Source organism: Shivajiella indica, assembly GCF_042683085.1.
Lineage (GTDB): Bacteria > Bacteroidota > Bacteroidia > Cytophagales > Cyclobacteriaceae > Shivajiella > Shivajiella indica.
This window is the reverse complement of sequence record NZ_JBHUIV010000016.1, coordinates 1-115,343: the sequence shown is the minus strand read 5'-3', so window position 1 is coordinate 115,343 and position 115,343 is coordinate 1. Positions and strand designations below refer to the sequence as shown.

Genomic DNA, 115,343 nt, shown 5'->3' with positions numbered 1-115,343 from the left:
TTTGTTTTTCTTTTAGCCTTAGCCTTCACCAGGCCTGAAGGACATGCATTTTTTCAATACGGATTTGAGGTTCTTCAATTTTGGAAAACAGGATTTTGGGAATTGTTGGAGTTTACCATGCAAATGGTCTTGATTTTGGTGTTGGGCCATACTTTGGCACTTTCATATCCAGTGGAAAAGGCCTTGAATTTCATGTCTGGATTGGTCAAAAATAATACCCATGCAGTGCTACTTACCGGTTCCCTGGCCATGTTTGCCGGTTATTTGAATTGGGGGTTTGGCTTGGTGCTTGGTGCTATTATGGCCAGAAAAATAGGTGAGGTTGCCCAAAGGAAATCTTTAAAGATTAATTATCCCTTGGTCGGGGCATCCGGTTATCTGGGCATGATGGTCTGGCATGGTGGTTTATCAGGTTCCGCAACGCTCAAAGTTGCAGAACCTGATCATTTTTTGGCGGATGTAACTGGTGTCATTTCCATCCAGGAAACAGTTTTTTCTGATTTCAACCTTTGGATTAATTTTTTTTTGGTACTAGGCCTGATGCTTACCTTATTTTTTCTATCGAAAAAAAGATTTGATACCGGTCATTTAGAAATATTGGATTTTCCTAAAATGCAGCATAATGAAAGCAGAGACAGGGTAGGTTCGGTACTAGGTAGCCTTATTTTGTTTTTGGTTATGGTTGATTTTTTTACAGCTGGTGGAGATTGGTCTTTTATAGACCTGAATTTTGTTAATTTTGCCTTGATTGGGACAGGATTATTGTTTTTCAGGAGTTTAGGCTCCTATGTAAACGGGCTATCCTCCGCGGTGAAAGGAGCAACGGACATTATTATTCAATTCCCTTTTTATGCCGGTATTTTGGGTATGATGAAGTATTCAGGCCTTTTGGTTCTTTTGGCGGAGGATATGGTTTCCCGGTCTGACCCTGGATTTTTTCCACTACTTTCCTTTTTAAGTGCAGCATTTGTCAATTTTTTTATCCCTTCCGGTGGAGGCCAATGGGCAATTCAGGGCCCAGTCATGATGGAAGCAGCTTTGAAAATGGGATTGGATATCCCCAAGATGATCATGGCATTTGCTTTCGGGGATCAGCTGACCAATATGCTCCAGCCCTTTTGGGCATTACCCCTGCTTTCTATTACAGGGATTCCTGCAAAGGAAATTTTTAAATACACCGTATATTTCTTCCTTATTGGCTTGTTGGTATTCGGATTAGGGGTCTGGATTTTTATTGCTTAGAAAAAATGCTGCAATTCTTATTAATTAACTTCTTATGATGTGATTTTACTTCCAAATTTGCCCCGAATTTTTATCTTTGCGGACGATTAAAAAAATCTATTCAACATCTTTAAATATATTTTGCAATGGCATTTGACATAGAAATGATCAAGTCGGTCTACGAAAAATATCCAAGTAGGATAGCGGCTGCCCGTAAAGCAGTAGGAAGGCCTCTCACCTTGACTGAAAAAATTTTATATGCGCATCTTACGCAAGGAGAACCTACGCAAGCTTTTGAAAGAGGGGTTTCCTATGTTGATTTTAATCCTGATAGGGTTGCCATGCAGGATGCAACAGCACAAATGGCATTATTGCAGTTTATGCAGGCAGGAAGAAGCAAAGTGGCTGTTCCTTCGACAGTTCATTGTGATCACCTGATCCAGGCAGAGGTAGGTGCCACTGCGGATTTGAATAAGGCAAAAGATAAAAACAGAGAGGTATATGATTTCCTTTCTTCTGTTTCCAATAAATATGGAATAGGTTTCTGGAAACCGGGAGCAGGTATAATTCACCAGGTGGTTTTGGAAAACTATGCTTTTCCTGGTGGGATGATGATCGGGACGGATTCCCATACCCCTAATGCAGGAGGCCTGGGAATGATTGCCATAGGAGTCGGAGGAGCTGATGCCTGTGATGTGATGGCTGGCTTGCCATGGGAATTGAAGTTTCCTAAACTGATAGGGGTGAAATTGACAGGAAAGCTTTCCGGATGGACATCAGCAAAAGATGTGATCCTGAAGGTAGCTGGAATTCTTACCGTTAAAGGAGGAACCGGGGCAGTAGTTGAGTACTTTGGTGAAGGGGCCAGATCTTTATCCGCTACAGGAAAAGGAACCATCTGTAATATGGGTGCCGAGATCGGCGCCACTACTTCCATTTTTGGCTATGACGAAAAATCTGAAGCCTACCTGAGAGGTACAGAAAGAGGGGATATTGCAGATATGGCCAATGGTATCAAAGAGCATTTGACCGGGGATGAAGAAGTCTACAATAATCCTGAAAAATACTTTGATCAAGTAATTGAAATCGATCTGTCCCAACTGGAACCACATATCAATGGTCCATTCACACCTGATTTGGCATGGCCACTTTCTAAATTTGCCGCAGCTGTGAAGGAAAACGGATGGCCTGCAAAATTAGAGGTAGGTCTTATTGGTTCTTGTACCAATTCTTCTTATGAAGATATATCAAGGGCTGCATCATTGGCCAAACAGGCAGTCGATAAAAAACTTATCGCAAAATCTGAATATACCATTACCCCAGGTTCGGAACAGGTAAGGTATACTGTAGATCGTGATGGTTTCCTGGATATCTTTGGTCAGATGGGGGGCGTAGTTCTTGCCAATGCCTGCGGACCTTGCATTGGGCAATGGGCACGCCACGGAGCAGAAAAGCAGGAGAAAAACTCCATCATCACATCTTTCAACAGAAACTTTGCAAAAAGAGCTGACGGAAACCCAAATACCCATGCTTTTGTTGCCTCACCAGAGATTGTGACCGCTTTAGCCATTGCCGGTGACCTTACCTTCAACCCAATCAAGGATACTCTGACCAATGAGGAAGGTCAACAGGTGAAATTAGACGAGCCTGCAGGTCTTGAACTTCCGACCAAAGGTTTTGCAGTAGAAGATGCCGGCTACCAGGCTCCCGCAAAAGACGGCTCAAAGGTAGAAGTGATTGTTGACCCCAAATCTGAGCGATTGCAATTATTAGATCCTTTCAAATCTTGGGAAGGAACGGATTTGAAGGGTTTGAAATTGCTGATCAAGGCCAAAGGCAAATGTACCACCGATCATATTTCAATGGCTGGACCTTGGTTAAGGTTTAGAGGTCACTTGGATAATATTTCCAATAATATGCTGATTGGAGCAGTCAATGCTTATAACGGCGAGACCAACAAAGTTAAAAACCAACTAACCGGTGAATATGGAGAGGTTCCAGCTGTACAACGACAATATAAATTGCAGGGAATAGGTTCCATTGTAGTTGGCGATGAAAATTATGGTGAAGGTTCTTCAAGAGAACATGCTGCCATGGAGCCTAGGTTCTTAGGTGTAAGGGCAATTTTGGTAAAATCTTTCGCCAGAATCCATGAGACCAACCTGAAGAAACAAGGTATGTTGGCTTTGACATTTGCCAATCCTTCAGATTACGATTTAATTCAAGAGGATGATTCCATCGATATTCTAGGCCTGACTTCATTCAAGCCGGGACAGGCACTGACAGTTGTTTTAAACCATAAGGATGGAACCAAGCATGAGATTCAGGTTAACCATACTTACAATGAAGGTCAGATAGAATGGTTTAAAGCTGGATCAGCTTTGAATTTGATAAAGGCCGGAGTTTAAACTTTATTCCTTAAATTTTAAAGCCAGGCGCAACAACGTCTGGCTTTTTAATTTTAACCCGATTTAAAGTGAAAATTTAAGGTCTAATTTTTTAAAGCCAAAAAAATGTAATACGACTCCTTTAATTTCCTTTGTTTTTTAATTATATCAATATTTTGCAAAATAGGTTTATATTTAATCAGAATTGATTGTTAAAATGAGAGTTTTGGATGGATTCAAATTGAGAATTGTTTTATGCAAAATGTCCATAATATTGAGCTTTATGTTTTTGGCTGAAAGTGGCTTGGCTCAAGTTGTAGAATCTGATGAAAGAGCTCAGTTAAATGTAGATGAGGGAATCAGCTTCTCTAAGGATTCTCTGTTTTTGTTAAATTTTAGATTTAGAATGCAAAATCGTGCAGGTTTTAATACGCTTGGTGGCGATGACCTTGAAATCAAGGATTTTGAAATGCGGGTACGAAGGCTCAGGCTGAGGTTTGATGGTTTTGTGGGCCATCCAAAACTACAGTATTATATTCAACTTGCCTTTTCAAAAGCAGATCTTGACCTCGAGGCCACTGCTGTTGCCCAACCCATCAGGGACGCCATTCTATATTATTTTGTCAGTGATAATTTTTATATAGGTTTTGGACAATCTAAATTACCAGGTAACCGCCAAAGGGTAATAAGTTCAGGTAATTTGCAGTTTGCTGACCGATCAATAGCTAATTCCTATTTCACCATTGACAGGGATTTTGGATTGTTTCTATATAATACTATTCCTCTTAACGGACCTTCATTAATTCAATTAAAAGGAGTAGTTTCAACAGGGGATGGAAGAAATGCCTCTGCAATCAATAACGGATTGGCTTATACAGGAAGAGTGGAATATCTTCCTTTTGGGGCATTTTCAAATGTCGGTGATTATTCAGAAGGTGATCTTGAATTTGAATATACTCCCAAATTATCAATAGGGACAACTTTATCAACCAATATTAAAGCCACTAGGACAGGTGGGCAGTTAGGGCCGGAACTTTATGAAAACAGAAATATGACAAGCTTTATTGTTGATGCCATGTTTAAATATGTAGGATGGTCTTTTTTGGGAGAGTATATGCAACGTACTTCACCTAATCCTATCACCACCAATGATGAGGGTGATATTAGGTTTGTACAGGTAGGGAAAGGTATCAATACCCAGTTGGGCAGAATGATTACCAGGAAAATGGAGTTGTCTATGCGCTATTCCAAAATAGTTCCTGACAAAAGTATTGAGGATCTGCAGGATAGGGTGGATGAATTACTCATAGGATATTCTTGGTATATCAATGGACATAGAATTAAACTACAGGCAAATTTTGGGTATAAATGGTTAGAGGGCTTGTACCAAATTGATAATACAGGTAACTCTTTTACCGGTATGTTTCAGGTAGAATTCGGAATTTAGCCTATTAAAAACATTTTATTAGATTTTAAAAGCAAAAAATTTGGTACAAAAAACAAATTAATGTATGTTTACATCGTTAATTGTCTGTAATTACAATTTTCACCCTATTTTGTGCTTTCATGACCATAACATATTGAACTTTCGATGAAAGAAAGAGGTATTAATAATACTTTTAAGAAAATAATTTTTGAATCCAGCGAAATGGTTTTTTTGGCGGATGATTCATACCCCTATAATATTTTTTATAGCAATCAGGCCTTTGAAAATCAGATTGGACAATTCTTGGATGAAAGGAGCTTAGTAGGACTTGGCCTCGATATTAACTCTTATATTTTCAATGAGGAATTGATTTTGCCTTTTATGGGAGTAGAATATACTTTCTTTTTGGAATTGCCTCAGGAAAACGCCTCAAATTATTTCCTCTTTTATAAAGGAAAAGAAATGAGAGGGCAGGGTTTGCCAACCAAAGCTGATTCCCAATACTTTTTCAGAAATACAATTGACCTGGTCGGGATTGGACAAGAATCGTTTTTGACTTGGATTAGTAATTCTGTAAAACAATTATTGGGTTACAATCCGGAAGAAATTGTAAATATTGAACTTTGTAGCTTTTTTCACCCCGATGATTATGAAAAAATAAAATCTTTACTTTTTGATGTCAGGCAGGAGAGGAAAAACAGCAATTTCATTTCCAGAGTAATTTCTAAGAATGGGGATTACAGGTGGTTTGAGTTCAATGTCCATTTTATAGTGGGTAAATTTTATGCGGTTGGTAGGGATATTTCCGAATTCAAAAACCAAATCATAGAATTACAAAATAAAAATGATTTACATGCTTTAGTGGAAAGTGTGTCCCATATTGGATTTTGGGAATTGGATACCGATGAAAACACTATCCGGTTTTCAGAAGAATCATTGTCTATTTTTGGGTTAAAAAAGAACGCTGAGCTTACCCTGGAAGAGGTCATTGATTTATTTTCACCTGCAGACAGGTCCTTGATAAAAACCTCCATATCTTCTCTTTTGACATCCGGGAAAGAGTTTAATCTTTCACTTGAGATTAAACAAGAAGGAAATGGATTGAAATGGGTGAAATTCTCAGGAAAGACAGCTGTACTTGCGAACAAGGAATCCAAAATCTTTGGTACATTCCAGGATATAACCGAAGAACAAATAGATATCAATCAATTGGGGGTATTTAAGGAGATATTCAATTTGTCCCCTGATGCTGTTCTTATTTGTGATATGACCGGTAAAATTTTATTTCATAACCAAATGGCCACTGTTACATACGGTGGATCTCCCGCTCTTGGATTTCCGGAAAGAATAGATGAAATTGAACCTTTGTTTTCTGAAAAAGAAATCTGGGATAATCATGTCGAACAGCTGACATCCAGCAGAAATAAAATTTACCAAAGTAGCATCAAAAATGCTCAAGGAAAAGAAATTAGGGTTGAAATTTCTACCCAATTAGCGCAAATACAGGACGATAACTTTTTGATTTCAAATATCCGTGAGGTTCATGATAGACCTGGGACAGTAAGTGTTTCAAGTGGTTCGACAGATTTCTTACACCATTTGACAGCGCATATCCCCGGTGCGCTCTACCAATTTGTGGTCGACAAAGAAGGAGAGATGAAGTTTACATATTTAAGTCCCGGGATCAAGCAATTGTTGGACCTTAGTGAACAGGAATTGGCAGGCTTTAATGACGTTGGCAAAGCCATCTCAAAAGTACATCCTGAGGATATAGCCCAAGTCTTAACTTCCACCGTTTCTTCTGCCAGAAAACTAAGTTCCTGGAGCTGCAAGTTTAGGATTGTTGAACCCGGAACAAAAAATTATAAATGGGTCATGGGTGCAGCCAAACCTGAGTTGCTGGAAAACGGAGATGTAGTTTGGTACGGTTACCTGACGGACATCACGGACCAGAAAGTCTTTGAAGATAAACTCAGGAATGCCAAGGAAGAGGCATTGAAGGCAAGCCAGATTAAATCAGAATTTTTATCCATTATCAGCCACGAATTAAGGACTCCGTTGAATGCAATCTCCGGTTCGGTCTATTCACTTCTTCAGGATGAACATACCCAAGTCCAGGCCTCTGCTTTCAATACCATCAATTTTGCAGTGGAAAATCTGATCACCATGATCAATGATTTGCTGGATTTCCAAAAAATCGAAGCAGGCAAACTTACCTTGGAAATGGCTCCAATGAATATTGAAGAGGTAGTGAAAAATGTCGTCAGCGGACTGGAATACCATGCTAAAGACAGTGGAAATAAACTGATTTTGAAAATCAAGAATGATTTCAATTTTGAGGTAAAGGGAGATAAGGTAAGGATATCCCAAGTTTTGAATAACCTGGCCACCAATGCACTTAAATTCACCCATAAAGGGGTAGTGGAGGTGATTGTGGAATTAAAAGGAACTACCGAAGATAAGGTAAAAGTGTATTTTGAAGTGAAGGATAACGGTATTGGAATTGCTGAGGAACACAAAAACAGGATTTTCAATGAGTTTGACCAGATCCAGCATTCTTTCAGTAAGAAATACGGAGGAACTGGCCTGGGATTGTCCATTACAAAAAAACTATTAAGATTAATGGGCAGCGATATTGATCTGCGCTCAGAACTTGGATTAGGTTCTTCTTTCTTTTTTGAAATTGAATTTGAAAAAGTTAATCCAAAAGCAGCTATCAGTCCGTCCGTTGAACAGGCAAGCAATTTGAAAGAGGAAGTAGTCCAGCCGCAATCTGGAATCGAAAGTCCTGTAATAATTGAACCTGCAAAAGAAGAACCGGTTTATTCCAAACCTGAGCCGCCTGTAGTTTTTTCCAAGCCTAAATCCTTATCTGAAATTAAGCTATTGATGGCGGAGGATAATGATGTAAATGCATTGGTACTAGGTAAAATCATCAAGAAATGGGGTATCCATTACCATAGGGTAAACAATGGGAAATTGGCGGTGGAAGCTATTGAGGACGGTGATTATGACTGTATCTTAATGGACATTCAGATGCCGGTGATGAACGGCTTTGAAGCAACTGAGAAAATTAAGGAAATCTCCAATGTTCCGATTTTGGCTCTTTCGGCAGCCGATAAGATCGAAGTTATGGACAGAATTGACAAAACCGGTTTCGATGGTTATGTTGCCAAACCGATTGATGCTTCCGAATTATTAAGAAAAATCAAAGAAGTATTGAAAATTGAAAATCAGAGCGTCTGAGCCAAATCCAGGTATTCCTTGACAAGGTCCATATTTGGATCTTTTGCATAAATATCCTGTAAGTAACTTAAGGCCAATTCTTTTTGGCCTTTTTTGGTATAATAAATCCCCTTGTTTCTTAAGGCATACAGATTTTTTGAATCCTGTTTCAGGCTATAATTGATATCTTCGATTCCACCTTCCAGATCATCTAAAAACAACTTGTATAATCCCCGGTTGTTGTAATAAAATGGTTCCCTAGGATTGATTTCAATAGCATTTTCAACCCATCTTAAAGCTTCGGGGTATTTCTTTTCTTCAAAGGCTATCATAGATCTCAAATTGGAGATGTTGGCCTCTTTAGGATTAAGTTTTTCAGCTTTTCCCAGAATGCTCTTGGCTTCTTCAAATTGTTTTAGATAATATAAAATTGTCGCTTTATTGACTAAAAGATCTGTGTTTTCGGGTTGAAGTTGTAAACCCTTATCAAATGAAGTTAAAGCTTTCTCATAGTTTTCCATTTGATTATAAACCAAACCTAAAAGAAAATAGCTTTGCCAGTTGTTTGGTTTTATTTGCACCAATTCACTTGCATCTGCTAATGCTTTATAGTATTCTCCATTATCCATGAATGCCAAGCCTCTTTGAAACAAGGCGTCACTGTTCTGGGGATTGAGGGCCAAAACTTTACCATAGTCAGTTATGGCATCATCAAGCCTAAAAAGCCTTTGATAAACCAAACCCCGATTATACAGGGCGTCGGCAAAATCAGGGTCAATGTTAATGGCTTCTGTATAGAAATCAATCGCTGATTTGGTGTCATTTTCTTTTAATTTTTCATTTCCCTTTAGAAGAAAACGACCCTTTTTGTCTTCCGGACTATCACATCCTAATAAAAATAGAAGCAGAAAAAGGGGAACTAGTAGGTTATTAATTTTCATTATCCTCAATTGCCTGAAGTGGTTTCTCTTCTCCTAACAGCAAAGCAAATGGCTTGGTTTCTTCGCTGAGTTCAAATATTTGTCTTAATACCGCTAAGGCAGGGATTATGATAATCATGCCGGCTATACCCCAAATTGATCCCCCCACCATTAAACCCAAAAAAGTGACAAAAGCATTTAGATTCACATTGTTGCCTACAATTTTGGGGGTTAGGAAATTACTTTCAATAAGTTGGATGATCTGAAAAGCAACTACGACTCCTAAAGGATACCAAAGGCTGTCTTTGGTAAGAAAAGCGAAAATAGTGGGAAGGATGGCGCCCAAGAAAGGCCCTAAAAATGGAATAATATTTAAAATCCCGGCAAATACTCCGAAGAAAATGGCATGTTTGATGCCCAAGCCCAGAAGTACAGCGGAATTGAGAATTGCCAGAATAGCCATTACCTTAAAAACTCCAATGATATATCTTTGAATTACCCTTCTTAAATCCCTGATTTGGTTTTTTACTTTTTCTGATTCGTGGTTATTGAAAAGTTGCGAAATAAAATAGGTTAAATGGTCCCGGTATAAAAGAAAGAAGAAAATGAAAACTATCAATAAGGCAAAGGTGGTAACTGAACCTAGAGTTCCTAAAATGAAATCGGCTATACTCCTGCTGTTGTTTTGCAGAAGGTCAATTAAATAGTCCTGGTTAATGCCTTTTCCGATTCCTGTTTCAATTTGAACCTTATCTGAAAGGAAGATATCAATTTCCAAAAGGTATTTATTCAGTTTTTCCCCTACATTACTCAGGTCCTTGCTGAAACTTGCTACTTGCAAGGCAATGAAGGTCAATAAACCCAAAATGCCCAATAATCCGGAGAGTAGGGCAATCACCGAACTCAATGTCCTTGAAAAATTTTTCTTTTCCAGCCAATTTCCAAAGGGTACAAGAAGTGCTGAAATAAATCCTGCCAAAAAAAGCGGAATTAAGATACTTTTTGCCAGGACCAGAATAAATATGATGACGATTATCAGCAATATTACCGCCAATGCTTTCAGATAAGCTGGTAAAATGATTTTTTTTCCCTCCATAATTAATTAGGTAAAAATGAACCGATATTCGGGAGACTTTTGTTTCAAAGAATCGAAACGAATTGTCAGAAATAAGTTGATTTTTAACGTGCTGTTCAGTTTTACTTAAAATTAGTTCTTATTTTGGCCTTATAAAAATAAATAAGTGGAAAGAGAGAAATGGCTATGGATTAAAATTTCATTTGGAGTGAGTTTTATCTTACTCATTGTTAAATTTTACTCATTTTATATTACACACTCGACCGCAATACTAACTGATGCCCTGGAGAGTATTGTGAATGTGGTAGCCGCGGGATTCGCCACTTACAGCATTTATTTGAGTTCAAGACCAAGAGATGATAACCATCCTTACGGACATGGAAAAATCGAATTTTTCAGTGCAGGAGTAGAGGGGACACTTATTATGCTCGCCGGTCTGTTTATCACCTATCAATCCATTTATAATTTCTTTTTCCCCAACGACCTTGAGAGATTGAAGGAGGGTATTCTTCTGATTTCTTTTACAGGTTTAGTAAATGGAATTTTGGGTTTGACATTACAAAAAAAAGGTAAGAAACTGAATAGCCTTACCTTGGAGGCAAGTGGCAAACATTTGCTTACTGATACCATATCAAGTTTTGTGCTGATAGTGGGTGTATTCATCATTTATTTCACTGGATTGGCTTTTCTGGATTCTGTATTTGCCCTTCTTTTTTCGATATACATCATTTATTCCGGTTATGGACTTGTAAGGAGATCTGTGGCAGGTTTGATGGATGAAGCAGATCCGGTGGCGGTGGAATCAACTGTTAACACCATCAATCAACATAGAAAAACAAATTGGATAGATATCCATAATATGCGTGTTCAGCAATATGGAAGCGATCGGCATATAGACCTTCATTTGACACTACCTTATTACCTGGATTTGGGGCAGGTACACGATGAAGTGGAAGAACTGGAAAATGTACTTGAAAACAATTGGCCCGGAGTAATGGAGGTTTTCGTTCACGCAGACCCTTGTTTGCCTGACAAATGTTGCCATTACTGTCAGATTAAAGATTGTGAGGTTCGGAAATTTCCAATTGATACCAAAATTGAATGGACGGCTTTGAATATGTCCAAAAACCAAAAACACTATCACGAACTCATTTAAATCAGAATAATCAGGGCAGAAATTTATTTAAACAGAATTTTTCAGTATTAATTCTGAAAGTTTATCATTGTTTTTGTAATAAATTTGGCTTTTAAATTATTGGGCCAAATATAAATTGGGATAAAAAAGAATGTCTTGCTTAACATTTTTTTATTTCTTCTAAAAATAATCACTCCTTAAGAAGAAAATTTTTCGTTGATTTGATTTCCTACAGAATTATTTGTATATTTTGCAAAAAAACAGCTATGAACGAGGAAAAACAATTCAGGATACTTTTGGCCATTTCGTCAATCGTATGGCTGGTCCTTGTTGGGTTACTCATTGTGGTCTAACAGGATCCAAAGAGTGCAAAGTATGTTTCAAAACAGCTAATGCTTTTCAAATGGATTAAGGAGTTAAAAAGGGATGTGTGTTACACATCCTTTTTTCTTTTTTAGAATAACGGTTGAACTTGTGGATTATTCTGTTTTGATTTCAAAAACCTTCACTTATTTTTATTACATAAAATCACGCAATCATTTATTAAATCCGAACAATATGAAAAAATCGTTACTCAGTCTATTTGGGCTAATTTGTTGGCTTCCTCTTTTTGCACAGGAGCCATCCCATGAGTCTTTTATTATTAAAAACCTTGATGCCAATACAGAAAGGTTTTCCAAAGCAGCCAGGGAAATTTGGGAAAATCCAGAATTGGGATACCTTGAATATACCAGTTCTAAAGTTCTAATCGAGGAATTAAAAACTGCGGGTTTCAATGTGGAGACGGGATTGGCCGGAATGCCTACTTCATTTATAGCGACCTATGATAAAGGAGGACCGGTCATTGGATTTCTAGCTGAGTATGATGCTCTTCCCGGTTTGTCTCAGGATGCCGTACCTTACAGATCCATTTTGGTGGAAGGTGGAAATGGGCATGGATGCGGGCACAACCTTTTTGGCACTGCGGTCGTGGCCTCAGGGGTTGCTTTAAAAGAATGGATAGATGCCAACAATATACAGGCTACCATCAAAATATTTGGGACCCCAGCCGAAGAGGGGGGAGCCGGTAAAGTGTATATGGTCAGGGAAGGTCTATTTGAAGGGGTAGATGCCGTAATCAATTGGCATCCCAGTGACCGAAATGCTGCCAATGCTTCTACCTGTACGGCTGTGATGCAGGGCTATTTCAAATTTTATGGACAAACATCCCATGCTGCAGGTTCTCCTGAGCGCGGACGGTCTGCCTTGGACGCGGTCGAAGCCATGAATATGATGGTAAACATGATGCGTGAACACGTAGATCAAGGTAGTAGGATTCATTATGTAATAACCAATGGTGGATTGGCTGCCAATGTTGTTCCTGACTATGCCGTAGTAGAATATATGGTCAGACATCCTGATGTAACTGAAGTAAAAGATATGTGGCAAAGGGTGATCAAAGCGGCGGAAGGCGCTGCAATTGGAACAGATACCAAGGTTGAAGTAGAGGTTGTAGCCGGAATTTATGGACTTCTTCCTAATGAAACCCTCGCTAAAACCATGCATAAAAACCTGAGCACTGTAGGCGGTGTGGAGTATGATCAGGAGGAAACAGAATTTGCCAAGCAAATCCAAACAACCTTTAATTCTCCAAGAGTTCCTCCTTTGTCAATGGCCAAAGAGATCCAACCTTATCAATTGAACCACTTTCCGGCATCTACTGATGTAGGGGATGTCAGCTATGTGGTGCCAACCGTTGGTTTGGGTACCGCAACCTGGGTGCCGGGGACTGCTGCACATACATGGCAGGCCGTAGCTGCGGATGGGATGACAATAGGCTATAAGGGAATGATGGTAGCAGCAAAGACCATGGCTCTGACCGGCAAAGATCTGATTTTGAATCCTTTATTGATCAAAGAAGCAAAAAAAGAATTTGATGAAAGATTGGGAGGTTTGAAATATGAGCCTTTGATCGGAGATATGGCTCCACCTTTGCATTTCAGAAAGGATCAGAATAAAGTGAAATAACCAGGGTAAAATCGGTCTTATATTTACAATTGAATTTTCCCACAAAGGGCACCAAGCTACAAAGAGGTTATAGATAACCTGGTTTTTGTAGATATTGGTGTTCTTTGTGGGATTTTTATTTTTTCAGGTTTGTAACCCTGATATTGGATTAAAGTTAATCACTAAAGCAATCCGGCTCTTTTTAATAATGCATCCGGTTTTGGGTCCCTTCCCCTAAATCTTTTGTATAAAATTGAAGGGTCCTCACTTCCACCGGCAGACAAAATATTTTTCTTAAAGGATATTGCAGTTTCATGATCGAATATGCCCTTTTCCAAAAAGAGTTCAAAAGCATCCGCATCCAATACTTCAGCCCATTTATAGCTATAATAACCTGCAGCATATCCACCTTGGAAAATATGGGAAAATGAAGTGCTCATGAGCGTTCCTTCTACTTCAGGGAGTAGATTTGTTACTTTCATGTTTGCTTTTTCAAATTCTGGAATATTGGTAATGGAATTAGGGTCCGAACCATAGTAAGCCATATCCAACAAACCAAAACTGATCTGCCTCACCGTTTGATATCCTTGATGGAAGTTTGCCGCATTTTTGATTTTTTGGATCAAATCCTCAGAAATGGGTTCTCCGGTCTCAAAATGCCTGGCAAAAAGATCCAGACATTCTTTTTCATAACACCAGTTTTCAAAGATCTGGGAAGGTAATTCCACAAAGTCCCAAAAGACACTTGTACCGGATAGGGATTCATAATTTCCCTTTGCCAGCATTCCGTGAAGAGCATGTCCGAATTCATGGAAAAGCGTCGTGACCTCGTTAAAAGTCAATAGTGAAGGTTTGGTTTTAGTGGGTTTTGTAAAATTACACACTATGGAGACATGAGGTCTTTGGTCAACGCCATTCAAAACTTTCTGTCCTCTATAGCTTGTCATCCATGCGCCGTTCCTTTTTCCAGGTCTGGGAAAAAAGTCCGCATAAAACACAGCAACATGTTTGCCTTCCAAATCCTGGACTTCATAGGTGATCACTTCAGGATGGTATTTTGGAATATCAGGGTTTTCAATGAATTTAATATCATATAGTTTTTCAGCGGTGGTGAAAACACCTTGAATAACATTTTCAAGTTTGAAATAAGGACGGAGTAATTCATCGTCCACCTCATATTTCTGTTTTTTCAACTTTTCTGCATAATAAGAAAAATCCCACTTTTCCAATTTGTCCAAGCCATCAAGCTTAAAGGCAAATTCAGTAAGTTCTTCGATTTCCTGTTCTGCTTTAGGTTTGGCTTTCTCCAATAAATTGTGAAGAAAATCCATCACTTTGGGGGCACTTTTGGCCATTCGCTCTTCCAAGACAAAGTCAGCGAAACGGGGATAACCCAATAAATTCGCCCTTTCATTTTTTAACCTCAACATATCTTTGATATGCTGTTGGTTGTCCAAATTGTCCCCTTTACAGGATTTGGTATTGTAGGCAATAAAGAGCTGTTTTCTCAAATCCCGGTTTTTTGCGTAAGTCATAAAGGGGATATAACTAGGAAATGCCAAAGTGAAAACCCATTTGCCGGGTTTATTTTTTTCTTCAGCAGTCTGGGCAGCAGACTCTTTGATTGCATCGGGAAGACCTTCTAAATCTTCTTCATTTTCAACAACCAATTCATATTTGTTGGTCTCCGCAAGTACATTCTCACCAAATTTCAAACCCAATTGGGAAAGTTCCCTGTCAATCTCCCTTAATCTTGCTTTTTGATCATCATCAAGTTTGGCTCCATTTCTAACAAATGCCTTATATGTTTTATCCAATAAAGTCTTTTGTTCTTCAGAAAGGTATAGGTTTCCCTTTTGTTCATATACCTGTTGAATCCTGTTGAACAGGTCTTCATCCAGTAGAATATCATTGCTATGGGCAGTCAATAACGGGGAGATTTCCCTTGCCAAAGCCTGAATGGTATCATTGGTTTCTGCACTGTTGATATTGAAAAATATGGATGAAACAATATTGAGTCTTTCTCCCGCCCGATCCAATGCTTCAACCGTGTTCTCAAAATCAGGAAGTGACTGATTTTTAATGTTTTCTATTTCGCTTTTTGCCAATTGAATGGCTTCCTTTATGGCCGGAAGATAATGCTCATTTTTTATCAGGTGAAAAGGTGCTGTTTCAAATGGTGTATCAAAGTTTTCCAATAATGGATTCATAATTTCTTTTGTTTTTACTTTGTCTATAAACAGCAGCTAAGTTAAAGAAGTTTGTTGGAAAGAAGGAGAAATAGAGACTAGATACAAGATACAAGATGTACTAAGTACTATGTACAATGTGCCAAGAGGAATGAGGTTTAAGGAGGAAATAGAAGTTAAGAAAAGGGGACTTTTTGATCTTTCCCCTTTCCCCTTTACAATTTTGCCTTTTCCCTTTTGCCTTTTCCCTTTCTCCTTTTACCTATTAATTATTTCAATACCTGAACATGAATTGCAGTAGGCATTTCGGCATCATGGTACACGGAATGTGTTGCTTTGATAAAATCGGCATCATCTGCTTTGAAGATGTTTTCTACATATTTCTGAGGATTTCGGTCAATTAATGGGAACCAGGTACTTTGTATCTGTATCTGAATTTTGTGGCCTTTTTTGAAGGTATGCATCACATCTTGCAATTGTAAAGGAACCTCTGTTTTTTGATTGGGAACAAAAGGTTTCGGCTCAGAAAAACTATCCCTATATCTTCCTCTGATAACCTCAGATCTTACCATCATATGGTAATGGCTCATATGGGTACCTTCTTGTACATAATCGTGGTCGGGGGTATCTCCAGGGAATACATCCACTAATTTCACTATCCAATCTGCATCTGTTTCAGAAGTGGAGACCATTAATTTTGCCATGATTTCACCCGCCAAAGTCACATCTTCCTCTAAAACATCAGTTTCAAAAACCAAGACATCTGGCCTTCTTGCTGCAAAACGCTGATCGTCAGCCATGTATTTTCTTGGGGTAAAATTGAATTTGATGTCAGGGCTATGAGGTACAGGTTTAGCAGGATCAGAAATAAATGTTGAAACATTATTTCCTTTTGGTGATTCCATATTCAGATCGCCATTTGCATGGGGATAGAGTATTTTATTCTCCACTTCTTTTGGTGGCCAGGCATCAAATTTCTGCCATTCATTTTTTCCGGTATCAAAAATATAAGCTTCAGGTAGGCCTGTTTTGCCATCTGCAGATCCTTTTAGGAAATGATGGAAAAATTCGGCTTCCACATTGTTCTGATACCAGGTAGAGATGGAATCCCCGAAATAAATATTCGAAACCTTTTGGATTCCCAATTCTCTCGACCAATCTCCATGGGACCAAGGCCCTATCACCAAAGTATTATAGGTATTGGGATTGTTTTTTTCAATGGTCTTATAAATGGTCAAGGGTCCATACAAATCCTCTGCATCAAACCATCCTCCTACGGTCATGACGGCAGGTTTCACATCCTGTAGGTGAGGGATGATGCTTCTCTTTTGCCAAAATTCATTGTAGTCCGGATTTTCTTTCAGTTCGGTCCAGAAGAAATTGTCCTCTCCATAATATTTATCCGCATTTTTGAGTGAACCCATGTCCATATAAAACTGGTAAGCATCTTTGGTACCCGGATTGACCATTGCGTACCAAGGTTTGTCTGTAGGCCCATCATGCTGATAACCAAATACCACTGTAGCAGCCCAATAACTTAGGAAATATGCCCCATTATGATGAAAATCATCAAAATAAAAGTCACCTATAGGCGCTTGTGGTGATACAGCCTTCAATGCCGGATGCGAAAAAGGAAGTGCTGCTGCAGCATAAAAACCGGGGTAAGAGATGCCCCATTGTCCGAATTTACCGTTATGATTGGTGACATTTTTCAATAACCATTCAATCGTATCATAAGTATCGGTACTTTCATCAATTTCTTGGCTACCTTTTTTTCTATGAGGCACTGTTGGCCTCATATTGTCATATTTTCCTTCTGACATCCATCTTCCCCTTACATCCTGATAGACGAAAATATAACCTTCTTTCATCATTTTTGGAGAGGGACCCAACCCTGTTTTCAACTTTCCTTCCCCATAAGGACCGGAACTATAGGGGGTTCTCTGCATCATAAAGGGGTATTTTTGGCTTTTATCCTTTGGGGTATATACTACCGTGTGCAATTTGATGCCATCCCTCATGGGGATTTGATATTCAGCTTTATCATAATTGGCTTCTACATAGGCTGCATCTTGGGCATGAGATTGGTAATGAAGGACCAAGCCCGTAAATAACAAGATAAATAATTTGATATTTTTCATAGGATATACCTTTTTACTTTTCCATAAATATAGGAGCTACTTTGCAAAGAAGCGGTGGATTTTTTTGGAATGGATTTATTTATATACCAGGATGTAAAAAAGTAACCATAATAGGAAAAACAGGACGTAGCTGAATAAAATTACAATAACTGATTCTGATAAACTTCTTTTACTGATGCTGTGGTACCCCAATACCAGCAAAACGATGTAGACTATTTCGAAAAGATTGATCGCCCTTAGAGGATAATGGTATTTTTGGGACACTTGCTCGGCATCAACCAAAGAAAATAATGATAATGGATAAAAATCCCTGATTTCCATAAAAGTGACATCATCAGAAGGTTGGATGAAATAAATCATTTTAATCAATTCCGGAAGGATAAAAACGATTTCTGCAAAAAGGACATATTGCCAAAGTTTCACAAAAGGGGCTTTATAACCAAAAGCAAAGGAACCTGTCCAAATGATAAAAGCAGTGAGCGTAAATTTCCAAAGTAAAGCAAATGGCGTCCATATGTAATTGAGGGTATTGAAAATATGAAAGAGCATAAATGAACCATCATCTTCCAACTTCTCATATCCAGGAATGGACTGAAGGATCAAATCATTGGTGATATATCGGATAATAAGGTAAAATAAGACAACAATTAAAAAAAATAACCTTTTGTCGAAATCTAAAATTGATTCTATACGTTCAGATAATGTGGTTTCTGAATTATCCATGGTTTGAAATAAATATGAACAAATCTAAACGATTGTTTGGAATACCCTGTAATTTTGGGGAAAATTTAGAATAAGAATGCAAGTTAAGCGTAATTTAGTGATATTATTTTGCAACCTCCTCTTAGTGATGCTTTCTGTAGCTTCTTTTGGAATCGCTCAGGGAATGCAGGTGACTCTGGAGGATAACTCCGCTCCACTCGATAAAATAGGTAAAGAGGAGTCTCCGTATTTACTGTTGGACAAAGGGCTGCAGTTTAGGATTACTGAAACAGTCAATGCCCTGTATAATTTTGAATTCGACAAAGCTGAACGAGGTTTTTTGGTGATGCAATACCAATATCCGGAACATCCCCTTCCATATTTTTTGATGGGATTGAGTACATGGTGGAGGATTGCGCCGGACATAGAAAATAAAAAATTTGATGATCTTTTTCTCAAACAAATGGATGTAGTCATAGACAAGGCTGAGAAGATGTTTGACGAGGATCCTGAAAATAAAGAGGCGGCTTTTTTTCTGGCCGGAGCTTATGGCTTTCAGGGAAGATTGCTCAGCGAAAGGAAAAGTTGGACAAAAGCCACTTTTGCCGGGAAAAATGCGCTGAAATATTTAAACCTCAGTAGGGGAGAGGAAGAACTGAACCCTGAATTATTGCTTGGGGATGCTTTATTCAATTACTTTTCTGTTTGGATTCCGGAAAATTACCCAATTTTGAAACCGGTTTTGGCTTTTTTTCCAAAAGGAGATAAGGCGTTGGGTTTAAAACAATTGGAAGATGTGGCTCAAAACTCGTTTTATGCAAGGGTTGAAGCACAGTATTTTCTTTTCAGGTTATATGCCTCTGAAGAAAAACAGCCTTATAAAGCCCTGGCCATTACAGATTATTTACATGCTAAATTTCCCAACAATCCCTATTTCCACCGTTCCTTTGCGCGCCATCTATATACCGTAGGAAGAATGACGGAATCAAAAGAACAGAGTGAACAAATATTAGAGAGAATTGAGGCAAAATGGGAAGGTTATGAGGCTAATTCAGGGAGATATGCCGCTTTTTTCCTGGCTCAATATTACGAGAGAGTGAATGACAGGGCCTTGGCAAAGAAATATTACCTTCAGACCTTGTCCTATGGGGAAGAATCAGAAAGCCAGGAAAGCGGTTATTACCTTTATTCCCTCATTGCATTAGGAAAAATGGCCAATGAGGATAAACAAAAGGCAAAAGCCAAAGAATATTTCAATCAGGTAAAAAAATACGCTAAAAGAAAACATCCTGCCCATAAAGAAGCCAGAGATTATATCAAAAAGAATAAACTTTAATTTTATTTTTACGTTATATAGTCTAAAATTCAAGAGATAATTTGATTAAAATCATAATAATGTAGATAAATCCATCAAATTATTCTGAAAACATTATAATCATATAACAATATTTTGAAAACAACTGCGTTTTTTGTACACATTTGTTTTAAAATATTATCAAAATAGATTAACTTTGCACGACATAAAATTTTGAAAATTCTGCAAATATGGATAACAGCATAAAAGTGAAATTCGACAAAATTGACCGCAAAATCCTAGAGATTCTACAGGCCAATGCCAAAATAACAAATGCCCAGCTTTCTAAAGATATTGGATTGTCTCCAGCACCTACCTTGGAGCGTGTAAAGAAATTAGAGCAATCAGGTATCATTAAAAGTTATCATGCAAAATTGGATCCTGAGAAAATAGGTTTGGGTGTCAGTACTTTTGTGTTGGTCAGTCTGATTGGACACAATAAAGGAAATATTGATGCATTTATGAAGGAAATCAATGGGATTCAGGAGGTGATTGAATGTCATCACATTACGGGGACCGGAGATTTTATCCTAAAAATAATTGCCAAGGATATCACTGCCTACCAGAAATTGATGCTTGAAAAAGTCAGCGAAATCAAAGAAGTAGATTCCATGCAATCCATGGTTATTCTTTCTACCTTTAAGGACAGTAAAGTATTGCCAATCCCGGCTTAACAGATAATTAAGGAATTAATGAAGGGTGGCAGATTGTCACCCTTTTTTTATGTCAACATGGAAAACCCCTGGAAAACAAAATCTAAAAAGAAGGTTTACGAAAATCCCTGGATCAGGCTGGAGGAACATGAAGTGATCAATCCTTCAGGGAATGATGGGATCTATGGTAAGGTCTTTTTCAAGAACAAGGCCTTGGCTATTATTCCATTGGACCAAGAGGGGAATACCTGGTTGGTCGGACAATACCGATATGCACTGGATCAATATTCATGGGAAATTCCAATGGGGGGAGGTCCAATTGATCAGGATATTTTGGAATCTGCAAAAAGGGAATTAAAAGAAGAAACCGGACTTTCCGCTAAAAAATGGGAAAATATCATGAGGATACATACTTCCAATTCAGTTACTGATGAGGAGGGTTTTGTATTTTTGGCAGAAGATTTAACACAAGGGGAGACAGATTTTGAGGAAACAGAAAAAATTCAAATTCTTAAATTACCATTAACGGAAGCTATTCAAAAGGTCATGGACGGAGAAATAACAGATGCAATCAGTATTGCAGGATTATTGAAAGTGGCCAGATTAAAGAATCTCTAATTTTATTGACAGGCTTATAAAATGATAGGCAATTTTAAAGATAATTTTTCAAAGACTTTCTCTTTGGCTTTTCCGGTAATGTTAAGCCAATTGGGACAGGTCCTGGTAGGTGTGGCCGACAGTATGATGGTGGGTAGGTTGGGAGCAGAACCATTGGCGGCAGCCTCCCTGGCGAATAGCATCTTTTTTGTAGTCCTGATGTTTGGAATAGGAGTGTCTATGGCCATCACTCCTTTGGTGGCCATGGCTGATGGGAAGAACAATCCGAAAAGGATATCCAGGTTATTTAACCATGGTTTTATCATCAATATGGCTTCAGGAACCATGCTTTTTCTGCTGATTGTGCTTTCTTCTCCTTTGCTATATCACCTCAATCAACCGGAAGAAGTGGTCGTTCTTTCAATCCCCTATTTGGCTATCATTACGTTCTCTTTATTGCCTTTCATGCTTTTTCAAACTTTCAAGCAATTTGCAGAGGGGCTTTCACAAACCAAGCAGGCCATGTATATCACCTTGGTATGTAATGGCATCAACGTTTTTTTGAACTGGGTGATGATTTATGGTAATTTGGGTTTTCCAGCATTAGGATTAAATGGAGCAGGTTGGGCAACCTTGATTTCCAGGGTTTTGATGGGTGTTTTTATGTTGTATTATATCATCAAATCCAAAAGGTATATTCCTTATAATATCAGTTTTAAGGTCAAAAGTTTGAGTTTTCCTTTGGTGACCAAAATGCTCAAAATCGGAGTACCGACCGGTTTTCAGTTTATTTTTGAAGTGGGGGCCTTTAGTTCAGCAGCTATCATGATGGGTTGGATAGGAGTGACTGCTTTGGCGGCCCATCAGATTGCCATCAATTTGGCTTCAATCAGTTACATGATGGCATCCGGATTATCCACAGCAGCGATGATCCGGGTAGGAAATCAATTGGGGAAAAATGATATCAAAACTTTGCGGGAAGCAGGTTTTACTGCCTTTACCATGGTGGCAATTTTCATGAGTGTGACTGCTTTGATTTTCATAATATTCAGAGAGTTTTTGCCTTCCCTGTACATAGATGACCTGGATGTAATCAAATTGAGTGCTACTCTTTTGGTAATCGCTGGATTATTCCAGTTATCAGATGGAATTCAGGTGGTGGGTCTTGGAGCATTGCGGGGAATGGCAGATGTCAGGATTCCTACAATTGTGACACTGATCGCTTATTGGATTATTGGGCTTCCACTGGGATATGTATTTGGGTTTGTTTTTGGAATGAATGAGGTAGGTATTTGGTATGGTCTTTTAATTGGCCTGACAGTGACCGGGGCTATGCTTTTATTTAGATTCCATACCTTAAGTGCAAAATTATTGAAGCAAAAAGAAACTGCTTTTTCATCTATATAGTTTGCCTTTTTATTTCTGTTTTTCTTTTCTATTTTCCCTACCTAATTTTTATCCAAGTAAAAAAAAGGGTACATATGAAAAAAATAATTGTATTGCTTCTTTCAGCCTTGCTTTCGGTTGAAACCCTCAAGGCACAGGAATTTCATGTTCTGACTCAAAGACAACAGGCTGAAGTAATTGACCAATGGCTTGAAGAAAGAATCCGGACTATACTTCCCGGGCTTATGGATAGGGCAGGAATTGACATGTGGATAATCATTTCAAGGGAATATAATGAAGATCCGGTGATCAGGACTTTCCTTCCAGGAACCTGGCATGCCGCCAGGAGAAGGACTATGCTCCTAATTTATAAATCTCCCAATGCCAAGGAGGTGGAAACTTTGGCAGTGGCCAGGTATGATGTTGGTAAATCCTTCAAAAAAGCATGGGATCCTGATATGGAACCGGATCAATGGAAGCGTTTGACCGAATTGATAGTGGAAAGAAACCCTAAAAAAATCGGATTGAACATAGCCAAAGACTTTGGTCATGCAGACGGGTTAAATGTTACCGAATATAATACCCTTAAAGAATATCTTCCTGCAAATCTTCATGATAAGATTACCTCTGCACAAAATTTAGCAGTTGGATGGCTGGAGACAAGAATTCCGGCTGAAATGGCCGCTTATAGACATATTCAGTCCATTGCCAATAATATCATTTCGGATGGATTGTCTGAAAAAGTAATTACGCCGGGGGTAACTACAACAGAGGATGTACAATGGTGGTATAGGGAAAGGATCAAGGAATTAAAGTTGGATACATGGTTCCATCCTACTGTAGATATTCAAAGAGCAGATCCGGGATCCAAAGAACATGAGCGTTCATTTGCCGTCAAACCTGATTCCGAAGTCATTATGCCGGGAGATATGCTTCATATTGATTTTGGGATTACTTACCTGAGATTAAATACCGATACCCAACAATTGGCTTATGTGCTCAAACCCGGTGAAGATGACGTGCCTCAATATCTAAAGGATGCCATGAAGGTTGGGAATAGACTTCAGGATATCCTGACTTCCAACTTTGTAACAGGCAGAACAGGAAATCAGATTCTGAGAGAAACCCGGAAAACCATGGAACAAGAAGGTATAAGGGGAAGTATCTATTCGCATCCTTTGGGAACTCATGGGCATGCTTCCGGTCCAACCATAGGGATGTGGGATAATCAGGGAGATACCCCTGGAGCAGGAGATTACCCTTTGTATCCCAACACCCTTTATGCTATTGAGTTGAATGCTGTTGTTTTTGTAAAGGAGTGGAATAAGGATGTCAGGGTTATGTTGGAAGAGGGGGCTTTTTATGATGGAGAAAAAGTCACTTACCTTAATGGAAGACAAAGGGAATTTATGGTGATTCCCAGAAGGCAGGGATATCTTAAGAATTGAAATTTCTTTTAGGGATTTTAATAGTAAAAAGGCGCAGGAATCAACCTGCGCCTTTCATAAAAAATAAATTTTTGTTTGCCCCAAAAATCATTTTGCCCCTGTGATGAGTTTTTTGGGCTTATAATTAAAAAATTAATGATTGATGTATTGAAATTAGGAAAGGTTGATTTTTTGACCAAAGGATAAACGGATAAGTGAAAAAAATTATAGAGCTATTAAAGGGTAACCATTTTCTTTATAATTTCAACAAAGTATTCATTTAAAATTTCACAATTCCAAAATTTTCTCTAATGGTTCAAGCCCGCCTGCATCGGCCAGGTCTGTGACCTGCCTGAATGCTTTGGCAGGCAGGCTTGGACCTCCATCAATGCAGTCTCCTGACTGCTGGATTATCTGTTAATTATAAAATTGAAGTTCTAACATTACCCATCTGGACTTTAGAAATTAAAAATATATTATTATAGTCTTATCCTCTTACTTTTTGGCTTGACCCAAAAAGTAACAAAAAAGTCAAGATGGCGGAATCCTATCAGCCCACTAGGCCAGAGCCGGCCCGGTCCGCCATCATTCCTCCCCACCCTTCTTATCTGAATTTGATTCAATTTCCCCACGAAAATATTTTCGATGATTCAAGTCCCCCAATGGTCCAAGCCCGCCTGCATCGGGCAGGACTTTGCCTTGGACCATTTTAATGCAATCCCCTGAATTCCTTCTTTTGAATTTTCGATTCATATCGCCGGCGTACCCAATCATTCTCCGATTTCACTTAAAGCGCCGTCTAAGGGTTTGGGTATTAGTCACGGTCCCCGGGGTTAAAACCCCGTGTTATGAAATCTATTGTCCCTATGGGACTTCTTAAAGTTTACTCACTATTGGTATTCTACTCTGCTGGTTCAAGACTGCCTGCATCGGGCAGGTCTGTGACCTGCCTGAATGCTTTGGCAGGCAGGCTTGGACCAAAACAATGTAGTCTCCTGACTACTGTCTTGCTTCTCCAAAAGGAGGAACCTTAAATATTTCAGATAGCTGCTTCTGGAGAAGTAGCGGAAAACATTTGGAATTTGGGGCTTGGATTTTGGCATTTGGAATTTCACTCGGAATCTTCAGGAACCAGAAAAACCTGCTGTTTTGGAAGAGTGAACAGATAAAAAAATGCAATCATAGAAGTGATGGCCCCAATAGAAAACACCAAGGGGAAATTTTCAACTTTATTTGCAAATACATAACCGGATACCAATGCCCCAATGCCAATCCCAGCCTCCAGCGCAATGTACATGGTTGCCAAAGCCCTGCCTCTGAAGGCGTCCAATGAAAGATCAATTGTCCAGGCAGAGATCGTGGGTGAGTTCATCCCAACAGAACAACCAAAGATTACACCTCCAAAAAGGAGCATAAACTTGGTCTGGGCGAAAGCAATAATGACCATGGAAATGGCCATAAAGAGGGTCGCTACTTTCATTACAGGAATCCTTCCATATTTGTCAGATGTTTTTCCGGCAATGATCCGGATTCCTAAAGAAGACAGGGTAAATACAGCGAAAAACAGACCTTTATTTTTAATCCCCAGATAATCAGAGTAATCTGGAATTATGGTTAACACTGCTCCAAAAGAAAACACTGTTAAAAGAAGGACCAATGATGGTTTTAACACTCTTTTTTCAATGATTTCATAGCGGTGTAACCGTAGATGTTTGCGGTTTAATTTTTCTGCATTTGGTACCGTTTCTTTTAATCTGATGATTACCAAAATGGATAAAATTGATACAAAAGCTGATGCATAAAATAAGGGTTCAATCCCCCAAAACTGGCCAATATAACCTCCTAGTGCCGGCCCCGCTGCCATTCCCAATGAGCCAAATAAGGATTGAAGGCCCATGGCTTCGCCACGTTTGTTGAAAGGCACAATATCCGCCACATAGGCTGAAACCCCGGTAGGGGTAAAGCCGGTTGAAAATCCATGTGCAAATCTTAGGAATAGAAAGCCTGCTACTGAAGTGATGATGGGATAAAGCAAACTGACCACAAAGCAAATGGAAGCCCCAAAGATCATTACAGGAATCCTTCCTATTTTATCGGCCAACTTACCGCTGAACGGCCTGGATAGACCGGCTGTAAGGGTAAAAAGAGAAATAATCAGTCCTTTGTATTCCTCCCCCCCGATAGATGTCAGATAAGCCGGGAGTTCGGGTATAATCATATTGAAGCTGGCAAAAAATAAAAATGAGCTCAAACAGAGCAAAAAGAAATTCAAGGTAAAAAAGGATGGGAGAATTTTCATTATCTGGTCAGGAAAGAAATTGAGTGTCTTGGAAAATGAAAAAACCTTCCGAAGAAAAGCACTCCGGAAGGTTTGAAAAATCAGTCTTGTTTGGCTTCTTCCTCACTTTGTGCAAGAAGATAGGCTTTGATGAATTCATTCAATCCTCCATCAAGTACATGCTGCACATCTGATGTCTCATACCCTGTTCTGGCATCTTTCACCAGTTTGTAAGGGTGGAGAACATAGTTTCTAATTTGGGAACCAAAGTCAATTCTCAGTTTTCCAGATTCGATTTTTGCCCTTTCCGCATTCCTTTTCTCCATTTCCATTTGATAAAGCCTTGATTTCAACATCTGCATAGCTCTTTCACGGTTGGCCAATTGGGACCGCTCTACCTGGCAGACTACCACGATGCCGGTAGGTTTGTGGGTCAATTGCACCTTGGTTTCTACCTTGTTTACATTCTGACCTCCAGCACCTCCTGATCTGGATGTGTGAAAATCAATATCCGATGGATTGATCTCAATTTCAATGGTATCATCTATTACAGGATAGACATACACAGAGGCAAATGAAGTATGCCTTCTTCCATTGGAATCAAATGGTGAAATCCTTACTAAACGGTGTACGCCTGTTTCAGATTTTAAAAAGCCATATGCCAAAGGCCCATCAAACTGTAAGGTAACAGATTTAATACCGGCCACTTCACCTTCCTGCAAATCAACCTCTGTAACCTTATATCCGTTTTTTTCTCCCCACATGATGTACATTCTCATGAGTATGGAGGCCCAATCATTGCTTTCTGTTCCTCCTGCTCCGGGATTGATTTCCAACATGGCCGAAAGTTGGTCTTCCTCTCCACTCAACATTTTTTTGAGCTCAAGTTCCTCCACTTCTTTTAACCCTTTTTGGTATTCCGATTTCATTTCTTCTTCGGAAACTTCATCCAAGGAATAAAAGTCATAAAGCACTTCCAGATCCTGCAAAGTGGTTTCTACTTTTTCAAAAGAAGTAGTCCATGCTTTTCTGGCCTGAATCTGTTTCATGGTTTTCTCGGCTTCCTCCGGGTCATTCCAAAAATCAGGTTGAGAAGAAACTGCTTCAAAATCCTCTATTTCTGCTTTCTTTTTATCGTAGTCAAAGATACCTCCTCAAAGCCGAAACACGGGCTTTCAAGTCTTTCAACTGGTCTGATGTCATAGTATTTATTTATTTTGAGGTGCAAAATTCGTTAAAATTATCCTCTTTACCTATTCCTTTTTATTCACCGTATAAAATAACGAGTTGGATTTTATTCTTTCCCCGGTTTTTAAATTCCTTGTATTGCAATTTTGAAATCAAAAATCCTCCTGCAACCATTCCAATAGGCCATGCAATCGTGTCCCCCACCTGTGATAAATCCCCACTTTGGTACAGGCTGTTGACCGAGGTCGCGATCAGGAAAATAACACCGCCTCCTATTCCCAGATATCCCAGATTTTTAATTGTACTGTTCCTTGGGTCTTTGTTTTTGATATATATAGAGGTGATGTCTGAGGGTACAAGGAGATTTTCTGTTAAAACAATAGCTTCTGGTGTTATATCCACGATTTTGTCCGTAACATAGAAGTCCAACTCTTTTGATTTGTAGGTTAAATCTTCTCCAATTTCAAACTTTAATCGTGACTTCTGATTGGATCCCCTTTGAAGAAGTATAAATTTCTGGGAAAAAGCCTCTTCCATTGAAAATCCAATTAGAATAATGAAGAGGACAGTGATTTTTATTTTTAAATCCAAATGAAGCATGACTATAGATGAGAAATTCAAACATTTTAAAATAGTTCAATAAAAAATAAAACCACCCAATAGGAGTGGTTTTTATTTTCAATTTTTTTTATTTCCCGGAATTTAGGTGATCAGCTGTTTGGGGACTACTGAAGCTGGATAATTTTAATTCTGATAAAGGAAGTCTGCTTCTGGAGAAGCAGACTAACCAAAGTAGCAAATTAACCAGAGATTTTGATTACTTCTAGAGAAGCAGAATAACCTGAGTAATTAGACTCCGCTTTTGGAAAAGCAGGGTATGATTTAAACTTTTACAATCCAACCTCTGTGATCTTCAATCCTTCCGTACTTGATGTCATCCAGCTTTTTCAAAACCTGGTACGAGAAGGCATAATCTGGTTTTTTAGGAAGAATATAGTCATTATCTCTGATATTGATTTTGGCAATATGTGCAATTGTGGCGGCAGTTCCTGTTCCAAATGCCTCCTGAAGTTTTCCGTTTTGCAATGCTTCTTCCAATTCAGAGACCTTCAAGAATCTTTCTTCCACAACATACCCCATTTCTTTTGCCAATTTCAATACCGAATCCCGGGTAATACCTTTTAGGATGGTCCCGGTTTTGGTAGGGGCAGTGATTAAGGTGTCGTTAATGATGAACATGACATTCATCGTGCCGCTTTCCTCTATATTTTCATGGGTTTTGGCATCTGTCCATAATAATTGGTCATAACCCTGTTTTTGAGCTAATTGGGCAGGGTATAAGGAACCGGCGTAATTACCTGCAGCTTTTGCAAAACCTGTTCCCCCTTCTGCCGCTCTTGAATAATGCTGTTCGACTTTTACACTTACCGGTTTGGAATAATAATCCCCCACAGGGCAAGTGAAGATCATAAACTTATAAGTTTCTGATGGCTTTACACCGAGGTAATCGTCAGTAGCAAATATGAAGGGTCTAATATATAGCGAATATCCGGGTTTATCGGGAATCCAATTCCTGTCCAGATCCAACAATGTGGTCAATCCTTCCATAAAAATCTCCTCAGGAAGTTCAGGGATACACATCCTAACAGCTGATTCGTTCAGCCTTTTTTGATTTGCATCTGCTCTAAAAAGAAGAATTTCTCCTGATGGGTTTTTATATGCCTTCATCCCTTCAAAAATGGCTTGGCCATAATGCAAAGTAGAATTGGCAGGATTAAGACTCAATGGAGCATAAGGCTCAATTCTTAGGTCTGTCCATTCCCCATTTTTATAATCAGCAACGAACATGTGGTCACTGATGGATCTACCGAATACCAAATTATTAAAATCAGTCTCAGGAAGCCTGGAATGTTTAGTTTTGGTAACTTTAATCTGTAGCATTGTTTTCATAAGATTATAATCTTGGCCTCCAGGTTACTTCCTCCACGCCCAGTTCCTGGGCAATCAATCTCCCCAGTACAAAAAGATAGTCTGAGAGCCTGTTTAAATATTTTACAATAATTTCATCAACATGTTCTATTTCCATCAAGTCGATTACGCAGCGTTCTGTCCTTCGGCATACTGTACGGGCTATGTGGCAAAAGGAAACAATCTGATGTCCTCCCGGTAGGATAAAGTGTCTCAAAGGAGGAAGTTGCCTCTCCATTTCATCAATTTCTTTTTCCAAAAGCTCAAGGTCTTTTTCATGTAAATCCGGTTTCTTTACATTTTCTTTACCTGGCTCAGTTGCCAAAGTTGCCCCTATGGTAAAAAGACGGTCCTGCACTTCTTTCAGCAATCCTTCTCTTTTTTTGTTTATTTCCTGATCCCTGAGTAACCCGATGTAACTGTTCAGCTCATCCACTGTTCCATAGGCATCAATTCTCAAATGTGCTTTTGAAACTCTTCTTCCACCCAAAAGGGATGTTTGCCCCGAATCTCCTGTTTTGGTATAAATCTTCATATTCTATTTTCTGCAGGAAAAAGTAGCCCACTTTTGCCTCTCACAAAAGTAACAATTGATTTTCAAAAAACTTAAGGAAAATTCTATTCTGAAAGGGCAACTGCTTTTCCCCTTGTAGGATTGGGGTTGATAGTGTCTGATTCTACCAAACCATCCCTTAGCCTGACCACCCGGTGGGCATAATGGGCAATGTCGTCCTCATGCGTTACCATGATAATGGTATTGCCTTTTTGATGTAATTCATGGAATAACTCCATGATATCATAGGAAGTTTTGGAGTCCAGATTACCAGTGGGCTCATCCGCCAAAATGATACTGGGATTATTTACCAAAGCTCTTGCTATGGCCACCCTTTGGCGCTGACCACCGGAAAGTTCATTCGGTTTGTGATGTACCCTGTCCCCTAAGCCCACACTGTTTAATGCCTCAAAAGCTTTTTCTTCCCTTTCTGTTTTTTTTAATCCTGCATAAATCAAAGGCAAAGCCACATTATCCAAACAGGATGCTCTGGGAAGAAGGTTAAAGGTCTGGAACACAAAACCGATTTCCTTATTCCTGATTTCAGCCAGTTCATTTTCTGTCATATCGCTCACATCCTTGTTGTTGAGGATATAAGTTCCGGCAGTTGGGGTATCCAAACAACCGATAATATTCATCAAAGTGGATTTTCCCGAACCTGAAGGACCCATAAAAGCTACATATTCACCTTTGTTGATCGATATAGAAACAGACTTTAATGCCCTTACCTCTTCAGCCCCCATTTTATATGTTTTCTGAATATCTTTGGTTTCGATAATTTTTTTCATCGGTGAATATTTTTGGTCAATTTAAAATAAAATCCACTAAAGGAAAAGTTTATGATTCAATTAACGCCAAATGCTGCTATAAGTTTTCAATTTGCAGTTTTTCAATTTGCTCTATACTTAACCATTCCTGCATTTCAACCAAAGCATTGCTGCCATAACTGTCCAATCCAACTTTTCTACTTTGTTTGACATAAAAAATCCAGAGTTTTGGGTCACGGTTAAATTGTATAGCTTCCTGCAAAATTTCATATTTCACCAATTCGTCCGTTTCCTGCTGCAATTTTTTCCAGATCAAAGGTGCCCAATAGGCATTCCTGGTCATACCCAAATCAGGTTGCAGCATTTGGGCAATTTTTGGGTCCAATTCATTCTGCAGGTTATGGATAAAAGCAAACCAATTGTCCAGTTCCGCTGAAGTCCAATTTTCAGACAGGTTTTCCAAAATTACCCGTTTTACTTTTCCATAATCCTCCTGATTCAAACCATGCATTTTGAACCTCAGCAGCGCCAAAGCCCATTCTGTTTTTAAGTTTGGAGTGGAAGTTTCATCTAAAATTTTCAAAGCCTCCTCAGGAAGCATCTGATGTAACCTTGCCACATTTGACCAAAACAACGTTAAATCAGTTTGTTTGAGTTTTCCGGATTCCTCCCATTCCATCCAATTCGGGAAGGATGCTTCAAAACGCCTGTTTATTCCCACTGCTTCGGCCTGTTTACCACCAAAATAGAGAATAGCCAAATGGTAAGGCTGAAAATTTTCAAATCCCCTTTCGGTAGCAACTAAAATATCCACAGCTGATTTTTGAAGATCTAATTGACCTGCAAGAATCCGTGCCGCAAAAGAATGGTAATATCCGGCTGAATTGGGGTATGCCATGGCCATCCCATTGAGGTATTTTAAAGTTTCATTGATTTGGTTGTCCTGAAGGGTGCGAAGGATCCTGGTTTCCTTGTAATTTCTCTCTTCAAAACTCATTTGCTCCAAGGCAATCAGACTGTCAATTAAAACAAGGTCCTCCTTGAAATTACCTTCCGTTTTATTACTCCATTGGTTGCGTAGTAAAGCCGTTCTCAGATGATAATTTTGAGGTAAGGGATTAGTATTTAGGAAAAATGGGGCATAATTACCTTGCTTATTCGCATAGGCGAGGTAGTTTAACCGATAAGGTAAATCATCCAATAGTTCCGGTTCTGATTTAGGAGGAATATTGTGTTTGACCAATAAACCTAATGAATTGGAAAGCATAACAGCATCCTTTTTGAGCAATTTTTCCAAAGTTGCCAAAGCATCCTGTGGCCTGTTCAGTTTAGAATACAGTAAGGCCAGGTTGTTTAGCAGATAGGGGTTATTAGGGAAGATTTCAAGCCCTTTTTCTAGGTAAAAGAGGGCTTCAAAAATTTTGTCCTGCTGGTGCAATTTGGAACTTAATAGCAGAATATTGGGAACAGTCGGAGCATAATCAAAGCTTTGGACCAAATGTTCCATGGCCGAGGTAGGTTCCCGAAGTTCATAACGCAGGTGGGCCGCAGCATTTTTGGCTTTTTTGTTCCTTCTGTATTGTAACCAGCTGTTTTCATATAAAATGGCAGCTTCCAATGGTTTATTACTTTGGTAATAATAATCTGCTGAAATATTAGTGCTGGCTGTCCCCAATTGATTTCCGATGACCATATCTGCAAATACGGCTACTATTACCAAGGCCATTATTGCACCAATGCGCATATGGAAATAGGCGAAAAACTGAGGTTTAAATATTACCTTTTCAACATCTTTTCCTGAATTGAGGATATCCAAAAAATTGGACATTAAATAAAGGAAAAAAAGTAAGCCAAGAGCAACCTGCCCATAGAGAAAGATATGGTTGAAGAATTCAAACAAGGGTTGATTACCTGAAAAATCAGCCTTTGCCCAGGTAAATACTGCAAAGGCAAAACCTACCCAATAAAAGGATTTACCGACCAAAGGGTCATCATAGGCCTGTTCAGTCTGTTCAATTTTCAACTTCAGAACCTTATAACCCATAGTCCCTGCTACCAACATCAAAAGCATGGGCGGTACGGTAGGGAAGGGGAGATTGATTTCGCCCATGACAGAAAGCAAAGTGAACATCACCAGTAAAAAATAGAGGGTGAAGACTATCAAAAGATGGATGGAAATTCTGATTCCTGTTCCTTTGTTCAATTGAATCAACAATACCGTGACCCATGAAATCACGGCATGCCCTATATGTAAAAAGAAAAGTACGGAAATAATAGCAGCAGGAAACGTGGCATTTTCGGCCATCCAAAGCCAGGGGTTTTGAATGTCTGATAAAGAAACCAATAATATTAATGTGAGGGAGCTGATAAGCGTAATAAGTAGAAAACGGACAGTCAGGTTTAGGTGTGGCACAAAAAAGGCAATCCCTACTACTGGCAATAAAGTACCCATCATCATGCCTATCAATGCATAATTACTCGCAACCCCTCCCAGGTTAAGACCATTGATACCGCTGAATGTCAATAAAAAAATAGTAAGGGCCGCTGCCCCGATAAAGTATAATTTCTTGAGGGAACTGATAAGCGTTAGTCCCAGATTGAACAGCAACCAGATAATTGCTCCATAAATCAGGTTCACCCATGGAAAGGAGGCTGGGGGGAAAGATTCATAATTCTGGAAAATCAGGAAATTATCAATTTCCAATGGAATAAACTCGGTGGCTATTTGGGCAAAATTGACGGTAACAGCAACCGATTCAGAAAATATACCGGGAATAACGGGAAGATATCCTTCACTCCAAAAAAAGAAACAGCTTAACAACAAAAGGCTTCCCAATATGCTCAGCATTAGCGGAAGCCCTTTCAATAGTATCTGTTGGATATAATCCCCCTGTTTGGCAGGCATTATTCAAGAACCTTTGGCACCCTGAAATAATCTGAATCCCTTTGCGGGGCATTCATCAGACCCCTTTCATGGGATAAGTGTTCGCCGACAACATCTTCTCTCAAAACATTCTCTTCTGAGGACATGGTGGTGATTGGCTCAACCCCTTCCGTATCAATCTCATTGAGTTGTTCTTCCCAGTCCAAAATCTGGGTCATATCTCTTTGCATTTTTTCGGCACCTTCTTCATCAAATTCCAATCTTGCCAAATGCGCGATTTTCTTTACAGTATTTAAATCTATTTTCATAGGGTACTAATTTTTTGTTTTTTCATCCCAGGGAAGGTGATTATCCTTCCAAAGTTGGTCTTGAATGATGGTGTAACAGGTTTCCTTTAAGGGGTTTAAATCTTTAGAGGACATACCTTTAGTTTCCAATGGGGGATGGATTACGATTTTCCCTTTTCTGAAATCCAACAGGTATTTACCGTCATCCGGCAAAATTAAATGATTAAACGATAAGGTGACAGGAATTAAGGGGATTTGTTTGTCAATTGCCAGATTAAATGCCCCGTCTTTGAAACGGTTCATATGAGGAGGTTCACCGGTAATGATACCCCCTTCAGGAAAAATAACAATGCTGCTTCCATTGGAAATGGCTTTTTTTGCACGAATCAAGACTTCACCCCGGCTTTTCACGGAGGAGCGGTCCACGGCAATATGTAATTTTTTAAAATAATAGCCGAAAAGGGGGATTTTTCGGATGGAACTTTTTCCTATGAAGACCACATCCCCTGGAATAAAACCCATAAAGGGAATATCCAGATAGGAAAAATGATTGGCAGCGAAAACATAGGGCTGTCCTTTCTTAATATGTTCTTTTCCTTCAATAGCAATAGGTTTGAAAATCAGTATGAAATATGCCTTTGCCCAAAATCTGTTTACCTTCCTGCCATACTTTTCCCAACCTTTAATCCAGGATGAAGCCAGAAAAAGAGGAAATAAAATCAAAAAGGTGATTAAGAAAATCAATAAGGCATAAATGGTGTAAATCCTTCTTAAAATTCGCATCTCATTGATTGATCATATGGTTGGCCACCTTAATGAAATAATTCATTAATGCTTCCCTGATGTCGGTTTCGATTTCAATTTTATCTATGGCCTGAAACATACAGTCCAGCCATAAATTTCTTAAATTTTCATCTATGGCCCATTGAAAGTGCCTCCTTCTGAGCATAGGATGTCCTCTTTTTTCCAAATAAGTATGGGGTCCACCGAAAACATGGATGAGGAACATAAATAATCTTTCCTCAGCAGGTGCCAAATCCTCGTCAGGATAGAGTTTCCTCAAGGCAGGGGTTAGGGCAACGTTCTGGTAAAAATGGTGTACCATAGATTTGATTTTTTCCTCACCTAAAGACTCATAAATGGAGGTGTTATGGGTATTCATGGCGTGAATTTATTTGAAAAAAGGGAAATGCTTGGTAAATGAAGCTTAAATTTCCAATGATCAATGATAAATTACCAAAATCCAAGCTTAGTTCTGCTGCTTCTCCGGAAGCAGCTTTCTAAAATTATTAATTCTTCCAGTTTCTGGAGAAGCAGGACAGCAGGTAGCGGGGTAAGCCCCGTCGGGGCGAAAGGTATCATAACCCGGGGTTTTAACCCCGGTGACGGTGATAAATACCCAAATCCAGAGACGGCGCTTTAAGTGAAATCGGAGAATGATTGGGTACGCCGGCGATATGAATCGAAAATTCAAAAGAAGGCATTCAGGGGACTGCATTAAAATGGTCCAAGGCAAAGTCCTGCCCTATGCAGGCGGGCTTGAACCATTGGGGGACTTGAATCATCGAAAATATTTTCGTGGGGAAATTGAATCAAATTCAGATAATAAGGGTGGGGAGGAATGATGGCGGACCGGGCCGGCTCTGGCCTAGTGGGCTGATAGGATTCCGCCATCTTGACTTTTTTGTTACTTTTTGGGTCAAGCCAAAAAGTAAGAGGATAAGACCATAATAATATATTTTTAATTTCTAAAGTCCAGATGGGTAATGTTAGAACTTCAATTTTATAATTAACAGATAATCCAGCAGTCAGGAGACTTCAATGAGGGAGTCCAAGTCTGGAGACTTGAACCAGTCAGGAGACTGCATTAAAATGGTCCAAGACAAGGTCTTGAACCAAGTAAGCAAGATTTTCAAATTGGAAAAATTTGACATAATCCTTTGTTAAAATTATACAAAAAATAGCTTCCCTATAATAGCTCTATAATTTTTTTCACTTATCCGTTTATCCTTTGGTCAAAAAATCAACCTTTCCTAATTTCAATACATCAATCATTTACTTTTTAACCTCCAGCCCAACAAAACTCATCACAGGGGCAAAATGATTTTTTGGGCGAACAAACTTTGATTTTTTTATGAAAGGCGTGGTTTAATGATCACGCCTTTCCAGTTTTTGAGTATTGGTTCATTAATCCTTTGGTAATTTGAAATTTGAACTTTGTAATTTTTAATTTACCTAGACTTTCCTCACTTTTAAAGAAGTCCCTTCTGTACTGATGACTTTTACAGCTTCACCTTTTTCAATGAATTCTCCTCTGGAATAGGCGTCATAAATTTCATCTTCAATTAAGACCTTACCACTTGGCATCAATCTGGTATGTGTAATTCCTTCTTTTCCCAATAAACTTTCCTGGTAAAAGGAGGATGTATATCCTTCTTCCCTTTTTTGGGTTGTCGCAAGGGCAATCGAACTGAATGCTCCCCATGAATTGATTTTTGGTGCCAAAAAGAAAATCAAGGCCATACCTGTAATTGCCGCCAAAATCACAGTTAGCAAGGCAGCAAATAGTTCCCCGGAAGGAACAAAGGTAAAGTCAAAGGCATCATTGGGAATCATACCCAATGTCAGCCCGGTAAGAATTCCGGCAATTCCAAGAATGCCAAAAATACCGAAGCCAGGAATCAGGAATATTTCAATTAAAAGCAAAATCACACCGGCAATAAATACCGCAATTTCCCAGTTTTGGGCCAACCCTGTCAGGTAATAGGGGATAAAATATAGGATGATGGCAGTAATGGATGCGGCTAAGGGAAATCCCACCCCTGGGGTTTGGATTTCAAAATAAATTCCCGCAAAGATGACCAATATCAAAAATCCACTCACTGCGGGATTTAAGAAAAATAAAATGATATTCTCTACGGTTGAAGTTTCATATCCTAATAGTTCATAATTTGTAATGCCCAGTTTATCTTCGATCACCTCAGTCATGGAAGCAGCCTGTCCTTCGCTAAATCCATTTTCAATGGCTTCAGAGACGGAAAAAGTAATGACCGAACCCTTTTCGGAAATGCCTTCAATTTCCAGGTTTTGGTCAACCATGGCTTCTGCAATTTTTGGATCACGGCCTTTGGCTTCTGCAGTGCTCCGAATCATAGATCGCATATAGGACTGATATTTATCAGGGGCGGCATCACCTCCACCGCCCATCACCACCGTTGCAGCTCCTATACTTGCCCCGGGAGCCATATAAATGCTGTCACAGGCAATTGAGATCAAGGCCCCTGCTGAAGCAGCATCTTTATTGATCCAAACATGAATGGGGGTCTTTGTTTCCAGAATCATGGTTCTGATATCATCCGCATCGTTGACAGCTCCTCCATAGGTATCCATTTCAATGAGGATGACATTGGCCGATTTTGTCTTCGCATCCTCCAAAGCTAACTTTACCTTTCGATTCATTCTGGGATCTATGTTGTCATCAATTTTAAAAGTATAGATCTTCTTTTTTTCATCGATGGCTGTACTATCGTTCTGGGCAAATCCATTCCATGCAAATAGGAAACAAATCAAAACCCAAAGTAATTTTGTGATTTTCATAATTTGGCGGTTTAGTTTTTGAATATACCAATATTCCTGAATATCCGAATTCAATATTCTTACGTTAACAGAGTAATCCTATCAGGTAATCCCTCCATTGCTTGTTTGTTTACTTGCAAATGATAAAATAAATCTGAAATTTGTGCATCGAAATTAGTCTATAGTTTATGAAAAATTTGATAGTATTTTGCCTTGGTCTTTTTACAATCCTGAATGTCAGTGCTGCAGAAATTACACCCATGGATTCGGTAGGAATTGAAAAAGTGGGGGATAAAACTTTTATTATCCACCAGGTAGATCAGGGAGAAACATTGTTTGGGATTTCCAGAAGATACCAAACCGCTATCAATGATATCATACAGAACAATGAAGCGCTTCAGGCAGGACTGAAAATTGGACAGAGAATCAGGATTCCATACATAAGTAAGGCAGCTTTGCCTGAGGGTGCTAAATTACATAAAGTTGCTCCGGGAGAAACTTTGTTTTCCATATCCAAATTGTACGGAGCAACTGTGGACGATGTAAAGGGATGGAATAATTTACAAGGTAATGATTTGAGTGTCGGACAGGCATTGGTAATTCAAAATGCCGTTGTTCAAAATCCTCCAACCCCTACACCAACTGTTAAGGAGTCGGTAGCAGCAACTGTTGAACCTACCCAAGAAAAAACAGTACCTGTCAAACCAGCTGTTCCTGCAACAGCCAAAGAAGAGGTTAAGGCCTCCACCCCAAAGGTAGCTACCCCTGCACCCGTAACATCACCCGCATCTTCAACCTCAACAGGATCAAAGGCGTTGCCCGGGGAATGGATAACACATACAGTAAGCCAGGGAGAAACCTTGTTTTCTGTTGCCCAAAAGTATGAGGCCAAAGTCGAAGACCTGATAGCATGGAATTCACTCTCATCAAATAACCTGTCAATCGGTCAAAAGCTAAAAGTTGGAAGGGAAATAGCAGACCCTGCCAAGGTTCCTGTGGTGACTTCTTCAGTTCCTGTCTTAATCAATAACGATAAAACAGAGGGGCAGTTAACAACTACAAGACCTGAGGTAGGGACAGGTGAGAGCACTGCCTATAAGAATATCAAGGAAACTGGCTTAGCAGAGGTTATTGAAGGAACAGGAAACCATAAGAAATACCTGGTGCTTCACCGGACTGCACCAGTTGGTACCATTATGAGGGTGAGGAATGAAGAAAACGATATTACCATCTTTGCGAGGGTAGTAGGCAAATTGCCAGAAACCGGTGACAATGGCCGTTTGGTGATCAAGGTCTCTAAGGCAGCCTATGATCAGTTGAGGGCAGTGAATGCAAGGTTTAGGGTGGAGATTTCTTATTAAGTTACCAATTACCAATTACCAATTACTAATTACCAATTTTCAAAATCAAACTTCAAATTACAGGGATTTAATTATTACTGTCTTTATTGTACCAAGTACCAAGTACTATGTACCAAGAGACAGCCATGAATAGTTCAAAGTCTCACGATCCTCTATGGCTTGGCGTTGACCCTATTATGGCAGTTTCCCGACTGCTAGTAGTTATTTTTGGCTTGATTTTCGAATTTCCAAAAATATAACTTACTCGGGGCCACTTTAAAGGCTTTCAGTTAAGTGAAAGATATTGCAGTCAGGAGACTGTATTTTAGTGGTCCAAGACAAAGTCTTGAACCATACGCAGTCTTGAACCCTACAAGTCTCACTCATCACTTTTTCTCTTTTTGCGATTAAGCATTTAAGATCGTATCTTTGTAGCAGTACAATGCCTTCATGAGTAAACTCTATCTCATTTTCCATCACATCTTCCGATTTATCTGGAATACGATTTTCATCATTTCTTATCCGGTAATAGCCACTTTCGGATTGCTCTTTATCGGGATTACCTATGTTTTTTCGGGTTTATCCAGGTTGTTGGCAGGGATTAAGAAAGGAAATGAGGGTAAAATCATACAAAAATCGGATTGGGAAGAGTTACCCAATACCAATGGATTATTAGAAGCGAAAGTGCACAAACAGATTATGTTTGGCCCTACCTGTTTTCAATTGAGAAGGAAAGATGGGGTTCCTTCAGTTTTAGAGGATCATTATTTCGGAGGAAAGATAAAGTTTTTGGATGAAGGTCTTTTGTTGGAAAAGTGGAATGCTACAGACTCCAAAGATCTTCCAGATTTTGACATTTGCCTTTATGACCCGGATTTGGACAAGATCACTTCCTTGACCAATATCAAATGTTTTGACTGGCATTTGTCAGAAAAAGAAGATAATAATTTACTTTTCAAGTGGTTTGACGGTATTCAAGGTGGAGAGGTTAAGGTAGCTCTTTAATATGGATTTAAAGGATTTTTTGGATCAAAAGGTTGCTGAATACAACCAACCCGAGTTCATTTCCTACGATCCCATTTCCATCCCCCATCTTTTTTCTAAAAAACAGGATATAGAAATTGCCGGGTTTATTGCTGCCACCTTGGCCTGGGGGCAAAGGAAAACCATCATCAACAAATGCCGGGAGCTTTTCGGGATGATGGATAATGCACCTCATGATTTTATACTGCATCATTCTGAGACAGACCTCAAGCCTTTGCTTAGTTTTAAGCACCGAACTTTTAATGATATCGATACGCTTTATTTTGTGGAATTTTTTAATTGGCTATACAAACGCCATGAAAGCCTCGAATCGGCATTTTCTATTGGTTGGACAGAAGATAGGGACATCATGGGAAGACTTTTGATCAATTTCCATGAATTCTTTTTCCAGCTTCCGGAAGCACCGCAGAGAACAAGAAAGCATATTGCGACTCCTTTAAGAAAAGCTGCCTGTAAGAGAATCAATATGTTTTTGCGGTGGATGGTGAGGTCTGATGATAAAGGAGTTGATTTTGGCATATGGAAGAGGATTAAGCCCTATCAATTGATCTGTCCATGCGACCTGCATGTGGACAGGGTTGGAAGGAGACTAGGCCTGATAGAAAGAAAACAGACCGATTGGCAGACTGCCCTGGAACTTACCCAAAGATTACGTGAATTCGACCCTGAAGATCCCGTAAAGTATGATTTTGCACTTTTTGGATTGGGCGTGGAGGAGAAGTTTTAGAATGGTTTTTCTAATTAAAGAAATAGAAGTAATAGCAGTAATTTTTTAAAAAGTTATCAGCTTAAGATTTATTTTGTTGCCGATCTGGTAAATTTTTTCACTTATCCGATTATTCTTTGGAGATGAGGCCTTTCATTTACTAATTTCATTACATGATTTTTTCACCTATGGTCCAGTTGAATCAATTGAGAGGGGTTTGGTTTGGTTGGATCGAACAGGCTTATTTTTTGAAAAGAAGGTACAGTTTGGGGCTGTACCTTTTTTTGAATAGTCAATTGTTCGAAGATAGAATATTCAATAGTCAGGAAAATACATTTTTTGGACCGTAAACGAATGGTTCAAGTCTTACGACTTGGACCCTAATGATGCAGTCTCCTGACTGTAAATGTTTTTAAAATAAATTTTCAAACTAAAGGATAACAATTAAAACAACTTTTTAAATGAGCAGAAAATTCAAAATCCGGGATCAGGACAAACTGTATTTTGTCACTTTTACAGTTATTGAATGGATAGATCTTTTTACTAGAAAAGAATTTAGGGACATAGTCTTAGAATCGCTCAAATTTTGCACAATAAACAAGGGCCTTGAAGTTTGGGCTTATTGTATCATGTCAAGTCATTTACATTTAATTTTGGGTAGAAATGGAGGTGAACCCTTGGAGGGAATAATCAGAGACTTTAAAAAATTCACTTCCAAAAAGATTTTGGATTCAATCAAAACCGGTGCATTTGAAAGCAGAAAGGAGTTTTTGCTTTGGCATTTTGGAAAAGCTGGAAGGAAGAACCCGAACAATCAAAATTTTCAAATTTGGCAACAACATAGTCATCCGATTGAACTAAACTCTAATACCAAGATTACACGTTGCCTAAATTATATTCATCAAAATCCTGTTAAAGCTGGAATTGTATTGTCTCCTGAAGATTATTTATACAGTAGTGCAAGAAATTACGCAGGATTACTTGATTGTTTGATTGATGTGATTTTACTTGAATAGTTAATTTTTAGAAAAGTAGAAATTTAGCAGTCTGAAGACTGCAGTGTTTGGGTCCAAGACATAGTCTTGAACCAGTCAGAGTCTTGAACCATCCAATGAACAGATAACAACAAAAAAAATCCCAAAAAACACAACAAATTATCATGCCTTTTGGGATTTTTATTAGGGGAAATGGTTGCTTATTTTTCCATCACCTGAAAGATATCAATCTTTGTAGCTCTGGCCTTTTCTTCAAATGGTTTCCAATCATTCTCAAGGAATGCATTGTATACCTTCATGGCCTCTTCTGCACTCTCCTTGGCCTGCTGAATCAACCGTTGTTCTGTGGCACCAGGAGCACCAAAGGATGAACTTGCATAACTTCTTGGTGCAAATATCCTGGTCATGGTGGTCGGATACAAGTTTCTGACAATTCCCTGACCTTCTCTGGTCGGGCCATAGAAGGCTTCTCTGGTGGTGTCGATTTTCTTTTTGGTTTCATTGGCCAATTTCACCAACTCCTTAACCTCTGCATCATCCACATCCTTGGCAAAAGCCAGCAATTTATCGATGGTCTTTTTGGCTTCATCTAATTGTCTGGTAGCCTTCATTACATCCGAACTTAAGGTTTCAACTTCCTTGATAAAGACTTCCCTTGCCTGCAGATTGGCTAATTCTGGATTGATTCTTGGGTCTGAGTGAACCTTGATGCTAGTCTCTGAAGCTTCACTGCCATATTCAAAGACTACTTTATAGGTACCAGGGAGGGCAGGTCCACCGGAGGGTTCAAAGAAACCTCTGGAACGTCCTCCTTCTCCACCACCAGAGCCACCTCGGCCCATGGGTGTGTCTGAAGATGATTTTCGGTCCAGATTCCAAATGGCCTGATTGACGCCATTTTCAGGTAACATTTTGATTGTTCTGATCTGCTCTCCTGAAGCATTGAAAATAGAAATCTTAACAGAATCCATTTTTTCTTTACCTGGATCGTTGATGATGAAATGTAACCTTCCGCCAAATACCCTGTTTTCCGCGGTGTACTTTGCATTTGCAGCAAAGCGCTCCCCATGGGGCTGATGGATCTCAGCCTGGTAAGCATCAGAAGGTTCAATAGCAGTGATTTTTGAAGATGGGGACTTACCCTGATTTTTTGCATAAACCCTCAATGGTCTGATATCGTCCAACACATATATTGAACGTCCAAAAGTTCCGATCACAAGGTCGGCTTCTCTTTCCTGAATAGCCATATCAAAAGTAGAAACTGCGTTTGGATAACCATGTCTCCACTGATTCCAGGTTTTCGCATTATCAAAGCTGACATATAAACCAAACTCAGTACCCAAGAAAACCAAATTCGGCTCCACTGGATCCTGAATGATGGACAAGGTATATCCCCAAACTTTGCTGTCATCTGCTATTCTTTCATAGGTACCCCCGTAATTTTTGGTACGGTACGCATAGGCAGAAAAGTCGTTGTTTCTGTAGTTATTGGCCACAATCCAAGCCTCTCCTGCATCATACTTGGAAGCCTGAATTTGGGGGATCCAACTACCTTTTGGCAAACCTGTCATCTTGCTTGCGGTATTGGTCCAGGTCTTACCGCCATCACGGGTCACCTGAACGTTGCCGTCATCAGTTCCTACCCAAATGACATTCGGATCAACCGGGCTTGGTGCAATGGCTATTATGGTAGTATGGTTTTCTGCTCCAGTGATGTCGTAAGTCAGTCCACCAGTCTCTTGCTGCTTCTGCTTTTCAGGATCATTGGTGGTCAGATCTGGAGAAATGATCTCCCAGGTTTCACCTCTGTCAGTACTCTTATGTAAAAACTGGCTTCCATAGTAAATCGTAGCCGCATCTTGTGGAGATTGTGCAATGGCTGCATTCCAGTTGAATCTAAGAAATACGTCCTTGTCAGGATGTGTGGGTCTGATGGTCCTTTTATGACCGGTTTCTTTGTCATATCGGGCCACATTTCCTCCCTGGGACATGGCATAACCATATCTTGAATTTTCTGGATCAGGAACGACATCAAAACCATCCCCGAACATGATTTCCTGCCAATAGGTATTGCGGATGCCATCCCTTCTCCAAACATAGGCCGGCCCTACCCAACTTCCGTTATCCTGTAAGCCTCCATAAATATTGTAAGGAACTTCATTGTCCACATTGATATGGTACCACTGCCCCACGGGGATATTTTCGGCAAAAAACCAGGTTTTTCCTCCATCACGGGTGATGTTCAGCCCTCCGTCATTACCATTCACCATAAAGCTAGGGTCATGGGGATTGATGTACCAGGCATGGTGATCTGGATGCACACCTTCGTAAGTCAACAATTGGGTAAAGGTTCTACCACCATCTTCACTCATGCCTACACGGGAATAGAGTGTATATATCCTATCCGAGTTTTTCGGGTCTGCATGGATTTCAAAATAGTAGAAAGGACGGTCACCAATCTCAGGCTTGTCGTTGATCATCTTGAAATTATCACCTCCATCTTCTGAAACATAAAGGGCATTCTTGGAAGATTCAATCAATGCATAGACTTTTTGGGAATTGGCTTTGGATATGGCCAAACCCATACGTCCCAGCTCTCCTTTGGGCAAACCGTTTTTCTCATCCAGTTTTTTCCAGTTATCACCTCCATCAATGCTTACATATAAGCCTGATGAAGGACCTCCGGATTTGAAGAACCAAGGGTAACGTCTATGTTCCCACATATTGACAAAAATCTTGTTGGGATTATTGGGGTCCATGATCATTTCACCTACTCCTGTTTTGTTATCCACAAAAAGGATTTTTTTCCATGTTTTACCGCCATCGGTGGTTTTGAAAACTCCCCGCTCTTCCTGTTCTCCCCAAGGTGAGCCAATGGCTCCGACAAATACCGTATTCGGATCGTCGGGATGTACGATAATCCGGTGGATGGCCCTTGTTTTTTCCAGCCCCATCAACTGCCAGGTTTTTCCGGCATCCAAGGATCTATAAACTCCATATCCCATATTGAGGGAGTTTCTTGGGTTGCCTTCTCCTGTTCCCAGCCAAATGATATTTGGATTTTTCTGGTAGATGGAAATCGCACCTATGGAATGTACCTTTTCCTCATCGAAAATAGGTTCCCAGGTAATCCCTCCAGAGGTGGATTTCCAGAGACCACCCGAAGCGGAACCGGCATAGATAATATTGGGATTTTCATGTACTGCATCAATGGCAGTAATTCTACCGCTCATGGCAGCTGGCCCCACACTTCTGGCTTTCATGGCTTTGAACTGGCTCATGTCTACCTGTTGGGCCAAAAGGTGCTGAGTAGGAAAAATGCTTATAAAGAGCATGACCATTCCTAACCAGCCTATTTGGGTTAAATTTCTGTAGAATTTCATCATCATTAAGGATGGTTTTGAAGTTTTTTTCACCACAAATAAGTGGTTCGTATCAAAAGAAAATATTGTTTTGATATGGTTGGAGGATTGGAGGGGATGAGTGGAGAATGGATGGATAAATGTTGCATGATGTGTGATGAATGAAAAATGGGTGTTTTGCTGGTGACTTAGAGAGAATGAGATTGAGAGAGAGAAAAATAAAAAATGTGTAGGAATGACTCAGAGACTTATAGAGGGGAGACTAAGGGACTGAGTGACTTAGAGATGGTTGGGATGGAGGAGCATGGATGGTTAAAGGTTAAAGATGAAGAGCAAAGGCAAAAGTGGTGACAAAAGTGGGATTTCGAAGGGGGTATTTCTGAAAGGAGGAGCATTGTGAATTGGAGGGATCGGTTATTTAGGAGATTATTAAAGAGCCAAGGCAAAAGGCAAAAGTAAAAAGGAGGAGATGGATTGACTCAGAGACGAAGGGACGGAGGGACGGGGGGAGAGTGTAGAGTGATGAGTGAAAAGTGGAAAGTGGAAAGTGGAAAGTGATGAATTAAGAATGATGGAGCTTTGTGGATTGGGGAGACCGTTTCAGTTGGAGATTATTTAAGAGCCAAGGCAAAAGGAAAAAGTAAAAAGGATGGAGCTTAGTGAGATTATGTGACATTTTCTGTTGAAGAAAAGGATTTTTGGGCCACAAAGCGCACCAAGTACCCAAAGAAATTAAATATTTGGCGGGAAAAGTTGGTCGGTTCAATTATGGCTTTTTTCCAGTTTCTTGAGACGGCTTTGATTGGGTCCAAGCCTGCCTGCCAAAGCATTCAGGCAGGTCAGCGACCTGAACCCTATGCAGTTATCCGAGGCTTTCAGCCCCGGTAGGTTTTGGTGGGATGGGTTTGGTAGAAGCGATGGGCTATACCCATCATTAGGTTATCCTGGCCCTTCAGGCCTTGGCAGTTAGGAGACTGTTCAGATGCTCCGGAAGCAGCTTTATAGGACATTAGAGGAGTCCAGCTTTGGGAGAAGCAGGACAGCAGTCAGGAGACTGCATTGATGGGGTCCAAGCCTGTCTGCCAAAGCATTCAAGTAGGTCAGAGACCGGCCCTATGCAGGCGGGCTTGAACCAGTCGTAGATAGATTTGAGATTGAACTTCACAGCCCCCTAGGGGCGATAGATATAATAACCTGGGGTAAAGGGCAGAAGGCCCGAAGCCCCAGGTTGATGATGCCGGTCCGTATCCAGGGCCGGCGCCCAAAGTAGAATCGGAGAATGTGTGCATTCGCCGGCCATAAGAAATGTGAATTTGTAAGAAAGCAGTCAGGAGACTGCATTGATGGGGTCCAAGACAAAGTCTTGAACCAAGTAAGTAATGATTTTCAAATTGTAAAATTCTGACTTAAAACTTTGCTGAAATGATAAAGTCTAAACATATTTATTGGCAAGTGTGTAATTTTTTTCACTTATCCGATTAATCTTTGGCAAAAAAATCATGTTTTCCTAACTTCAATCTATCAATAATTCAGACATATAGATCGAGTATCCATTAGATTTAAGTAGGGAGAAAATATTTTTTTAACTTCAGTGTTTATTTTTCAAAAGGCGTGGAAAAATCCTCGCCTTTTTTTCAATATAAAGCTAATAAACTTTAAAAATACCGTTGCAAGGTCACATTGATCTGAAGCATGTGATCGTTGCGGTTATTATAACCTGCGTTCCCATCCAAATTATCTGAAAAGGTACGGATCAAGGTGGATTCCAGACTGATATTATACAATTCACCGATTACATAGGATGCCCCTGCCCTTATGGGGACGTGTACAGTAACCGTGCTGACCCTTGAACTTGGGTCCGGACCTTCAGGATTAAATAGCTGCTGACTACGGTTGACAAATAAGGCACCAATTCCTAAACCTCCATACATATTGAACTTTGGTCTATTGCCTAAATTATCCTGGGTAAACAACATAAACTGTGGCATAACATCAAGGTATAATGAACTACCGCTGAAAGAGGCTGCCTGCCCTCTTTCTGCCCATCTTTCTTTTACAGCATCACTGAAACCATCCCAACTGACCAATCTTTGCCAACCAGTGGTCATTCTTAAACCCAAATAGGGTAATAATCCCCTGGTGTAACCTGCGGTTATATTGGGCCTGACGGGAAATTTCATACTGGGATAATCCCCACCATTGTCACCATAAAACATAGAAGGACCAATTCCGAAAAAAACCATATTTCTGCCATCCATTTCCTGATTTTTGAAATTTTGAGCCTGGGCTTCCTGTACCTGACCAAGTGTGTTTAGGAAAAATGCGGTCAACAATAAAATCAGCAGGAAATGAAATTTTGGAGAGGAAACATGAATTATCGATATCATACGGTCTGTGAATTTAAAAGGATTAAGAATTGGAAAAATGACGGAAACAACATCTGGACGTCAAATACTTTTTTTGAATCGCAACAATTGTAAACATACAAAAAAATTAAAAGCGAAGAATTATTTTAGATTAAGTTTTAGGATTAAATTGATCCCAACAATCAAATTTATTAACAAGTGCTTTAATTAAATATTATATGGAAGATGCTAACCTATTCCAAATCAATTAGAAAAGCTTTGTTAGTTAAATCAATAATTTTGGTTGAAGAATTTGTCTTGTCTTACTTTTGTATTCATTTCATATTAAGGAAAATTTTTATCCAACCTTTTAGTTCAAAATTTTATCAGATTTACCTTAGTTAAATTTCCTAAGCATACTATATTTGAAACTAGATAAATTTTAAGGCCAAGAGAAAATGGGAAAACAGGGTTGGCTTTTTTCGATGGTTTTGGCTTGTTAATCGAATTAGATTCAATTCCCGCAGATCAAAAATCTTATCCCTCAGGCTCTCCTGCTAAGTCAATGTGTTGGTAATTTATAATACATGTGACTGAAAGGGCGAAGCTGTATCGTAAGTGGGTATTTAGGCTTTTTTAAGTTGGTGAATGTTATGGATTGTAATTGATGGGGCTTGGAGACGGAGGGACTGAGAGACTGAGTGACGGAGTGACGGAGTGACTGAGAGACTGAGAGACTGAGTGACGGAGGGACTTGAGAAACTGAGGGACTGAATGACGGAGGGACTGAGAGACGGAGGGACTGAGAGACGGAGGGACTGAGAGACTAAGAGACTGAGAGACGGGTGGACTTGAGAGACTAAGAGACTGAGAGACTTGGGGAATGAGAGACGGTGGGATTAGGGGACTTTGGAGGAGATTAAGTTGGAGGACAATTTAAGTTTGTGAAATTTGAAATTTATTGATTTCTTAAGAACTTAGCAGAATTAAATTTTTATTTTACTAACTTTTTAAAATAAGTAATGGGTAAAATCAGGAGTCATGAAGATTTAGAAGTTTTTCAATTAGCCTTCAAAACCTCGATGGAAATATTTGATCTTTCAAAGACATTTCCAGCGGATGAGAAATTTTCTTTGACTGATCAAATTAGAAGAAGCTCAAGGTCTGTTTCTGGAAATATTGCAGAAGGGTTCAGAAAAAGGAGATATCCTAAATCCTTTGTTGCCAAATTGATTGATGCCGAAGGTGAAGCTGCTGAGACTCAAGTTTGGTTATTGTATGCAGTATCATGTAAGTACATAGATTCGGAAACCCGTTTAAGATTAAATAGTATTTATGATATGATTTTAGAGAAATTAGTAAATATGGGAATGAATCCTGAAAAGTGGACCTATTAATCAATTCTATTCTTTCTCTTTGGCTTTTCGAGATAAGCCTTTAAATAGCTAAGTCCCTCAGTCACTAAGCCCCTTTGTCAAAAGTGCTTTTAGAAAACAATTATTAATGAAAACTTCCCCTCTGATTTACAGCCTATGAGTACAATAAACGTCATCCTCAGCGGAGGTCTTGGTTCCAGGTTGTGGCCGCTCTCCAGAAAAAGCAGACCCAAACAATACCTACCTATTTTTGAAGGGGAAACCCTTTTCCAAAAAACGGTACTTCGCAACAGGTCACTTTGTGAGCAGGTCCTTATCGTGGGAAACAAAGACAACTGTCATCTTTCTCAAAAGGATCTGGAAAGTCTGGGCATTAAAGACTACGGAGAAATTATCGAAGCTGCACCCAGAAATACAGCTGCCGCTATCACTTTTGCAGCCCTTTCCTGTCAACCTGATGACATACTTTTCGTTACGCCTTCGGATCAACTTATCATTCCTGATGAGTCTTATGAGTCCGCATTCCAAAGGGCCAAAGAGCTTGCTGAGGAAGGATTTATCGTCACTTTTGGTTTGCAGCCCACCCGACCTGAAACAGGTTATGGCTATATAGAGGCTGATGGGGAGGATGTGAAGAGTTTTCATGAAAAACCCGATAAAAATACCGCTCAGGAATTTTTGGACAGGGGTAATTTCTATTGGAATTCGGGAATGTTCTGTTTCAAAGCCAGTGTATTTTTGGATGAACTGGCCCATTTTGAACCCAATGTGTACCTGAAATCCCTTCAGGCATTTCAGCAGATAGAAGGGAATAGGTTGAAAGAAGATATTTCCCTTGAAATCCCTTCTATTTCAGTGGATTTTGCTGTCATGGAGCGGACCGAAAAAATCAAGGTGGTACCTGCTGAATTTGAATGGTCGGACATGGGTTCCTTCGAATCCATTTATGAATACCTAAGCAAACAGGGATATCCTACAGATGATTTGGGCAATATGGTAATAGGTACCAAACTGCATACTGAATTTACAGGCCTGACCAATACCATTTTGATCCAGACCGAAGATGCCATTCTGGTCCTCAAAAAGGAAAATGCCCAGGATGTGAAAAAGATCTATGAGAGGCTGGAAAGGGATAAGCCGGGGTTGGTTTAGAATGTAGAATGAAGAGTGATGAATTAAGAATGATGGAGTTTTGTGAATTGGGGAGATCGGTTTTGTAAGAAGTTATTTAAGATCCAAGGCAAAAGGCAAAAATAAAAAGGAGGGAGCTTTGTGAGTTTGGGAGATCGGTTCTGAAGAAGAAAGATTTTTTTTAATTACACAGAGGGCCACAGAGGAGGCACGGAGATGCACTGAGAATGTAGAATGAAGAATGGAGAATTAAGAATGAGGGAGCTTAGGTAAGTTTGGGAGATCGGTTCAGTAGGGAAGGAATTAAGAGCCAAGGCAAAAGTAAAGATTAAAAAGGGTTTAAAGTTTCAACTCAAAATTCTCTTCCATTAGAACCTAATTGGTCCAGCTTCTGGAGAAGCAGGACAACGAAACCATGGGAACCTAAAGCGGTAATCTTTTGCTTTTTACCTTTTCCTTCTAACTTTGTAACCCAAACTTTAATATTTTAAATCATTTTATCCTTTTATTTTCAAATCCTTATATTTGCGGAAAATTTAATATTTCAAATAATACATCTTATTCATTTTTATCGCTGAATTAAAAACATGTTAACTCCTTTAAAAGATTCTAAAATCGCCATCATAGGCCTTGGCTATGTTGGCCTGCCATTGGCGGTTGCTTTTGCTGAAAAATTCAAAACTGTAGGTTACGATATAGACCCCAAAAGGGTGGACGAACTCCAAAAAGGCAATGACCGTACCCTTGAGGTGGAAGACGAATTGGTCCAGTCTGTGCTTGTTCCCAATGTGGTGGCTTTGGAAGAAAAGGGCAAAGGTCTATTAGTGACAGATGCTGCTACAGCTATTTCCGGATGCAATATTTATATAGTCACTGTTCCCACTCCAACAGACAGACATAACCGACCTGTATTGACCCCAATGATCAAGGCTTCAGAAGCCATTGGTAAACTCCTCAAAAAAGGGGATGTGGTCATCTATGAATCCACTGTTTACCCTGGAGTTACCGAAGAGGAATGTGTACCTGTTTTGGAGAAAGTTTCAGGACTGAAGTTTAACGAGGACTTTTTTGCGGGTTATTCCCCTGAGCGTATCAACCCGGGGGATAAGGAACATACCGTTACCAAAATCCTGAAAGTAACTTCCGGTTCTACGCCTGAGGTGGCGGAATATGTGGATCAGTTGTACAAGTCCATCATTACCGCGGGAACCCATAAAGCTTCTTCCATTAAGGTAGCGGAAGCTGCCAAAGTCATTGAAAATTCCCAAAGGGATATCAATATTGCATTTGTCAATGAGCTATCAAAAATCTTCAACTTGCTTGGTATTGATACCAATGAGGTCTTAACTGCTGCAGGGACAAAGTGGAACTTTTTACCTTTCAAACCGGGATTGGTAGGTGGACATTGTATAGGGGTAGATCCTTATTATCTGGCCCAGAAGGCCCAGGAGGTAGGCTACCATCCTGAAATCATCTTGGCCGGCCGAAGGTTGAACGACTCCATGGGACGTCATGTGGCCACCGAACTGATCAAGCACATGATGCGCAAGGATCTGAAAGTGATTGATTCCAAAGTGTTGATTTTGGGTTTCACCTTTAAGGAAAACTGTCCTGATATACGCAACACACGTGTTATTGACATTTACCATGAGCTCAAATCCTTTGACATGGATGTGGATGTTTATGACCCATGGGCATCCCCTGAGGAAGTGATGCATGAGTATGGAATTACCGTCATCAATGGGGGTAATCCATTGGATATCAAGCAATATTCAGGCATTGTGTTGGCCGTTTCCCATGACAAGTTCAAAGGATTGGACATCCAAAAGTCAGAAAACTGTGCGGTATTTGATGTGAAAGGGTTCTTGCCGAAGGGGGCTGTTGACGCGAGGCTTTAAAAAAAATTACCACAAAGCGCACAAAGCACACGAAGAAAAATTAAGGTTAAGATAATTCAATAGAAGTCGGATATTTTATTTTTGGGTTGAAGGCTTTAAAAAAAGATCAACTAGTAAATGTTTGATGACAGGTTAGAAGGTAACTTCAAAAAAGTACTGGATGCTTGCTATAAAGTACACAAAGTTTTAGGACCTGGTCTTTTGGAAAATGCCTATGAAGTCTGTTTGGCACATGAGCTTCATAATATGGGTCTTAGTGTAAAAACGCAAGTTTCTTTACCTCTGATTTATGAAGGCGTAAAATTAGATGCTGGTTATAAGATAGATATTCTAGTTGAAGAAAGCATTATCATTGAACTTAAGGTGGTGGAAGAATTGAGTCCAGTGCATTTGGCTCAGATTTTAACTTATTTAAAATTGTCAGGAATCAGACTTGGATTATTGGCAAACTTTAATGTTAAACTAATGAAACATGGCCTGAAAAGAGTAGTCCTTTAAACGCCTACTCAGCCTCAAATATTATTACCAAATATACTTAGTGCACTTGGTGTGCTTAGTGGTTAAAACTATGCATCTTCAGTCCCTAACAACGCTCGCTAAATCTGCCTCCCTTGAAGCTGGGAAGGTTATTCTTTCCATTTACAACTCCTTTGACCTGGGCGTGGAATACAAAAAAGACGATTCGCCGCTGACCAAGGCTGACATCGCCGGACATGAGGTGATTGTGACATATTTAAAGGAAAGTGGTCTTCCCATACTTTCCGAAGAGGGAGCACAAACCCCTTATGACATCCGTAAAAACTGGGATTATTATTGGCTGGTAGATCCACTGGACGGGACGAAGGAGTTTATCAAAAAGAATGGGGAATTTACGGTGAATATCGCCCTGATCCACCAACAAAAGGCCGTTTTAGGGGTGGTATATGCGCCTGTTTTGGGATGGTTGTACTGGGGAAACAGGGAAGACGGAGCTTGGAAAAAGGAAGGAGAGAACCCACCAATCAGGATTCAGGGTAAAAGAAATGCCCCTGTCAAAACCATTGTAGCCAGCCGTTCCCACCTGAGTGAAGAGACAAAAGAGTTTATCGATCAATATCCTGACGCGGAGACCGTCAGTATGGGGTCGAGTTTGAAGTTTATGTTGGTGGCTGAGGACAGGGCCCAGATTTATCCCCGTTTCGCGCCCACCATGGAGTGGGACACTGCAGCTTCCCAAGCTATAGTGGAAGCCGCGGGCCGACAGGTGCTGACCTATCCGGAGCTGGAGCCGATGAAATATAATAGGGAGGATATGCTGAATGGGTGGTTTCTTGTCAGATGAGGTTGAGTAATGTTTCGGACTTAGAGACTGAGCGACGAAGAGATGGGGAGACGGAGGGAGAGTGTAGAGTGATGAATGAAAAGTGGAAAGTGATGAAATAAGAATGATGTAGCTTTGTGAATTGGGGAGATCGTTCCTCTTGGGAAAAAGGATATTTTGAACCGTGAAGAGCAGTAAGTGCACTAAGAAAAAAGTAGGTAAAAGGGATTAAAGAAAAATTCTTACCATAATAGAGGTCCAGCTTCTGGAGAAGCAGGACAACGGGAAACGAAGTGTTTCGGACCTAGAGACTGAGCGACTAAGAGATGGGGGGACGGAGGGAAGTTCGGATGGTTTAAGGTTTAAAGATTAAGTGCCAAGGCAAAAGTAAAATGGGTTTAAAGTTTCAGCTCAAAATTCTCTTTTAATAAAACTTAATTGGTCCAGCTTCTGGAGAAGCAGGACAACGGAGAAGTAATACAACTGACAATAGTACTCTACAACAATGACAACCCTTTCCCCAAAATTTCTTATCTTGTTATAGTAGAATGGTTATAAAATTGATCCTTCTCTAGAACTAGTATGTTAGATAATTTATCAGATAGATTATTTTGGGATGTAGATCCTAAATCGCTGGATTGGGAAAAAGATATTTCATTGATTATTTCGAGGGTTCTTGAAAGAGGAACTCTTCAGGAATGGAGGACAATTGAGCAAAGATATGGCTTAAACAAGATTGTAAGTGTTGCCAAAGAAATAAGATCACTGGATTTATTGGCAATAAATTTCCTCGCGCAAATATCAGGAACCCCAATTACTGAATTCCGATGTTACAATACCAAACAGTTGAACCAAAAACACTGGACATATTAAGAAAAATTTCCAGTTTGTCGGTTTTCTCAGAACATAGACTTGTTGGAGGTACATCTTTAGCATTACAATATGGCCACAGGCTTTCAATTGATCTTGATTTTTTCAGTTCTGAGAAGATTGATTATGAAGAAATTTTATTGAACATCCAACCCTTAGGTAGAGTAGAAGTAGTATCGAGATCGAAATTTATTAACTGTTTCTTTGTCAATGATGTCAAAGTGGATTTTGTATCATTGCCTTATCCATGGATTGATGATCCAATCATTTACGATTCAATTAGGTTGGCGAGTATAAAAGATATTGCAGCAATGAAGTTAGCGGCAATTACCAACAGAGGTTCAAAAAAAGATTTCATCGATATTGCTTTACTGATTGAGAAATTGGGACTTGATCAAATGATGAGATGCTATCAAGAAAAATACCCTGATGGAATGGATATGATGGTAATAAGAAGTTTAGTTTATTTTGAGGATGCAGAAGCTCAAGCTGATCCAGTAATGTTGATTCCTTACGAATGGGAAAGTATTAAAAAGCTAATTTTGGATGAAACCAAAAAAATTTTAAAAAAAAGGGAAGTATAAAAGCGGCGCTTTCTTCATTTTAAACCACAATAGAAAACATAGTACACATAGTTGCAGCGCCCAGTTTGGTAATTGGCTGAAGGGATTAAAGTAAACTTTCTTACCATAAAAGATGTCCAGCTTCTGGAGAAGCAGGACAACGGACAACGGAATAATAAATACGGATCATTTAAAACACGTATATTGGAATAAAACAAAACTTCTTTAAATAATGGCTATGGAAAACAAGGTTAAAATGCTGGAAGATTTATTGAAATTGACGCCATTGGAGAAGGCCAATATTATTGAAATTCTTTTAAAAAGTCTTGATGAGCCTGATGCTGAGATGGATAAACTATGGGCAGAGGAAGCGGAAAATCGGATTGATGGTTTTGAAAGGGGAAAGATAGAAAGTTTGACCTTGGATGAGTTTTTTGATAAAAGGAAAGAATAAACAATGGAAATCCGATTTCTTAGTCCTGCATAGGTTGAGTTGGATGAATCATATGCTTTTTACGAATCGCAACAGAAATTTTAGTATTGGCAGTCGCTCATTTACATAGAAGGCCCAGGTATTGGAAGGGGTCAAGAGACTAAATAAATTAAAGAGGGAAGCCACGAATTACAATAATTCCACTAATTTTTCTGGTTTTTGAGGTGGTAAGCGAACTCGAGGTCTTTGGTTTATCAAAGCAGGATAGAAAAATGAATTAGGCGCGGGGCTTGCGAATTTTCACTCTTGCCTGCAGCAGGCAGGAATTCCGAGCTGAATCTGTAAACATAATGAATCCAATATACGATTATGAAACAAGATCCAGCCCCATGGGGGCGATAGATATAATAACCGGGGGTTTTAACCCCTTGGGTAAAAATGCCCAGCCCGGTTACAGAGTCGGCGCTGTAAAAGTAAACCGAAGCAGATTAGTGACACGCCGACGATATGGAACTGAAACCACAGATGGACAGAGATAAACACACCTGCCTGCAGCAGGCGGGGATAAAAGCTGCGCTTTTTGAAAAACCACAATAGAAAACATAGTACACATAGTTGCAGCGCTCAGTTTGGTATTTGGCTCAAGGGATTAAAGAAAACTTTCATACCATAAAAGATGTCCAGCTTCTGGAGAAGCAGGACAACGGAGAGAAGCAGGACAACGGAAAAAGCCCCATCGGGGCGATAGACATAATAACCAGGGGTTTTAACCCCTTGGGTAAAAATGCCCAGCCCGGTTACAGAGTCGGCGCTGTAATAGTAAACCGAAGCAGATTCGTGACACGTCGACGATATGGAACTGAAACCACAGATGGACAGAGATAAACACAGATTAAAAGCTGCGCTTTTGAAAAACCACAATAGAAAACATAGTACACATAGTTGCAGCGCCCAGTTTGGTAATTGGCTCAAGGGATTAAAGAAAACTTTCATACCATAAAAGATGTCCAGCTTCTGGAGAAGCAGGACAACGGAGAGAAGCAGGACAACGGAAAAAGCCCCATCGGGGCGATAGACATAATAACCAGGGGTTTTAACCCCTTGGGTAAAAATGCCCAGCCCGGTTACAGAGTCGGCGCTGTAATGGTAAACCGGAGCAGATTCGTCACCGCCGGCGATATGGAACTGTAACCACAGATGGACAGAGATAAACAAAGATTAAAAGCTGCGCTTTTGAAAAACCACAATAGAAAACATAGCACACATAGTTGCAGCGCCAAGTTTGGTATTTGGCTGAAGGGATTAAAGAAAAATTCTTACCATAAAAGAGGTCCAGCTTCTGGAGAAGCAGGACAACGGGGAGGTTTTAAAAGATCCTGTAAATTTTGGTTGGAGCCAGATATCGAACTAGTCGAAAACAAAAAGGGGGAATTCACCGAAAAGGAATTAAATGAAATTAAAAAACTCATAAAAATCCACCAAAAAACCCTATTGGATCAATTATCGTTATTTTATGAAAACAAAGAAGTCAAAGCCATTAGATTATGAGTACACTAATTAAATCACCTTCTATCATTCATGTTCAATTTAAAGGGAATACCCTTATGGAAATTGAATTGGATAACGGAAGAACCTTTTTCATTCAATTGGATGAGTTTCCAGAAATCAAAAAACTTTCGAGGAATGAAAAGGAAGACTTTGAAGTGATTGACGGAAATTATTTATCTTTTTTGAATATTGATAAAATTTACAGCATTAAAGAATTGATTGGAGTTTATTAAAATCACGGATAAAACCATAGTAGCCCTACTTTTTTAAAAACCACATAGACACAGTAGATCACATAGAAAAGCTGCGCTTTGGATGCTTAACCACAGATAGATACTGATTAACACTCCTGCCTGCGGCAAGCGGGGTAAAAGCTGCGCTTTCTTAATTTTAAACCACGAATTACACAAATTACACGAATTCTTCTGGTTTTTAAGGTGGTAAGCGAACTCGAGGTCTTTGGTTTATCAAAGCAGGATAGAAAAATGAATTAGGCGCGGGGCTTGCGAATTTTCACTCTTGCCTGCAGCAGACAGGAATTCCGAGCTGAATCTGTAAACATAATGAATCCAATATACGATTATGAAACAAGATCCAGCCCCATGGGGGCGATAGATATAATAACCGGGGGTTTTAACCCCTTGAGCCAAAAATGCCCAGCCCTTCACCGAGTCGGCGCTGTAAAAGTAAACCGAAGCAGATTAGTGACACGCCGACGATATGGAACTGAAACCACAGATGGACAGAGATAAACACTCCTGCCTGCAGCAGGCGGGGATAAAAGCTGCGCTTTTGAAAAACCACAATAGAAAACATAGTACACATAGTTGCAGCGCCCAGTTTGGTCATTGGTTAAAGGGATTGAAGAAAAATTCTTACCATAATAGAGGTCCAGCTTCTGGAGAAGCAGGACAACGGGAGTCAATAAGAAAGTTCAAGCCTGCCTGAATGCTTTGCAGGCAGGCTTGAACCATAACAACCATGATAACGATGACAACACGACAACAAGAAAACAACCCTTTTCCCAAAAATCCCTAACTTGCCACCGTTTCTCCTTTCATTCAACATTCTTAATTCCAAATTCCACTGATGTTTTTCAAACACTTTAGACTTTTACTGATACCGGTTTTGTTTACATTGCTATATACGAGCTGTGTTCCCAACAAAAAGATCATCTATATGCAGCAACTTGAGGATAATCCAGATCCTTTGGTGTATGCCAGTGACATGATTCCTTATGATACAGAAGAATACAGACTCCAATACAATGATATTGTAGATATCAGCATCCGGACAGCCAGTAAAGAACTGAATGAACTTTTTTCCCTATTCGAGCAAGGTCAGGTACAGAACAATATGATGATGCAGGGAGGAAGATCCGGAGGAGATATATTCTTTATGACGGGCTTTACACTGGACGATAGAGGCATCGTGGAGCTCCCGCTTTTAGGGGAAGTGAAACTTTCCGGTACCACCACCAAAGAAGCCAAAGAAATCATTGAGGAACGAATGATGGAATTTGTCAATAAGGAAGACCTTTTTGTGCGGGTAAGACTGGGTGGGATCAGGTATTCCGCACTAGGAGAATTCAGGGTAGCCGGCAAACATAATATCCTGCAAAACCGGGTGACCATTTTCGAAGCCATCGCCAATGCCGGAGACCTCACCGAGGTGGCCAAAAGAGATGAACTGGTCCTGGTCAGACAATACCCGGAAGGATCAAGGATGTTCAGGATCAACCTGAACAATAAAAACCTGCTTTCCTCAGAATTTTACTTTATCCAACCCAATGACATGCTCTATGCTGAGCCTATGAAAGTCAGGGAACTGGGAACAGGGGTCAATTTTGTACAAACTTTCTCCCTTGCCGTGACTACGCTTTCTGCGGTACTCTTGGTAATCAATGCACTGGAAAACTAACATGAATCCGAATACAAATACTAATTTACCCCAACAACCATTTCAGGAAGAAGACGACCTACATCAGATTAAGGATATCGTCCGTCGCTACCTGCGCAACTGGTATTGGGTAGGCTTTTCCCTGGCTGTCTTTTTGATTGGGGCATTTTTGATCAACCGATGGACTCCAAGGGTGTACCGTTCTTCTTCCCAGTTTTTTATCAAACAGGAGGAAGCCGGACTCAATTTATTCAATCAGGGATATTTTGGTTACAATTCCGAACTGGATGTCACCAATCAGATGATAATCCTAAAGTCCAGACCCATTGCCGAACTGGCATTGAAGAAGCTGAACTTTGATGTAGAATACCATTACGAGGGTTATGTGACCAAAGCTGAATACTATCCAACTGCACCCATCCTGGCGGAGGTAGACTGGAAGCATCCCCAATTGGTCAATGGGGAAATACAGATCCAGTGGACTGACAAAAACCAATTCAGTATTGGATTTCCCGATGAAAAATACGGACTGACCCAAGCCAATAATCCAGGCATTACCAACATCAATCGGCCTGTCCTTGAAAAAAGCCAGTTTGCTTTCGGAGAATGGATAGAAACTCCTTTTATGCGGATAAAAATCTCCCTTACTTCCGGTGAAAATGAGGGTAGAATCCTGGTTAAGCTGCGGGATAAACAGGGATTGATCAATCAATATGCGGGATCGGTGGATATTGTTACCGTGGATAAATTTTCTTCCATTTTGCAGCTTTCCATTAATACCAATTTAGCTTCCAAGGGAGTGGATTACCTCAATGCCCTGATGGAGGCTTATCTGGAAAATGAACTGGACCAGAAAAACCGCACGGCCACCAATACCATCAATTTTATCGATGAGCAATTATCCGGACTTTCAGATAGCCTTTCATTTATAGAAAACAGGTTGGAAAGTTTCCGTTCGGCAAACCGTATCTATGATATCAGTTCGGAAGGCACCAGTGTATTCCGTAATCTGGCAGATCTGGACCGTGAACTGGCCCAGGAGAAAATGAAGCGGGAATATTATCGCAACCTTCAGAGTTATCTGGTGAAGGAGGATTATAATGAGATTATCGTTCCTTCCGGTTTGGGTATAGATGATCCCATCCTGAATAACCTGATAAAAAACCTGCTGGAACTTCAGAACCAAAAAGCTTCGCTGATGACTACGCAGAAGGAAGCTTCGCCGGCAGTAAGGGAAGTAAACCGCAAACTAGAAGATCTGAACAATTCCATCCGGGAACTCTTGGTCAATGTGGATGAAAATGCCGCCTTTCTGATAAGGGATTTAGAGCGGAGGATTGGACAGATTGATCTGGAATTCAGCAAGCTCCCCGCCAAAGAACAGAACTTGTTACGCATACAAAGGGATTATTCTTTTTCAGAAGGGATTTACACTTTCCTTGCACAGAAAAGAGCAGAAGCTGCGATTTCCAAGGCTGCCAATACCCCCAATAATAAAATCATTGAATTTGCCCAAGCAGGAGGGGTAATTACACCCAAACCTATGCGGAATTACGCTTTAGCACTTTCCTTGGGCATGCTGATTCCCCTACTTTTTGTTTTAGCAAAGGTGTACCTTAGCGATAAAGTAAAAGATATCAAAGAACTGGAAAAAAAATCAAAGGTGCCCGTCCTGGCTTCTGTGGCTTTCCGAAAATTGTATAATGAACTGGTAGTGTTCAATGATAAAAACTCAGGGATTACGGAGGCCTTCCGTTCCCTTAGGGCCAATATGAATTTTGTTCTGCCCAAAGATCAATCTTCGGTGATTTTATTAACATCCAATACTTCCGGAGAGGGCAAAACCTTTTGTTCCATCAATTTGGCTTCTGTCTATTCCCTTTCCGGAAAGAAAACCCTGCTGATTGGAACTGACCTCAGAAAACCAAAAATTGCGAAAGATTTTGATTTTAAAAATGACAAGGGGCTTTCCAATTACCTCAGTGGACAGGAGACAGATTGGAAAAAGCTGGTCAAAGCAACTACATATGAGCACCTGGATGTTTTACTTTCCGGCCCTATTCCTCCCAATCCTTCCGAACTGATCGGAAATGGGAAAATGGAAGCCTTGATCCAGGAGCTTAAGCATATCTATGATGTGGTCATTTTGGATACCCCGCCAATAGGGATGGTTTCTGAAACTTTGGAAATGTTTCCTTTGGCAGATGTGGCTTTCTTTGTGGTACGTTATGACTATACCTTAAAATCCGGTATAGACCATATCAACCAACTCAAAACCAACCAAAAGCTCAAACAAGCCTACATCATCTTTAATGCAGTAGATGAGAAGGAGATGCAGTACAATTACGGGTATGGGTATGGGTATGGAGGGTATTATGGAGAAGAGGAAAGAAAGGGGCTATTGGCGGGTATAAGGAAAAAATGGTTCGGGTAAGGAGTTTCTGGGAATTAAGAATTTTGAATTTTGAATTAGGAATTGGGTCTACGTCATTGCGAGGCGCTATTTGTATGCTAAATTGATTGTCATTTCCATGCACTAAAAAGATACAAAGCTCAATAAGGCGCCGTGGCAATCTCTTTGAAATTGGGTAGTTGTACTGCTATTCCAGAAGCCATAGGCTAGTTTTTTTAAAGCTAAATAGCTAAGTAATAAGAGCCAAGGCAAAAGTAAAAAGTGACGCTGCGCTTGTTTTAGGTTACACAGAGTCGCACAGAGGAGTCACAGAGATTCACCGAGAGAGGTTTGGAAGAGCCAAGGCAAAAACTTGTCCCGAAGAATTTCGGGAGTAAAAAGAGCCAAGTTGGAGAACCATTAAGGAGTTAAGAGGTTTAAGGTTTTCATTAAGGGGCGGTAAAGAGCCAACTTGAAAAACACCAATAGCCCTGAAAGGGCATGATAACCAAGGAAAAGGTGAAGCCTTTTCTGAAAACCAAGCCAAACACTACCCAACCTACCGGGCAGGGATAATAAGTAAAAAAAGTAAAGGATAAAAAATCCAATTCCAATTGCAAAGATACCCTACAGCACCAACCTTTGAGGTTTTTGATACCTCGAAGGTTTTGGAAAATGATTAAATAGAACGCCGATGACGCGGATAAAGCTGATAATCGCTGATCTGAGCTGGAACAAATCCGCGAGCATCCGCTAACACTTTACGTTTAACCATTAACCATTCAAGTTCAAAGTTCAAGGTTTTACGAATTTTGTAGTGTACACCAGAACCAATGGACTTCTGAACCTTGAACGAATGAAAGCTTAACCTTGAACCCCTGACCCCGACTTATCTAAACAGGGAAAGAAATAGGTTACCTGCCAACAGCTAATAATCATCCTTGAATATGCACAATAAAAAAATCTGAAATTTGCACAATAAAAAATCTGAAATTTGCACACTAAAAAACCTGAAATTTGCACACTAATAAGTCTACAATTTGCACAATACTACTATAAAATGTACATTTGAGAAAGATCAAAGGGTAGTTTATGAGTTATATTGAACGATTAGTTGAAGATGATTTAATAGCGAAAATGGCAGCTTCCGGAGCGGTACTTATAAAAGGACCGAAGTCATGCGGAAAAACAGAAACAGCAACACGATATGCCAAAAGCGTATTGAGAATGGATAGAGATCCGCAAGTTTCGGTAATCATGGCAACTAATCCACAATTGTTATTAGAAGGAGCGATCCCGCGATTGATTGATGAATGGCAAGAACAGCCTGAAATTTGGAATTACGTCAGACATGAAGTCGATAACCGTAAGTCAAAAGGTATGTTTATACTTACAGGATCCTCCAATCCGCCTGAAAATGTGAAGCTCCACAGTGGTGCAGGACGTTTTACAGTCATACAAATGGATACAATGACTTGGCAAGAATTGGGATATTCCAGCGGTACTGTAAAACTATCAGATTTGCTTAATGGAAAATTGAATGACTATTACGAGCCCGCCATTTCATTAGAGTTTATCATTGAAAGAATATGCATAGGTGGTTGGCCTACATTGATCAATGAGGAGTTGAAAAATGCCTTGAATATGAATCGGGGTTATATTGATTTACTTTGTGAGGTAGATATGAGTCAAGTGTATGGAATTAAGCGGAATCCCCATAAAGTTCGAAGTTTATTGCGCTCTCTTTCCAGAAATACAGCGACTTTGGTAGATAATAAGACCTTAGAGAAAGATGTCAAAATCAATGAAAACAATGAACTATCAAGAAACACACTTTCTGATTACTTAGGTGCATTGTCCAACTTAATGATTCTATACGATCAGCCAGCTTTCAACCCTCACATTCGTTCATCCGCATCGTTACGCAAATCGCCCAAAAGGCACCTGTGCGACCCTTCTTTAGCTGTTGCAGTTTTGGGCTTGGACAAGGAAGCATTGATAAAAGATATAAAGTACACAGGTTTTCTTTTTGAATCATTGGCCATACACGAATTAAATGTATATGCCAAACCAAATGATGCTACTGTTTACCATTATAATGATTCTTACGGGTATGAAGTGGATGCCATCGTGCAGAAACGCAACGGAGACTATGCCGCTTTTGAAATAAAATTAGGTGTAGGATTCATTGAAGAAGCAGCAGAAAATCTCAAAAAGTTCGCAGCCAATATTGATACAGAAAAAATGCAAGCACCAAAATCACTGAATATTATTACCGGGACAGGGATGAGCTATCGTCGCCCAGATGGAATAAATGTGATTTCATTGGCATCACTGGGAAAATAGAGTATGCTGAACCAGATGAGGTCTATGAATTAAGAATGATGAATTAAGAGTGAGGAATGGGGGGAGAGAATGTAGAATGAAGAATGAAGAGTGAAGAATAGTTCGCGTACATAGAAGGGTTGCTAGTGTAAAAGGCCTCACCTTGTCACCTCGACTAAGGAGAGGTCTATTAAGAATACAGAGAAAACCATTAAGAAGTTAAGGTATTTAAGAATTTCATTAAGAAGAATTTCCCAAAAGGCCTGAAGGGCCGTTCTGTAACAGCCCAGGGTGAAGCCCTGGGAATAAGGTTTCCATTAAGAGTGGCAAGAAATCATTTGAAAAACACCAATAGCCCTGAAAGGGCATGATAACCAAGGAAAAGGTGAAGCCTTTTCTGAAAACCAAGCCAAACACTACCCAACCTACCGGGCAGGGATAATAAGTAAAAAAAGTAAAGGATAAAAAATCCAATTCCAATGCAAAGATACCCTACAGCACCAACCTTTGAGGTTTTTGAAACCTCGAAGGTTTTGGAAAATGATTAAATAGAACGCCGATGACGCGGATAAAGCTGATAATCGCTGATCCGACCAGTATCAAATCCGCAAGCATCCGTCAAATCTGAGTCATCAGAGTTCTATAAGACTAGAATCCGTATACTTCGACTTCGCTCAGTACAAGTAACGATGATTGTGCAGATTTGCACAGATCTCAGGTTAAAAAAAATCCGCGTCCATCCGCTAAATCCGCGTCATCTGCGTTCCATAAAAATAGAACGCAAATATTTCGGCTTAACTCAGTACAAGTATCGCTGATGCTACGGATTTTCGCTGATCGAAGCTGGAATAAATCCGAGATAATCTTCTAGTTCCCTGCCTTAGTTCCTGCGGCAGGCAGGAGCATCACCTGTATTTAGCAAATTCGAAGTACTAGCATTCCATAAAAAAGCACCACCTAAGTGCAAATATAAGTAAAAAATGCACTATAATTGTGCAATATAATATAATGTGGTTCAAGTCTTTTAAATGGAGCGTTTATTTCAATACTCAAATCAATTAATATCTCAGGTTGGTACTGCCTTTAAGCGCTATGCGCATAGCGATATAAATTGGCAAAACAGGCTAATAGGTTTAATTGGTCCGCGAGGTGTAGGAAAAACCACCCTGGTATTGCAATACATCAAAGAAAACTTAGACATTTCCCAATCGCTTTATGTAACTTCAGAAGATTTTTATTTTGCCACCAATAGTTTGATTGATTTGGCTGATAGTTTTGTTAAAAACGGAGGTAAAAATTTATTTATAGACGAAATACACAAATATCCCAACTGGTCAAGAGAATTAAAACTCATATACGATTATCACAAAGATTTAAGAATAGTTTTTACCGGCTCATCGGTACTCGATATTAAAAAGGGAAGTTCGGATTTGAGCAGAAGGGCAGTAGTGTACACGATGCAAGGGCTGTCTTTCAGGGAGTATTTAGAACTGTTTCATCAAATATATCTCCCAAAGTTCAGCTTGCAGGACATATTAAATCTTCAGGTAAGGCTGCCTCAATTACCGCATCCATTACCATTATTCAAAAAATATTTACTAAACGGATACTATCCTTTTGCAATAGAGGATGATTTTGAAATAAGGCTGCAACAAGTGGTAAACCAAACTTTGGAAAATGATATACCAAGTTTTGCAGGAATGCATGTAGCTACCGGTAGAAAGTTAATAAAATTAATGGGCATCATCGCTCAAAGTGTTCCGTTTAAACCCAACATGACCAAAATTGCAGAAATGCTTCAAATAAGCCGAAACAATGTTGCAGATTACCTTTTGTATATGGAAGATGCAGGCATGATTGCTCAATTAAGGCATCAAACAGAAGGCATCAGGCTGTTGGGCAAAGTTGAAAAAGTGTATTTAGACAATACCAATTTAATAAATGTATTGGCCAATGAAAATAAAAATACGGGCAATATCAGAGAAACCTTTTTCATCAATCAGGTAAGGGTAAAGCACAGGGTTACTTCATCAACAATAGCAGACTTTAGAATAGATGATATAGATTTTGAAATAGGAGGAAAACAAAAAGGTCAAAGACAAATCAATCAAACCCCAAAAGGCTATGTAGTGAAAGACGATATTGAAACAAGTTATCAAAACACCATACCCCTTTGGCACTTTGGCCTATTGTATTAAAAAAAAGTCAAACGAAAGAAGAACGCAAAGCAGCTGGCTGTGAGGGCACCAACCTTTGAGGTTTTTGAAACCTAGAAGGTTTTGGAAAATGATTCATAGAAAACTGATAGTTCGCAAGCTTACAATTATAGAACGCGCCTGCCTTCCTGCGATCAGCAGGCAGGGATAGTTCGGCTTCGCTCAGTACCGGGGTTGGAACGCAGATGAACGCAGATGGGAAAGATAATCGCGGATTTTTCAAAGCTCGAATCATCCAGCCCTGTAACCTGGCCCAAGCCTACCCCGTCCCGATAATTATCGGGATTCGGGGGTCCAAAGGGACATTTATTAAACGGCTTGTCCTGCGTCATCTGCGCTACATAAAACTAGGACGAGGATACTTCGGCTTCGCTCAATACAAGTAACGCTCCTGCCTGCCGCAGGAACTAAGGCAGGGATGTAGCTGATAATCGCTGATTCGTTTAGGGAAAAGTTCATTAGAAAGTTCAAATCGCAATGCCTGAAAATCATAGGTTAGAATATAAGCAACAGCTGAACGAAAGTCTTGAAAAAGAAGTCGTTGCTTTTCTAAATTACCTTGGTGGAGGGATTATCTATATAGGATTGGATAATAATGGTAAGGTATTGGGTGTTGAAAATTCAGATTGTTTACAGCTTCAGATTAAAGATCGGATCAAAAACAATATTTCACCTTCCTGCCTTGGTTTATTTGATGTAATAGAAGAAACCCTAGAGGGAAAATCAGTAATAAAAATCATAATAGCTAGTGGTCAGGAGAGGCCCTACTACCTTAAAAAATACGGGATGTCCGAAAAGGGTGCCTTTATTCGAAAAGGTAGCGCCGCTGAACCTATGACTTCCAAAATGATAGAGGAGTTATTTGCCAAACGGATTCGAAATTCTATTGGGAAAATTAAATCACCTAGGCAGGACCTTAAATTTGAACAACTCCGCATTTACTACGATTCGGCAGGTAAAACACTGAACAGCCAATTTCAAAAAACTCTAGAGCTAATTAATGAGGACGGGAAACTTAATTACGTAGCCTATTTGCTGGCTGATAATAATAATATATCGGTAAAAGTTGCACGGTATAGGGCAGAGGATAGAGTGGATTTAATTCAGAGTGAAGAATTTGGTTTCTGTTCATTGATTAAAGCTACCAAACAGGTACTTGATAAAATTGAAGTTGAAAATAAAACTTTCACAAAAATTACATCCAAAGAGCGTATTGAAAGGAAGCAATGGAACACATTAGCACTACGTGAGGCCGTAATTAATGCAATGGTGCACAATGATTATACCTACGAATTGGCACCTAAGTTCGAATTCTTTTCAGATCGATTTGAAGTGACCTCATACGGAGGTTTACCTCAAGGATTGTCCAAAGATGAGTTTTTTCAAGGTATTTCTATCCCTCGCAGCAAAGAATTGATGCGGGTGTTTAGAGATATGGAACTGGTTGAGCAATTGGGTTCTGGAATACCCAGAATCCTGATATCTTACGGTAAAGAATGTTTTCATTTCTCTGAAAATTACATCCGTATGAGTTTTCCGATAAGTTTAGAAGATGAGCAAACTGTGGGAGAAACTGTGGGAGAAACTGTGGGAGAAACTGTGGGAGAAACTGTGGGAGAAACTGTGGGAGAAACTGCCCGAGGAATACTCAACAGAATTAAGGAAAATCCTTCTGTTACTCGAGAAGAACTCTCCAAAAAATTGAATATAACTGTTCGTGGCGTTGAATATAATTTAAGTAAGCTTAAGAAAATGGGAATCCTAGTAAGAGAAGGTTCCACAAAAAGTGGGAAATGGATTGTTGTAACAAAAAAGTAAAGTAATGTATTGAGGAATTTGTAGCGAAAGAAGATAAGCTAGTGAAAACTCTTAAGGTTTAAGAGATTTAATTTTTCATTAAGAAAGTACAATGACTCAATCTGAAAAACACCAACAGCCCTGAAAGGGCATGAAAATCAAGGAAAAGGTGTAGCCTTTTCCGAAAACCAAGCCAAACACTACCCAACCTACCGGGCAGGGATAATAAGTAAAAAAAGTAAAGGATAAAAAAATCAAATTCAAGGCAAAGATTCCCTACAGCACCAACCTTTGAGGTTTTTGAAACCTTGAAGGTTTTGGAAAATGATTTATAGAGCTCAGATAAAACACCTGCCTGCTGCTGGAACTAAGGCGGGGATTTAGCTTATAATCGCTGATCCGTCCAGAGAAAACTCATTAGATACTGTTCTTATAATTGAATCCAGACCTTCCTGAAAAAGCATCTCAAAATTGTTCTGTGTAATATTTTGATAACTTAAAGCAAATGAGCTAATTCAACATATTTTTATTAAAATCAAGTAAGATTCAATTTTCTATTTTATTTTCTAAATGCTACAAAATAAAACAATATTAATCACAGGAGGCACTGGTTCTCTAGGTAAAGCACTTACTTCACATATACTAGAAAAGTATCCTTTTGTAAAAAAACTTGTCATCTTTTCAAGAGATGAACAAAAGCAGTTCCAAATGGCACAGGAATATCCCCATGATCAGTATCCCCAGTTGAGGTTTTTTATTGGTGATGTAAGGGACAGAGAAAGATTGGTCAGGGCATTTAAGGGCATAGATTACGTGATCCACGCTGCAGCGATGAAGCATGTCCACATCGCAGAATACAACCCAGATGAATGCGTTAAGACCAATATTGACGGGGCTAGGAATGTGATCCATGCATGTTTGGAGACTGATGTTCAAAGAGTAGTAGCTCTTTCTACGGATAAAGCCTGTGCTCCTATCAATTTATATGGGGCTACCAAGCTAGCGTCTGATAAGCTGTTTGTGGCTGCCAACAATATTACCGGTTGGAATCCGATAAGGTTTTCCGTGGTAAGGTATGGGAATGTGATGGGCTCAAATGGTTCAGTTATACCCTTTTTCCTGAACAAACGAAAAGAGGGAGTTTTGCCTATAACCGATCCCAATATGACCCGCTTCAATATTTCCTTACAGGGAGGGGTGGATATGGTCATGCACGCTTTGGAACATGCCTGGGGAGGAGAGATTTTTATCCCAAAAATCCCTTCCTACAGAATTATGGATGTTGCACAAGCAATTGGACCTGATTGTGAGCATAAGGTTGTAGGTATCAGACCAGGCGAAAAGGTTCATGAAGAAATGATCACACCATCAGATTCTTTTTATACTTATGATCTGGGAAAATACTATACCATTCTGCCGTCCAATCCCAAATGGAAGCTTGATGATTTTATCCAGTCCCATGCTGCAGTAAAGGTAGCAGACGGGTTTCACTACCATTCCGGAGAAAATACAGAATGGGAAACTGTGGATTCACTCAGAAAACTGATCAAAGACCATGTTGACAAAACTTTTGAAGTTTAATTAATGAAACCGATACCCTACGGAAGACAACATATTACAGACGAGGATATTCAGGCTGTAGTGGAGACCTTGAAATCAGATTACCTGACACAAGGCCCTAAAATCAAGGAATTCGAAGATGCCTTTGCATCCTATGTCGGTTCCAAATATGCTGTGGCAGTAGCCAATGGTACAGCCGCTCTTCATTTGAATACATTGGCTTTAGGTGTAAAACCTGGAGATAAGATAATCACGACTCCCATCACTTTTGCCGCATCTGCCAATTGTGTCCGCTATTGTGGGGGAGAGGTGGTATTTGCTGATATTGATCCTGAAACATATCTCTTAGATATTAAATCAGTTAGAAAACTATTGGAAGCTTCACCAAAAGGTACTTATCAAGGCATTATTCCGGTTGATTTTGCAGGTAGAGCGGTGGATTTGGAGGCATTTAGAATACTGGCAGATGAGTATGGCTTGTGGATTATCCAGGATTCCTGTCATTCCCCCGGGGGATATTTTATAGATAGTAAGGGTCAAAAACAGCATTGCGGGAATGGTCAATTTGCTGAATTGGCGATATTCTCATTTCATCCTGTTAAACACATCGCCTCAGGGGAAGGTGGAATGATTACCACCAATGATGAAAAGCTTTACAAAAAACTTTTGATGCTCCGCACCCACGGCATCACAAGAGACGAATCCCTATTTCAAAATTCTCCAGAATTTGCATCTGGCTCTCAAAATTCCTCATTCTTAATTCCTCATTCTACATTCCCAGCCTGGTATATGGAAATGCAGGAACTTGGCTATAACTACCGATTAACTGATTTTCAGGCAGCTCTAGGTTTAAGCCAATTAAATAGAGCAGACAAAGGATTGGAAAGAAGAAGGGAAATAGCAAAAAAATATTATGAGGCTTTTCAAGGTCAATTTTTTACCAAAAGTCAGTCAGGAGTGGTGGAAGGCCATGCCTACCATCTGTACGTGATTGAGGTAGAAAACCGGTTAGGTCTTTACCAACACCTTAGGGAAAATAATATTTTCGCCCAGATCCATTATATCCCTGTCCATCTGATGCCTTATTACAGGACTTTTGGATGGAAGGAAGGGGACATGCCCAATGCAGAGAAGTATTATAAGAACTGTATCAGTCTGCCTATGTTTCCTTCGCTAAAAGATGAGGAACAAGATTTTGTTATTGAGGTTATCTTGGATTTTTATGATGCCATTTGACAAATTGGGTTTGGGAACAGTTCAATTTGGAACTGATTATGGGATTTCCAATTCATCTGGTCAAGTTTCTAAACAAGAGGTTTCCAAGATTTTAAATTACTGCAGACAAAATGATATAAAAGTTTTGGATACGGCTTCTGGCTATGGTAATGCAGAACAAGTGCTTGGAGAATTCGATTTGATAGATTTTAAGGTGATTTCAAAATTTCTTCCAAATGGGGATATAAAAGAATTTGATAGGCAATTAGGGAATACACTTGAAAACCTTAAACTTCAACAAATTTATGGATATTTAGCGCATAGACCAGAACGATTAATTGATAATCGGTGGGAATGGGAGGCTTTAAAAAAAGCAAAAGAAGAGAAAAAAATTGAAAAAATTGGTTTTTCCCTAAACTCTCCTAAGGAATTAGATAGTTTGCTCGAGTTAAATTTGGTTCCTGACCTTGTGCAAGTGCCCTACAATTATTTGGACAGACGATTTGAAGGGCATTTAAAACAATTAAAAATAGAACAAGTTGAAATCCATACAAGGTCTGTATTTCTCCAAGGATTATTTTTTACTGATCTTAACAAATTATCAAATCATTTTGATTCAGTAATTCCTTTTTTAAAAATCCTTAAAAAAGTTCCTAAACTTTCAGGTCAATTACTTGATTTCGTTCTTTCAAAAGACTTCATCGATAAAGTGATAATTGGGACACAATCTTTAACCCAACTTCAAACAAATATTGAGCAAGTGATCAATTTAAAAGGTGAAAGCTTGCCACAACCTCCAAGTTTATCTGATTCAATTCTAATGCCCATGTTCTGGCCTTCAAATAAATAAGAATGGTAAAAAGTTTCAATTTAAAAAACAAAGTTGTTTTGGTAACTGGAGGTTACGGGCACTTGGGAAAGGCTATAGTGGACTCGTTGTTATATCATGAAGCTAAGGTCTATGTTTTAGGTAGAGATAAGGAGAAGTTCATCCAAAAATTTAAAGAAAAGCTGGAAAATCTCAGGTTTACTTATTGTGATGTTTCTGATCTTGATTCTGTAAAAAAAGCTTTTTCGAATATTTATCAAAGTGAAGCACGATTAGATGTACTAATCAATAATGCTTTTTACAGTAGAGGTCAGTCTCCAGAAGAAATGAATGATGAAGATTTTCTTTATGGTTTGGAGGGTACACTGGGCTCTATTTTTAAGTGCACTAGAGAAATTATTCCTTATTTCAAGAAGCAGGGTTTCGGTAAAATTATCAATGTCTCATCCATGTATGGTGTTGTAGCACCTGACTTCAGAATTTATGATGAAACTCCTGCTTATTTGAATCCTCCCCATTATGGAGCTGCCAAAGCGGGTGTAATACAGCTAACCAAATATTATGCATCCTATTTGGGTAAATATAATATTCAGGTCAATGTGGTAACTCCTGGGCCATTTCCATCTGAAAATGTACAAAAGGATACGAGTTTCATTAAAAAACTTTCCGAAAAAACGCTTGTCAACAGAATAGGTAAACCTGAGGATTTAGCAGGAGTATTTGTGTTTCTTTCTTCAGATGCAGCAGATTTTATTACAGGTCAAAATATAATTGTTGATGGAGGCTGGACTGTTCGATAATATAAAAGTGGGATTTGTCATTCAGGCAAGAATGCAATCTACCAGGCTTCCTGGAAAAGTTTTGCTACCCTTACCTTTTCCAAATGGGTCTTCATTATTGGGTAGAATTATTTCCCAATTGAGAGAGATTTCTAAATCAAGTTCAATAATAGTCGCTACATCTACCAATCCTGAAAACGATATCCTTGAAAAATTCTGCCTAGAAGAAGGAATATTTTGTTACAGGGGAAGTGAGGAAAAAGTCCTTAGCAGGTTTGAGGCTATTCAAAGGAAATTCGAATTTGATCATATTTTCAGATTGACTTCGGATAATCCTTTTATTGATTTGCCGTCGCTAAAGAAAGTTTTTCACTGGCATTTAAATCAGAATAACGATTATTCAAGTACTAAAAACCTTCCTATAGGAATGAATTTTGAGGTTTTTAGAGGGGAATCTTTGATTAAATCATTGTTCTACGCTGGTTCCGATTTTGATCAAGAACATGTAACACCAGCTTTAAAAAGAGAATCACACTTTAAAAGTGAATGTTTGGATATAGGATATAAGTATGAGAATATACGTGTGACAGTGGATTCGCCAGCTGATTTTTTAACGGTTAATATCCTATTTTCAATTGCTGATTCTACGGGGTTACAAGGATTAGGATTGATAGATTATGTGAAAGAGAATTATCCATGGATTTTGGAAGGAAATAAAGGCGTTTTTCAAAAAAACAGAACGCTTAATCTTAGAGAAGAGATTTTGGAAGCGAAAATAATTTTGGAAGAATTGTCTTTTCAAAACGCTGCTAGTCTTCTATTAAAAAATCTATGAAGTACAAAATTCTTGAAAATCAAGTTTTTTCGAATGGTAAATACTCTCTTGTTCCCATAAGAACTGAGGATAAATATGCCATCATGAAATGGCGTAATGAACAGATTTACCATCTTCGTCAAAATAAACCCTTGACTGAAACAGATCAGGATACTTATTTTGATAATGTGATTGTTAAACTTTTTGACCAGGAAAGACCTAATCAGATCTTGTTTTCCTACCTAGATAATGGCAATTGCATAGGGTATGGAGGACTAGTCCATATCAACTGGACAGATAAAAATGCGGAAATATCCTTCATTATGGATACTGCATTGGAAAAAGATTTCTTCTCTTTTCATTGGAAGACTTATTTGGACTTGATTGAAAAGGTTGCTTTTAAAGAACTCGAACTCCATAAAATATTTACTTATGCTTTTGATCTAAGGCCCAGGCTATATGTAATCCTGGAAAATTCAGGTTATGAAAGAGAAGCAAGATTGAAGGAACATTGTTTCTTTGAGGGTAAGTATATCGATGTGATCATCCATTCCAAAACAAACGGCAGACTTTACTTGAGGAATGCAGGTATGGATGATCTTGAGATAACTTACTCTTGGGCCAACCATCCTCATACAAGGCAATATGCATTCAATCAGGAATTTATTTCACTGGAGGAACATTCCAAATGGTTTACTGGAAAAATTACAGACCAAAACTGTATCTATAAATTATTGATCAGTGGCGCTGAACCTTTAGGTTCAATAAGGTTTGATCTTAAAGGGGATGAAGGATTGATCAGTTATTTGATTGGACCGGATCATATTGGGAAAGGTTATGGAAAAAACCTGCTTGAACTGTCTATATTAAGTTTGGAAAAGGAAAGAACAGATGTATCATCTATCAAAGGTCTGGTCAAAAAGGAGAATATAGCATCCGTTAAGATTTTTGAAAAATTGGGATTTGATAAAACTGAACTCGACGAGAATGTTTTGGAATTTAGAATGAAAATTAATCATGCAGGTAGGAAATTATAATATAGATAAAACCTCCCCGGTTTTTATAATCGCTGAGCTTTCGGCAAACCATAACGGTAGTCTGGAAACTGCCATTGAAACCATTAAAGCCGCTAAACGGGCAGGAGCGGATGCAATTAAATTCCAGACTTATACAGCTGATACGATTACCATTGACTGCAATAAAGAGGATTTTATCATCAAAGGGACCATTTGGGAAGGGAAAAACCTGTATCAACTGTATCAGGAGGCGTACACGCCATGGGAATGGCATGAAACGCTTTTCAATGCAGCTAAAGAAGAGGGTCTCGTTTGTTTCAGTTCTCCTTTTGATAAAACAGCAGTGGACTTTCTTGAAAACCTGGATGCACCTGCCTACAAAATTGCTTCTTTTGAGATTACGGACATCCCATTGATAGAATATGTTGCTTCCAAAGGCAAACCAGTGATTATATCCACAGGCATCGCTAACCAAGAAGATATTGAATTGGCATTGGATGCCTGTTACCGTATGGGCAACAGGGAAGTGGCTTTGCTGAAATGTACTTCTAGTTATCCAGCCCCGATTGAAGAGGCCAATATGGTCATGGTCAAAGATATGGGAGAAAGGTACGGAGTGATTACAGGCCTTTCTGACCATACCATGGGCAATACAGTTCCTGTGGTAGCTACCTGCTTTGGTGCTAAGATCATTGAAAAACATTTTATTCTAGACAGATCAATCGGTGGGCCTGATGCTTCATTTTCGATGACAGAACAAGAGTTTGCTGACATGGTGAAGGCGGTTAGAGAAGCAGAGAAAGCAATTGGAATAGTTGATTATAATCTTACAGAGAAACAAGTAAAGGGTAAAGATTTTTGTAGGTCTTTGTATGTAGTGAAGGATATCAAAGCGGGAGAAGTCATTACAGAGGAGCACGTGAGAAGCATCAGACCTGGGTTTGGGATGCATCCGAAAACCTTAACACTTATAATAGGTAAAAATATCAACCAACATATAGAAAAAGGGGAGAGATTTTCTTTAGATTTTTTAGATGATTGATTTTGGGCGTATCCTTGTTTAAAAATACTTTATGGGTTTACAGCCATAAATTTTCAACTGCATTAATTACCTTAGTTTCAACGCCGGTTTTATTAAGCAATCTTGGTGTGGAAGATTATGGTATCTATTCTTTAACTATCGGAGTTGTTGCTGTTTTTAATTTTATAAATTGGTCACTCACCGCAGCTACCCAACGATTTATAGCTGTTAGTATTGGAAAAGAAGATAAGGATGAGTTAAATTCTGTGTTTAACAATTCCTTTTTTATTCATTTAGCGTATAGTGCGTTTCTTTTATTGATTATTTTGAGTGTTGGTGTTTTTTTTACGGATACTGTTTTGAATATTCCTATGGAAAGATTGAAGGCAACTCAATATGTATTGATATTTGTATCTTTAATTACTTTTTTCCAAATCCTGGCCATTCCCTATCAAGGATTGCTCAAAGCCTTTGAAAACTTTAAGATTGTTTCAATTTTTGGTGTCCTAGATTCTGTTTTGAAATTGATCGCTGCATTTTTGTTATACATAGCACCTATAGACAAGCTTGTCTTTTTTTCCTTATTAATGGCAAGCTTTTCTTTGATTATCTTTTTACTTATATCTATTTATGCTCACAAAAAGTATGAGTTTTTAAGGCTTTCCAAAACCTTAATCCTAAAACAAAGGATGGTCGAACTTTTTAATTTTATCAGTTGGAACATCATAGGAGCCTTGGCGATTTTAGGTAGAAATCAAGGTATAGGAGTTGTTTTGAATCTATTTTTTGGAGTAGTGTTGAATGCAGCTTACGGTGTAGCCCTGCAGGTTCAAGCAGCCATTGGGGTTTTTAGTCAGGGAATAATTACATCGATGAGTCCCCGGATTTTAAAAGAAGCTGGTAAAAATGATATTGATAAAATGATTGCTTATTCGAATGCTGCTTCAAAATACGGTTTATTTGTAATTTCATTTGTAGGAATTCCTCTAGTAATCTATATGGATACCATTCTTAATCTTTGGTTAATGGTTGTGCCAGAAAATGCAATTATTTTTTCCCAACTAATAGTGATATTTATCTTTACAACTGGGTTTTCAGTAGGTTTACAGACAGTTTTTCATGGAATCAATAAAGTCAAGTTATACAACCTGTGGGTGAGCTTGATATTGATTTTAAATATTCCATTAGCTTTTTTGGGTTTTAGCGTTGGATTGCCCCCTTATACCATTTTTTTTATCAGCATTGTTTTAGAAATTGTTTCGTTTTTTACACGTTTAATTCTGTTGAAAAAGTATATCAGTTTTCAGATTTCTAACTATTTAAAAACAGTTTTTAGAGAAGTTTTGATTCCTGTGATACTGACCTTTCTATTGGTTTTAATTTTTAACCAGATGCTATTAGACTCCTTGAACTTATTCCTTTTAGGCTCCCTGTTGAGCACAATATCTTTATCCCTTATAATTTTTTTCTTTTCCTTAACTCATCAGGAAAAATCCGTCATTTTGTCAAAAATTAAACCTTTAATGCAAAAGTGAGAAAAAATAACATTGTAGTTTTTGTTCATACTGAATATCATTTGATGTTGACCATCAATGAAATTTTAAAAAATCCAGAAGTAAAATATCGTGTTTATCTGATCAAAAAAGGTCAGCAAAAAAGGTTAAGTTTGGCTTTAGATTTAACGGGTTTGCCTAATGCTACTTTTTTAGAATTAATTTTGAATATTGATTTAAAACAAAAGTTTACATCAGATCATGTAGGTTTAATAAATGAATTGATTACTAACAATTTTAATGAATTGATATTCTTTCAGGAGCAAGACCCATTCATTTTAAGTATTCTTAAGAGTCTGAAGAAGAATGGAATCAAAACGGAGATTTCTCTTTATCAGGATGGATTAAAACCTTATAATCAGATGAAAGGTTTTTCAATAGGTATGATCCAAGGAGATATTAAAGTGTGGAAGTGGCTCTGGAAAAATAATATCAAAGAACTCAAACCGTATAAACTGCTCCAGACTAAGAGATACGCATACTTGGATGAGATTGACTCAGTTTTTTTGACATTTCCTGAATCCTACTATAATTGGAATAAAAGGGAAATCAATCAAATTCAATTTTTCGATCATTTATTATTTAAAAGTAATTTGGAAAAGGTATTTGATTGGAATAAAGGTTTGCTACCTAAAAATGAAAATGTGATTTTTTATCTGACTCAACCTATGCATCATGATGCTAATGTAGAAGTTGAGTTTTTGGAAAAGTTACAACAGAGATTGGGAAAAGAAATAATTTTGAAGTTGCATCCGCTAACTAATGCAGCCCAGGAAAAAGTTTACAGAAGTATTGGTAAAGATGTTTATTTGATCAAATCAAAAATACCAGCGGAATTATTTATTATGAATCTGAAGGATAGTACCATTGTTTCACTAAATTCAACCTCTCTTTTTTATCCATCTCCTTCGAATAGATATTATTATACAAGTAATCTATTTCAGGATAAGATAAAAAGACTTACAAGATACAAGTTCAACAGTAGTCCTGCCAGTCATATCAAAATGGTTAAATCCTTAGAAGAAATTGTCTAATGGATAATATAGGTCAGGTATCATACGCATCAAAGTTAACGAAAGTTAACTCTTCGTCTAGGTATCTTTTCTTTTTATTTTTGATCAATCCTTTTATTACCTTTCTTCTAGGGATTAAAAATTTCAGGTTCAAAGCTGATAGGATATTTATTTTACTTTATGGGGTGTTTTATGGGTTAACCTTTATTCCAATTGAAAATTCGGATGCCACTAGATATGAAGAAAGAATAGCGACCATAGGTAATTACTCATTTAAGGAATATTCCCGAGATATTTTGGGAATGTATGGGTCTGAGGCAAGGTATAATGATGCCTATGTGTACACAGTATATTTAATAATGGGTCAATTTACTTCTGATCCAAAATTATTCAGGGCATTTTTTGCATTTATTTATTTCCTTGTGTTAATCGCTTTGATAGGTAATTTATATGAACTTTCAAGATTTAATTATATTTCAAAACCAGTCATTTGGTTCCTATTAGGACTTGTTTTCCTTATGAATCTATCTGCTGGAATAAATGGTGTAAGGTGGCCTCTGGCACTTCAGGTATTTTTGTTAGGCTATGTATTATATTTAAGAAAAGGTAGTTTTAAATATTTGCTATTGGCGATGTCATCATTTTTGATTCATTTTATGGCTGCCTTTTTTATACCATTTGTACTTCTTTTCCATTTAACAAAAAATGTATATAGACCAATATGGATATTATTTTTGACTGCAATAGTGGTTGCATCATCTGTTTTTATTCTGAATAGTATTCAATCCAATCTAGGGATTTTGGGAGAAGGCGTGGAAGAAAGATCTTCAGGTTATGTGAGTAATGAAACCTTTCAGGAACAAAGAATTGAACATATGCAAAATTGGAATTGGTATTTGAGATTTGACAGGTATTCTACCTATTATTTTGGATTAATTGCCTTAGCCATTTCCGTTTTGTTTTCAAAAAAAATAAATAAAGATGATATCAGTAAGCAAATGGAATACTTTGCCTTTTTGATTTTTATTGCAAGTTTTTTGTCTGGAACCTTAGTGGATCCAATTAGTAATAGATTTTTCTTGGCCGCTAACGGAACGGCTTTAATTTATCTATATTATCTCAGTAGCATTAACAGAAACAGCAGATTATTAAAGGTTTTTAAGTTTATCTACATTCCAATAGGGATTTTACATATCCTCATTATGCTAAGAGCTGATATCTTAACTTTTAGTTCTAATTTAATAATAGGAAATGTTTTTACTGAAATGATTTACCGTTATTTGTGAGATTTTATAAATATGATCTTTGTGTTTTGAAATTTATGTGTTGTACTTTTTTAAATGTTTATCCTTTCAAAACAAATTATAAAAAATGTGCGGAATAGTTTCTTTTATTGATTTTAATAAGACCATTTCCAAAGCTAAATTAGACTCAGCAACTGATACAATGGTTTTGCGTGGACCAGAAGCAAGAGGAACTTTTATTATTGAAGAGGAGAATTTTAATATTGGTTTCGGCCACAGGAGATTAGCTATTCTTGACCTTGATCCGCGATCTAATCAGCCATTACAAATGGATAATTTGATAATTGTATTTAATGGGGAAATATACAATTTCAAAGAAATTAGAAAAGAATTAGAAGGAAAAGGTTATTTGTTTAAAACAGAATCTGACACGGAAGTTATACTTCAATCCTATAAAGAATGGGGAGATGAGTGTGTTGGGAAATTTATTGGGATGTTTGCATTTGTAATTTACAATAAAGAAAAAAAGCGAGCAATCATTACAAGGGATAGGATAGGAGTGAAGCCTCTGTATTATTATCTAGACAGTCAAAAACTCCTTGTAGCATCTGAAATAAAAGCAATAATTCCACTGTTGGGTGAAAAACCAGAAATTGAGGAATCGTCACTTTTTGGTTTTTTTTCTTTAGGCTATGTTCCAGGTCAACAATCGATTTTCAAAGGTATAAAGAAAGTTTTCCCTGGTTCTATTATAAATATTGACTTAAGCTTAGATCTTCAAATTTCGGAAAAAATTTTTTGGGATATAGCTAAGGTTGAAACTAATAGTGTTCCTAATGAAGCAAAAAATGATGAGTTAAGTAAACTTTTGGAGGATGCAATTAGACTACGTTTAATTGCAGATGTTGAAGTTGGGTCCTTTTTGAGTGGAGGCCTTGATAGTAGTTATGTTACAAAAGTTTTACATGAGAAAAGTGATAAGGAAAAACTCAAAACCTTTACTATTGGGTTTAATGAAAAATTTGACGAAGCTCCACATGCAAAAGCTGTAGCTGACTATATAGGAACAGAGCATTTCTCTTACTATTTAGAACCTCGCGACGTAAGGGATATAATTATCAATTATGCCACTTACTTTGACGAGCCTTTTTCTGATGATGCTGCGATACCTATGTTATTTTTATCAAGAAAAGCCAAAACTGATGTAAAAGTTGTTATTTCATCAGATGGGGGCGATGAGGTTTTTGCAGGTTATTTACGATATAGTAATACCCTCAATGTATTTGACAAATTGAATAAAGTACCTTACTCTGTTTTACTACTAGCCAAGTATCTATCTTCTTTCGTATTTAGAATATTACCTAAAAGGAATAAACTGAGTAATTCAATATGGAGATTTAGCTGCATTATTGATTCTGACAAGTCTAAGCTTTTATCAAATATTTTCCTTTATGGTGATATGATACCCACAACGGAACTAAAAGCTGTTTTAAATAAACAACTATTCAAAAAACCTTTTGAACACAACTATTTTAATATTAAAAAGAAACTCACGCCACTCAAGCAGCTGTTATTTATAGATACTCATGAGCGATTAGTAAATCAAATGTTGGTTAAGGTAGATAAGTCAACTATGGGAGCTTCAATAGAAGGAAGGGAGCCTTTACTAGACCATAGACTTTTTGAATTTATGTCATCACTAAATGATGAAGATTTGATTAATAATGAAGAAACCAAGTTTCTTTTTAGACAAGTTATTAATAAAAAGTTTACATATACAAATATCTTAAATAAACCTAAAATGGGTTTTAATACGCCCATATACGATTGGTTAAGATTTTCATTTCCTGATTTTGTAGAAGAACAATTTAAGAGTGTCGATACTTTGTCAATTCCGTACCTTAACCAAAAAGAGTTGCTTACTATATGGATGAATTTCAAAGAAGGAAAAGTCTATTATCAAAATTTGGTTTGGAGGGCTCTCGTTTATATCCTTTGGTATAAGGAATATTGTTTAAAAACGCTGAATTGATATGCTAACAACTAAAGAAAAAATCAGTAAAAACATTATTAACTTTTTGGGATGGAAATCCAAACAAAAGCTTTTAATTATAGAGAGCGACGATTGGGGCACTATTAGAATGCCATCAATCGAAGTATATCATGAATTAATTAAAAATAATATTCCAGTTGATAAATTCAGTTTTGATAAGCATGACTCCCTAGAATCAACTGAAGATTTAGAGTCTTTATACAAAACGCTCACAACTGTTCAAGATAGTAAAGGAAATCCTGCGGTGTTGACGGCATATCATGTGATGGCCAATCCCAATTTTGAGGCTATTGAGAAAAATGGTCGTACTAAGTATGGGTATGAAACGATTTTAGAAACGTATAAAAGAAATCTTCATACGCAAGATTCTTTCGCTGCGATACAAAAAGGCATGGAATTGGGCATTTATATCCCTCAGTTTCATGGACGAGAACATATACACGTAAAACGGTGGATGGAGGCTATCAATTCCAACTCAAGCAAGGAACAATTAGCTTTTCAAAATCAAGCGATTATCTGGACTGGTTCAGAGCATGATAAGAATCCCTATAAAAAGGATTATTTCAAAGGTTTTGATTACGAAACCAACCAAGAAGCTAAAGAAGTAGAATCTATACATCAAGATGGCTTGCGGTTATTTAAAGAAATTTTTGGTATGGAGTCGGTTACTTTTACGGCTCAAGGAAGCGTATGGGGAGATCATTTACTACCGATGCTAAATAAAGGGGGTGTTCGATTAATAGGTGGACAACAATTACATCCTGATTGTCAAGGAGCATACAAAACCATCAATAAATATTGGGGAACCAAGAATACATTAGATCAAATATATTGGCGTAGAAATTGCCTTTTTGAACCTGCACGAAATCAAAATTTTGATTGGGTAGGTAAGTGCTTAAGAGAAATTGAAATTGCTTTTCGTTGGGGGAAGCCGGCAGTAATTAGCTCGCATAGAGAAAATTTTATAGGAAGCGTTTTCGAAGAAAACCGAATTCAGTCCTTGCAAAAACTGGAACAATTGCTGAAAAAAGTACTGAAAAAGTGGCCTGATGTACAATTTATCAGTTCTGCACAATTGGCAGAAATCATGATAAAATCCACAAGATAATTTTGAAAGAATTTCTTAAAAAACACCTTATTAATTTTAGAGGAAAGCGGATCAATGAAAAACTCCTGATTATTGAGTCTGATGATTGGGGAGCGATTAGGATTCCCAATAAGAGGGTTCAAAAGGAACTTTTTTCTTTGGGGCTGATCCGAGAAGCTGATCCTTTTTCAAAATTTGATTGCTTGGAAAGTAGGGACGACTATAAAGCTCTTTTTGAAGTATTGGGCAAATTCAAGGATAATTATGGCAATCAAGCTGTGCTTACTGCTAATATGGTGATGGGCAATCCGGATTTTGTTCAAATTGAAAAATCAGGATTTAAACAATATGCATATGAACACTTTTCCCGGACCTACCGAAGCTATTACCCGGAACAAAGCACATTTGAAACTTTAGTTTCGGGTATAGAAAAAGGATTTATTTATCCACAATTTCACGCAAGAGAGCATTTGAATGTTCAGCGTTGGATGGATAAGTTACAAGCAGGAGACCCCGCATTTAGAAAAGCTTTTGAATACCGTTGCTTTGCGATAGATGACAAGGATAAATCCAATCCAAGAGCCAATATAATGGCAACTTATGATTATCAAAATTCGGATGAATTAACTACCATTCAAAACAGTATTGAAGAAGGGTTTCAGTTGTTTGAATCTACTTTTGGATTTAAATCATTGACCCATATCGCTCCCTGTTATGTTTGGAATGAAGCTATTGAAAAGCAAGTAGCTGATTTGGGAGTCATAGGCATTCAAGGATCCAAGTTTCAGCAATTCAATCTTCCGTCTGGAATCAGATATCAGAGAGTCTGGCGATATATGGGACAAAAGAACAATTATCAACAGGTTTACACGGTTAGAAATGTATTGTTTGAACCTGCCTTGAACCCGAAAATAAACTGGGTTGACAAAGCTTTGGAAAGTATCTCAATAGCTTTTTTTTGGGGGAAACCTGCTGTCATTGGTTCACATCGAATCAATTATGTAGGAGGATTATCGGTAGAAAATAGATGTAATTCTCTTGCCCAATTGGAAGAGCTATTGCATAAAGTCCTGAAAAAATGGCCTGATATCCGATTTATCAATGCGGAGAAGTTGGCTAAGAAAATGATCAATGCCTAAAATCTGCATCATTTCTCCCTCTCTAAAATTAGGGGGCATAGAACGTGCCTTAACGGTTTTGGCCAAGCAGTTTGTAGAAAAAGGATTTCAGGTAGATTTTGTCTGCTGCTTGGCAGGGGAGCATTTTTATGTCTTACCAGGTTCTGTTGCTATTCATGAACCTGATTTTCGTAGGACATCTTCTTTTCTGAACAAACTGTTTTATTATCCAAGGCTCTTAGTCTACATCCGATTAAAGGTAAAGGATATAAATCCAGATAGGGTATTGGTCTTTGGAGATTGGTTTAGCCCTGTTACTTTATTGGCTTTGCTGGGTACAAAATATCCGGTATATATATCCGATAGAACCATCCCTGATTATAAATTTAAATTTCCCATTCCTCAGTTGAAAAAATGGCTATATCCGAAATCCAAAGGTTTTATAGCACAGACCCAAAGAGCAAAGGATTTTAAAGAAACTCTTTTTGGAAATAAGTTGAATATCAAAATTATACCCAATGCATTGCCTGATTTAAAGTTTCCAGAGGCTAATAGGGAAAAGTTCATCCTTTATGCCGGAAGATTTGCTTGGGAAAAAGATCCGGAGATTATAATCAGAAGTATGCCCAAAGTTTTTGAGGTATTTCCAGATTGGAAATTAGTGATGGCAGGTTCAGGTCCTTTATTGGAATCCATGAGAAACTTGGTGAAGGAATTAAACTTAGAGGAAAATGTGCTCTTTTTAGGAAAGGTGAATAAGGTAGAGCGACTTTTCGCGAAATCGTCCATATTGGTTTTACCCTCTGTAGTTGAAGGTTTCCCCAATACATTAATTGAAGGGATGTCGGCATGCTTACCCTGTATTTGTTTCTCGGATATACCTTATGAAGACATTGTGACTCCCGGATTAGACGGCGTAGTCTTGGATAGAAGAGATCCCGAATTATTAGCAGACTCCATTATTACATTGATTAATAAATCTGAATTAAGGAAAGATTTGGGGAAGGAGGCAAGCAAGGTAAAAGAGCGCTTTTCTGCATCTACTATTGCAGATCATGTGATAAGCTTTATGAAGCTATGATGAATAGGATATTGGATTTTTATTTTAAACTACCGGACGATGATAGTTTGGGAATCTTAACCAAAGCCTTCAACCGCCTAAATGCAAGAATATTGAAAAGGGTTTTGGATAAAACGGTTCCATCTTATTTTTTAAAGACGATGGATCAGTTTCCTTCAGGAATAAACCATATACCAAGGGAAAAAAAAGTAATTGTTTCATTGACTTCATTTCCTGCCAGGATTAAGGATTTGTGGATTGTAATTGAATGCTTGCTTAGGCAGTCTTACCAAGCTGATAAGATTATCCTTTGGCTTGCCCGACCACAATTTGAAGGGATTGATCTTCCCGAGAGTTTAGTAAATCAGCAAAAAAGAGGTCTAGAAATCAGATTTGTAGACGAGGATTTAAGGTCTCACAAAAAGTATCTTTTCGCATTTGACCTTTTTCCAAATGACTACATAGTCACTGTAGATGATGACTTATATTATGATGAAAAGCTTTTGGAAAACCTTATTCATCTTAAATCCAATTTCCCTGATGCAGTGGTCACAAATAGGGCACACGAATTGACATTTGATTCAATTGGTAATATCCTCCCCTACAAATTTTGGAAGCATAATTCCGTTTCTTTACAACCATCGTTCTTTATGGTTCAAACTGGTGGATTTGGGACTTTATATTCGAAAGAAGATTTGGATCAATCTTATAATAATATACAAATCATCAAAAATAATATTCCATTTGCTGATGATTTATGGATGAAGGTTCAAACACTTTTGGCTGGGAAAAAGGTAGTGACTAATGATAGGTATAATAAAGACCCTTTGACCGTTAGAAATAGTCAATTGGAAAAGTTGGTGAGTAAAAATGTTTTTGATGGAGGAAATGACCAACAGCTTCGTTCAGTACTGAATCATTTTCAATTGGGGAATTTAGAGCAATTCAGAGAACAAAATTAAGCTGTGGGTAAACAAAAGAAACTGATAGTGGGAATTACCGCCGAAGGCTCAGTCAACTTATTGTTGGGCCAGATGGCTTATTTTAAATCTTTGGGGTATAAAACATACCTATTGGCACCTTACAGCGAACGTTCTGCAAAGTTTTGTGAGAATGAAGGCTGTGAGCATTTGGTCATCAATATCGAACGAGAAATTTCAATCTGGAAAGACCTGCAAACCTTGTGGCAGATTCTTAAGATCTTCAATAAAGTCAAACCTGAAATTGTCAATTTAGGAACGCCCAAAGTCTCCTTGTTAGGAATGATTGCTGCATTTATCCTAAGAGTGCCTAATCGGATTTATACATGCCGGGGGTTTCGGTTTGAGCATGAGCAGGGAAAAAAAAAACAAATCCTGATTGTCATGGAGAAAATAACGTCCCTCTTAGCGCACAAGGTAATCTGTATTAGCAAGTCAGTTCAGGATTTGGGGCATCAGTTTAAAATTTTTGATCACAAGAAGTCATTGGTTATACTTAAAGGAAGTAGCAATGGTGTTAATCTTTCCTTATTTGACCCTGAAAAGATCAATCAGACCAAAAGAAAAGAACTGGTGCAGGAATTCTGTCTAGAGGGTAAATTTGTTTTTGGCTTTATAGGTCGAATCGTAGATAGAAAGGGGATCCAAGAGTTAATGGGAGTATTTGATAACCTGTATGAAAAAAACAAGAATTTAAGGTTATTGTTGGTAGGACCATTTGAAATGGAACAAATAACTGATAAATCGTTGTTTGACAAAGCAAATAATCATCCGGGAATCATCAATATCGGTAGAGTTATGCAGGATGAAGTGCCTCCTTATTTGTCCCTTATAGATGTATTTGTTTTACCCGCTTGGTGGGAAGGTTTCGGAAATGTATTGATTCAGGCTGCTGCTATGGGAATCCCCGTGATTTCGACACATGCCACAGGGACAAAAGATGCTGTAGAAGATGGGTTTAATGGCTTATTAGTGCCCGTAAAGGATAATGCTAAATTAAAAGAAGCTATGATTCAGCTTCTTGAAGAAGATGAAATCAGAAAAAGGATGGGTGAGAATGGAAAGATTTGGGCCCAAAACTTTGATAGGGAAATGATCTGGAAAGAAATGGATAAAATCTATCGGGAGGATTATGTTTAAGCAATTATTAAAGTGAATTTTAGAGAAATAATTATATAAATTAAGCAATGATAAGATGTAATACGAGAAGTTTGGTGAAGGATTAATAGACCCAGAATCAAAGAATAAATTTTCTTAATTTAAACCAATTAAAATCTGAAATACCATGGAAAACAAATTTCTTGAGGAGTTAAAAGAAATACTTGAAATAGAGGATAGAGATTTATCGGTAAATGATAAGTTCAGGGAGTATCCTGAATGGGATTCATTAGCTAACTTATCGGTCATAGCCATGATCGATGAAGAATTTGGCGTAGTGATTGAAAATTCTGAGTTCAGAAAAATACAGACTTTGGGAGAGTTGATTGAGGAGATCAAGAAAAGAATCAACTGAGCCAATGTTCAATAATTTCTCTTTAGAAAACAAAAAAATCCTGGTTACCGGTGCTTCTAGTGGAATAGGTAAAGAGACGGCTATCAATTGTGCCAGGAATGGAGCTGAGGTGATTTTTTTGGGGAGAAATGAAGACAGGTTAAAAGAAGCGATAAAAGAAACAGGTAAAAACTCAGGAAGTTTTTATTGGAAAGGAGACCTCAGTGAAGAGGAAGTGCTGGACCGGTTGTGTTCCAAAAGTTTTCCATTAGATGGACTTGTATTAAATGCTGGTATAGTAAAAACCATTCCGGTATCTTTTATTAAAAGCGCTGATCTGGACATGCTTTTTGATGTTAATGTAAAGAGTTCCATTCTTCTGGTCCAAAAGTTATTGAAGGCTAAAAAAATCAAGAAAGGGGCCTCAATAGTATTTGTATCTTCCATTTCTACACAAAAAGCCACAGTGGGCAATTCTATGTATAATGCCACAAAAGGGGCAATCAATGCCTTTACTAAATCTTTGGCCTTAGAATTAGCCCCAAAACAGATTAGGGTAAACGCCATTCTTCCAGGGTTTGTAAACACCAATCTCCTTGGTGGAGATAATGATGAAAATGAGGATTTGAAGAAACATGTTTCCAATTATCCTTTGGGAAGATTTGGAGAGCCTAAAGATATCGCATTTTTAATTCAGTATTTACTATCTGACGCATCTTCATGGATGACAGGAAGTTTGATTCCCATAGATGGAGGTTTTTCCTTAAAATAATTGAATCATGAATTTAGTGATTATAGGTGCCAGTGGACTGGCTAGAGAAGTTTACGATTTAGCGCATATTTGTTTTTCGGATAGCCCTGATTTCAAGGTGAAAGGCTTTTTGAGTGATGGCCCCTCGAATATTGAGGAAATGGGGTATCCACCTGTATTGGGAAAAGTAGATGAGTATGTGGTAGAATCAGGTGATTATTTCTTTTGTGCAATAGGTAATGTGCATGACCGCAAAAAAACTGTTGAAATTATTTTGTCAAAAGGAGGGGAGTTTGTCAATTTAATTCATCCAACTGCCATTATCTCTCCCAGTGTGAAATTGGGTAAAGGGATAGCCATTAAAGCATTTTGTTCCATTGCCAGTGATGTGGAGATTGGGAGTTTTACTTACTTACAAAGCTCGGTGATTATTGGTCATGATGTCCAGTTTGGGGAATACTGTCATGTAAATTCCTTTTCTTTTTTTGCAGGCAATTCAAAATTAGAAAACCTTTGCACCGTAAATGCTGGGGCTAAATTGATTCAGAAAGCATTGGTAGAAGAAGGTGGAACAGTTGGTATGGGAAGTGTAGTATTGAATAAAGTAAAAAAAGGAACTACAGTATTTGGTGTTCCCGCGAAAAGAATCTGATCATGTCCCTGATTATTGCCAAAAATATCAAAATATCAGGCATGGCAACTACTGTTCCTGAGCTCAGCTCTATTGAAGCTTTTGAAAGTTTTTTGGAAGTTAAAGTAAGAAGATCTCCTTTCGAACAGACAAGTTCCGATTTGGCTTTCGATGCCGGCCAAAGGATTATTGAGAATAAAGGACTTGATTTGGATCAAGTTGGCGCTTTACTTTTTATTTCGAGAACGCCGGATTACAGAAGCCCGAATACGGCGGCAGTACTTCAGGGACGCTTAGGTTTATCAATTGACTGCGCTTGTTATGACATTAATAAAGGCAGCAATGGTTTTCAGACAGGATTGGTTACAGCAGCTTCTATTCTTAATGCCATCAATAAAAAGTATGCATTGGTACTTTTTGGCGATACTCCAAGTAAATTCAATCATGAACAAACTTATTTTTCCAAGATTGATAGTGACGCAGGGTCTGCAGTTTTGTTAGAGAAGGTGGGAGAAGAGCATTTGGAAATCTCATCGTTTCATCAATCCTTCGGTGAACGATTCAGGGATTTTGCTGTTCCGAAAGGTGGCTTTAGGGGATACAACCCCTCAATTTTATTTGATTCAACCGATAAGGATAATTTCAATTTAGTTTTCGAAAGGGAGAAAATTCAGGGATTCTTGAAATCAAACCTTGAAAAATTTAAAGATGAGGTTGAAGATTTTTTCCCCGAAAATTCAACTCGGGTTTTCCATAGCCAATTGCCTTTGTTGGGTTGTACTAATCAACATGAAAGCAGTCTTTTCGTTATAAAAGAATTTGGAAATACCTATTGCAGCAATATTCCTCTACAGCTTGAATTTTTTGCTAAGCAAAAAAGTTCAGGAGGAAATTTTGCTTTTTCTTGTGTCAGTTTTGGAGAAGGCTTGGAGTTGAGTTTTATTGGGTTTTCAATAGATGCTTTAGATATTTTACCTACCCATGTATCCAATGAATTTTTTGAGGATTTTAGGGTAAACCACGACATGTAAGAAAATGCTTTTAAGTTCGCATCAACATATTAAAATAAAAGGTTTAGCAGTAGCGGTACCCTCCGTAAGGATTCCTGTAGAAAGTTACTATCCAATTTTTGGAGAAGAAAATGTCCAGAAATTTTCCGAAATGGCAGGGGTGAAGCAGGTTACAAGGGCGATCAATGAACAGACGGCATCAGATTTGGGATATGAAGCAGCGAGGGAATTGTTGCTTACAAAAGAGATTGATAAAAAGAAGATTGGTGTTTTAGTGTTTGTCAGTCAAAAACCAGATTACCGTTCCCCCGCCACCTCGTTTGTCTTGCAACAAAGGTTAGGCTTGGATAAAGATGTGATGTGTTTGGATATCAATCTTGCTTGTTCAGGTTTTGTCTATGGACTTCAAACGACCCTTTCCTTATTAACCAATTCCACTAAACAACATGCCTTATTGATCACTGCTGATACTTCCTATAAAACACTTTCTCCGGAAGATAGGACCATGATCATGTTGTTTGGAGATAGTGGATCAGCGGTTTTACTGGAGAAAAATATATCATATAAAGAAACTTTTCAGTTTGGGTTAAGAAGTAACGGAGCCAAATTTAAGAGCATCATCACACCTGCAGGGGCTTTCCGAAACATGGATTTGCCCAATAAGGTGGAAACTTGGTCTGATGGCATCAACAGATCAGATTACAATACACACATGAAGGGAATGGATGTTTTTGGGTTTTCCATCACAGATGTGCCGGCTTTATTGAAAGATTTTCTTTCTACGACAGGAAAGGCTGTTGAAGATTTTGATGTTTTTGCCCTACATCAGGCCAACTTGTATATTCTAAAACAGATTTCCAGAAAGCTCAAAATCCCATTTGAGAAAATCCCTGTTTCAATAGACAGATTTGGAAATAACAGCAGTAATTCCGTTCCTTTGGTACTCTGCGATCATTTCCAAGGGAAAGAGGAAAAACTTAAGGTTTTTATTTCCGGCTTTGGAGCTGGTTTATCCTGGGCATGTGGGGCCATAGAAATTGATACAAAAGATATTTTACCGTTAATTACTTCTGACGCTTACTATCAAGAAGGAAAAATTTAAGAAAAAATAGCATGAGCAATCTGGAACGATACAATACGATTTTTCAGGATACATTCAATGTAGGAATTGATTCACTAAATGATGATTTTAATTCAGAAACTATTTCTGATTGGGACTCCGTTACGCAGTTAACTCTTGTTACTGCCATAGAAGATGAATTTGACATCATGTTGGATTCAGAAGATATTTTGGATTTCAAATCGTATGTAGTAGGTAAGCAAATACTTGCCAAGTATGAAGTTGAGCTATAAAATTAAAAAATGAATACTGAAGGTTTTCTAACCAATAAAGTTTGTATTGTGACAGGTGCATCAAAGGGCATTGGCTTTGCAACAGTTAAAAAATTCGCAGAGGCCGGGGCAATTGTTTATGCAAATGTCAGAAACCAGGATAGCATATTTGATAAATTAAGCGAACTGTCAGAAAAATTCCCCGACCTCAAAATCCAGTTTTATGACGTGACCAAGGCTGAAGAAGTCAAAAATGCAGTCATGGAAGTCAAAAAAAATGAAGGTCGGATTGATGTTTTGGTAAATAACGCAGGAGAAGTAAGTTATGAACTGCTTGCTATGTTGAATTATGACAAGCTTACATCCATGCTAGATACCAATGTAGTGGCGGTTATTCGCTTGACACAATTGGTTTCCCGTATCATGTCAAGACAAAAATCAGGATCCATCATCAATATTTCTTCTATCGTTGGAGTTAAAGGGGTGAAAGGACAGTTGTCTTATGCAGCTACCAAAGGGGCAGTAAATGCCATAACCCTATCAGCTGCCAAAGAACTGGCTGAATTTTCCATAAGGGTCAATGCTGTAGCTCCTGGTATGGTAGCTACTGATCGGTTGAAAAATGTTATGGAAGTAAAGTTTAGTAATAGGTTAGATGATATCGGGTTTGGAAGGATGGCAGAACCTGAAGAGGTAGCAGATGTGTGTTTGTTTTTGGCATCAGATATGTCAAAATATGTTACTGGACAGATTATTGGGGTAGATGGCGGTACAGTTCTTTAAGATATTATGTTTTTAGATTTACAACTCTTTCCAGAGGATAAGATTGCTTTAATAGACGACAAGAAGGAACCGATTTCATTCAAGAAATTGATTGAAAAATCTGAAGATTTTTACTCAAAAATTAGGAAAAGAACTTTGGTTTTTATCCTTGCAGACAATTCTATTGAATCATTCGTCGCTTATTATTCCTGCCTGAGCAATGGCATTGTACCTTTATTACTTAATTATAAAATCGATGCCGATCTATTAACCAAGCTAATTACAAAATACGAACCAGAATGTTTGTTTTTTCCTAAAACGAGGTTAGAAGAGTTGTCTTATGATCCTTTGTTGGAATATGAGGATTTTGTTTTGGTAAAAACAGGCTTTAATGAAACCCCATTGAACTCTCAATTAGCGTTACTCTTGCCCACCTCAGGAAGTACTGGCAGCCCCAAATTGGTCAGGCATAGTTTGGGAAACCTGGAATTCAGTGCCACAACTGTAGGTCAGGTATTCTCTATCGGTCCCGATGATGTTGCCATTGCGTTTTTACCGATGTACTATACCATGGGTTTATCTGTGATCAATAGTCACTTGAAAGCTGGGGCAAAAGTAGTGTTGACCAACAGAAGCTTAACAGATAGGGAATTTTGGAATACCATGAGAGAAGAAAAAGTGACTTCGTTTACCGGAGTTCCATACAGTTTTGAAATCTTGGATAAGTTGAGGTTTTCCAGAATGCAGCTTCCTGATTTAAAAATAATTACCCAAGGAGGGGGGAAGCTAAAGGAAGATCTTTTTGAGAAATTTGCTTTACTGGCAGAAGAAAAAAATGTCAAATTTATCCCAACCTATGGTCAAACAGAAGGAAGCGCAAGGATGGCATTCTTGTCCCCTGAAAAAGTTTTGGAAAAAAAGGGAAGTATTGGAAAAGCCATTCCAAGTGGGTATTTGAGCGTGATCAATGATAATGGTGATGAACTAAAAGAATCTGGTGTTTCTGTGGAAGGAGAAATGATTTATAAGGGGCCAAATGTTACCATGGGATATGCGGAAAATATAGAGGACTTACTAAAAGGTGATGAAAACTTTGGATTTCTAAAGACGGGAGATATTGTTAGGAGAGATGAAGAAGGGTATTTTTTTATCATTGGGAGAAAGAAGAGATTTTTGAAAATCTTCGGATTACGAGTGAGTTTAGATGAAATAGAAGGCTTAGTTAAATCGCGTTTTCATGTTGAATGTGTTTGTTCTGGATCAGATGATCAATTGATTATTGCTGTCAATGACCCTGAAAATCACCAAAAAGTAAAGGAATATGTTTCCAGTAAAACAGGGTTATTCCATGGCGTAATCCAAGTTGTATATCAGGCTGAATTTAAGAGGAACGAAACAGGGAAAATTATCCTGAATGATTTTTAGAGTAAAATAAATCCAGGAAAAAAATTAGAATAAAAAGCAATTGAATGAGGGTCTTCATTGGGAATGACATTGAAAATGTTTCCAGATTTAACAATTTGCTGATCAATAAACCCCAATTATTGAAACGTATTTTTTTTGAACAAGAATATGCATACGCTTTAAAAAGTAAAAATCCTGATCAATCTTTTACAGGAATTTGGTGTGCCAAGGAAGCTGTTTTGAAGGCATTTACACCATTTATTATTTTAGAGCCAAGGCAAATCGAGATCATCAAAAATCCCAAAGGCTATCCAGAAGCCATCATTCACCATCCCGAAATTTCCTCAATCAATTACCATCTTTCCATCAGCATCTCCCATACCAGGGAAATAGCGACGGCTATAGCATTACTTCAGATAATCTAGTGATAGAACACACCCGCCTGACCGGACGGGCAGGGATGATGCAGATAATGCAGATAATCACAGATTTTTATCCGCGTTAATCAGCAAAATCCGCGTTATCTGCGTTCCATACATCATGTTTTATAAAAACTACTTCAAAAGACCCCTGGACATCATTGGAGCATTGATAGGCCTGACCCTTTTGAGCCCCATTTTTGTCACAGTTTACTTTATCCTGTTTATCCAAAATAAGGGAAAGGTATTCTACTATCAGGAAAGACCCGGTATGCACCAAAAACCATTCAACATCATCAAATTTAAAACCATGACAGATGAAAGGGATGAAAATGGGAACTTATTACCTGATGTAAAAAGAATTACCTGGGCTGGCAATATCATCCGTAAATTGTCTTTTGATGAATTACCACAGTTGATCAATATCCTAAAAGGGGATATGAGTTTGGTAGGTCCAAGGCCTTTGTTATTTAAGTATATCCCACTTTATTCTAAGGAACAACTGAGAAGGCATGAAGTAAGGCCTGGGGGAACAGGTTGGGCACAGATTAACGGCAGGAACTCCATTTCCTGGACAAGGAAGTTTGAACTGGATATTGAATATGTGGATAATGTAACTTTTTGGTTTGATGTAAAGATTTTCTTTTTGTCGATTTATAAAATTTTCAAAAGAGAAGGGATCAACCAATCCGATGAAAAAACCATGCAGGCGTTTAATGGGAAAAATTAAAGATGGAACGCAGGTTGTTCGCAAGCTCACTGAAATAGAACGCGGATGACGCTGATTGTGCGGATGGTCGCAGATAAAGTTCGAGAAAAATCCGCGGAAATCTACTAGATCCCTGCCCGTCCGGCAGGCGGGACCGTCATCGGAGTTCAATTTTTAAATAAATTTTTTAAAGCTATGGAAGATTTTAAACATAAAGACATCACCGACGGGGTGATCAATGCTTTTTATAAGGTCTATAATGTTTTAGGCTATGGATTTTTGGAGAAGGTGTATGAGAATGCACTGTACCTTGAACTTACAGCAGCAGGTTATTGGGTCGTGAAGCAGCAACCGATCAAGGTCTATTACAAAGAATTACAAGTAGGGGATTATTATGCTGATCTGGTGGTGGAGGACCTGGTAATTGTAGAGATCAAGGCGGCGGAAGGATTGGTCGAAGAGCATGAGTTTCAGTTGATCAACTACCTGAAGGCGACAGATAAAGAAGTGGGGTTGTTGCTGAACTTCGGGAAAAGGCCTCAGTTTAAAAGAAAAATATTCACAAATAGGATAGAACACGGATAACGCTGATTGTGCAGATTTGCACAGATCTGAGTTTGGAATAATCCGCGACTATCCGTTAAATCCGCGTCATCGGCGTTCTATTAAAAAAAATTAAAATCAAGTTTTGGAATTGAAATCTTGTTCGATATGTTGTAGTTTTAATAAAAATGGTGTGTAATATGGATTTATCAAGCAGAAAACTACTATTTATTCAGGAATTTTTGAAAATCAACAGTGAGAAGACCATTGCCCAATTGGAGATGGTATTAAAGCATGAAATTAAAACCAACCCTGTTGATGAAATAACTGCGTTCACCATTGAAGAACTTGAAGCCAGGATAAAACAATCAGAAAAGGATTTTTTAAAAGGGAAATTTAAAACTACTGAAGAATTGTTGAAAAAATATGAATGAAGACTTACAGCGTAATTTGGTCCGATTTTGCCCAAAGGCAGTTGGATGAAATCTATGATTATTATTTTTTTAAGGCGAGTCCAAAAGTTGCTAAGAATTTGATCAGGTCTATTCTTAGTGCTCCTGATAAATTGAAGAATAATATCCATCTTGGACCTGTGGAAGAAAATCTTAAACATTCAGGAAAAGAGTACAGGTATATCGTCCACAAAAATTATAAGGTAATTTATAGGGTGGAAGAACAGGATTATTTAATTATGATTTTGGATGTTTTCGATTGCAGATTGGACCCCCAAAAAATCAATAGGAATGCTTAATTTGGGTTCATTTCTTCAGTAATCCGTGTTCCAAAAAAATAGAACGCTGATACACGCAGATGTTACGGATAAACGCGGAACTTGTCCCGCAAGGCAGGATCTGAGCAGGAATAAATCCCTGCCCGTTCCGTTCAGGCGGGCGCGGCCATCAGCTAAATCCCTGCCCGTCCGGCAGGCGGGAGCTTCACCTGTACTGAGCGAAGTCGAAGTATCCGCGTTCCAAAAGAATAAATGGAAAATCTATTACATAAAGACATCACCGACGGGATAATCAACGCTTTTTATAAGGTCTATAATGTTTTAGGCTATGGATTTTTGGAGAAGGTGTATGAGAATGCCTTATTCCATGAACTGTCAGCGGCAGGTTATTGGGTATTCAAATTTAAGTAAATTGTTAAAAGTTAAAAGTTAAACGTTCAAACCCCTCCGAAATACTTCGAGGCAAGTTGAATTAATGAACCTTGAACCTTGAACCTTGAACACTTAACATTTAACACTCAGCCCCCCCATGCGCTTCCTCGCCCACCAATTCCTCCTCAATCCAGGCTTCTGGATTTTTTGTGTTTTGATAGGGGGGATGGTGTTGAATTATAAGAAAAGGCGATGGCTAGTTATGCCATTGGCTATCCTGGCCTTTATGTTTTTTCCCAAGCCTATCCAGTACTTGGTGGAAAAAGAAGAGCGGCGATTTCCGATCTGGGAAAGCCATCAGACTTTTGCCCCCTATATTGTGGTCTTGGGTTCTGGAGGTACCCCGGATGAAGCTTTGGGTCCTACCCAGCGGCTGAGCCATGGTTCTTTGTGGCGTGTTACCCAAGGAGTGGAGGTGTGGAAACAGATCCCGGAATCCAAACTGGTTTTTTCCAGTGCCGGGAGGCCAGGGTATATTTCCCAGGCAGAGATCTATGCCGAAGCGGCTAGGTCTTGGGGAGTACCTGATTCAATCATTCGGGTAGTCCCCACACCCTTGAATACCCAAGAAGAAGCCAGGGATTTTGTGGTGGCTTTTCCTGAGGCGAAGGCTGTCATTTTGGTAACATCGGCTTTGCATATGCCCAGGGCGAAGAAGATTTTTGAGAAATTGGGATTGAAAGTGATTCCGGCTCTTTCGGATTTCAGGGTAAAGCGGCATCCGGATGGGGAGCGGTTTGAATGGATACCAAGCTTGGAGGCGATGATGATGTGGCAGGGGTATGTTAAGGAGAAGTTGGGGATCCTTTTGGTAAGTTGGGATGAAGGGACTTAATGACTAAGAGACTGAGGGACAAAAGGAGTTTGAGAGGCAAGTAAAAAGGAGGGAGAAAAGTGGGACTTCGAAGGGTGGATTTCGGAAAAGGTTAAGAGCCAAGGCAAAAGGCAAAAGTAAAAAGTGGGGGAAGGTAATGTAGAATGATGAGTGAAGAATTAAGAATGAATAGAGCTTTGAAGGTTGGGGAGATGGGTTCTGTAGGGAAGGAATTAAGATCCAAGGCAAAAGGCAAAAGTAAAAAGGAGGGGAAATGGTGGGATTTCGAAGGGTGGATTTCGGAAAAGATTAAGAGCCAAGGAAAAAGGCAAAAGTAAAAAGTAGGGAAAGGTAATGTAGAATGATGAGTGAAGAATTAAGAATGAATAGAGCTTTGAAGGTTGGGGAGATCGGTTTTGTAGGGAAGGAATTAAGATCCAAGGCAAAAGGCAAAAGTAAAAAGGAGGGGAAATGGTGGGATTTCGAAGGGTGGATTTCGGAAAAGATTAAGAGCCAAGGAAAAAGGCAAAAGTAAAAAGGATGGAGCTTTGTGAGTTTATGTGACCGTTTTGTTGGAGAAAAGGATATTTTGAACCACTAAGCGCACCAAGGACTCAAAGAAATTAAAGATATGGTGGGGAAAGTTAGTTGGTTCAGTTTTGGCGTTTTATCCAGTTTCAGAGGTAGCAAGAACATGATTTGTCCAGAGAATTTGAAAAGCAGCTTGCGGTGTCTTGCAAAGAATTAGGCGCGAAGCTTGGGGATTAGCACTAAGATCCTCAGTAGTAGACTAGAGTGAGAAATTGAACTATTCAGGTTAATAAAAAAAACCACGGTCGAAGGATCGTGGTTTTTTGCTTTTTATGGGTTGAGTATTCAGGTTTTCTAATTTTGAACACCGTTTAAGGATTTAACGGTTTTCTTTTTAATCCTAGAGGGGATTATTCTTCTTCCGGTTCATGGGGAAGGGTGACCTGGCTGATGGCCGTGATCACTGTCCCTGCTGTCAGAAGATAGCCTGCTCCCTGGATCAGGATCATGGGAAGGCTGACAGGAGCAGACAGGATGGCAGCTCCTACACCTGTGATCACCAATCCTATATTCCTTAATTTCTTAAAGAATGGTGGGGTTGGTCCCGTTAATCTGTATTTTATTTCCTCTATTGTTTTCATTGTTTGTTAATTTTAAGTTTTGTTTATTTTGACGAGGCTCTCCACCTCTTTTTTTATATGCCCCTGCTCGGCCTTAAGCCAAATGCAGAGTTCTCTCAGGTTCATCTGGTCTTTTTTAAGGTCCCGGATGTCCTGTACCAAAAGCCTCAGGAAATATGCGATCACTGATAGGAGGAGGGAACTGATTCCCCCCAGGATCAATCCGATAAAACCTTCTGTGAATACCATTGCTCTTTTCTCATTGAAGTTTTAGCAGAACTGATTTCGAGGCTTATTTCCTCTCCCTGGCTTATCCACTCAGATAACCGGTCCATCAATTTCAGGAATGCAAGCTTTGAAAACCTGCCGGATTCCCGATAGGAGGTGACCGGAGAGAGTGTGTACTCTCCGGTTTTCATTCCTCCTTTCAAAGGCAGCATCTGTCCTTTGATGGATTGATCGGCACCGATCAGTAGGATATACCAGCCAATTTCCTCCCCATATTCCAGTTTGAAGGTATAAACACCTTCCGGAATACAGACTGGAACCGGGTAGGCAGCGGTAAGGGAGGGTTCCAGAGTTTTGCAAAGGATTTTGTTGTCCTTCAATAGCAAAGCCCGTGTTTCCTTTTTACCGTACCACCTGATCAGTTGGAGTTTCATTGCTTAAACCACCTCAGTAAGGACAACAGCTGCTGCATTAAAGATACCATTGTTGATATTGTAATGCTGCCCGTTGACCAGTTGGACGAATTCCACTCCCAGGATGAAGGCTTTATGGGGTTCCGGTACCTCTGCCTTTTGAAGGCTTAGGCTGATAGGATCAGCCTGCTGGTTGACCGGAAGCTCCGCGGTTGACTCCATTTGGAGGGTTCTTTCGCCCGTGTCCATTTCCACCGAGACTCCTGCAATAAAGACTTTGAAATGAGTTGCCCCTTCTGGGACGACCAGGAAATCTGATGGGAGGAAAGCGGGTAAACTGACGCCCCATTCGGTGGCAGTATTTACCTGTGCAAATTCCACTCTCAAGGTGCTTGACAATCCGGATCTGGCATTGAGTTCAAAACCCTGGAAAAGGTCCCAATCTCCTTCACTTACTTTTCTGTCCCCACGGTTGTTGACAGGGTCAGTTCTTAGAATCTGCATGAACAGCCTGACCATTCTTTGGTAAATTTTTGGATCTGCAATCCTGAGTGTTGCAGGTCTCAAAGTATCCAGTACCAGTTTGGTTACCCTGGCGTTTTCAGTAAACTCCCTGATATTTTCCCTGGTTCTTGCGAACCGGGGATCATTCATGATTCTGGATTTGCTGACCCCGCCTTTTTCTCTTGCGAGGTATCCGTCTTTGGTTTTATAGAAGGAAATTCCTCCAATGGCACCATTTAGTGTTATTATACTTGTTTGTTTAGCCATGTTTATCTTGTTTTAAGTGAAACATGGTCAAATATGGTAAGGGGTGGGGAGATGGGGAAATGAGTTTGCGGATGCTGCGGATATTGCGGAAAGAGGGGGGGGTTGAATGTAGAATGGAGAGTTATGAATTAAGAATGGGGGGAAAAAGTTGTCATTGTTGTCAGGTTGTCTTGGTTGGGAGCTTTGGAGGTTTGAGGAGTTTGGTTCTGAGGGAGATTATTTAAGAGCCAAGGCAAAAGGCAAAAGTAAAAAGTGGGAGCTTGGTGAGTTGGTGGGATCGGTTCTGAAGGAGAAGGATTTTTTAAATTACACAGAGATGCACCGAGGAAGCACAGAGAGACACGGAGAATGGAGAGTTTGGGGTTGTCGGGTTGTCATTGTTCCGCCACGGACAAGTGTCAGGTTCCACCATGCCGGACAAGTGTCGTGGTTAGAAAACTGGAAATTTGACTCTTACATTTAAAGAGATGTTAATTGGAATGAGCTTGGAACCGCCCTGTAGGGGCGGCCTATCGGTAGCCCAGGGTGAGGGAGGAACGACCGGAACCCTGGGTGAAATGATGCCAGCCCGGACCGAGAGGCGGCGCTGTAAGTGGAATCGGAGAATGGATGGGATCGCCGGTGATAGGAAAGGTTAGTTTTTAAGAAGGCAGTCAGGAGACTGCATTGATATGGTCCAAGACAGAGTCTTGAACCAGTCAAAGTCTTGGGTAAGTCATAGTTTTGGACAATAGGTTCATTCAGATTTTTAGGATAGATTATCAAAAATAATCATATTGGAAAAGTACAATGAAATCTTGGATTTTGTCGTTTCATAGGCGTATGTATACCGTATGTATATCGTATGTATAGGGGAAGTATCGGGGAAGGGGGGGGTAGAATGAAGAGTGAGGAATGGAAAATGATTGTTTGATTGGGGAACGGTAAATGACTTAGAGACGAAGAGACTGAGGGAGTGAGGGAATGGAGAATGGGGAGAATTTAGGATTTCGAAAGTCGGATTTCGGAAAGTAAGGAGCTTTGTGAATTTGGGAGATCGGTTCTGAAGAAGAAAGATTTTTTTTAATTACACAGAGATGCACTGAGGAGGCACGGAGATGCACGGAGGGGGGAGAGAATGTAGAATGAAGAATGAATAGTGAATGAAAAAGTTGTCATAGTTGTCGGGTTCAGCCACGGCGGACAGGTGTCATTGTTCCGCAACGCTTATGTGCCTGTGGCGTAGCGGACAAGTGCCGTGGTTAGAAACCTGGTAATTTCACTCTTACATTTCAAGATATGTTATTGAAATATGGATGAAACCGCCCTGAAGGGGCGGCCTATCGGTAGCCCAGGGTGAGGGAGGAACGACCGGAACCCTGGGCTGATGATGCGAGCCCAACCCCAGAGCCGGCGCTGTAAGTGAGATCGGAGAATGGGTGGGATAGCCGGCGATATGGAATGTGAATTTGTAAGGAAGCAGTCTGGAGACTGTATAGGAGTAAGAGCCAAGGAAAAAGGCAAAAGTAAAAAGGAGGGAAAAAAGTTGGATTTCGGAGGGAGGATTTCGGAAAGGAGGGAGCTTTGAAAGGTTTGTTTTTAAGAAGGCAGTCAGGAGACTGCAATGATGGGGTCCAAGTCACAGACTTGAACCAGTCGAGTTGAACCAGTCGAGTTTTGAAAGTTTTGGTAAATTGTTCAGCGATAGGGGTACTTTGTAAAAAGAATAGCTTATAGGTAATGTTCGATATCTTCTATGGGGATACCGGAAAATTCGGAGAATTCTTTAACGGTGACAAACTGATGTGATTTTTTATTGAAATATCCACGGATTTTCTGGAGCAAATCCTGGGAATATCTCTCGGATCGATCAGTCATCCGCTGTATATCCTTTGCATAAATTACACACCTTTTCCTGTGCATGATCTGTCTTCAAAAAATAATCTTCGGTCTATTTATTAAGCTTTTGTTTCCTAAAGAGGAGATCAAGGGGCCTGCCAGGAAGACAGGCCTTAAAGAAATATGTAAACTTTAATATTTGATTAAAAGGCTACATACCTTTTGGTGTCTTTGACAGACCATGAAACTGAACCGGAAACCTGGTATTTGATACATTTGATAGCTTGCAATAGGGTTCGGTTTTCCGGTGAATACTTTTCCAAATATTGCCTGTCGAGGGTGAGAAATTCTTCCAACACCTGATCATGAATAGATAAAAGATGTTTTCTGGCCTGATCTATTTCCATACCGACATCATGGGAAAGCAGAAATATCCAGTTGTGCGGATCATTCAGTTTATTTTCCTTGTCGAAGGAAATGAGGTCATTGGAAATAAATATGAGTTTGGACGCCAATGTCATATACCTATGGATGGAAGGCCAGACTTGGTGAATATTTGGATAAGCTCTTTCCAGAGTGAATGGTATCAGGTTCAGAGCCAGGTTTCCTCCGGAGAATATGGGTCTTTTGATGAGGTAAGTTTCAATTGAGGGTATTTTATTTTCATCAAGGTTTGATGCTTCCCATGCACATTCCCTCACATATGACACCAGAGATAATCGGAAAAGTTTTATTGCTATAGGTGAGGATAGGAAGGAAAGGTTGGTCCATAAATATGAAATAGCTTTGATGAATTTCAGTGGCATTTCTCCATCAGGGTGAGGGGTTTTGTTTTCGGTAATCTGTAGCGCGACACCAAGTATTCCCAACCAAAAGCGTGATTTCTTCCCTTTGGGCAATTGGTCGGTATAATCATCAAGAATAAAGAGCAGGGCAAACAATTTTGAAATCCAGACGGAAATTTCAATATCTGCTTCAGGGTAAAGTCTTGAAGCCAAATGGGACATTTTCATTTTCTGGAACTGGATGACATCTTTATTCCGTGGCAGCAATTGGAGTTTGTTTACCCAATGGCAAGTAATGTTTTCAAGGTATTCATGTTCGGGGTGTAGGATGGAGGGGAAATGGTAATTGAATATTTCCCTGTTACGTGCCATGGTGGCAATACTATTTTTATTCTGAAACCTTTTGTTATTGTATCTATCGATGGTTCTGTAATGTACCCCTATCAGTTCGCTCAACTGTTTTCTGGTCAGGATGCTGAGTTTATTTCCAAAATATTCATAAACCAGTGGTATGGATTCTTTGTAATGTAATTGTGAAATATGAAGCCATTTTTGATCTGAGGCAGCAGCTATTTCCTTTAAGGAATTGGATAGGTCGCTTAATGAAGGTATTTCGGTCAGTATTTTTAGTTCCTGGGTTCTGGTGACGGTCACCACTTCGGAATTTTCCAAAGCCACCAACCTGTAGGGACTAGTGGTCTTTTCATAGTAGGAATTCAGGTCAAAAGCTACCTGTTCTTTGAAGTAAGGTCTTATGATTTTGTCGTCTTGGTACAGTGCAAGAGAGCCTTCCAGGATTAAATGGGCTGCATCTACCTTGGTATTTTCTTTTCTGATCACCTCATTTTTTTGATAGCGGTTTAGGGTGATGAATTTTTCGAGTTTCAAGTAATCATCAATGGGATATTTTACCAGTTTATCCATGATGTTTTTCAATTTCCATAATACTTCGTTGGTCATTTTCATAGCATATTTGGGTTAAAAGTAAAAGATAAAATCATAGGCAATGGACATTCTTCAGGAGTGTGATTTTTCTCCTATACTTCCAGGATTTTCTAAAAAGTGTTGATTCCTAAAAAGGGTTACGGCAAAACGAATTAATTAAATCTATAAAAGTAAAATCAATAAAGTCAACAGTTTTAGGTAAAAAGTGACTAAAATTTTAGAAAAAAGCGACAAAAAATAGGAAATATGCTTAAAAAATGATCGGCATGTGGTTTTTTTTCGAGATTAGCCTCACTAATGTTTCTCTGCTGATTCCAATGAATCTTGCAATTGTCCCGTAATTTGATTTTATAAGGATTTTAGGAAGGTTTTTTTCGAGGTAATCTAACTTTTCATTGTTTTTAAGGGCATTCAATATGGAATGATGGTGCATTCGTTCTTTCTCAATTTCTTGAATATGTTGTATGAGCTTTTCCCATTGAAGATAGAATGGAGCTAAATTATTTTTGATGGGGATGTATGGGATGTAAAGGAGTTTTGATGGGGAAAGGGCCTGCCAGGAAAGTTGTGTGAATGGAGAATTCGAATTAAGGGAAACGAACAGGTTATTTGGGCCTAATAACCTGAGGTAAGGTGAATTGGAAAGTTGTGTGTCAAATGCTGTGACCATGCCTTTGTTGATAAAGAAAAAAGCTTCTTTATTTCCCGGTGATTTGATTTTTTCGTTTTTCTTAAAGTCCAATGGTACCGCATATTCCATCATGAATCTTGCAAGAGGATCCAAGGGAAGTTGGCTATTGAGCATATAGAGCCTGAGTTGTAACCTTCTTTTATACAGGACCATGGTAAAACGATTTCGGTTTCAAATAAACATATTAGGATGAATAGTTGTGGGCCCAAATGGGCCATTTTGAGTTAATGGTTATAAAAAGCGACAGCATTTGATTTTTTGTATGAATTTTTGTAAAAAAAAGTGTAAAAAATCACAAATTCCTTTTAGGTGGTTTTCGTCACAGGTGGTTTTTTATTTGGATGTATTGGTGCCTAATTTGGTGGAAATGAAAGGGATTTCTGACATAAAACAGAGGGTTCAAAATGTAAAATCATCTAGGCAAAAGAACACCTGGAAAGTGGAGGTGCTCAGTATGTTGCTTGCTGTATTGTTTGTATATACCGGTGCCAGCAAATTGATCGACTGGTATGGAACTGTGAATTCCATAAACAATCAGGTGTTTCCAGAATGGATGGCCACATTGATTTTATATGGGCTTCCTGCTTTGGAGATTGGGGTGGCGATCATGCTGTTGGTTCCTCCATGGAGGATTTGGGGATTAAGGTTATCTGTTATTCTGATGTTCATATTCACGGGCTATATAGGTTTGGTATTGACTGGGATATTTGGCAGGATTCCCTGTAGTTGTGGAGGGGTGCTGGAGAGTTTGGGGTGGTGGGAGCATTTGGTGTTTAATGTGGCGGTTTTGGGGATGGGGGTTGTTGGACTTAGAGATGGAAGGACGGAGAGACTGAGGGACGCAGAGACGAAGGGACTGAGAGACTGAGGGACTATGGGAGTGAGGGAATGTGGAATGGGGAGAATTTCGGATTTCGGAAGGCGGATTTCGGAGATTTTGAACCATTAAGAAATTGAGACATTAAGACGGTTCATTAAGGTAGAATAAAATTGGGATGACTGATTTCGGAAAGGGAGAGCTTTGGCAGATATAAGAGACCGGTCAAATTGAAAGTTAGGATATATTGAAACCACGCCTGCCTGCTGCAGGCAGGAATTACACTGATTACACAAATTATTGAATTCCGTATTTATCTGCTGAGAGGTCTTGACTATCAATGTGAATTTGAAGAGGAATGGGAAAAGTAAAAAGTTGGAGCTTAGTGATTTTGGGAGATTGGTTCTGTAGGAGAAGGATTTTTTTGATTACACCGAGTTACACAGAGGAGGCACAGAGTAACACAGAGGGGGAGAAGTTAGAATGATAAGTGAAGAAAAGAAGAGTGATGAATTAAGAATGAGTGGAGCTTTCAAAAGTTAAGAGAATCGGTTCCATTTTCGTGAATTATTCTGAAAGATGCAATTGGGAATTGAACGAAACAGCCCCAGAGGGGCGATAGATATAATAACCTGGGGTTTTAACCCCTTGGATTGATGATACTCAGTCCGTATCCAGAGCCGGCGATGTAAGAGGAATCGGAGAATGGGTGGGATCGCCGGCGATATGGAATGTGAATTGGTAAGGAAGCAGTCAAGAGACTGCGTTGTTGGGGTCCAAGTCAGAGACTTGAACCAGAAAAGAAAGAAGATATGAGGCATAAATCTTCCGGGTTTTTTACGAGGTAGGGGATCGGGGAGTGAGGGGATCAAACCGGCCGTTCCTCTCAAAAGGTTTATGAATAAGATCGAAACGACCGGAATTACTTTAACTATATTAAACAATCAAAATTATGAAAAACTCAATTAAAAACCTGCTACGTGCAGGTGTATTTGCACTGGCTGCGGTATTTGCCTTTGCTTTTACAGAGCCCATGAATCCCAATCAGACAGTTTGGGGAAATGATCCAATTCAAGGTCCGGTACCGGTACAATTGGGGTCATCACAATATGAGTGTGAAAACAACCCTAGTGCCCAGTGTCTCTATGAAGATGAGGATCTGACTATGCCCATTACGGGGTCAAACGGTGATTTTCGTCTGAAATAATTTGAATCAATCAGGTAATCTCTTTTGGGGATTACCTGATTTTGCTTTTATCGATTGGTGAACTCTTCTTGAGGAATTGGAAACACAAAAGCCTCAGGAGATCGATCCATTTCTATGATTTGGTTGTCAAGAACCCTTTTCAGCGGGAAAAATTCTTTCCGGTCACCTAAGTACCTTTTTAGATCAGACCATCTCAGTCCCCGGAACAGCAATTCTTTTCTTCTTTCCCAGAGAATAAAACCCAATGGATCTTCAAAATCTGAAGGATTAAAAGGCTCAAAAGTGCCGGACATGTACCTGGATTCAAGCAATGTGTTCAGCGTTTCAAATGCTGCCTCCATATTCCCCAACCTTGCCTCACATTCAGCTTTTATGAGCAGGCTCTCGCTGACCGAAAGTCCGGTGAAGTAGTTTGATCTTCCGGTAAACTGTCCTTTAAAGTTGATGTTTCCTGCAGGGTTGATGAAGAAGTAAACTGTTTTTCTTAGGTCATTCTCCTCGTAAGACCGGTAAAGGAGTGTGTCAATTCTGGCCTCAGGATTTGAATTGAGCTGACTGTATGTTCCGGAAAACTTGTAATACACATACTCGGGGCTACCTAAGCCAACAGGAAAATTCAAAGCGGGGTTTAAGGAGTTAAAATCCATCAAGGTATTGTCAATTTTCAGGGATTCATCGATGTGCTTTAGTGCCTTGGTAAATTCATTCATACTTAAATAAACCCTGGCAGCTAAGGCATGGACAGCTGACTTTGATCCTCTGGTTCTGATTCCCGGTGTGTCTGGCAACAAGGGCGCTGCTTCCTCCAGATCCATGAATATTTGGGAGTACACTTTTCCCAAGGGAGCAAATTCTTCAATGGTATTTATGTCTGCCTTTAATACCAAAGGAATGCTGATCTGCAATTCTGTTTGGGGACTTGGCTTTGCTGCAAAAACCTTCAGCAATTCTGAATAGGCGTAAGCCCTGGTAAAGAGGGCAAATCCTTTGACAAAATCCCAATCTGAGCCATTCTCAGCTGTCCTGGTGGTCAGCTCAAGCTGCTGAAGGCAGAAGTTTGCCGTATAGATCTGGGTATATAAGGTAGTCCATTCCGGCTGTATGGCATCAGCATACATATCAGGGGTCAGCAGTCTTTTATAAGCATTGAAATATAAGGGATTGTCCTGTGACTCAATAAATTCACGGGTATGATAGAAGTCGTCAGAAGCAATTATATCTATTAAAGCACCTTGGTTCATCCTTTGTTCTGCACTCAAAAGTGCCAGCAGTTCATCCAAAGATTCAGGTACTTCCAGGTCAAGTCTCGGTTTGCTGTCAAGAAATTCCTGACAGGCCATTAGGCATATACTTATGATTGTGACAATCAGTATGTTTGTTTTATTGGTTTGCATAATTTGATTGGTTTAGGTTGTCAGAAGTTCAGGTTAATTCCCATGGCTATGCTTCTAGGGGGAAGCATCTGCCTGAAATCAGGATCAATGGGGTCATTAGATTTTTTCCAGATTATCCCAAGGTTATTTATGTAGGTATAGATTTCAGCCCTTTTGAAAGGAAGTCTTATATTTTCTACAGTGCTTAGGTCGTAGGAAAAGCGAATATCCTGTAGGCGGATATGATCCCCTCTTTCCACCAAGACATCGGAGTAACGGTAAAAATTGTCCCTTACGTTATTGACTGAAGCAGGCATAGAAGGTACTTGAGTGAAGTCTTCATCACCGGGCTGTTGCCATCTTTTGGCAAAATCAGCATGACCACCCTGCCCCCTGAGTACAGATGTGTAGAGGACAGACTCTCTTCGGTAGTAATATCTGGCACGAAATGAAATATTCGCGGACAGGGTAAAGCCTTTGTATTGGAATGTATTTCTGAAAGCACCAAAAGCCTGCGGTCTTCTTGGGCCATGGAAAGTGAGGTCCTCTGGAGAGGTATTGGTAAAGATTTCTGCATAATTTTCACTCAGTTCTCCGTCAAGGATTCCGATAGGGTTTCCGGTATCGGGATTTAATCCTGCCCACGGAAGGCTATAAATGGCGAAAAGAGGTCTGTCTTCCAAGGGGAAAAGCTGTCCCTGTGGCTGAGCCAGGTAATTGATCGGGGTGCCCCTGAAGAAGTAATCGGTTACTTCTTCTTTGATGGTGGAAAACATCAGGTTGCTTGTCCATTGGAAGCGTCCGGTCAGGTTTTGGGACTGTATGTCCATATCCATTCCTGTGGTTCTTGTACTGGCACTGTTGACCCTTGCCCTGAAGAAACCCGTGGAAGGTGAGAAGGGAGAGTCTCCGATCAGGTCCACACCGTTTTTGATGTAGGTTTCCACTGTGCCCCTGATCCGGCTGTTTTTGGTTTCAAAGTCCAATCCGAAGTTGAGGATTTTGATCCTTTCCCATCTAAGTAACCTGTTTTCGGGAGAGCTGATCTGTGCTGCCAATTCTCCTCCTGCCAATAGAAAAGCAGAATTGGTAAAATAAGTTGCTGTGGTAAGTGCAGATACTGATTTGTCCACGTTCCCGTTTTCCCCATAGGTGGCACGGAGTTTTAAGAAGGGAAGGTAATCCGCATTTAAGAAGCTTTCTTCAGAAATCACCCAACCCATTCCAGCTGACCAGAGCGGGACAGCACGCTGATTGCCGTCCACCCCAAAGAGGTTGGAAGCATCTCTCCTTGCTGAAAGGGAAACATTGTATCTGTTTTTATAGGTATAGGCCGCATTGAAATATTGGGAAAGGAATCTGTCAGTAAGTCCTCTGTGCCTTGTCCCGTCAAAGATTGTGGCCTGGAACCCGCTGTGGAACTGTCTGAAAGAACTGATAAGGTCCACGGGCTGGGAAATGCCAATGTTTTCCCTGTAACCATAATACCTGAATTCCCGGGAAATAGACTGGAAATCCTTTAATTCCCAACCTGCCACCGCATCTATGCTGGATACTGGACTGATTACTTTGTTGTAGGAGATCTGTCCCCGCAGGCTGTGACTGAAAGCCCCGGTGTTTTGGATGTCCAATATGCTGTTTCTCGGTACCGGAAAAGAAAGAGTTCCATCGGGGTTTTCCTGTGCGAACCTGTTGATCAGGTCTCTGGTGGAATATAGGTCAAGCCCCTGAAGGTTTTCCGTTTTGTTGACATTGGTCCAGTACTGGTAAAATATCCCCGCCTTTAGCCCGTCAGCAATTTTGTACCCGAGGTTAAGGTTTAGCCTTACATCATTTTCTATGTTTTCGATATTTCCTGCACCGATTTCTTTCAGGGGATAGTAATTCCAGTCCATGAGTCCCAGTCCGGCGGTACTTTCTATAAACCTTCTGCTGTAATCCCTGGTGACAGGGAGGGCATTTCCATCATTGTCGGTGAAGGTTTCATAAGGGAAAATATTTCTAGGTATCTCAGTACGGGTATCCCTGTTCCATCTTGTCAGATAGACTCCTGTTCCGATTTCAAGCTTGTTTGAAAGCAGGTTCCAGTTGTTTTTGATACTTAGTGTATAGCGTGAGTTGTCGTTGCCAACTACATTTTCAAGGTTTCTGTCCAGACCTGCTGAGATGGCATACCTGTAATTTCCTGTTCCGCCGCTCAGGTTGATGTTGTGCTGTTGGTTAATGGCAGGCCTGTAAAAATGCCTGGTGAAGTCGTGACGGACATCCCTTGATCTGAAGGTATTGAGCTGCCGCTGGAGTTCTTCCTGGCTGATCAGCCCGTTTCTTGCACTGAGCAGAGCTTCCACTGCCGGGGAAAGTGCGGGGCGGTTGATGTTATTGATCTGGGCATTGTAGAAGTTTCGTTCAAAAAGCAGTTCTTCCATTCCAATGAAATCATCTATGGACATTACAGGCTGATAGAAGAGATCTGGAGTCTGGAAAATGTTGATGTTACTGTTGATGGAAAGGTTGGGGGCATCGGCTTTTCCTCTTTTGGTGGTGATGACGATGACTCCGTTTCCTGCCCTTGCTCCCCATATTGAAGCTGCGGCCGCATCCCTGAGAACGGTGATGCTTTCCACGTCGTTTGGATTGAGGTTTTCCAATGGGCCATCATAGGGGAAATTGTCTATGATGATCAGGGGCTGGGTATTGGCGAAGATGGTGCTTCTTCCCCTGATGCTGATAGGATCATTGGCAGGGCCGGTACGGTTGAATATCAGTCCTGGAGTGACATCTTCCAAGCGGTCGAGGATGTTGGTGGATATCCGTCTGTTGACCAGTTCATTGTCTAGATGGACAAATGATCCTGTAGCCCTTTCTTTGGGGATTTCCTGATATCCTGTGGCCATGATCTCTACTTCTGAGAGGTCCATGTCCAGTTCGGTGAGGCTAAAACTGATTTCTGTGTCGGAAGTCAGGGTTATTTCCATGACAGTCCTTTCAAAGCCGAGATAGGAGGCGGAGATGTTATGGGTTCCTGGCTTGAGCCGAAGTCTGAAGGTCCCGTTTTCATCGGCTACTGTTCCCGAAGAAAGGTCATCCGGGGAGACAATGGCACCCGGTAAGGGCAGCCCGGATTTGGCGTCTTTGACAGTACCTGAGAGCAGGTACCTGTCAGTCTGTGCAAAGCCAAATGAAAGCATGAGGCAGAGCAGGGAGGTGAGTAGTTGTTTTTTCATTTTACTTGCTTAGGGTTTTGTTGGGTTGATTTTTAATGTGGCTTTTTAGTTTTTCTATTTCGGATCTGATTCCCTCATAGGTTTTGTCATTCAGACCAAGGCCTGTCAGTTTACCATCTTGGTCAATCAGCTGTAATTGTGGTGCAGATGTGATGTTGAAATATTTCAGGTAAGGGTGCTCGGTTGAGTTTCCCTTATACCCTGTCCAAATGTGGATGGACTCTTCAGGGGAATAGTGGCCGGAAGCCTTGGATCTGAGCCATCGTTCCCTGTTTTGGTCAAGGCTTAGGGATATGATGCTTACTTCGGGATCATTTTGGTACTCCTGTACAATTTTGGTCAGGTGGTATTCATTGAAGGATCTGCAGGATGAGCAGCCTGTCAGCCAGATATTGAGCAGGATGATTTTTCCCTTGAAATCAGTGATGCGGATATCTGTGCCTTCCTCATCTTTGAAGGCGTGGTCAGGAACTTGGAGGCCGGGAGTAGAAGCAGTATACCAGGTTTCCAACCTTTCTTTGAAGATGGGATTCTGCACCTCTACAAGGAACTTCCCCAGATCGCTGATTCCCTCTCTGATGATAACATTCCTTTTGAGGAAGTGTGCTGTAAGAACTGCTTCCCTTAAGTCGGGGTCTGCTTCCAGATGTGAGACCTCATATACCGATTTGTCATCGATGGCTGCCCTACCCAGCATTCTGTATTCCTGCATTTTGAGGTAATTGGGGGAGAAAAGTGGCGGGTATTTGGAGGCAAGGCTGTCAACCTGATTTTCGAGGTATGAAAAGGATTGGGCAAAAATGTCCACTAATTCCGGAGCGGACTGCTTTAAATCCCTGAAAAAGTATCCGTGAAAACCGTAAAATATCCGGAAGTACACATGAGAAATGAAATCATTTATGAGGGTATTGTAGACAGTTTCAGGAACACGGTTTTTGTAAAATTCTTCAATCAGAGCGAATTCATCTTCCTTTAAAATCGGCAGTGTCTGTTTCATTTTTTTCAGTCTTTCCCGTGGGGTTAAGATGGGGATTACCTTTCTTCTAAAGCGCTTGTTGTTCGCTTCGAACCTGTCCAGAAGCTCCTGCCTTGGAGAAGGCTGAGCCGAAAAATCAAGCATGCTGGGAATTTCGAAGAGCTTTCTTTCCAGAAGTTGGGAGAGGCCTAAGGACATCTCGAAGGATTGTCGGGCAGGTCCGGCGAAGATTACCTGTTGTTTGATCTGGTCAAATTTGATTTTGATGCTGTCCGATGGGGATATGAGGTATGGACCATAGGAAAAACCGCTTAAAGTATCTTCAAACGCTATCCAAGCGGGAAGCATGTTGGGTGGGATTTCCATATTGAAATCCCTGCTTCGTTGGGAAATTGTGCCTGCATAGATTGAAGGTGGATTTAAAGGAATGATAGAATTTAATGCTGGATGTTCGCTGTTAGCCATTTTGAAGGCATCATTCCAAAGTGATATCCGGATGTTTTCTTTAGGCTGGATGGAATATACTTCCCCAAAGATCCAGGCTCCATTTTCCGACGATTGGGCCAATGCCATTGAAAGGGGAGTAAGAAGGAGGATTATTAAAGTGTAATGTTTCATTGAATTTGCTGTATGGTTTTGTGAAGAGGTTTTAAAAAAAGAGGCCTGAGTGAACTGTATCACTAAATCTCCGGCCCAGAAGTGGGGCTTCCCTCCCGGGATAGTACCGTTACCTTTTGTGAATCCGCTAGCTACATTTGGGTTCCTTGATCAAATCACCTTATGAGGAAAGTGAACCGGGAGCCTTGTATGGAGGTAGGGGTAAAGACATTATTTAGGGAAATTCCTTGGGCTTGATATAGGAAGGGATGCAAACATACCAGCTGCTGTCTTTGAGGGAAAGATTCCCTGCCCGACTACCATTAAGGTGACCCACAATTCGTTTTCGTATGCCGTATGATTTGCTTCGGTAGAGGCATAGGAATGCCAGGAAGCATGTGTGTATAAATTTTTTCATGCATTCTTTGAATTAATTGTTCCAGGCGGCCCACCTTAGAAGGATGGTATTAATTCCCGAATCAAGAATTGGGAATAGCTCTCTGGATGTTTGAAATGTTATTGATAAGAGAATTGATATAAAGGAAGCCGGGAAATGAATGGCCAACTATCATTTCGGCAATGAAAGACCAACCAGACCCGGCCCCGGAACATAAAGCGCTAGAAGCACTTTTGCCCGGCCCTCACCGCTGTAGTACCGTCACCTTCTGTGCATCCGCTAGCTACATTTGGGTCTATTGTATCGTTTACCTTTATGAGAAAAGACACGGTGGGGGTCCTATGGGGGTGACCAGCAACTTTTCAGCTGTCGTCAAATAGCAATCCTATGATTGCAGTGGTTGTAAGTGGGTTCATTTTTGTTGTGGTTATGTTTTTAGTCTGGCTTTCACCTCCAGGTATTTCACCATGATGGATTTTGAGAAGCAAAGCAGATAAGGATGTTTTCTGCCCAAGTAAACCATGGCCCGGAAACTTTCATTGGGACAGGTGTAATGTCCCAGTTTGTGATTTCTTCCGTACTTGATACTCCGGTACAGACATGGGAGTCCCAGGAAGCATGATTGTATCAATTTTTTCATGCAGTCGGTTTAGGATCAGAAGCAGCCGCGAGGGTACCTGAAATAGAACGGACAAAGTTCTTCCAGTCCACCATTTTGGCAGCTACTGATCGTTCAGAAATAAGATTTATACTTTGAATACCCTATCCTCTGCAGCGGACAGGTATAAAGGAAAGGGCTAAAAACGGTAATTAGACTAAATAACCTTAGCCAACATTCCTTACCAGAAAGCTATATCATCAAACCGGAGATTTGATGACGTTCTTTTGGAGTTCAGATAGGGATAGGTTTCGAGAGAAAAGTTGGTACAGGTTTATTTGCACTCCTAATGACAAACGTGTGAGGCTTTCTTGAATTGAAGTAAAACAAATAAATACCTGTTCCATAGTATTATGAATTTATATAGAACGTCATAGGAGGAGAGTTTTGCCAAAAAAGAGGCGTGGGACTCACCTACTGTCTTAGAGGCACTGGTATACCTGAGGAACAAGTAAGCAAGGAGCCCACGCCAAAGGCGTGAGCATTCTCGCTTAATTATCCCGTTCCTCTTGAAATTACCAGTTTCCTAAGACGAGACGCTTAAGCGCAAATGCTAAATAAACACATTCGCAAAGATGCCAAACGTTGAACTAAATGGCATGTGTAAATATATAAATAAAAAAATACACGACAAATATGTCCTAATATTTTTTTGCTTTTTTTTAAATCTTGCGTTGTGGGGCAATATAAAAACAAAGAATTTTTAAGGTCTATTGGCTTAAAAATTGAATCTATTCGTACTTCCAAAGGCTTGACTCATGAAATTTTAGCCGAAAGAATGGGATTAAATGATGTGAGGCAAGTTGGAAGAGTAATTAATGCTGAAACTAACTTTAGTTCAAGTGAAATATTTAGATTTTCTGTTGCTTTAGGAGTTCAACCTAAAGACCTTTTTGACTTTGAAATAGAATTAAGGGAGGAATTTATACCGCCAATTAAAAAACCATGATTTTGAAATCTTTCCTTAAGGTGGTAGGTTGAATCAAAATTTTTTTAGAAATGTTTTCATATTTATGTATCTATGAATTTTCTAATTTCTTCCTCAGTAGGCTTAATAATGTCCCTTACAACCGGATTTACAAAATAATTCAAAAAACATGGAATAAAATCTTCCCTAATAAATTCCCTACCTAATCTTTTTTTGAAACATTCCAGGCAAAGCCCTACCCTGCATTCTGGCCCCTCACTAAATCAGTCCACCGGACTGATTCTTAACGTTCGGTCCTCTACTCCGTATTTTCCCCATAATTCTTCGGTCACTCCATAAAAATTGATCTTCCCTTTCTTGGTGTTGACACCACAGTCTTTACAAGTATAATCCCATTTCATAAGTCAAAAAATTTGAATAAGTCCCCTAAAATCGTAAATTTTAGTTTGAAAAGGAATAATTAATGTGAAAAATACCCTGTATAGGGGATTTTTTAGTTGAGGGGGATTGGGTAGGTTTGATAGAGTAATTTTAGTTACCTCCAATGAGATGTAAATAATCTCAGAAATAAGGTCTGTTTTTGATGATTTGTAATAAATATTAGATTTAAATAAATAGTGTAATTATAGTAATAAGCCGTCAATTCTTGATGGCTTGGCAGTACAAATAAGTTATATTAAGTAAGTTATGGGCAAGGCTAAAGGACATCACCGCAATATATAATAAGGACATATGGCAAAAAACTATAGACAACTAACGGAGAGTATTAAAGGACGAATTAATCCTGAGAATTTTACATTAAGAAAATCATTCTCAGATGAACTAGCGACAGTTTCCTACAGCGAAGTGCTGACATACATCAGAGTTGCAATGAAAGGAGTTGAGCCAGAATACACTCAAAAAAGTAAAGATGCGGGAGAACGGGTAAAAGAACATTTATCTAAAAAACTAAGTGATGTAACATTTAAATATCAAGGTTCTGTAATGACAGACACCCACATAAAAGGTTATAGCGACATAGACCTATTAACAATCAGTGACAAGTTCTATTGGTATGATGCACATAGAGTTAAACAGATTTTAGAATCATATGAAACAAGAGCAAAATACAGACAAAGCTCTATTGAAAAAATGGAAAAGGAAGTAAATGCAGGTTCATACCAGGGGGATGCACTACAAGATTTAAGACAGTTAAGATTAGATAGTGAAGATACCCTGACGGATGTTTATGACATTTGCGATACTTCTAAACCAAAATCAATCAAAATAAAGAATCAAAGTTTGAATAGAGAAGTTGACGTGGTGATAGCCAATTGGTATGATGATGTATCATCAATAATCAATGAAAAAGGAGACTACCGTGGAATTCAAGTTTACAATAAAGAAACACATTCAAAAGGCGACCCTGATTTTCCATTCTTAAGTATAAAACGAACAAATGAGCGAAGTTCAGAAACAAATGGAAGATTGAAACGAATGATTCGATTTCTGAAAAATGTAAAAGCTGATTCTGACCAAGATATTGACCTAAGTAGCTTTGACATTAATGCGGTATGCTACGATATTGAAGTTTCTAAATACCAAACATTATCATTTTACGAACTTGTTCCAGTTATCTATAATCAACTCAAAGAAATTTGTACTAGTCAAACAAAAGCGGATAGCATAATTTCTGTTGATGGTCGAGAATACATTTTCAGATACAATAGTAAAAAACTCAATAACCTAAAAATCTTAATGGCTGAAGTTGAAGGCATTTTTATTGACTTAAGGAAAATACTTGGGATATGATTAAAAAAAGACTTTTTATTGGCTCATCTTCCGAAGAATTGAGTTTAGCCGAGAAAGCGAAGACAATTTTGTCTACAGACTTTGATGTGACAATTTGGAATGAGAAAGTTTGGGATTCTTCTGTATTTAAGATTAATCAAAACTTTCTTTCAGACTTACTTAAAGCAACATTGCAATTTGACTATGGAATTTTATTAGGAACCAATGACGATAAAGTTGAATTCCGCGGACAAGTAATGTTGCAACCAAGAGACAATGTTTTATTCGAACTTGGGTTATTTACAGGACGACTTGGCACTTCCAAATGTGCCTTTATTATTGACAAAGACATTAAACTGCTTTCGGACTTTGGTGGTCTATCATTAGCAGTATTCGAAAACGGAAATGAACCAAGTTTTGAAAACGCGGTGAACCAAGTTAAAGAGCTTTTCAAATCAAGTTCAGATGACGAAATTAATTTTTTCCCCTCTGCGACATTGGCTTCCGTTTATCTAGAAAACCTCATAGCACCTACTTGTAGGTTTCTTATTGAGAATGGCGGCTATGAGCTTGACGGAATAAAATACAAAAAATGCAAGCTCCATATTTTAGTTCCAGACCGAATTAATCAAGATGTGAATCTTCAGTTTGAGAAATTAAAATCTTCAATTGAAACCAAAAATGTATCTTTTAAATATGCAGGGCGACCAAGAAACATAAGCATTGACACTCAAATAAAGGATGAAATACTAGTTTTTATTGACTTCCCAACAATCATAACAGGAATTAATTATGCTATTTCTAACTTATTGCCTAATGACTTCAATAGACTAAGCCCTGATTACGACTCCATCCTTGAAAGAGAATTAAGACGATTCATAACGACACTAAAAAAGCTCTTAATAAAGCACGGTTTTGACGAAATGGTAATTGTAAAAAGAGAGACTGACATATGACGGAGAAAAGAAGCCCAGCCCATAACAGCCGTAACTGTTCCACAACTTTATTTTGAATCAAGATAATATAGGGTTTGCAGTAATTTGATGGATTTCCCATTTTTGGATTGGATGAAAAAGTAGGTTGGCGGTTTTTGGGTTAAACGAGCCGGGGTTTCGGGTAAAGCCCGAAAACAGGCCGAAATGAATGAAGAATGGTGTTTTTAAGATTAGATAAGTCTATTTTCATTGTTGCTGCGGCCCTTAATACTGTTCTGCGTTCAAATTTCAGGTACTCCTGCCTGTATTCTAAGGTTAAAGCAAGTGGAATAGTACAATTTTGTTAATTATTTTCAAGCTGCGTACTTATAAATGTCCACATATGGTGAATCTCTATCTATGACAGCAAAGATTCTCGAAAGC

Annotated in this window: 106 protein-coding genes (1 of these 106 running past the window's edge); 75 read left to right on the top strand and 31 right to left on the bottom strand. The window is 39.1% G+C overall.

The genetic code is table 11. The features are described from left to right. The 4 genes from ACFSKV_RS10040 to ACFSKV_RS10025 all read left to right on the top strand — a co-directional run. Positions 1–1,242, top strand: partial view of a TIGR00366 family protein gene (locus tag ACFSKV_RS10040; protein WP_380802062.1) — the 3' portion only. Its footprint begins 57 nt before the window's first position; 1,242 of the gene's 1,299 nt are visible here — the last part of the coding sequence; its start codon lies beyond the left edge, outside the window; its stop codon occupies positions 1,240–1,242. Between the two features lie 125 nt (positions 1,243–1,367). Next, positions 1,368–3,629, top strand: a complete 2,262-nt coding sequence (locus ACFSKV_RS10035; protein WP_380802059.1) for an aconitate hydratase — start codon at positions 1,368–1,370, stop codon at positions 3,627–3,629. A gap of 241 nt (positions 3,630–3,870) precedes the next feature. Then, positions 3,871–5,055 (top strand): porin, encoded by a 1,185-nt coding sequence (locus tag ACFSKV_RS10030; protein ID WP_380802056.1) that lies wholly within the window; start codon positions 3,871–3,873, stop codon positions 5,053–5,055. A gap of 144 nt (positions 5,056–5,199) precedes the next feature. Beyond that, a complete protein-coding gene (locus tag ACFSKV_RS10025) occupies positions 5,200–8,280 on the top strand; it encodes a PAS domain-containing hybrid sensor histidine kinase/response regulator (protein WP_380802054.1) in 3,081 nt (1,026 codons plus the stop codon). Here ACFSKV_RS10025 and ACFSKV_RS10020 read toward each other — a convergent pair. Together ACFSKV_RS10020 and ACFSKV_RS10015 are read right to left on the bottom strand one after the other, a co-directional pair. After that, positions 8,268–9,200, bottom strand: a complete 933-nt coding sequence (locus ACFSKV_RS10020) for a tetratricopeptide repeat protein (protein WP_380802052.1) — start codon at positions 9,198–9,200, stop codon at positions 8,268–8,270. The two genes, ACFSKV_RS10025 and ACFSKV_RS10020, sit on opposite strands and share 13 nt — an antisense overlap. Next, on the bottom strand, positions 9,190–10,275 hold the full coding sequence (locus ACFSKV_RS10015; protein WP_380802050.1) for an AI-2E family transporter: 1,086 nt from the start codon (positions 10,273–10,275) through the stop codon (positions 9,190–9,192). Before ACFSKV_RS10015 ends, ACFSKV_RS10020 begins: the two co-directional genes overlap by 11 nt. A 145-nt stretch (positions 10,276–10,420) precedes the next feature. On the opposite strand from ACFSKV_RS10015, the gene ACFSKV_RS10010 reads away from it, so the two are divergent. Together ACFSKV_RS10010 and ACFSKV_RS10005 are read left to right on the top strand one after the other, a co-directional pair. Further along, positions 10,421–11,410 carry a cation diffusion facilitator family transporter gene (locus ACFSKV_RS10010; protein WP_380802047.1) on the top strand — a complete coding sequence of 330 codons (990 nt, stop codon included), beginning with the start codon at positions 10,421–10,423 and terminating at the stop codon, positions 11,408–11,410. 537 nt (positions 11,411–11,947) lie between these two features. Continuing rightward, positions 11,948–13,396: an amidohydrolase gene (locus ACFSKV_RS10005; protein ID WP_380802045.1), complete on the top strand. Its 1,449-nt coding sequence runs from the start codon at positions 11,948–11,950 to the stop codon at positions 13,394–13,396. A 161-nt stretch (positions 13,397–13,557) separates the two neighbouring features. Here the strand turns inward: ACFSKV_RS10005 and ACFSKV_RS10000 are convergent, their stop codons facing one another. The 3 genes from ACFSKV_RS10000 to ACFSKV_RS09990 all read right to left on the bottom strand — a co-directional run bounded on the left by ACFSKV_RS10000 (position 13,558) and on the right by ACFSKV_RS09990 (position 18,428). Further along, a complete protein-coding gene (locus tag ACFSKV_RS10000) occupies positions 13,558–15,585 on the bottom strand; it encodes a M3 family metallopeptidase (protein WP_380802042.1) in 2,028 nt (675 codons plus the stop codon). A gap of 248 nt (positions 15,586–15,833) precedes the next feature. Beyond that, positions 15,834–17,705: a CocE/NonD family hydrolase gene (locus ACFSKV_RS09995; protein ID WP_380802040.1), complete on the bottom strand. Its 1,872-nt coding sequence runs from the start codon at positions 17,703–17,705 to the stop codon at positions 15,834–15,836. A gap of 75 nt (positions 17,706–17,780) precedes the next feature. Beyond that, entirely contained in the window at positions 17,781–18,428 is a 648-nt protein-coding gene (locus ACFSKV_RS09990) for a sulfate ABC transporter permease (RefSeq protein WP_380802037.1), read from the bottom strand. Between the two features lie 163 nt (positions 18,429–18,591). On the opposite strand from ACFSKV_RS09990, the gene ACFSKV_RS09985 reads away from it, so the two are divergent. From ACFSKV_RS09985 to ACFSKV_RS09960, 6 genes are all read left to right on the top strand, one after another. Next, complete coding sequence (locus ACFSKV_RS09985; RefSeq protein ID WP_380803299.1) at positions 18,592–19,743, top strand: tol-pal system protein YbgF; 1,152 nt, start codon at positions 18,592–18,594, stop codon at positions 19,741–19,743. 209 nt (positions 19,744–19,952) lie between these two features. Continuing rightward, a complete protein-coding gene (locus ACFSKV_RS09980; protein ID WP_123953667.1) occupies positions 19,953–20,435 on the top strand; it encodes an Lrp/AsnC family transcriptional regulator in 483 nt (160 codons plus the stop codon). Between the two features lie 57 nt (positions 20,436–20,492). Beyond that, complete coding sequence (locus ACFSKV_RS09975) at positions 20,493–21,032, top strand: NUDIX domain-containing protein (protein ID WP_380803297.1); 540 nt, start codon at positions 20,493–20,495, stop codon at positions 21,030–21,032. 21 nt (positions 21,033–21,053) lie between these two features. Then, a complete protein-coding gene (locus ACFSKV_RS09970; protein ID WP_380802033.1) occupies positions 21,054–22,418 on the top strand; it encodes an MATE family efflux transporter in 1,365 nt (454 codons plus the stop codon). Positions 22,419–22,492: 74 nt separating this feature from the next. Further along, a complete protein-coding gene (locus ACFSKV_RS09965) occupies positions 22,493–23,845 on the top strand; it encodes a M24 family metallopeptidase (protein ID WP_380802031.1) in 1,353 nt (450 codons plus the stop codon). A gap of 827 nt (positions 23,846–24,672) precedes the next feature. Then, positions 24,673–24,858 (top strand): hypothetical protein, encoded by a 186-nt coding sequence (locus tag ACFSKV_RS09960; protein ID WP_380802030.1) that lies wholly within the window; start codon positions 24,673–24,675, stop codon positions 24,856–24,858. 77 nt (positions 24,859–24,935) lie between these two features. On the opposite strand, the gene ACFSKV_RS09955 is transcribed toward ACFSKV_RS09960, so the two are convergent. The 10 genes from ACFSKV_RS09955 to ACFSKV_RS09910 form a co-directional block, all read right to left on the bottom strand. Next, positions 24,936–26,123: an MFS transporter gene (locus ACFSKV_RS09955; RefSeq protein WP_380802027.1), complete on the bottom strand. Its 1,188-nt coding sequence runs from the start codon at positions 26,121–26,123 to the stop codon at positions 24,936–24,938. An 80-nt stretch (positions 26,124–26,203) separates the two neighbouring features. Continuing rightward, positions 26,204–27,305 (bottom strand): peptide chain release factor 2 gene (gene prfB, locus ACFSKV_RS09950; protein WP_380802025.1). Its coding sequence is split into 2 segments (ribosomal slippage): positions 26,204–27,244 and positions 27,246–27,305, totalling 1,101 coding nucleotides; the frame shifts between segments, so codons are not numbered across the junction. A 60-nt stretch (positions 27,306–27,365) separates the two neighbouring features. Beyond that, positions 27,366–27,827, bottom strand: a complete 462-nt coding sequence (locus ACFSKV_RS09945) for a hypothetical protein (RefSeq protein WP_380802022.1) — start codon at positions 27,825–27,827, stop codon at positions 27,366–27,368. Positions 27,828–28,172: 345 nt separating this feature from the next. Continuing rightward, a complete protein-coding gene (locus tag ACFSKV_RS09940; protein WP_380802020.1) occupies positions 28,173–29,240 on the bottom strand; it encodes a branched-chain amino acid aminotransferase in 1,068 nt (355 codons plus the stop codon). A gap of 4 nt (positions 29,241–29,244) precedes the next feature. Continuing rightward, entirely contained in the window at positions 29,245–29,793 is a 549-nt protein-coding gene (locus tag ACFSKV_RS09935) for a cob(I)yrinic acid a,c-diamide adenosyltransferase (protein ID WP_380802017.1), read from the bottom strand. Positions 29,794–29,876: 83 nt separating this feature from the next. After that, positions 29,877–30,599, bottom strand: coding sequence for an ABC transporter ATP-binding protein (locus ACFSKV_RS09930; RefSeq protein WP_380802015.1), 723 nt, complete (start codon positions 30,597–30,599; stop codon positions 29,877–29,879). Positions 30,600–30,675: 76 nt separating this feature from the next. Continuing rightward, positions 30,676–33,483 carry a tetratricopeptide repeat protein gene (locus tag ACFSKV_RS09925; protein WP_380802013.1) on the bottom strand — a complete coding sequence of 936 codons (2,808 nt, stop codon included), beginning with the start codon at positions 33,481–33,483 and terminating at the stop codon, positions 30,676–30,678. Beyond that, the gene (gatC, locus tag ACFSKV_RS09920; RefSeq protein WP_380802010.1) at positions 33,483–33,770 is read right to left on the bottom strand and encodes an Asp-tRNA(Asn)/Glu-tRNA(Gln) amidotransferase subunit GatC; all 288 of its coding nucleotides are present in this window, start codon (positions 33,768–33,770) and stop codon (positions 33,483–33,485) included. The genes ACFSKV_RS09925 and gatC overlap by 1 nt, the downstream gene beginning before the upstream one ends. 6 nt (positions 33,771–33,776) lie before the next feature. After that, positions 33,777–34,532, bottom strand: coding sequence for a lysophospholipid acyltransferase family protein (locus tag ACFSKV_RS09915; RefSeq protein WP_380802008.1), 756 nt, complete (start codon positions 34,530–34,532; stop codon positions 33,777–33,779). Between the two features lies 1 nt (position 34,533). Continuing rightward, a complete protein-coding gene (locus tag ACFSKV_RS09910) occupies positions 34,534–34,911 on the bottom strand; it encodes a globin domain-containing protein (protein WP_380802005.1) in 378 nt (125 codons plus the stop codon). Positions 34,912–34,974: 63 nt separating this feature from the next. Here ACFSKV_RS09910 and ACFSKV_RS09905 point away from each other — a divergent pair, with 63 nt between their 5' ends. Further along, a complete protein-coding gene (locus ACFSKV_RS09905; RefSeq protein ID WP_380802003.1) occupies positions 34,975–35,172 on the top strand; it encodes a hypothetical protein in 198 nt (65 codons plus the stop codon). Positions 35,173–35,984: 812 nt separating this feature from the next. Here ACFSKV_RS09905 and ACFSKV_RS09900 read toward each other — a convergent pair. Continuing rightward, entirely contained in the window at positions 35,985–37,346 is a 1,362-nt protein-coding gene (locus tag ACFSKV_RS09900; protein ID WP_380802000.1) for an NfeD family protein, read from the bottom strand. A gap of 167 nt (positions 37,347–37,513) precedes the next feature. On the opposite strand from ACFSKV_RS09900, the gene ACFSKV_RS09895 reads away from it, so the two are divergent. The 4 genes from ACFSKV_RS09895 (at position 37,514) to ACFSKV_RS09880 (ending at position 41,431) form a co-directional block, all read left to right on the top strand. Continuing rightward, positions 37,514–38,686 carry a LysM peptidoglycan-binding domain-containing protein gene (locus ACFSKV_RS09895; protein ID WP_380801998.1) on the top strand — a complete coding sequence of 391 codons (1,173 nt, stop codon included), beginning with the start codon at positions 37,514–37,516 and terminating at the stop codon, positions 38,684–38,686. Between the two features lie 429 nt (positions 38,687–39,115). Continuing rightward, positions 39,116–39,670, top strand: coding sequence for a hypothetical protein (locus ACFSKV_RS09890; RefSeq protein ID WP_380801995.1), 555 nt, complete (start codon positions 39,116–39,118; stop codon positions 39,668–39,670). Position 39,671: 1 nt separating this feature from the next. Continuing rightward, positions 39,672–40,436, top strand: a complete 765-nt coding sequence (locus ACFSKV_RS09885; protein ID WP_380801993.1) for a TIGR02757 family protein — start codon at positions 39,672–39,674, stop codon at positions 40,434–40,436. Between the two features lie 440 nt (positions 40,437–40,876). Continuing rightward, positions 40,877–41,431 carry an REP-associated tyrosine transposase gene (locus ACFSKV_RS09880; RefSeq protein WP_380801991.1) on the top strand — a complete coding sequence of 185 codons (555 nt, stop codon included), beginning with the start codon at positions 40,877–40,879 and terminating at the stop codon, positions 41,429–41,431. A 179-nt stretch (positions 41,432–41,610) separates the two neighbouring features. Here ACFSKV_RS09880 and ACFSKV_RS09875 read toward each other — a convergent pair whose 3' ends face one another. After that, on the bottom strand, positions 41,611–44,799 hold the full coding sequence (locus ACFSKV_RS09875) for a WD40/YVTN/BNR-like repeat-containing protein (protein ID WP_465270312.1): 3,189 nt from the start codon (positions 44,797–44,799) through the stop codon (positions 41,611–41,613). A gap of 198 nt (positions 44,800–44,997) precedes the next feature. Here ACFSKV_RS09875 and ACFSKV_RS09870 point away from each other — a divergent pair, with 198 nt between their 5' ends. Continuing rightward, positions 44,998–45,123 (top strand): hypothetical protein, encoded by a 126-nt coding sequence (locus ACFSKV_RS09870; RefSeq protein WP_380801989.1) that lies wholly within the window; start codon positions 44,998–45,000, stop codon positions 45,121–45,123. 524 nt (positions 45,124–45,647) lie between these two features. Here the strand turns inward: ACFSKV_RS09870 and ACFSKV_RS09865 are convergent. Continuing rightward, the gene (locus ACFSKV_RS09865) at positions 45,648–45,782 is read right to left on the bottom strand and encodes a hypothetical protein (protein ID WP_380801988.1); all 135 of its coding nucleotides are present in this window, start codon (positions 45,780–45,782) and stop codon (positions 45,648–45,650) included. A gap of 645 nt (positions 45,783–46,427) precedes the next feature. Then, on the bottom strand, positions 46,428–47,159 hold the full coding sequence (locus ACFSKV_RS09860) for a hypothetical protein (protein ID WP_380801986.1): 732 nt from the start codon (positions 47,157–47,159) through the stop codon (positions 46,428–46,430). Between the two features lie 980 nt (positions 47,160–48,139). On the opposite strand from ACFSKV_RS09860, the gene ACFSKV_RS09855 reads away from it, so the two are divergent. The 51 genes from ACFSKV_RS09855 (at position 48,140) to ACFSKV_RS09605 (ending at position 95,257) form a co-directional block, all read left to right on the top strand. Next, positions 48,140–48,514: a four helix bundle protein gene (locus tag ACFSKV_RS09855; RefSeq protein ID WP_380801984.1), complete on the top strand. Its 375-nt coding sequence runs from the start codon at positions 48,140–48,142 to the stop codon at positions 48,512–48,514. Between the two features lie 135 nt (positions 48,515–48,649). Then, positions 48,650–49,645 carry a mannose-1-phosphate guanylyltransferase gene (locus tag ACFSKV_RS09850; protein ID WP_380801982.1) on the top strand — a complete coding sequence of 332 codons (996 nt, stop codon included), beginning with the start codon at positions 48,650–48,652 and terminating at the stop codon, positions 49,643–49,645. Between the two features lie 566 nt (positions 49,646–50,211). Continuing rightward, positions 50,212–51,522: a nucleotide sugar dehydrogenase gene (locus ACFSKV_RS09845; RefSeq protein ID WP_380801979.1), complete on the top strand. Its 1,311-nt coding sequence runs from the start codon at positions 50,212–50,214 to the stop codon at positions 51,520–51,522. Between the two features lie 117 nt (positions 51,523–51,639). Next, positions 51,640–52,020: a GxxExxY protein gene (locus ACFSKV_RS09840; protein WP_380801977.1), complete on the top strand. Its 381-nt coding sequence runs from the start codon at positions 51,640–51,642 to the stop codon at positions 52,018–52,020. A gap of 70 nt (positions 52,021–52,090) precedes the next feature. Then, positions 52,091–52,843 carry a 3'(2'),5'-bisphosphate nucleotidase CysQ gene (gene cysQ / locus ACFSKV_RS09835; protein WP_380801975.1) on the top strand — a complete coding sequence of 251 codons (753 nt, stop codon included), beginning with the start codon at positions 52,091–52,093 and terminating at the stop codon, positions 52,841–52,843. Positions 52,844–53,404: 561 nt separating this feature from the next. Further along, on the top strand, positions 53,405–53,695 hold the full coding sequence (locus ACFSKV_RS09830; protein WP_380801974.1) for a DUF6922 domain-containing protein: 291 nt from the start codon (positions 53,405–53,407) through the stop codon (positions 53,693–53,695). Next, a complete protein-coding gene (locus ACFSKV_RS09825) occupies positions 53,650–54,276 on the top strand; it encodes a nucleotidyl transferase AbiEii/AbiGii toxin family protein (RefSeq protein ID WP_380801971.1) in 627 nt (208 codons plus the stop codon). The genes ACFSKV_RS09830 and ACFSKV_RS09825 overlap by 46 nt, the downstream gene beginning before the upstream one ends. Before the next feature lie 217 nt (positions 54,277–54,493). After that, positions 54,494–54,709, top strand: a complete 216-nt coding sequence (locus tag ACFSKV_RS09820; RefSeq protein WP_380801969.1) for an addiction module protein — start codon at positions 54,494–54,496, stop codon at positions 54,707–54,709. 329 nt (positions 54,710–55,038) lie between these two features. Then, complete coding sequence (locus tag ACFSKV_RS09815) at positions 55,039–55,227, top strand: hypothetical protein (protein ID WP_380801967.1); 189 nt, start codon at positions 55,039–55,041, stop codon at positions 55,225–55,227. A 76-nt stretch (positions 55,228–55,303) separates the two neighbouring features. Further along, positions 55,304–55,573: a hypothetical protein gene (locus ACFSKV_RS09810; RefSeq protein WP_380801965.1), complete on the top strand. Its 270-nt coding sequence runs from the start codon at positions 55,304–55,306 to the stop codon at positions 55,571–55,573. A 78-nt stretch (positions 55,574–55,651) separates the two neighbouring features. Then, the gene (locus ACFSKV_RS09805) at positions 55,652–55,879 is read left to right on the top strand and encodes a hypothetical protein (protein WP_380801962.1); all 228 of its coding nucleotides are present in this window, start codon (positions 55,652–55,654) and stop codon (positions 55,877–55,879) included. Between the two features lie 6 nt (positions 55,880–55,885). Further along, entirely contained in the window at positions 55,886–56,236 is a 351-nt protein-coding gene (locus ACFSKV_RS09800) for a DUF4160 domain-containing protein (protein WP_380801961.1), read from the top strand. Further along, entirely contained in the window at positions 56,233–56,469 is a 237-nt protein-coding gene (locus tag ACFSKV_RS09795) for a DUF2442 domain-containing protein (RefSeq protein WP_380801958.1), read from the top strand. The genes ACFSKV_RS09800 and ACFSKV_RS09795 overlap by 4 nt, the downstream gene beginning before the upstream one ends. 330 nt (positions 56,470–56,799) lie before the next feature. Then, positions 56,800–56,988 (top strand): hypothetical protein, encoded by a 189-nt coding sequence (locus ACFSKV_RS09790; RefSeq protein ID WP_380801956.1) that lies wholly within the window; start codon positions 56,800–56,802, stop codon positions 56,986–56,988. Beyond that, positions 56,975–57,184, top strand: a complete 210-nt coding sequence (locus ACFSKV_RS09785) for a hypothetical protein (protein ID WP_380801953.1) — start codon at positions 56,975–56,977, stop codon at positions 57,182–57,184. Before ACFSKV_RS09790 ends, ACFSKV_RS09785 begins: the two co-directional genes overlap by 14 nt. A 231-nt stretch (positions 57,185–57,415) precedes the next feature. After that, positions 57,416–58,156 carry a polysaccharide biosynthesis/export family protein gene (locus ACFSKV_RS09780; RefSeq protein WP_380803293.1) on the top strand — a complete coding sequence of 247 codons (741 nt, stop codon included), beginning with the start codon at positions 57,416–57,418 and terminating at the stop codon, positions 58,154–58,156. Between the two features lies 1 nt (position 58,157). Further along, positions 58,158–60,569 carry a GumC family protein gene (locus ACFSKV_RS09775; protein ID WP_380801950.1) on the top strand — a complete coding sequence of 804 codons (2,412 nt, stop codon included), beginning with the start codon at positions 58,158–58,160 and terminating at the stop codon, positions 60,567–60,569. 1,095 nt (positions 60,570–61,664) lie between these two features. Then, entirely contained in the window at positions 61,665–62,873 is a 1,209-nt protein-coding gene (locus ACFSKV_RS09770) for an ATP-binding protein (RefSeq protein ID WP_380801947.1), read from the top strand. A 1,007-nt stretch (positions 62,874–63,880) separates the two neighbouring features. Further along, a complete protein-coding gene (locus ACFSKV_RS09765) occupies positions 63,881–65,050 on the top strand; it encodes an ATP-binding protein (RefSeq protein WP_380801945.1) in 1,170 nt (389 codons plus the stop codon). 495 nt (positions 65,051–65,545) lie between these two features. Then, positions 65,546–66,886 (top strand): RNA-binding domain-containing protein, encoded by a 1,341-nt coding sequence (locus ACFSKV_RS09760; RefSeq protein ID WP_380801942.1) that lies wholly within the window; start codon positions 65,546–65,548, stop codon positions 66,884–66,886. A gap of 549 nt (positions 66,887–67,435) precedes the next feature. Continuing rightward, positions 67,436–68,446 carry a UDP-N-acetylglucosamine 4,6-dehydratase (inverting) gene (pseB, locus tag ACFSKV_RS09755; RefSeq protein ID WP_380801940.1) on the top strand — a complete coding sequence of 337 codons (1,011 nt, stop codon included), beginning with the start codon at positions 67,436–67,438 and terminating at the stop codon, positions 68,444–68,446. A gap of 3 nt (positions 68,447–68,449) precedes the next feature. Then, the gene (gene pseC / locus ACFSKV_RS09750; protein WP_380801937.1) at positions 68,450–69,661 is read left to right on the top strand and encodes a UDP-4-amino-4,6-dideoxy-N-acetyl-beta-L-altrosamine transaminase; all 1,212 of its coding nucleotides are present in this window, start codon (positions 68,450–68,452) and stop codon (positions 69,659–69,661) included. Positions 69,662–69,671: 10 nt separating this feature from the next. Further along, complete coding sequence (locus tag ACFSKV_RS09745; protein ID WP_380801935.1) at positions 69,672–70,490, top strand: aldo/keto reductase; 819 nt, start codon at positions 69,672–69,674, stop codon at positions 70,488–70,490. A gap of 2 nt (positions 70,491–70,492) precedes the next feature. Continuing rightward, positions 70,493–71,269, top strand: coding sequence for an SDR family oxidoreductase (locus ACFSKV_RS09740; RefSeq protein ID WP_380801933.1), 777 nt, complete (start codon positions 70,493–70,495; stop codon positions 71,267–71,269). Then, on the top strand, positions 71,247–72,083 hold the full coding sequence (locus tag ACFSKV_RS09735) for a cytidylyltransferase domain-containing protein (RefSeq protein ID WP_380801930.1): 837 nt from the start codon (positions 71,247–71,249) through the stop codon (positions 72,081–72,083). Before ACFSKV_RS09740 ends, ACFSKV_RS09735 begins: the two co-directional genes overlap by 23 nt. Next, entirely contained in the window at positions 72,080–73,099 is a 1,020-nt protein-coding gene (locus tag ACFSKV_RS09730; RefSeq protein ID WP_380801927.1) for a GNAT family N-acetyltransferase, read from the top strand. The genes ACFSKV_RS09735 and ACFSKV_RS09730 overlap by 4 nt, the downstream gene beginning before the upstream one ends. After that, on the top strand, positions 73,080–74,120 hold the full coding sequence (pseI, locus tag ACFSKV_RS09725) for a pseudaminic acid synthase (protein WP_380801924.1): 1,041 nt from the start codon (positions 73,080–73,082) through the stop codon (positions 74,118–74,120). Before ACFSKV_RS09730 ends, pseI begins: the two co-directional genes overlap by 20 nt. A gap of 2 nt (positions 74,121–74,122) precedes the next feature. Next, positions 74,123–75,634, top strand: coding sequence for an oligosaccharide flippase family protein (locus ACFSKV_RS09720; protein WP_380801921.1), 1,512 nt, complete (start codon positions 74,123–74,125; stop codon positions 75,632–75,634). Then, positions 75,631–76,686: a polysialyltransferase family glycosyltransferase gene (locus ACFSKV_RS09715; protein WP_380801918.1), complete on the top strand. Its 1,056-nt coding sequence runs from the start codon at positions 75,631–75,633 to the stop codon at positions 76,684–76,686. The genes ACFSKV_RS09720 and ACFSKV_RS09715 overlap by 4 nt, the downstream gene beginning before the upstream one ends. Beyond that, complete coding sequence (locus ACFSKV_RS09710) at positions 76,686–77,951, top strand: EpsG family protein (RefSeq protein ID WP_380801915.1); 1,266 nt, start codon at positions 76,686–76,688, stop codon at positions 77,949–77,951. The genes ACFSKV_RS09715 and ACFSKV_RS09710 overlap by 1 nt, the downstream gene beginning before the upstream one ends. Positions 77,952–78,036: 85 nt before the next feature. Further along, on the top strand, positions 78,037–79,941 hold the full coding sequence (gene asnB, locus ACFSKV_RS09705; protein WP_380801912.1) for an asparagine synthase (glutamine-hydrolyzing): 1,905 nt from the start codon (positions 78,037–78,039) through the stop codon (positions 79,939–79,941). Between the two features lies 1 nt (position 79,942). After that, the gene (locus tag ACFSKV_RS09700) at positions 79,943–81,070 is read left to right on the top strand and encodes a hypothetical protein (RefSeq protein ID WP_380801911.1); all 1,128 of its coding nucleotides are present in this window, start codon (positions 79,943–79,945) and stop codon (positions 81,068–81,070) included. A 2-nt stretch (positions 81,071–81,072) separates the two neighbouring features. After that, complete coding sequence (locus tag ACFSKV_RS09695; protein ID WP_380801909.1) at positions 81,073–82,188, top strand: hypothetical protein; 1,116 nt, start codon at positions 81,073–81,075, stop codon at positions 82,186–82,188. Next, positions 82,181–83,248, top strand: a complete 1,068-nt coding sequence (locus tag ACFSKV_RS09690) for a glycosyltransferase (protein WP_380801906.1) — start codon at positions 82,181–82,183, stop codon at positions 83,246–83,248. The genes ACFSKV_RS09695 and ACFSKV_RS09690 overlap by 8 nt, the downstream gene beginning before the upstream one ends. After that, positions 83,245–84,189, top strand: a complete 945-nt coding sequence (locus ACFSKV_RS09685) for a glycosyltransferase family protein (RefSeq protein WP_380801903.1) — start codon at positions 83,245–83,247, stop codon at positions 84,187–84,189. Before ACFSKV_RS09690 ends, ACFSKV_RS09685 begins: the two co-directional genes overlap by 4 nt. A gap of 3 nt (positions 84,190–84,192) precedes the next feature. Then, positions 84,193–85,347 carry a glycosyltransferase family 4 protein gene (locus ACFSKV_RS09680; RefSeq protein WP_380801900.1) on the top strand — a complete coding sequence of 385 codons (1,155 nt, stop codon included), beginning with the start codon at positions 84,193–84,195 and terminating at the stop codon, positions 85,345–85,347. Positions 85,348–85,492: 145 nt separating this feature from the next. Next, on the top strand, positions 85,493–85,720 hold the full coding sequence (locus tag ACFSKV_RS09675) for an acyl carrier protein (protein WP_380801897.1): 228 nt from the start codon (positions 85,493–85,495) through the stop codon (positions 85,718–85,720). Positions 85,721–85,724: 4 nt separating this feature from the next. Continuing rightward, positions 85,725–86,471: an SDR family NAD(P)-dependent oxidoreductase gene (locus ACFSKV_RS09670; RefSeq protein WP_380801895.1), complete on the top strand. Its 747-nt coding sequence runs from the start codon at positions 85,725–85,727 to the stop codon at positions 86,469–86,471. A gap of 7 nt (positions 86,472–86,478) precedes the next feature. Beyond that, entirely contained in the window at positions 86,479–87,102 is a 624-nt protein-coding gene (locus ACFSKV_RS09665) for a NeuD/PglB/VioB family sugar acetyltransferase (RefSeq protein WP_380801893.1), read from the top strand. A gap of 2 nt (positions 87,103–87,104) precedes the next feature. Continuing rightward, complete coding sequence (locus ACFSKV_RS09660) at positions 87,105–88,112, top strand: hypothetical protein (protein WP_380801892.1); 1,008 nt, start codon at positions 87,105–87,107, stop codon at positions 88,110–88,112. A 4-nt stretch (positions 88,113–88,116) separates the two neighbouring features. After that, positions 88,117–89,193 carry a 3-oxoacyl-ACP synthase III family protein gene (locus ACFSKV_RS09655; protein ID WP_380801890.1) on the top strand — a complete coding sequence of 359 codons (1,077 nt, stop codon included), beginning with the start codon at positions 88,117–88,119 and terminating at the stop codon, positions 89,191–89,193. A gap of 11 nt (positions 89,194–89,204) precedes the next feature. After that, complete coding sequence (locus tag ACFSKV_RS09650) at positions 89,205–89,444, top strand: acyl carrier protein (RefSeq protein ID WP_380801888.1); 240 nt, start codon at positions 89,205–89,207, stop codon at positions 89,442–89,444. A gap of 9 nt (positions 89,445–89,453) precedes the next feature. Further along, a complete protein-coding gene (locus tag ACFSKV_RS09645; protein ID WP_380801887.1) occupies positions 89,454–90,206 on the top strand; it encodes an SDR family NAD(P)-dependent oxidoreductase in 753 nt (250 codons plus the stop codon). A 6-nt stretch (positions 90,207–90,212) separates the two neighbouring features. After that, a complete protein-coding gene (locus ACFSKV_RS09640) occupies positions 90,213–91,610 on the top strand; it encodes an AMP-binding protein (protein WP_380801885.1) in 1,398 nt (465 codons plus the stop codon). Positions 91,611–91,654: 44 nt separating this feature from the next. Then, complete coding sequence (locus ACFSKV_RS09635; protein ID WP_380801882.1) at positions 91,655–92,014, top strand: holo-ACP synthase; 360 nt, start codon at positions 91,655–91,657, stop codon at positions 92,012–92,014. Between the two features lie 115 nt (positions 92,015–92,129). Continuing rightward, entirely contained in the window at positions 92,130–92,738 is a 609-nt protein-coding gene (locus ACFSKV_RS09630) for a sugar transferase (RefSeq protein WP_380801879.1), read from the top strand. Positions 92,739–92,912: 174 nt separating this feature from the next. Continuing rightward, positions 92,913–93,302, top strand: a complete 390-nt coding sequence (locus tag ACFSKV_RS09625) for a GxxExxY protein (protein ID WP_380801877.1) — start codon at positions 92,913–92,915, stop codon at positions 93,300–93,302. Between the two features lie 158 nt (positions 93,303–93,460). After that, positions 93,461–93,694 (top strand): hypothetical protein, encoded by a 234-nt coding sequence (locus tag ACFSKV_RS09620; protein WP_380801875.1) that lies wholly within the window; start codon positions 93,461–93,463, stop codon positions 93,692–93,694. Beyond that, positions 93,691–94,011, top strand: a complete 321-nt coding sequence (locus ACFSKV_RS09615; RefSeq protein ID WP_380801873.1) for a type II toxin-antitoxin system RelE/ParE family toxin — start codon at positions 93,691–93,693, stop codon at positions 94,009–94,011. Before ACFSKV_RS09620 ends, ACFSKV_RS09615 begins: the two co-directional genes overlap by 4 nt. 231 nt (positions 94,012–94,242) lie before the next feature. Continuing rightward, complete coding sequence (locus tag ACFSKV_RS09610) at positions 94,243–94,401, top strand: GxxExxY protein (RefSeq protein ID WP_380801870.1); 159 nt, start codon at positions 94,243–94,245, stop codon at positions 94,399–94,401. Positions 94,402–94,519: 118 nt separating this feature from the next. Continuing rightward, positions 94,520–95,257 (top strand): YdcF family protein, encoded by a 738-nt coding sequence (locus ACFSKV_RS09605; protein WP_380801868.1) that lies wholly within the window; start codon positions 94,520–94,522, stop codon positions 95,255–95,257. Positions 95,258–96,177: 920 nt separating this feature from the next. Here the strand turns inward: ACFSKV_RS09605 and ACFSKV_RS09600 are convergent. From ACFSKV_RS09600 to ACFSKV_RS09585, 4 genes are read right to left on the bottom strand one after another with little or no spacing between them, the layout of a single operon-like run. Then, positions 96,178–96,408, bottom strand: a complete 231-nt coding sequence (locus ACFSKV_RS09600; protein ID WP_380801866.1) for a hypothetical protein — start codon at positions 96,406–96,408, stop codon at positions 96,178–96,180. Between the two features lie 12 nt (positions 96,409–96,420). Further along, positions 96,421–96,636 carry a hypothetical protein gene (locus tag ACFSKV_RS09595; RefSeq protein ID WP_380801864.1) on the bottom strand — a complete coding sequence of 72 codons (216 nt, stop codon included), beginning with the start codon at positions 96,634–96,636 and terminating at the stop codon, positions 96,421–96,423. Next, positions 96,606–97,049, bottom strand: coding sequence for a DUF5675 family protein (locus ACFSKV_RS09590; RefSeq protein ID WP_380801861.1), 444 nt, complete (start codon positions 97,047–97,049; stop codon positions 96,606–96,608). The genes ACFSKV_RS09595 and ACFSKV_RS09590 overlap by 31 nt, the downstream gene beginning before the upstream one ends. Before the next feature lie 3 nt (positions 97,050–97,052). Continuing rightward, the gene (locus tag ACFSKV_RS09585) at positions 97,053–97,799 is read right to left on the bottom strand and encodes a hypothetical protein (RefSeq protein WP_380801859.1); all 747 of its coding nucleotides are present in this window, start codon (positions 97,797–97,799) and stop codon (positions 97,053–97,055) included. 157 nt (positions 97,800–97,956) lie between these two features. On the opposite strand from ACFSKV_RS09585, the gene ACFSKV_RS09580 reads away from it, so the two are divergent. Continuing rightward, complete coding sequence (locus ACFSKV_RS09580) at positions 97,957–98,262, top strand: hypothetical protein (protein ID WP_380801856.1); 306 nt, start codon at positions 97,957–97,959, stop codon at positions 98,260–98,262. Positions 98,263–99,509: 1,247 nt separating this feature from the next. On the opposite strand, the gene ACFSKV_RS09575 is transcribed toward ACFSKV_RS09580, so the two are convergent. From ACFSKV_RS09575 to ACFSKV_RS09565, 3 genes are all read right to left on the bottom strand, one after another. Continuing rightward, positions 99,510–99,701 (bottom strand): hypothetical protein, encoded by a 192-nt coding sequence (locus tag ACFSKV_RS09575; RefSeq protein WP_380801853.1) that lies wholly within the window; start codon positions 99,699–99,701, stop codon positions 99,510–99,512. Positions 99,702–99,820: 119 nt separating this feature from the next. Further along, a complete protein-coding gene (locus ACFSKV_RS09570) occupies positions 99,821–101,368 on the bottom strand; it encodes a terpene synthase family protein (RefSeq protein ID WP_380801850.1) in 1,548 nt (515 codons plus the stop codon). Positions 101,369–101,597: 229 nt separating this feature from the next. Continuing rightward, the gene (locus ACFSKV_RS09565; RefSeq protein ID WP_380801848.1) at positions 101,598–102,191 is read right to left on the bottom strand and encodes a cyclic nucleotide-binding domain-containing protein; all 594 of its coding nucleotides are present in this window, start codon (positions 102,189–102,191) and stop codon (positions 101,598–101,600) included. Positions 102,192–102,405: 214 nt separating this feature from the next. Between ACFSKV_RS09565 and ACFSKV_RS09560 the strand changes: the two genes are divergently transcribed. Beyond that, complete coding sequence (locus tag ACFSKV_RS09560; protein WP_380801846.1) at positions 102,406–102,906, top strand: MauE/DoxX family redox-associated membrane protein; 501 nt, start codon at positions 102,406–102,408, stop codon at positions 102,904–102,906. Between the two features lie 901 nt (positions 102,907–103,807). Then, positions 103,808–104,062 (top strand): hypothetical protein, encoded by a 255-nt coding sequence (locus tag ACFSKV_RS09555; RefSeq protein WP_380801844.1) that lies wholly within the window; start codon positions 103,808–103,810, stop codon positions 104,060–104,062. Between the two features lie 47 nt (positions 104,063–104,109). Here the strand turns inward: ACFSKV_RS09555 and ACFSKV_RS09550 are convergent, their stop codons facing one another. From ACFSKV_RS09550 to ACFSKV_RS09535, 4 genes are all read right to left on the bottom strand, one after another. Further along, positions 104,110–105,456 carry a RagB/SusD family nutrient uptake outer membrane protein gene (locus ACFSKV_RS09550; protein ID WP_380801842.1) on the bottom strand — a complete coding sequence of 449 codons (1,347 nt, stop codon included), beginning with the start codon at positions 105,454–105,456 and terminating at the stop codon, positions 104,110–104,112. 20 nt (positions 105,457–105,476) lie between these two features. After that, positions 105,477–108,659 carry a SusC/RagA family TonB-linked outer membrane protein gene (locus ACFSKV_RS09545; RefSeq protein ID WP_380801840.1) on the bottom strand — a complete coding sequence of 1,061 codons (3,183 nt, stop codon included), beginning with the start codon at positions 108,657–108,659 and terminating at the stop codon, positions 105,477–105,479. A 1-nt stretch (position 108,660) separates the two neighbouring features. Further along, complete coding sequence (locus ACFSKV_RS09540) at positions 108,661–110,253, bottom strand: TlpA family protein disulfide reductase (protein WP_380801838.1); 1,593 nt, start codon at positions 110,251–110,253, stop codon at positions 108,661–108,663. A gap of 803 nt (positions 110,254–111,056) precedes the next feature. Next, positions 111,057–111,269, bottom strand: a complete 213-nt coding sequence (locus tag ACFSKV_RS09535) for a hypothetical protein (RefSeq protein WP_380801836.1) — start codon at positions 111,267–111,269, stop codon at positions 111,057–111,059. A gap of 694 nt (positions 111,270–111,963) precedes the next feature. Here ACFSKV_RS09535 and ACFSKV_RS09530 point away from each other — a divergent pair. Continuing rightward, a complete protein-coding gene (locus ACFSKV_RS09530) occupies positions 111,964–112,236 on the top strand; it encodes a helix-turn-helix domain-containing protein (protein ID WP_380801833.1) in 273 nt (90 codons plus the stop codon). A gap of 242 nt (positions 112,237–112,478) precedes the next feature. Here the strand turns inward: ACFSKV_RS09530 and ACFSKV_RS09525 are convergent, their stop codons facing one another. Beyond that, positions 112,479–112,616: a hypothetical protein gene (locus ACFSKV_RS09525; protein ID WP_380801830.1), complete on the bottom strand. Its 138-nt coding sequence runs from the start codon at positions 112,614–112,616 to the stop codon at positions 112,479–112,481. A 331-nt stretch (positions 112,617–112,947) separates the two neighbouring features. On the opposite strand from ACFSKV_RS09525, the gene ACFSKV_RS09520 reads away from it, so the two are divergent. Both ACFSKV_RS09520 and cap12 read left to right on the top strand, forming a co-directional pair. Continuing rightward, a complete protein-coding gene (locus ACFSKV_RS09520) occupies positions 112,948–114,006 on the top strand; it encodes a nucleotidyltransferase-like protein (RefSeq protein WP_380801827.1) in 1,059 nt (352 codons plus the stop codon). Then, complete coding sequence (gene cap12, locus ACFSKV_RS09515) at positions 114,003–114,941, top strand: CBASS system CD-NTase-associated NAD(+) hydrolase Cap12 (RefSeq protein ID WP_380801824.1); 939 nt, start codon at positions 114,003–114,005, stop codon at positions 114,939–114,941. The genes ACFSKV_RS09520 and cap12 overlap by 4 nt, the downstream gene beginning before the upstream one ends. Positions 114,942–115,343 lie beyond the last annotated feature (402 nt).

Bases quoted from the DNA above. Each gene is read 5' to 3' on its own strand.
- ACFSKV_RS10035 (WP_380802059.1), top strand. From the start codon at position 1,368: ATGGCATTTGACATAGAAATGATCAAGTCGGTCTACGAAAAATATCCA.
- ACFSKV_RS10030 (WP_380802056.1), top strand. From the start codon at position 3,871: ATGTCCATAATATTGAGCTTTATGTTTTTGGCTGAAAGTGGCTTGGCT.
- ACFSKV_RS10025 (WP_380802054.1), top strand. From the start codon at position 5,200: ATGAAAGAAAGAGGTATTAATAATACTTTTAAGAAAATAATTTTTGAA.
- ACFSKV_RS10020 (WP_380802052.1), bottom strand. From the start codon at position 9,200: ATGAAAATTAATAACCTACTAGTTCCCCTTTTTCTGCTTCTATTTTTA.
- ACFSKV_RS10015 (WP_380802050.1), bottom strand. From the start codon at position 10,275: ATGGAGGGAAAAAAAATCATTTTACCAGCTTATCTGAAAGCATTGGCG.
- ACFSKV_RS10005 (WP_380802045.1), top strand. From the start codon at position 11,948: ATGAAAAAATCGTTACTCAGTCTATTTGGGCTAATTTGTTGGCTTCCT.
- ACFSKV_RS10000 (WP_380802042.1), bottom strand. From the start codon at position 15,585: ATGAATCCATTATTGGAAAACTTTGATACACCATTTGAAACAGCACCT.
- ACFSKV_RS09995 (WP_380802040.1), bottom strand. From the start codon at position 17,705: ATGAAAAATATCAAATTATTTATCTTGTTATTTACGGGCTTGGTCCTT.
- ACFSKV_RS09990 (WP_380802037.1), bottom strand. From the start codon at position 18,428: ATGGATAATTCAGAAACCACATTATCTGAACGTATAGAATCAATTTTA.
- ACFSKV_RS09985 (WP_380803299.1), top strand. From the start codon at position 18,592: ATGCAGGTGACTCTGGAGGATAACTCCGCTCCACTCGATAAAATAGGT.
- ACFSKV_RS09980 (WP_123953667.1), top strand. From the start codon at position 19,953: ATGGATAACAGCATAAAAGTGAAATTCGACAAAATTGACCGCAAAATC.
- ACFSKV_RS09975 (WP_380803297.1), top strand. From the start codon at position 20,493: ATGGAAAACCCCTGGAAAACAAAATCTAAAAAGAAGGTTTACGAAAAT.
- ACFSKV_RS09970 (WP_380802033.1), top strand. From the start codon at position 21,054: ATGATAGGCAATTTTAAAGATAATTTTTCAAAGACTTTCTCTTTGGCT.
- ACFSKV_RS09965 (WP_380802031.1), top strand. From the start codon at position 22,493: ATGAAAAAAATAATTGTATTGCTTCTTTCAGCCTTGCTTTCGGTTGAA.
- ACFSKV_RS09960 (WP_380802030.1), top strand. From the start codon at position 24,673: ATGAAATCTATTGTCCCTATGGGACTTCTTAAAGTTTACTCACTATTG.
- ACFSKV_RS09955 (WP_380802027.1), bottom strand. From the start codon at position 26,123: ATGAAAATTCTCCCATCCTTTTTTACCTTGAATTTCTTTTTGCTCTGT.
- ACFSKV_RS09945 (WP_380802022.1), bottom strand. From the start codon at position 27,827: ATGGAAGAGGCTTTTTCCCAGAAATTTATACTTCTTCAAAGGGGATCC.
- ACFSKV_RS09940 (WP_380802020.1), bottom strand. From the start codon at position 29,240: ATGAAAACAATGCTACAGATTAAAGTTACCAAAACTAAACATTCCAGG.
- ACFSKV_RS09935 (WP_380802017.1), bottom strand. From the start codon at position 29,793: ATGAAGATTTATACCAAAACAGGAGATTCGGGGCAAACATCCCTTTTG.
- ACFSKV_RS09930 (WP_380802015.1), bottom strand. From the start codon at position 30,599: ATGAAAAAAATTATCGAAACCAAAGATATTCAGAAAACATATAAAATG.
- ACFSKV_RS09925 (WP_380802013.1), bottom strand. From the start codon at position 33,483: ATGCCTGCCAAACAGGGGGATTATATCCAACAGATACTATTGAAAGGG.
- gatC (WP_380802010.1), bottom strand. From the start codon at position 33,770: ATGAAAATAGATTTAAATACTGTAAAGAAAATCGCGCATTTGGCAAGA.
- ACFSKV_RS09915 (WP_380802008.1), bottom strand. From the start codon at position 34,532: ATGCGAATTTTAAGAAGGATTTACACCATTTATGCCTTATTGATTTTC.
- ACFSKV_RS09910 (WP_380802005.1), bottom strand. From the start codon at position 34,911: ATGAATACCCATAACACCTCCATTTATGAGTCTTTAGGTGAGGAAAAA.
- ACFSKV_RS09905 (WP_380802003.1), top strand. From the start codon at position 34,975: ATGATAAATTACCAAAATCCAAGCTTAGTTCTGCTGCTTCTCCGGAAG.
- ACFSKV_RS09900 (WP_380802000.1), bottom strand. From the start codon at position 37,346: ATGAAAATCACAAAATTACTTTGGGTTTTGATTTGTTTCCTATTTGCA.
- ACFSKV_RS09895 (WP_380801998.1), top strand. From the start codon at position 37,514: ATGAAAAATTTGATAGTATTTTGCCTTGGTCTTTTTACAATCCTGAAT.
- ACFSKV_RS09890 (WP_380801995.1), top strand. From the start codon at position 39,116: ATGAGTAAACTCTATCTCATTTTCCATCACATCTTCCGATTTATCTGG.
- ACFSKV_RS09885 (WP_380801993.1), top strand. From the start codon at position 39,672: ATGGATTTAAAGGATTTTTTGGATCAAAAGGTTGCTGAATACAACCAA.
- ACFSKV_RS09880 (WP_380801991.1), top strand. From the start codon at position 40,877: ATGAGCAGAAAATTCAAAATCCGGGATCAGGACAAACTGTATTTTGTC.
- ACFSKV_RS09875 (WP_465270312.1), bottom strand. From the start codon at position 44,799: ATGATGATGAAATTCTACAGAAATTTAACCCAAATAGGCTGGTTAGGA.
- ACFSKV_RS09870 (WP_380801989.1), top strand. From the start codon at position 44,998: ATGTGTAGGAATGACTCAGAGACTTATAGAGGGGAGACTAAGGGACTG.
- ACFSKV_RS09865 (WP_380801988.1), bottom strand. From the start codon at position 45,782: ATGTCCTATAAAGCTGCTTCCGGAGCATCTGAACAGTCTCCTAACTGC.
- ACFSKV_RS09860 (WP_380801986.1), bottom strand. From the start codon at position 47,159: ATGATATCGATAATTCATGTTTCCTCTCCAAAATTTCATTTCCTGCTG.
- ACFSKV_RS09855 (WP_380801984.1), top strand. From the start codon at position 48,140: ATGGGTAAAATCAGGAGTCATGAAGATTTAGAAGTTTTTCAATTAGCC.
- ACFSKV_RS09850 (WP_380801982.1), top strand. From the start codon at position 48,650: ATGAGTACAATAAACGTCATCCTCAGCGGAGGTCTTGGTTCCAGGTTG.
- ACFSKV_RS09845 (WP_380801979.1), top strand. From the start codon at position 50,212: ATGTTAACTCCTTTAAAAGATTCTAAAATCGCCATCATAGGCCTTGGC.
- ACFSKV_RS09840 (WP_380801977.1), top strand. From the start codon at position 51,640: ATGTTTGATGACAGGTTAGAAGGTAACTTCAAAAAAGTACTGGATGCT.
- cysQ (WP_380801975.1), top strand. From the start codon at position 52,091: ATGCATCTTCAGTCCCTAACAACGCTCGCTAAATCTGCCTCCCTTGAA.
- ACFSKV_RS09830 (WP_380801974.1), top strand. From the start codon at position 53,405: ATGTTAGATAATTTATCAGATAGATTATTTTGGGATGTAGATCCTAAA.
- ACFSKV_RS09825 (WP_380801971.1), top strand. From the start codon at position 53,650: ATGTTACAATACCAAACAGTTGAACCAAAAACACTGGACATATTAAGA.
- ACFSKV_RS09820 (WP_380801969.1), top strand. From the start codon at position 54,494: ATGGAAAACAAGGTTAAAATGCTGGAAGATTTATTGAAATTGACGCCA.
- ACFSKV_RS09815 (WP_380801967.1), top strand. From the start codon at position 55,039: ATGAATCCAATATACGATTATGAAACAAGATCCAGCCCCATGGGGGCG.
- ACFSKV_RS09800 (WP_380801961.1), top strand. From the start codon at position 55,886: ATGGACAGAGATAAACAAAGATTAAAAGCTGCGCTTTTGAAAAACCAC.
- ACFSKV_RS09795 (WP_380801958.1), top strand. From the start codon at position 56,233: ATGAGTACACTAATTAAATCACCTTCTATCATTCATGTTCAATTTAAA.
- ACFSKV_RS09790 (WP_380801956.1), top strand. From the start codon at position 56,800: ATGAATCCAATATACGATTATGAAACAAGATCCAGCCCCATGGGGGCG.
- ACFSKV_RS09785 (WP_380801953.1), top strand. From the start codon at position 56,975: ATGGACAGAGATAAACACTCCTGCCTGCAGCAGGCGGGGATAAAAGCT.
- ACFSKV_RS09780 (WP_380803293.1), top strand. From the start codon at position 57,416: ATGCAGCAACTTGAGGATAATCCAGATCCTTTGGTGTATGCCAGTGAC.
- ACFSKV_RS09775 (WP_380801950.1), top strand. From the start codon at position 58,158: ATGAATCCGAATACAAATACTAATTTACCCCAACAACCATTTCAGGAA.
- ACFSKV_RS09770 (WP_380801947.1), top strand. From the start codon at position 61,665: ATGGCAGCTTCCGGAGCGGTACTTATAAAAGGACCGAAGTCATGCGGA.
- ACFSKV_RS09765 (WP_380801945.1), top strand. From the start codon at position 63,881: ATGGAGCGTTTATTTCAATACTCAAATCAATTAATATCTCAGGTTGGT.
- ACFSKV_RS09760 (WP_380801942.1), top strand. From the start codon at position 65,546: ATGCCTGAAAATCATAGGTTAGAATATAAGCAACAGCTGAACGAAAGT.
- pseB (WP_380801940.1), top strand. From the start codon at position 67,436: ATGCTACAAAATAAAACAATATTAATCACAGGAGGCACTGGTTCTCTA.
- pseC (WP_380801937.1), top strand. From the start codon at position 68,450: ATGAAACCGATACCCTACGGAAGACAACATATTACAGACGAGGATATT.
- ACFSKV_RS09740 (WP_380801933.1), top strand. From the start codon at position 70,493: ATGGTAAAAAGTTTCAATTTAAAAAACAAAGTTGTTTTGGTAACTGGA.
- ACFSKV_RS09735 (WP_380801930.1), top strand. From the start codon at position 71,247: ATGGAGGCTGGACTGTTCGATAATATAAAAGTGGGATTTGTCATTCAG.
- ACFSKV_RS09730 (WP_380801927.1), top strand. From the start codon at position 72,080: ATGAAGTACAAAATTCTTGAAAATCAAGTTTTTTCGAATGGTAAATAC.
- pseI (WP_380801924.1), top strand. From the start codon at position 73,080: ATGCAGGTAGGAAATTATAATATAGATAAAACCTCCCCGGTTTTTATA.
- ACFSKV_RS09710 (WP_380801915.1), top strand. From the start codon at position 76,686: ATGGATAATATAGGTCAGGTATCATACGCATCAAAGTTAACGAAAGTT.
- asnB (WP_380801912.1), top strand. From the start codon at position 78,037: ATGTGCGGAATAGTTTCTTTTATTGATTTTAATAAGACCATTTCCAAA.
- ACFSKV_RS09700 (WP_380801911.1), top strand. From the start codon at position 79,943: ATGCTAACAACTAAAGAAAAAATCAGTAAAAACATTATTAACTTTTTG.
- ACFSKV_RS09690 (WP_380801906.1), top strand. From the start codon at position 82,181: ATGCCTAAAATCTGCATCATTTCTCCCTCTCTAAAATTAGGGGGCATA.
- ACFSKV_RS09685 (WP_380801903.1), top strand. From the start codon at position 83,245: ATGATGAATAGGATATTGGATTTTTATTTTAAACTACCGGACGATGAT.
- ACFSKV_RS09675 (WP_380801897.1), top strand. From the start codon at position 85,493: ATGGAAAACAAATTTCTTGAGGAGTTAAAAGAAATACTTGAAATAGAG.
- ACFSKV_RS09670 (WP_380801895.1), top strand. From the start codon at position 85,725: ATGTTCAATAATTTCTCTTTAGAAAACAAAAAAATCCTGGTTACCGGT.
- ACFSKV_RS09665 (WP_380801893.1), top strand. From the start codon at position 86,479: ATGAATTTAGTGATTATAGGTGCCAGTGGACTGGCTAGAGAAGTTTAC.
- ACFSKV_RS09660 (WP_380801892.1), top strand. From the start codon at position 87,105: ATGTCCCTGATTATTGCCAAAAATATCAAAATATCAGGCATGGCAACT.
- ACFSKV_RS09655 (WP_380801890.1), top strand. From the start codon at position 88,117: ATGCTTTTAAGTTCGCATCAACATATTAAAATAAAAGGTTTAGCAGTA.
- ACFSKV_RS09650 (WP_380801888.1), top strand. From the start codon at position 89,205: ATGAGCAATCTGGAACGATACAATACGATTTTTCAGGATACATTCAAT.
- ACFSKV_RS09645 (WP_380801887.1), top strand. From the start codon at position 89,454: ATGAATACTGAAGGTTTTCTAACCAATAAAGTTTGTATTGTGACAGGT.
- ACFSKV_RS09640 (WP_380801885.1), top strand. From the start codon at position 90,213: ATGTTTTTAGATTTACAACTCTTTCCAGAGGATAAGATTGCTTTAATA.
- ACFSKV_RS09635 (WP_380801882.1), top strand. From the start codon at position 91,655: ATGAGGGTCTTCATTGGGAATGACATTGAAAATGTTTCCAGATTTAAC.
- ACFSKV_RS09630 (WP_380801879.1), top strand. From the start codon at position 92,130: ATGTTTTATAAAAACTACTTCAAAAGACCCCTGGACATCATTGGAGCA.
- ACFSKV_RS09625 (WP_380801877.1), top strand. From the start codon at position 92,913: ATGGAAGATTTTAAACATAAAGACATCACCGACGGGGTGATCAATGCT.
- ACFSKV_RS09620 (WP_380801875.1), top strand. From the start codon at position 93,461: ATGGATTTATCAAGCAGAAAACTACTATTTATTCAGGAATTTTTGAAA.
- ACFSKV_RS09615 (WP_380801873.1), top strand. From the start codon at position 93,691: ATGAAGACTTACAGCGTAATTTGGTCCGATTTTGCCCAAAGGCAGTTG.
- ACFSKV_RS09610 (WP_380801870.1), top strand. From the start codon at position 94,243: ATGGAAAATCTATTACATAAAGACATCACCGACGGGATAATCAACGCT.
- ACFSKV_RS09605 (WP_380801868.1), top strand. From the start codon at position 94,520: ATGCGCTTCCTCGCCCACCAATTCCTCCTCAATCCAGGCTTCTGGATT.
- ACFSKV_RS09600 (WP_380801866.1), bottom strand. From the start codon at position 96,408: ATGAAAACAATAGAGGAAATAAAATACAGATTAACGGGACCAACCCCA.
- ACFSKV_RS09595 (WP_380801864.1), bottom strand. From the start codon at position 96,636: ATGGTATTCACAGAAGGTTTTATCGGATTGATCCTGGGGGGAATCAGT.
- ACFSKV_RS09590 (WP_380801861.1), bottom strand. From the start codon at position 97,049: ATGAAACTCCAACTGATCAGGTGGTACGGTAAAAAGGAAACACGGGCT.
- ACFSKV_RS09585 (WP_380801859.1), bottom strand. From the start codon at position 97,799: ATGGCTAAACAAACAAGTATAATAACACTAAATGGTGCCATTGGAGGA.
- ACFSKV_RS09575 (WP_380801853.1), bottom strand. From the start codon at position 99,701: ATGCACAGGAAAAGGTGTGTAATTTATGCAAAGGATATACAGCGGATG.
- ACFSKV_RS09570 (WP_380801850.1), bottom strand. From the start codon at position 101,368: ATGAAAATGACCAACGAAGTATTATGGAAATTGAAAAACATCATGGAT.
- ACFSKV_RS09565 (WP_380801848.1), bottom strand. From the start codon at position 102,191: ATGGTCCTGTATAAAAGAAGGTTACAACTCAGGCTCTATATGCTCAAT.
- ACFSKV_RS09560 (WP_380801846.1), top strand. From the start codon at position 102,406: ATGAAAGGGATTTCTGACATAAAACAGAGGGTTCAAAATGTAAAATCA.
- ACFSKV_RS09555 (WP_380801844.1), top strand. From the start codon at position 103,808: ATGAAAAACTCAATTAAAAACCTGCTACGTGCAGGTGTATTTGCACTG.
- ACFSKV_RS09550 (WP_380801842.1), bottom strand. From the start codon at position 105,456: ATGCAAACCAATAAAACAAACATACTGATTGTCACAATCATAAGTATA.
- ACFSKV_RS09545 (WP_380801840.1), bottom strand. From the start codon at position 108,659: ATGAAAAAACAACTACTCACCTCCCTGCTCTGCCTCATGCTTTCATTT.
- ACFSKV_RS09540 (WP_380801838.1), bottom strand. From the start codon at position 110,253: ATGAAACATTACACTTTAATAATCCTCCTTCTTACTCCCCTTTCAATG.
- ACFSKV_RS09535 (WP_380801836.1), bottom strand. From the start codon at position 111,269: ATGAAAAAATTGATACAATCATGCTTCCTGGGACTCCCATGTCTGTAC.
- ACFSKV_RS09525 (WP_380801830.1), bottom strand. From the start codon at position 112,616: ATGAAATGGGATTATACTTGTAAAGACTGTGGTGTCAACACCAAGAAA.
- ACFSKV_RS09520 (WP_380801827.1), top strand. From the start codon at position 112,948: ATGGCAAAAAACTATAGACAACTAACGGAGAGTATTAAAGGACGAATT.
- cap12 (WP_380801824.1), top strand. From the start codon at position 114,003: ATGATTAAAAAAAGACTTTTTATTGGCTCATCTTCCGAAGAATTGAGT.